Source organism: Clostridium ihumii AP5, from assembly GCF_000612845.1.
Lineage (GTDB): Bacteria > Bacillota > Clostridia > Clostridiales > Clostridiaceae > Clostridium_J > Clostridium_J ihumii.
Window position 1 is genome coordinate 1 of record NZ_CCAT010000070.1, and the last position, 94658, is coordinate 94658.

Genomic DNA, 94658 nt, shown 5'->3' on the forward strand with positions numbered 1-94658 from the left:
AAAAACCGCCAATACTAAAGTCTCAGCTACAAAGGGGTAAAAGAGATTTCACTTCAATTTTTGTAGGCGAGGTTTCAACCTTGCAAATTATATTATGTTATATTAAAGCTTGTTCAAATATGTGTAATGTAGGGTGGAATTCATTCTACCTAGACTTAGGTCAGTATCCAAATCAAAGACCGCCAAAGTTAAAACTTCGGCTACAAAGGGGAAAGAGATTAATGTGCCACATATTTATTGATTTTTTTCTGTAGGGTGGAATTTATTCTACCCATTTAAATGTTCCAATTATTGAAAAACAAAATAGTTAATAAAACATTTATAAAAAATTCATATAACTGTTACAAAAGAATTATCAGTGTGTTACTATCTATGTGGATTTAAGATAGTATAAAAAAATATAATATGACGTAGTAATGAAGATAAAGTAAGTACAAATAAAATCAATGTAAATGTTTTCTGGCGTCATGAAGTTTTCATAGGGGGATAATTATGAAGAGTAAAAAATTTTTATGTTTAGCATTATCTGCATTCCTAACTTTAGGTATGGTTGGATGTGGAAGTAATACAAAAAATAATAAAGAAGCAAGTGCAGAGACTGCACAAACAGAAAAGGCAAAAATAAAAGATGGGGGAACAATGGTTTTTTCTTCTACAACAGATCCAACTTGTTTAAATCCATTTTTCCAAAACAACAGAGTTACATTTACTGTAAACAATGCATTGTTTGATCCATTATTTGTAGCAGATAAGGATGAAACAAGATATTATTTAGCAGATAATATGGAAGTTTCAGAAGATAAACTTACATATAAAATAAAGTTAAAAGATAATTTAAAATGGCATGATGGTGAAAAAATTACAGCTGATGATTTAATTTTTACAATAAATATGGCTAAAGATGAAAAACAAGGAATAGCTGACAGACAAACATTTATAATAGATGGAAAAGAAGTTGAAGTTAAAAAGATTGATGATTTAACAGTAGAGTTTAAATTACCGCAAGCATATGCACCATTTGATGCAGGTATAGGTTCATTAAGAATTTTACCTAAGCATATATTTGATGGTGAAAAGAACTTAGCACAATCAGAAAAAAATAATAATCCAATAGGTTCAGGTCCATTCAAATTTAAAGAATGGAAAAAAGGAGAAACATTATCATTAGAAAGATTTGACGATTACTATAGTGGAAGACCACACTTAGATGGGATTGTATATAGAATAATACCAGATGCTAACTCTGGAAAGGTTGCTTTTGAAAATGGAGAAGTTTCTGCAACATATTTAAGTGAAGAAAAATATGAAAGATTTTCACAAGATGAAAATTTCAAAACATATTCTTTTGATGAGGGAATGTTAAATTATATAATTTTTAATGAAAAAAATGAAAATTTAAAGAAAAAAGAAGTAAGACAAGCTATTTGTTATGCTTTAGATAAGGAAGAAATATTAAAAACTATATTTAAAAATTTAGAGAATACACAAAAAGCATATTCTATATTAGTACCAAGCACTAAATATTACACTGAAGATGTAGAAAAATATGAAAATAACATTGAAAAAGCCAAGGAACTTTTAAAGAAAGCTGGAGCTGAAAATATAAAACTTGAATTCCAATACAATGCAGGTGATGACAATATTGTTATGATGGTAAAACAACAGCTAGAAAAAATAGGCATAGAAGTAGAACCAAAACAAATAGATACAAATGCATTCTTTGCTAAATTATTTGGAGAACAAGAAAGAGATTATGACATAATATACAATGGATATGTAATGGGTAGTGATCCAGATGGATATGCATCTGCGTTTGTTAAAGATGGAGAAATGAATGCACAATTCTATGATAATAAGGAATTAGATGAGTTATGGAAAAAAGGTGCTAAAGAAGTTGATGAAAACAAAAGAAAAGAAATATATGAAAAAATTCAAAAAACAATAGCTGATGATGCTGTAGTATATCCAATAGAATATACTAAATCATTAATTGGAGTGAGTGCTAAAATTGGTGGAGTTGAAGAAGCCAAATTAGTTCCAATATATATGTTTGAAGATTTATCAAAACTTTATATGACAGAAGAATAGTTAAAAATAGGCTCATTTACCTTTTGTAAAAAATAGGTTTTTGGGCCTTTTTATATAAGGGGTGAATTTATGAAAGAGAAAATTATAAAAAGAATTTTAGAAGCGATACCTATGCTATTATTCATTTCATTTGTGTCATTTTTGCTTATGAATTTAGCACCAGGTGACCCAGCACAGGGATTTATAACACCGAAAATGTCAAAGGAACAAGCTGAGTTAATAAGAGCTAACTTAGGACTTGATAAACCAATGTTAACTAGATATGTGATATGGCTTCAAGGTGTGTTTAAAGGTGATTTAGGATATTCACTCATAACAAGACAGCCAGTTGCAAGTGAGATTTTATCAAGGATGTTACCAACGCTAGGACTTATGGGTGCATCTATGATTTTTTCGGTTATTATATCAATTCCATTAGGGTTATACATAGCACTTCATAGAAATAAAACTTTAGATAATGTTGTAAATGTTTTAAATTATATAGGAATATCTATACCAAGTTTTTGGTTTGCCATGATTTTGATAACTATTTTTTCTCTCAAGTTAAAATGGGTTCCCAGTGTCGGTATGAGGAGTATAGGGGTTACGTCTACAGTTGATTTATTAAAACATGGAATACTTCCAACGATTGTACTGAGCTTTTCTAGTATAGCCGTATTAACTAGATATGTAAGATCTAGTACCATAAATGAATTAAAACAAGATTACATAATAACAGCTATGGCTAAAGGACTTTCAAGAAATGAAATATTATTTAAGCAAGTAATGAAAAATTCACTATTACCTATAGTTACGATATTAGGTATGAGTTTACCATCTTTAGTATCAGGTGCATTTATAACAGAAACTATATTTGGATGGCCTGGCATGGGAAGACTTGGTATGAATGCTATAAAAGCATTAGATTATCCAGTAATTATGGCTATGACAATGCTCACATCAATAATGGTTGTTTTAGGAAATTTAATTGCAGATATATCTTGTATGATTATAGATCCAAGAACACGTAGAGGTGATAATAATGACTAGGAATAAAACTTTAAAACAAAAAATCTTAAGAGAATTAAAAAGAAATAGATTAGGAATGTTTTCATTAATATCATTAATAGTAATAATATTATTAGCTATATTTGCATTTATAAGTCCGTATGATCCGAATAAAATAGATTTAATTTATAAATTTGAGGGGCCAACATTGAAACATATATTTGGAACTGATGGCTTAGGAAGGGATTATTTTACTAGAGCACTATATGGAACAAGGGTATCGTTAACTGTAGGGATTATGTCAATGATTGTATCAATAGTAATTGGAACATTGGTTGGTGCAATAAGTGGACTAGTAGGAGGTAAAGTTGATGCTATAATTATGAGAATTATAGATATGCTCATGAGTATACCACTATTTTTCTTATTATTAATAGCTAATGCTTATTTAAAACCTAGTTTAATAAACATAATAGTTATTATAGGTATTTTTGGATGGATGGGAATAGCGAGAATAGTTCGTGCAGAGACGCTTTCTTTAAAACAAAGAGATTTTATTCTATGTGCGAAGGCTTTGGGAGCTAATAATAAAAATATATTAAAATCACATATTATACCTAATGTTTTCTCAACAGTTTTAGTAGCTGCTAGTATTAACATAGCAGATGCAATATTAACAGAATCAGCACTTAGTTTTATGGGATTGGGAGTTCAACAACCAATGTCATCACTTGGAAGTATGTTACAAGCAGCACAGTCAAGGATGGCGGATAAAGCATATCTTGCTGTATTTCCAGGGGTTATTATATTGTTAATAGTTTTAAGTTTTAATGTTCTTGGAGATGTTTTAAGAATAGGGCTAGATCCAGAAGAGTAAAATAGAAAAAAGTGAGGCGATAGCCTCACTTTTTATGTATATAATAAGTAAGCTACTTTTTTTCTCTACATTTAACATTGTAAATAATAGATTGTATGCTAGTTAAATGGTGGAGAAGAGCATTTAATTCATCATCTGTAAAATCACAGAGACTTTCTTTAAGGTTATTTATAGCTGAGTTTTTAAAGTAATCAACTAGATTTTCACCTTTTTTAGTAAGTGATAATTTATTGATACGTCTATCTCGAGAGTCAACTGATTTAATAACTAAATCTTTATCTATTAAATTATTTACAATGGGAGTTAAATTACATTTATTAATACACAATCTATCTGATATATCTGTCATGTTTAGAACTCCAAAAGTATCTAGTAAATTTAAAATATTTCTGTGAGAAGGTGGCAGACAACAGTGATTATTTGCATTAGTAGATATAGAGTCTATTTTACTAAAGTTTTTTATAAACATGGGAAAAATGGTTAAAACACCTTCTGCTATACTAGTAAGATTTTTATCATCCATAAAAATTGCTCCTAACATTGATAATTTAAAAATATATATAATACTAAGAACGGTTAATAAGTTCTAAAGTTAGATTATAAAATAATTAAGTCTTATAAAATTTGTGTATAAAATTAACTAAATAATTTTATAAGACTATAATTATATTTTGACTCAAATAGAAATAAATGTCAACAATGGACATAAAAACAAGCATGAGATTTAATCTCATGCTTGTTTTAAATTACTTATTAAAATATCTATTTAATAATCCATTAAATGCAGCGCCGTGTCTAGCTTCATCTTTACACATTTCATGAACTGTATCATGAATAGCATCTAGATTTAATTTTTTAGCAAGAGTTGCTAAATCTTTTTTACCTTGGCAAGCACCATGTTCAGCATCAACTCTAGCTTGTAAATTAGCTTTAGTATCAGCAGAAAGAACTTCTCCTAATAATTCAGCAAATTTAGCAGCATGTTCTGCTTCTTCAAAAGCTATTCTTTTATAAGCTTCAGCTACTTCAGGAAAGCCTTCTCTATCTGCTTGACGACTCATTGCAAGATACATTCCAACTTCTGTACATTCTCCAGTGAAATTAGCTCTTAAACCTTCTACAACTTCAGGATCTAAGTCTTTAATGGAACCAATTCTATGTTCATCAGCCCAAGACATTCCTTCTTCATTTTTTTCTATAAATTTACTAGAGTCAGCTTTACAAATAGGACAAAACTCAGGAGGTGTATCTCCTTCATGAATATAACCACAAACTGTACAAACAAACTTCTTCATAATTAACATCCTTCCATAAACATAATAATATTATTTTAAAATTTTAATATAATCAATTGATATAATAATTAAATTTATTATATGTAAAAAGTAACTTTTTAAAACATATAGATATAAATTAAAGTTAATATTTATATCTATTTCAAATTATGAACTTTGAGTAAATAAGTTAAATATATAATTTAAATCTATATTGTTAAAAACATTATACACATACAGAAAAAATCAATCAATGACAAAATCAAGAATATTAGTTATGTTCATAATAAATTAAAAATTTTGTAATATTAAATGTATTTAATGGACATAAATTCCAATCAATAAGATATCAATGATGAAATATGTTCTAAATCTATTATTTTTATTGTGGATCTGTCAAAGTCTATTAGATTATCATTTTTCATATTAATAAGTTCTCTTGAAAGTGATGGCCGTTGGACGCCTAGATATTCTGAAAGTGCTTTTTTAGACATTGGTAAGTGCAAGGAAAGAGTATTTTGTTTCTTGTATTCACTTAAAATAAAGTAACATATTTTTTGGCGTAAGGATTCAAATGAAAGAAGTGTTACTTTTTTATTTAAAGTTAGTATTTTAGAAGATAGTAAATTCATAAAGTTATTCAAAATTTTTTTGTTGTTAAGAAGAGATAAAATATCATCTTTTGAGATATAAAGCACTTTAGTGCCCCTATATGCAACAATTGTAGCTGGGTATGTATTTTCATTAGAAAATATAATAGCCTCTCCAAAAGTGTTTCCAGCAGTTAATGTATTAATGGATACTATTTTTCCGTTGGAATAATGCTTTTGAATATCAACAGTGCCTTCTAGAACAATTGATAATTTTGAGCAATTGTCTCCCTCAAAATTCAAAATACAAGACTTGCATTGAGCACAGTTTTTGCACTTATCGTAAATAGTATAAGAAACATTTTTTAGAATATCCTCTAATTCTCTTTCGGATAATCCTTTGAAAATTTTGCATTTTTTTAAAATAAAAATTAAATCATTCATAAGCTATTTTCCTTTTTAATTATAAAAAATCAGTATATTTTTATATTTCAAATCTGTTTTATTTAAATTATATCAAAATAAAAGTAGATTTCAATTTAAGAACTATTAATTTTATATTTGGAATCTAAATCAAAATATAGTAATACAAGTTAAAACTTTTAGTTATTCATGTTTTAGTTGAAAATTTTAAATCTAAGTTTTAATCTATATTTTTAAAAATTGACAATGGACAGTGAAGGTGAAAATTGGACTTCCAATTTTAAAGAATGATTTTTTATTAAATTTACTAAGTAAATTAATTGAAAACAATATAAAAACGTAGTTTTTAAGCATTTCTATTTTTAGATATTAGGAACGAAGTGAGTAATATCTACCATAACTATTCACTCTTAACTCTTACTTGGTTCCAAATATAAAAATATAAATAAACTGTAAGCTTAATGATATCATTTGATAAAGGTGTTATTTAAAATTCAAACTTGGAACCCTATATAATAATTTATTTTGATAGCTATAAAACATATAAATTTTGCATAAAATTTGATTATAATTTTCTTATTATATATAATATGAAAGAAATGTTTATTTTATTTACTATAAAATAATAAAATATTCGCTTAATTAATATATTTTTATGTATAATAGTATATAAATACATACTATTTTTAGAGAAGTGCAAATGTAGCTGGAATAAACGTAGAGAAACAAATTTTAAAAAGATTAATTAATATATAAGTAAAAATTAGAATTTGTAGCTCTTTTAGAAAAAACTATTAAGTAAAATAGAGGGAAGAAAAAATGAATAGAATAGATAAACAAAATTATTATTTAGATATATGTGAAACTATACTTGAAAGGGGAACTTGTTTAAGAAGAAATTTTGCGGCTATAATAGTAAAAAATGATGAAATTATGGCGACAGGATATACAGGTGCACCTAGAGGAAGAAAAAACTGTAGTGATATAGGCAGATGTAAAAGAGAGGAATTAAATGTACCAAGAGGTACTAGATATGAAATATGTAGATCTGTTCATGCTGAACAAAATGCAATAATTTCCGCAAGACGACATGATATGATAGGATCTACGCTGTATTTAGTTGGAAAAGAACAGAGTAGTGGTGAATTGGTAAAAAATGCATCACCTTGTACTTTGTGCAAAAGATTTATAATAAATGCTGGAATAGAAACTGTTATAATAAGAGATAGCAAATCTGAATATAGGGAAGTTAAAGTAAGTGATTGGATAGAAAATGATGATTCTCTAACAGAAGATGTTTCCTATTAAAGTTTACTTAAAATAATAAAGAAATAGGATGGTTAGTATATGAATAATGTAATTTTTTTAATGGGTATAACAGCACTTATATCAGCTGCAATTACACCATTAGTAAAAAAATTAGCAATAAAAGTTAATGCAATAGATGTACCTAAAGATGAACGAAGAATACATAAAAAGCCAATTCCACGAATGGGAGGAGTTGCAATATACATAGCATTCATATGTGGAATTTTGCTAAATATTTCTCAGTTTTCATTAGATGATTTAGGAATAGTGATTGGAGCTACGGTAATTGTCATAGGTGGTGTAATTGATGACATGAATGAATTAAGGCCAAGATATAAATTGGCATTTCAAATAGTTGCTGCTTGTATACTTGTAGCATTTGGATTAAAAGTTAATGTTATAACTAATCCATTTGGTGTTGGAGGAGAATATATAAATTTAACAATCATTGGCATACCTTTAACTATAATATGGATAATAGGTGTAACAAATGCATTTAATTTAATAGATGGATTAGATGGATTATCAGCAGGGGTAGGACTTATATCATCATTGACACTATTAATAGTTTCATTCATAAATGGAAGGGCAGATGCTGTGTTTTTTACAACTATATTAGCAGGGTCTATACTAGGATTTTTGCCATATAACTTTAATCCAGCAAGTATATTTATGGGGGATACGGGAGCACAATTGATAGGATTCTTATTAGCAGCCACATCTATAAATGGAGCTATAAAATCAGCTGCAGCATTAGTTATTGCGGTTCCACTTTTAGCATTAGGACTTCCTATATATGATACATTATTTGCAATAGTTAGAAGAAAAGTTAATGGAAAGCCTATATCACAAGGGGATAAGGGGCATCTTCATCATAGATTATTAGGATTAGGATTAAGTCAAAGACAAGCGGTTTTAATAATATATCTAATTAATGCAATTTTAGGTGGTGCGGCTATTATAGCAATGCAAGTAAGTAGTAAAAAGGCATACTTTTTATTAGCAACTGTAGTTGTGATTATAACAGGAATTGCATGGAAAATTGGACTTTTACATGAAGAACACCATAAATAAGTTAATTTGAAAAAATAAAATACATGAGAATAAATAAATATGGTAAAGTTATATTTAAAAAGCATAGAATATAATTTTAACCATATTTATTATTATATAAACGGGGTGAAGCATATGAAAAAATTAAAAGTTATGACAGTGTTTGGCACTAGACCGGAAGCTATAAAAATGGCACCAATTATAAAAGAATTAGAAAAAAGAGAAGAGTTTGAATCTAAGGTTTGTGTAACAGCTCAGCATAGACAAATGCTAGATCAAGTTATGGAAATATTTCAAATACAACCTGATTATGATTTGGATATTATGAAGAATAAGCAAAGTTTATCAGGTATTACATGTAGAGCACTAGAAGGAATAGAAAATGTAATAAAAAAAGAAAATCCAGATATTGTTTTGGTACATGGTGATACAACTACAACATTTGTAGCATCTTTAGCTGCCTTTTATAATAAAGCAAAAGTTGGCCATGTGGAAGCTGGACTTAGAAGTCATGATAAATATTTTCCATTTCCAGAAGAAATGAATAGAAAATTAACTGCATCAATTGCAGATTTACATTTTTCACCTACTGAGTTATCTAAACAAAATTTATTAAATGAAAATATAGATGAAAAAACAATTTTTGTTACAGGAAACACAGCAATAGATGCTATGGATTATACTATTAAAGAAAATTATAAATTTAAAGAAGAAAAGTTGAATCATATAGATTATGATAAAAAGGTTATTATGGTAACAGCTCATAGAAGAGAAAACTGGGGAGATGGAATAGAAAATATCTGTGAAGCATTAAGAAGTATTGTTGAAGAAAATAAAGATGTAGAATTGATATATCTAGTACATTTAAATCCTATAGTAAGAGATGTTGTGCATGAAAAGTTAGGTGAGATAGATAGAATACATTTATTAGATCCTATAAATGTAGAGGATAATCATAATTTAATGAATAAGTGTTATATGATAATGAGTGATTCAGGTGGAATTCAAGAGGAAGCACCACATGTTGGAAAACCTTTGTTAGTATTTAGAGATGTAACTGAAAGGCAAGAAGCGGTTGAAGCTGGTGCAGTAAAGTTGGTTGGAACAGATAAAAATAAAATTTTAAAAGAAGCAAATAAATTATTGAAAAATGAACAAGAGTATAATAAAATGAAGAATATAAAAAATCCTTATGGTGATGGAACTACATCTAGACAAATATGTGATATTTTAAAAAATATATTAAAAAATGAGAGCATGGTATAATACTATGCTTTTATTTTAAATTTATACATAAATAAAAGTGAGTTTACAAATAATTATAGTGTATGTTGTTCTAAGTATAAATTAAACTTAATATAAAATAAGTATAATAAAAAACAATTCAAATAAATTGAAAATTTTATGAATTAGAAAAAAACTTTTTATGCAATAGGAAAATAAAATTTTATATGCACAAAATTATTGGAAAAATAGTTAATACTTGAAAAATAAACACATAAAGGCATTGAATTGCAATTCACATAATGCAAAAATGTTAAAATAAGAAAAATAAACATCAAGAAAAATGAAACAAATAATTAACAATATTGCAAAAGTCAGAATAAATTAAAATTCAATTATTTAAAAAAAACAGAAAAATGAACATGGGGTCATAAATTAATTCAAATATTAGCTTTTTTATGCATGAAAAACAAAAGAAATTGAAATTAAAATGACCGGGAGTATTCAAAACTTGAAAAGCTATAAAAAACACTAAAAAAAATAAAACGGAAAATGAATAAGTTACATTCAAAATATGTAATAAAGTAGAAAAATAAACTAATTCAAAGTAAATCATATTAAAGTACAATTAAAACTAGTTTATTAAGAATACATTGGTAAATTTAAAGTAATTTGACTGAATTAGCTTGTTTATTTATCTCATATCTAAGCATATAATGTTACAATGTAATTTAGGTATTAAGTGAGGGACTTAAAAGTGAATAAAGAGAATAAGAAACTACTAACATATATACTTAAATATGATTTAATTTTATCTTTAATATTTTTGATAATAGGTTGGATTACTTTGAAAAATATTAGTATATTTTTTATAATAGGTTTATTTATAGCCTATATAAATTTATATATAAATGCTATAAGCGTAGAAAAATTATTAAACCAAGTAGCATCTCCTAAAATTGGAATGATTTTAAGCCAATTAGGAAGAGTTATATTGGTTACAGCTATAGGGGGAATAATAGTAATAAAAAGCCATTTTGGATTTTTATTATTTGTTATAGGCTATAGTGCACAACTTATTTCCATGATAATTTATGGTTTTAAGTGTAAAAACGACTAGCAGAAAGGGGTGTGTAATATGGAAGAAGTAATACCAATAGTTACCTTTAATATTTTAGGAATACCATTTAATATAACTGATAGTCTTGTAGTTCAGTGGGTTATTATGGCACTAGCACTACTATTAGGAATTTTGTACAAGAATAATGTCAAAAGAATACCAGGGAAAATACAAGCTGCAGTAGAAATTGGAATTACTAAAATGGGAAGCTTTGTAGAAGAAACTATGGGTGAAGGTAAAAGAGCATTTATACCATATATAATTGCATTAGCATTATATATACTATTACTTAACCTAACTGGAATGTTTGGAATTAAACCTCCAACATCAGAAATAAGTGTAACTTTAGGATTAGCATTAACAACTTTCATAGTAATTCAAGGTTATACGATAAAGAAAAATGGTATTAAGGGATATTTTGCAGGATTTGCGAGACCAATGGCACTTATATTACCTATAAATATAGTAGAAAGAATTATGCTTCCAATATCATTGTGTTTAAGACTTTTTGGTAATGTCTTTGCAGCAACTATGATAATAGAAATGATATATGGTGCACTAGGTAAAATAAGCTTTTTTGCAACATTAGTTGTACCAATACCGTTCCATTTTTACTTTGATTTATTTGATGGAACAATACAAGCAGTTATCTTTATAATGTTAACAATGATTAATATAAAAATAACAGCAGAACACTAAAATAATAATTAATTTTAAGGAGGAATAAGAAATGGAATCAGGAGCATTTATAGCAGGAATGTCAGCAATAGGAGCAGGAATAGCAGCTTTATCAGTTATGGGTGGAGGATTAGGAACAGGAAACGCTACTAGTAAAGCAGTTGAAAGTATAGCAAAACAACCAGATGCAAGTGGTAAAATAATGAGTGCATTAATTGTTGGAGGAGCTCTATCAGAAGCAACAGCAATATATGGTTTCCTTATAGCATTATTATTAGTTTTAAAAGTAGGCTAATAATTAAAAGAAGAGAATCTATGAAAGGCAGGTGAATATCCTGGGGGATAGGTAGATACCAGGATTTTATATGAATATAGATCCAATGATAGTTTTAGCCGCAACGATTAACTTCTTTATATTCTTTTTCATAATTAAAAAGTTTTTCTATAAACCAACAGTTGCAATGATAAGTGCAAGACAAACAGAAGTGGAAACTGCACTAAATCATGCAAAAGAGGAAGAAAGTAGATTAGAAACTTTAAGATTAGAACAAGAAGAAAAAGTTCAAAAGTATAAAGAAGAAGGCGAAGTATTAATAGAAGCATACAAAGAAAAAGCAGAAAGAGTATCAAGAGATATTATTACTGAAGCTAAAAAAGAATGTGAAGTTCTACGTGCTAGAAATAAACAAGAAATAGAAAGAGAAAAACGTAAAGCTGAAAGTGAAATGAAAGATCAAGTTGTTGATCTATCATTAGTTTTAGCTCAAAAAGCATTAGAAAAGAAAATGGATGAAGAGGATCATAAGAGACTTATTGATGATTTCATTTCTAAGGTAGGTAATTAAAGATGTATGAATTTCTTGACAGAAGATATGCTCAAGCATTATATGATGCTTGTAAAGCAGCTGGGAATTTAGAAGAAACTTTAGAAGATTTAAAAGGTATTGTTGAGAGTATGGAAGAAAATGAAGAGTTCAAACAAATAATAGAACATCCTCAAATTCATAGACCAGAAAAAAAAGCAATATTTAAGAAAATCTTTGAAAATGAAATCAATGAAGAATTACTAAGTTTTCTATTATTATTAATAGAAAAAGATAGAATATCATATTTAAGAGAAAAATATAATCAATTTAGATTAATATATTTTGAAGAACATAATATGATTGAGGTTGAAGTTAGAACAGCAATTTCACTTAGCGATGAACAAAGAACTAGCTTAAAAGCAAAGTTAGAAAATAAGTATAACAAACAAATTATTTTATCAGAAAAAATTGATAAAACTTTAATAGGTGGAATAATAATAAAAGCTGGTGATGATGTTATAGATAGTAGCATCAAAAGTAAATTAGAAGTGATGAAGAACATAATGGAGAATAAAGAACAACACAAAATTGATGTGGAAATTCAAAAAGAACCATTACTTGTTAATGTTAAAACAGTTCAACCATTAACAGAAATACAAAAAGAAAAACTAAAAGTAAGACTTCATAAATATTATGATAGTGACTTCATTATTGAAGAAACAATTGATACAGAAATTTTAGGCGGAGTTTATATAACTGTTGGAGATGATGTTTTAGACTATACATTAAAAGGTAGACTAAAAGATTTAAAAACAAGCACAGTTTTAAAAGTTCTAAACTAAATTGTAGCAAAGGATGTGTTTTAAAGAATTTAAAATTGAATGTGTTATCAAATGTAAGATGTTTAATTTTGAATTCTTTTACAGAATAGAGGTGAAAGAATGCATATAAAACCAGGCGAAATAACATCTATATTAAGAAAAGAATTAGAGAAATATGAAAGCAAAATAAACACTGTAGATGCTGGAACTATAATACAAATAGGTGACGGTATAGCTAGGGTTTATGGATTAGATGATTGCCTAGAGGGAGAACTTTTACAATTCCCGAATGATGTGTATGGAATGGCCTTAAACTTAGAGCAAGATAACGTTGGTTGCGTTCTACTTGGCTCAGAAGAAGGTATAAAGGAAGGCGACATAGTAAACAGAACTGGAAGAGTAGTTGAAGTTCCAGTTGGAGAAGATTTACTGGGAAGAGTTGTTAATCCACTAGGTAAACCAATTGATGGAAAAGGACCAATAAAAGAAACAAAATACAGACCAGTTGAAGTTAATGCTCCAGGAGTTATTGATCGTCAATCAGTTAAAGAACCAATGCAAACAGGTATAAAAGCTATTGACTCAATGATTCCAATTGGAAAAGGTCAAAGAGAGTTAATAATAGGAGATAGACAAACTGGAAAAACTGCAATAGCCATAGATGCAATTTTAAATCAAAAAGGAAAAGATATGGTATGTATATATGTTGCAATAGGACAAAAACAATCAACTGTTGCACATACTGTTAATACTCTACAAGAAATGGGAGCATTAGATTATACTATCATAGTTTCAGCAAGTGCATCTGAATCAGCTCCATTACAATATCTAGCTCCATTTGCTGGATGTAGTATGGGAGAATACTTTATGAATGAAGGAAAAGACGTTTTAATAATATATGACGATTTGTCCAAACACGCAGTCGCTTATAGAACAATGTCATTACTTCTTCGTAGACCACCAGGAAGAGAAGCGTATCCAGGAGATGTATTCTATCTTCACTCAAGATTATTAGAAAGGGCTGCAAAACTATCTGATAAATTAGGTGGTGGATCATTAACAGCACTTCCAATAATAGAAACATTAGCTGGAGACGTAACAGCATATATACCAACAAATGTTATATCAATAACAGATGGACAGATATTCTTAGAATCAGATTTATTCTATTCAGGACAAAGACCAGCAGTAAATGCAGGTATATCTGTTTCAAGGGTTGGAGGAAGTGCTCAAATTAAAGCAATGAAACAAGTAGCGGGAACATTAAGACTTGAACTTGCTCAATATAGAGAACTTGCTTCCTTTGCTCAGTTTGGATCAGACCTTGATAAGGAAACTAAGAGAAGACTAGAAAAAGGAAAGAGATTAATAGAAATCTTAAAGCAAGATCAATATCGCCCTATGCCAGTACAAGATCAAATAATGATTTTATATGCTGGAGTAAAAGAGCATATAATGGATATTCCAGTTGCAAAAGTTAAACTATTTGAAAAGCAATTCTTAGAGTTTATGAACACATATCATAAAGAAGTGCCAGACATGATTATGGAAAGAAAAGCACTAGATGATGAAATAGAAACAAAACTTGTAGAAGCAATAAAGGAGTTTAAACAGAAATTTTTAATAGAACTGTAGAGGTGAGAAAATGGGTGCAGCAGGACTTGTTGAAATAAAGAGAAGAATTAAGTCTATAAATAACACAAAAAAAATTACAAAAGCACTAGGTTTAGTTTCTACCTCAAAGTTAAGAAGAGTTAGAGAAAAATTATCTTCTAATACTGGTTACTTTAATCAATGTGAAGAAATTTTTGCTGAAGTAATGAGAAGTTATGACGAAGAAACTATTTATACAACTAAAAACCAAAGCTCCAAAAAACTATATATTGTGCTTACCTCTGATATGGGACTATGTGGCTCCTTTAACACTTCGATAATGGCAGAACTATCAGAAATTGTTAAAGGTGATAGAGAAAATTCAATCATTTTAATGGTAGGAGAAAAAGGAAAGTCTCTTGCTAATAGATATAAGCTAGAAACTACAGCTGAATATATAGAAGTGGGTGATATACCTACTTCTATAGAAGCTGCTACTATTTACAATGATGCTTTTGAAGCATATAGAAAAGGTGAAGTTGCAGAAGTTCATATTGTTTACACTAAATTTATATCACAAATAAGAAAAGAGTTTAGAAAAGAGCAATTGTTACCAATAAATAGAGAAGAGTTTAAAGAAATAGATTCTAAATTGCAATTTGAAGGGGAATCACAAGAATTAGTTGATAGTATTACTAATTTATATTTTAATAGTAAAATATTAAATTGCATGATTCACTCTAAATGCAGTGAGCAAAGCACAAGAATGGAAGCTATGGAGGGAGCTACTCGTAATTCAGACGATTTACTTGATAAGCTTAATTTAAAATATAACAGAGCTAGACAAAGTGCTATAACTCAGGAAATTTCTGAAATAGTAGGCGGAGCAGAAGCACAAAGCTAAAATAATAGCTAGATTGGAGGGATATTATGGCAGAAAAAATAGGAACGGTTGTCCAAATTATAGGACCAGTTATAGATATAAAATTTGAAGCAGGAGCACTTCCAAACATATATAATGCTATAGAAATAAAAATGGATGGAAAAACTGTAATTTCAGAAGTTGAACAGCATATAGGTGATGACATAGTAAGAACAATAGCTATGGAAAACACTGAAGGATTACGTAGAGGACTTAAAGCTGTCGATACAGGAAAAGGAATAACAGTACCTGTTGGAGAACAAGTATTAGGAAGATTATTTAATGTATTAGGAAAACCAATAGATGAAGCTGGAGATTTTAATGCAGATAATTTATATACAATTCATAGAGCTGCACCAAGTTTTGAAGAACAGTCTGTTGAACCAGAAGTATTTGAAACAGGGATAAAAGTAATAGATCTTATAGCACCTTATCAACGTGGTGGAAAAATTGGTCTATTTGGTGGAGCTGGAGTTGGTAAAACTGTATTAATACAAGAACTTATAAATAATATAGCTAAACAACACGGTGGACTTTCTGTATTTACAGGTGTTGGAGAAAGAACAAGAGAAGGTAATGACCTTTATCATGAAATGAGAGACTCTGGAGTTATAAATAAAACAGCACTAGTTTTTGGACAAATGAATGAATCACCAGGAGCTAGAATGAGAGTTGCCTTAACAGGACTTACAATGGCTGAATATTTCAGGGATCAAGGTCAAGATGTTTTACTATTTATAGATAATATATTTAGATTTACACAAGCTGGTTCAGAAGTTTCAGCTTTACTTGGAAGAATACCAAGTGCTGTTGGATATCAGCCAACACTTGCAACTGAGATGGGTGCACTTCAAGAAAGAATAACTTCAACAAAGCATGGATCAATAACATCTGTTCAAGCTGTTTATGTTCCAGCAGATGACTTAACAGACCCAGCACCAGCAACAACATTTGCTCACTTAGATGCTACAACTGTTTTATCAAGATCAATAGTTGAATTAGGAATTTATCCAGCTGTAGATCCTCTAGAATCAAGCTCAAGAATGTTAGATCCTAGAATAATAGGTGAAGAACATTATGATGTAGCAACTCAAGTAAAACATATATTAGAAAGATATAAAGAACTTCAAGATATTATAGCGATACTAGGAGTTGATGAGCTTTCAGATGAAGATAAGCTTGTTGTTGGTAGAGCAAGAAAAGTTCAAAGATTTTTATCACAACCATTTACAGTAGGTGAACAATTTACTGGAATAAAAGGAAGATATGTACCACTTAAAGAAACAATAAGAGGCTTTAAGGATATATTAGAAGGTAAATGTGACGATATTCCAGAATCAGCATTTTTATTCGTAGGAACCATAGAAGAAGCGAGAGAAAAAGCAACAACATTAGAATAGTAGATTAATGCATTTTGAAATATATTGAAAAGTATTATATAAGTTTTATACTTAAATAATACTTTATATTAAACTTAATACAATTTAACTACACAAATAATATGGTTGATATCTTTATAAAAGATTCCGTCACGAAATCAATAAGATTTAAAGTTATTGATTAACAAAATAAAAGATTATTACTTTTTAGTCTTAAAATAATTTAATTTTAAGACTAACTTATTGTAAATGAGAAATCATTAAGAATGTTTATTAATGATGTAATAAGGGATAATCAATAAATAAAATAGATGAAATATAAAAGTATTTTATATAACGGGAGAATTTTATGGATAATAAACTTAAACTTATAATAATGACTCCAGATAAAGAGTTTTACAATGGAGAAATTGTAAAATTAGCATCGGAAAGTAGTGATGGTAAGTTTGGAGTTTTGCCAAATCACTTAGCAATGGTAACAAATTTAATTCCAACTATAACTACATTTCAAGATGTTGATGGTAAAGCATATACATGTTTTACATCTAATGGAGTTATCAAAATTAATAATAATGTAATAACTATTTTATGTAATGCTGCTGAATGGCCAGAAAATATAGACAAAGCAAGAGCTGAAAAAGCTAAGGAAAGAGCTCAAGCTAGGTTAAAAGATAAAAAGGACATAGATGTAAAAAGAGCAGAATTTGCACTAAAAAGAGCATTACTTAGATTAAGTGTTTAGTTATAAATTAATTGTAAATAATTAAAATTATTAAAAACAACCTTTAGCATAGCTAAAGGTTGTTTTTTGTATAAAAAAACTACAAATAAACATAATAATTATAGGTAATCAAGTTTAAAATATAGAATGAAAAAAGAAAGTACAGATTTATTATTAGTTATTATGTATAAATTAAAATTAAATTTTGAGAACCTAAAAAAAATTATAGGGAGGAATTGAAATGAAAAGTAGTGAACAAAAGATTACAGAAAAAATGAGAGTAGCTGATTCATCAAAAATAAATATAGTAAACCAATACAATGAAGCGGTTGAAGCTTTTAAAAATAATGCAACTCAAATAAATGGAAATGAATATGTAAAACTAGATACTGCTTTAGAAACATTACAAGATATTCTACCTTTCTCATCAATGTTTAAATAAATAATAAAACAGGGCATTTTAGGAAAATAAGCGATAAAATATTACAGCTATTTTCTTGAAGTGCCCTATATTAAGTTAAATAAACAAATTTTTACATAAAAATAAGCTTATTTATGCACAAATTTTACAAAATGTTATATATTATAATATATAATTTTTCCTGAAAACTATTGGAATAATTCTTAAATAATAGGCAATAATTCAAATAGTTAAGGGGGAGAGTTTTATGAGAAAAATAATAACGTTTGGAATTATACTATTTATAGTATTAATAAATACTTTTCAATTTAAGGAAAGCGTTGCAAGTGAAAATCTAGATATTTATAAAGAAATTTTAAAGATATCAAGTGCAAAAATAGAAGAGGTTGGTATAGAATCTACTTTCATTAATGATGAGAGTTTACAATCATGCTATAACAATTTAAAAAAAGCTTTTCAGTTCAATAACCCAATAAACAATGAAAAAATAGTTAGCAGTACAACTGATTATTTGCAGTTTGACATAGATAATATTAATGGAAATATACAAAGGATAGATGCTAATAAAATTAAGATAAGTATTAATCAAAAAACAGATAAAAATAATACAGAACTTTTAAAAAGCATTTTAAGAAATGCTTTTAATGATAATACAAGTCAATACTTATATATCAAATCTAAAATTAATGATGATTATCATGAAATAAATGATAAGATACTAAAATTTTTAGATAAAAGTGGAGCTACAGACATCAATACAGTAAATTTAAATAATGGATATAGCACAATTTGCAATACTCATAAGTACAATGTAAAAAATATTGCAAATGGAAGTTTTGATTTTCAAGTTGCAATAATGAATTACAATAGTGAATCAGAAATAATTATAGGAATACCAGAAATAACTGTAGCTTTTTAAAATAGCACTATTATGGAGGAAGAAATATGGAAAAATTTATAATAAAGGGTGGCAAAAAGTTAAGTGGGGAGGTTGAAATAAGTTCAGCTAAAAATGCCGTATTGCCGATATTAGCAGCGACTATATTAAGTGCTGATTTATGTATTTTGAATAATACACCTATGCTAGAAGATGTTAATGTCCTTTGTGAATTATTAGAGTCGCTTGATGCAAAGGTTACAAAGAATAATGGAGTAGTTAGAGTTGATACATCTGACTTAAACTATAAAAATGTTAATAATGAACTAGTAAAAAAGATGAGAGCATCTTTTTTAATAATGGGAGCTATGGTGGCTAGATTTGGTAATTTTAAAATGTCACTTCCAGGCGGATGCAATATTGGAGCTAGACCTATAGATTTGCACTTGAAAGGATTAGCTGCATTAGGTGCAGATATAGAAACTGAGCATGGATTTGTTGAAGTAAATGCAAATGAATTGCATGGGGCAAAAATATATCTAGATTTTCCATCAGTAGGAGCTACAGAAAATATAATGATGGCTGCATGTTTGGCTAAAGGTGAGACTATAATAGAAAATGCAGCAGAAGAACCTGAAATTACAGACTTAGCTAATTTTTTGAAGTCTATGGGAGCTAAGATTTATGGAGAAGGAACAGATACCATAAAAATAATTGGAGTGAAAAAACTTCATGGATCAGAATATACCCCTATATTTGATAGAATAGAAGCAGGAACATTTATGGTTGCAGCAGCTGCCACAAAAAGTACTATAAGGTTAACTAATACAAATGCGGAATATATGAAGCCTGTTATTGCTAAATTAAAAGAAATGGGTGTTGAGACAATAGTAGAAAATAATGATTTAATAGTAAATGGAAATACAAATATAAAATGTGTAGATATAAAAACTATGCCATACCCAGGATTCCCAACTGATATGCAAGCTCAAATGATGGCATTACTAAGTACTGCAGATGGAACAAGTATGATTACAGAGACTATGTTCGAAAACAGATTTATGCAAGCTAGAGAACTAATAAGAATGGGAGCTAATATAAAAACAGATGGTAGATGTGCAGTAGTAGAAGGAACAGAATTTTTAACAGGAGCAGAAGTTAAAGCTACCGATTTAAGAGCTGGAGCAGCTTTGATTATAGCTGGTTTATGTGCAAAGGGAGAGACAACTATAGTTGATATATATCATATAGATAGAGGATATGTAATGATAGAGGAAAAACTAAAGAAGCTAGGTGCAGATATAAAAAGAGTAAATAATTAGAAATTATATACAACAATAGAGGTGTTTTCACCTCTATTATTTTTTATATTTCAAATTTAATTTATGGAATTAGTAATATTTTCATAGGAAATGAAATATGAATTTACATATAGGACAAGTTATAAAATGTGAAATACTTTTTTAACTTAATCTTATTAATACACAATTAAGTCTATAGGAATACAAGATCAAGCTTAAAATTAGTTTTGTTTTAATTGATAAATAAGAAATTAAAGTGTTGTACCAAAATTAACAATTAACGATGAACAATTAACAATGAAGGATAAAACTGAAAGCTCAGTTTTTTTAAAAATAGATTTTTAAAATAATTTGTACAACAAATTATTTAAGGATTATATAAAAACTTAGTTTTTATGGACTTCTATTCAAAAATATTAAAAGCGAAGTGAATAATATTAACCATCATTGTTAATTGCTAACTGTTAATTGTTAATTGGTTCCAAACATGATAATAGAATAAACTGTAAGCTTAAGAGTATCATTTAATAAAGAGATTATTTTTAATTTGACCTTGGAACCTTATATAGGGATTAAAGTTAAAAATAGATTTAACATCCTATAAATATACTTAACTGAAAGGATGATAAAATGAGTAATTTCAAAGGTAGAATAGGCTTTAGTGGAATAAGTGAAAAGGCAGCATCTCAAATTATTTCAATATTAACTTTTATAATTATAGGTTTAATATTTTTATTAGCATCTACATACTTTATACTTGGATGCAATGATGGCAAACAAACAGCGTCCTTAAATATAAAAAAACCTGAAGTAAAAGAAAGTAATATAGCTATAAAGGAAAATAAAGATTTGGTAAGTGATATAAAAGTTGATAAAATAAAGGTTTATTTAACAAAGGAAGATAGAGTAGTAGAAATCCCATTAGAAGAATATATAAAAGGTGTTATAAGTAGTGAAATGCCAGTAAATTTTGAAGTAGAAGCACTAAAAGCTCAAGCAATTGCAGCAAGAACATATACTATAGCACATACAACTGCTATGGGTGGTGGATGTAAAAATGGAAAAGGGGCAGATCTTTGTGACTCTACTCATTGTCAAGTATATATGTCTAAGGAAAACAAGGTAAAATTATGGGGACAAAATGGTTCTAAGAATTGGAATAAAATAGAGGAAGCTGTTAATTCAACCGAAGGTCAAGTAATGGCGTACAATGGAGAATTGGCTAAAGGAGCATATTATTTTTCAACTAGTGGAGGACGAACAGAAAACTCAGAAGATGTATTTGTTAATGCTTTGCCATACTTAAGAAGCGTGGATAGCAAAGGGGAAGAAGAAGCTCCTAGATATAAAAGCAATGTAAAAATACCATATAATAAAATAGTTGAAAGAGCAAATATGGAGTATAGTGCTGATATGGTAACTAGCAATATGAAAAGTCAAATTCAAATACTTAGTAGAAGTGAAGGTGGGTCTGTGAAGGAAATAAAGCTAGGAAAAGCTGTTATAAGCGGACCTAAATTTAGAAGCTTATATGGACTTAACTCAGCAAATTTTGAATTGAATTTTTTGAATGAAGAACTAGAAGTAAATTGTATAGGGTTTGGACATGGTGTTGGTATGAGTCAGTGGGGTGCAAACACAATGGCTAAAAATGGTAGCAAATGTGATGAAATAATAAAACATTATTATACAGGTATTGATATAAAAAAATTGAATAATAAATAGAACTTATAAAAAGCAGGAGTGATTTATGAACTTCTGCTTTTTTATGCGAAAAAATGGAAACTCAAATAATTGATAACAATTAAAAAATACAGTATTTTACATATAAAATATCAATAAAAGAAGATTAAAGCGCTCAAAAAGTGATTAATTTTAAAAAAAAGGTCGAAAAAAAATTAAAAAAAATAAGTATGTAAGTGAATTAACTTTGAAATATAGGACAACAATACTAGTGGAGGTGTTTTTATGGATAATAAATCAAAATTAAAACAATTTTTTAAGAAAGAAGGCTTTTATGTAGTTCTATTTGTATGTTTATGTGCAGTAGCTACAGTAGCTATAATAACAACATCAAAAGATAAAAAGGATGTTGCAAAACTGCCGATGGTAGAACAAAATCAAAAATCAGCTGACAGTTCTAAAACTAGTGGTGTGATATCAGAAGACAAAACTTATAATGATGCATTACAAGTAAATAAAGATGAATTAAAAGCTGTTCCAGAAGTACAAGTTCAAAATAATAAGGGTACAGCAGCTGTATCAAACACAGGTAAAGGTTCAGCACAAAATCCTGTAGAAGGAAAATTAGTACGTGCTTATTCAGAAGATCCAGTTTATATGAAATCAACTAAAGATTATAGACCACACTTTGGTTTAGATATAAAAGTTGAGGAAGGTGCTCCAGTAGTTGCAATGATGGATGGAGTAGTAAAAAATGTAGATATTTCATCAGAAGGAAATTATGTTGAAATAGATCATCAAAATGGATTAGTAAGTGTATATTCAAACTTGCAAGAAAAAGTTGCAGTAAAAAAAGGTGATGCTATAAAAACAAACCAAGAATTAGGAAAGGTTGGAAAAACAACAACTTTTGCTTATGAGGATTATGGCACACACTTACACTTTGAAGTATTAAAAGATGGAGAGCACATAGATCCAAGTAAATATGTAAGTTACAAAAAGTAGCAATTATGAAAAAGCCATTTTCTAAAAGAAAATGGCTTATCCATAATATATTAAATGTAATTTATATGATTAAATTAGCATATTTATAAACTATAGAAGGATTAAGGAGGCCACTACTTTGAAGGACTACATCGAAGAAAGAGTAATGGAAGTTGCAAAATATATAATTGAATCACAAGCTACCATAAGAAAGACAGCATCAGTATTTGGTGTAAGTAAAAGTACAATACACAAAGATATGACAGAAAGACTGCCCAAAATAAATGCTCAAGTTGCTGAACAGGCAAAAACAATATTAGATTTAAATAAGGCTGAAAGGCACATAAGAGGTGGAAGAGCAACTAAAATGAAATATAAAACAATTGAAGGATAAAATTTTTCGTATTATAATGATATAGTATAGGATTAATATGGTATGTATGTCTTATATGCAATAAAAATACGAAAGATCAGGAGTGAATTTTATTATGTTTTTTTTCGGTATGGGAACGGACATGGGTATAGATTTAGGTACAGCAACAGTACTAGTTTATATGAAAGGTAATGGAGTTATATTAAAGGAGCCTTCAGTTGTAGCTATAGAAAAAACAGCTAACAAGGTTTTAGCAGTTGGAGAAGAAGCTAGAAGAATGATAGGAAGAACTCCAGGTAACATAGTAGCAATACGTCCACTTAGAAATGGCGTAATTTCAGATTATGATATAACAGAGAAAATGTTAGAACATTTTATTAAAAAGGCTTGTGGAAAGAAAAAAGCTGCTCCAAGAGTAGTAGTTTGTGTTCCATGTGAGTCTACAGAAGTAGAAAGAAGAGCTGTTGAAGATGCAACAAGAAATGCTGGAGCAAAGAATGTTTTCTTAATAGAAGAACCATTAGCAGCAGCAATCGGTGCAGGATTAGATATATCTAAAGCAAGTGGAAACATGGTTATAGATATTGGCGGAGGAACTACTGATATAGCAGTTATATCATTAGGCGGAATGGTTGTAAGAGAATCAATTAAAGTTGCTGGCGATAATTTTGATGATGCAATCATTAAATACATAAGAAAAAAATATAAATTAATGATAGGTGAAAGAACAGCAGAAGATTTAAAGATAAATATAGGATCAGCATATAAAAAAGATGAAGAAATGGATATGGAAATAAGAGGAAGAGATTTAATTACAGGACTTCCTAAAAATATAAGTGTTAATTCAAAAGATATGAGAGAAGCATTACAAGAAGCTGTATCTGCTATAGCTGAATGTACTCATGCTGTTTTAGAAAAAACTCCACCTGAATTAGCTGCTGATATAGCAGAAAAAGGAATTGTTATGACTGGTGGTGGTGCACTTTTAGATGGACTAGATAAATTAATTGAAGAATATACTAAAGTTCCAGTATACATAGCAGAAAACTCAATTTCATGTGTAGCTATAGGAACTGGCAAAGCATTAGACTTTATAGATAAAATGGGTGAAGGATTTAGCGGTCAAGATTTATCATTTTATTAAGATATCAAAATAAAAACACAGAACTACATGTGTAATATTTATTATACATATGTAGTTCTGTGTTTTATATTATAATAAAATGCAATGATAAATAACTATATATTAAAAGCTAAATAATAAGCATGAAATAGGGAATGTGTTATAACTTTCGATAATTGCATAACTAAGTTAAGGCGTATGTTACGACTAGTAAAAAGTTCATTATCTTCACTGGAGTCTATTATGCCTATTAATGAAATATCACCAACAGGAGGTAATAGTTTTCCAACACCTTTACCGGGGTTTATGGCAAAATCTCTAACTTGAATTTCTCCTATACTAGAATATGGACCTAAACAAGCATCTATTCCAACAACTTTGGAGTAAGGGTGTTTAGTTTTTATCTCAGATAATTTACTTTCTAAGTTTAAAGCATGAATAGGCTCAGAAATAGTCCCGTATACAGGAAGCGGGAAATGGTTATCAATTAATTGTGTTCCAACTAAAGGTCCTAAGCAGTCGCCGATACATCTATCTGTACCAATACAAATAATAATTGTATCTTTGTCAATATAATCTTTAATAAAATTAGCTAATCTATAATATGCTAGGGGACTTTTGAAATGCGTCTTTATTCTAGTCACCTATTGCACCTCCTAAACTTCAATAATTTTAAGATTGAATAGTAAAATTTATTTCAAAATAAATGTAATAATTTTTAATTTTATATAAATAATAAAAATAAAAAATGCACTTAATAATATATATGCAAAAAAAAGGAAAGTGATTATTAAAATATAAACTTTCAAATTTTTATTTAAAATTATTGAATATATAAAGAATTATGAGTTAATAATTATAAAGAAAATTGATGTGAGGGAGAGTTTGTTTAAATGAGAAAAATATATTTAATGATTGTAATTTTAACAACAATAGTTAGTATTACTACAATGTTGAATGTAAAAAAAAGTTGTATAGAATCTAATAATATAGATGTGGCTTACAATGAAAAAATTTTGAATTATGATGAAAAAAATCAAGTAGTAAATGTTGATGATGTTATAGAAAAAAATAAGCAAATCAATAATGATAATGAAATAAAAAAAAGTGATGATACAAAGGAAAACATAGATGAAAAAGCGAATGAATCAAGGCGTTGGTATATTGAAAATAAAAATAAAGAACTTATGAAAGATTATAGTTTAGAAGACTATGAGGTAACGGAAGAAGAATTAAATGTAGAGTTTGACACATATAATAAAAGAGAAAATGAGTTAAATAAGCATGTTATAAAAAAAGAGCCAGATGAAATAGTGAGTGCATTATCTTTACAAGAAAAAACAAAATTGATGAAGTACTTTTCTAAAGTACCTAAAAAAGAATATGATAATTTAGAGGAATATTTAAGTTATACAAATCAAAGAGCAGGAGTGAGAAAAATAATGAATGTTCTAGAAAAATATTTATCTAATGATGAAATGGAAGAAACTAAAGAAATTATGTCTGATTATGTTGATATAAGAAGAGTAGAAGAATATTAAAATTAAATTAAAAAATAAGAGAAAGTTAGAAAAATGAAGAAAAAAATAGCAATATAGATAAAAACAAATATAAATCAGTTATATAAGGTAATTTGGATTTGAAAAAAGCTCGCTAAAAATATAAAATAATCCTTGTCGAAGTTGTGGCGGCTTCGAAAAACTAAAAAATATGCTGGCATGGCTCAACGGTAGAGCAGCTGACTTGTAATCAGCAGGTTGTAGGTTCGATTCCTATTGCCAGCTCCATAAGTGGAGGAGTTCCCGAGTGGCCAAAGGGGGCAGACTGTAAATCTGTTACGTTTCGTTTCGATGGTTCGAATCCGTCCTCCTCCACCATATATTTAAGGTCGCATAGCTCAGCTGGGAGAGCATCTGCCTTACAAGCAGAGGGTCACAGGTTCGAACCCTGTTGTGACCACCATAAAACTTTAAAACTAAAAAATATGCTGGCATGGCTCAACGGTAGAGCAGCTGACTTGTAATCAGCAGGTTGTAGGTTCGATTCCTATTGCCAGCTCCATAAGTGGAGGAGTTCCCGAGTGGCCAAAGGGGGCAGACTGTAAATCTGTTACGTTTCGTTTCGATGGTTCGAATCCGTCCTCCTCCACCATATACTTAGGTCGCATAGCTCAGCTGGGAGAGCATCTGCCTTACAAGCAGAGGGTCACAGGTTCGAACCCTGTTGTGACCACCATAAAACTTTAAAACTAAAAATATGCTGGCATGGCTCAACGGTAGAGCAGCTGACTTGTAATCAGCAGGTTGTAGGTTCGATTCCTATTGCCAGCTCCATAAATGGAGGAGTTCCCGAGTGGCCAAAGGGGGCAGACTGTAAATCTGTTACGTTTCGTTTCGATGGTTCGAATCCGTCCTCCTCCACCATATAAAACACCTTAGTGAAAATTAAGGTGTTTTTATTTTTGACTCATAATTTCAACCACTAAATCTATGATTGATATAAATATTACATAGGGAGTTAGTTGTCTAAGATAAAGTATATTTAAAAAAATCAAATTTTAATTATCAACCATAACTTTTCACTATTCACTTTTACTTCTTACTTGGTTCCAAACATGAGAATAGCAATAAACTGTAAATTTAGTTGCATTATTTGATAAATCTATCATTTTAAATTTTAGCTTGGAACAATATATATTGTTGATAAAATGATAGATTGTGGATAAATTCAAAAATTAATTTTCAATTTGTGGATAAATTTAATTAATGTTATTTACAATGTTTTCATAATATTCATGTTGACAATAAATTTGCAAGGTGATAATATTACAATATAAATTTAATACTGTAACTCTTATCAAGAGAGGTGGAGGGAAAAAGGCCCTATGAAACCCGGCAACCGGTGCTAAGCACTAAGGTGCCAATTCCTGCAGAGTTTTCTGCAAGATAAGAAAGTGGATAATAGAAATTTTCACCTCTTCTTATCGAAGAGGTTTTTTTTATACATTATTGTGCAAAAGATAAGAAATCAGTAATAAATTCAAGTTTAAAATTATTGTGTGAAATATATTTATACATATGTGGCAATAATGCAACATATCTTGTATTCATTAAATAATAAAAAGATACACGTTAGAAACTAACAATTAACATATGAATACAAGCATAATTGATTTAAAACTATTAACAAATTTTAAGAGAGAGAAGGAAGGGAATAGTAATGAGAAGATTATTTACATCAGAATCAGTAACAGAAGGACATCCAGATAAAATATGCGATCAAATTTCAGATGCAGTATTAGATAGTATTTTAGAGAAAGACCCAAATGCTAGGGTTGCTTGTGAAACAGCAGTAACTACAGGTATGGTTTTAGTAATGGGAGAAATCAGTACTAATTGCTATGTTGATATTCCAAAAGTTGTTAGGAATACAATAAAAGAAATAGGATATACAAGAGCTAAATATGGTTTCGACTATAAAACTTGTTCAGTATTAACATCTATAGATGAACAATCACCAGATATAGCACAAGGTGTAGATGATTCAATAGAAAATAGAGGAACAGAGAAGACAGAAGTTGAAGCAGTAGGGGCTGGAGATCAAGGAATGATGTTTGGATTTGCATCAAAAGAAACTCCTGAATATATGCCACTTCCAATAGCTATGTCTCATAGATTAGCAAGAAGATTATCAGAAGTAAGAAAAGATGGTACATTAGAATATTTAAGACCAGACGGAAAGACACAGGTTACAGTTGAATATGAAGATGAAACACCAGTAAGAATAGATACAATAGTTATATCAACTCAACATTGTCCTGATGTAACACATGAGCAAATAACAAAGGATTTACAAGAGTTAGTAATAAAAGCTGTAGTTCCAGCAGAATTATTAGATGAAAATACTAAGTACTATATAAATCCAACAGGAAAATTTGTAATTGGAGGACCACAAGGAGATTCTGGTTTGACAGGAAGAAAAATAATAGTTGACACTTATGGCGGATATGGAAGACACGGTGGTGGAGCTTTCTCAGGAAAAGATTCAACAAAAGTTGACCGTTCAGGTGCTTATGCAGCAAGATGGGTAGCTAAAAATTTAGTTGCGGCTGGTGTTGCAGATAAACTAGAATTAGAAGTTGCTTATGCAATAGGAGTTGCAAATCCAGTTTCAATAGAAGTAGATACATTTGGAACTGAGAAAATATCAAATGAAAAGATTGTTGAAATAGTTAAAAAAGTATTTGATTTAAGACCGGGTGCAATAATAAAAGAATTAGATTTAAGAAGACCTATATACAGACAAACAGCTGCATATGGACACTTTGGAAGAAACGATCTAAATCTTCCTTGGGAACAATTAAATAAAGTAGATGAAATAAAGAAATACTTATAATAAAAAAGCATCTCAAAATAATTTATTATTTTGAGATGCTTTTTATATTCACTGTTCATTGTCAATTTAAAAAATGTACATTAAAATGCCTAATTTAAACATGAATAACTTAAGGTTCAAATGTAGATTTCTATATGTTTGTAACAAAGTTAAAATGGATAAGATATAATATAGAGGTGTACAGTACAAATATAAGATTAAAACAATAGTATGAGTTATAACTTGATTAAAGCATAATTTTAAAACTGAGTTTGCTAATATATATATGGTATAATATTTCAAAAGATTATTTTTTAGGAGAGAGATTTTTTATGGCTGATTTAACAGGGATATTAGAAGAAATAATATTTAAAAATGAAGAAAATGGATATACCATTGCACATATAAAAGAGGGTAGTAAAACACATACTATAGTTGGAATTATACCTTATGTTAAAGAAGGAAATAACTATAGTATAACTGGTGAATGGGTTGTTCATCATAAATTTGGTGAACAATTAAAAGTAGAATCTATAAGTGAAGTGTTGCCTACGAGCAAAATTGGTATAGAAAAATACTTGTGCAGTGGAGTTATTTCTGGTATTGGACCTGTTACTGCAAAGAAAATAGTAGATTTTTTTGGTGAGAGAACTTTAGAAATTTTAGATAAAGATATAGGAAGATTAAGAGAAATAAATGGAATTGGGAAAAAGAAAATAGATCTTATAATGAAGTCATACTCATCTCAAATAGAATTAAGGGATATAATGATATTCTTTCAGACTTATGGCGTTAGTGCAAATCAGTGTATGAAAATATATAAAAGGTTTGGAGCAAGTTCTATATCTATAGTAAAAGAAAATCCATATGTTTTAACTGAAGAGATTTCGGGAATAGGTTTTAAAATAGCAGATAGAATAGCTATGAAATTAGGTGTAGAGAAGAGTTCACTTTTTAGAGTTAAGAGTGGACTTAGATATATAATTAATGAATTTTGTTTGTTAGGAAACACATATATGCCATTAGATAAGCTTATAAATAAGTGTAAGGAGAATCTTGAAGTAGAAGAAGGAATAATAGATACGGCTATAAGAGAAAGTATTTTAGATGGAAAAATAAAAATTGAAAACATAGAAGATACCGAGTGCGTATTTACAATTCAATATGCTTATGCTGAGATGGGGGTAACGAAAAAATTAGTTCAATTATGCACTACTAGTTATGATGAATTAGAAATAGATTATAAAAATGAAATTAAAGAATTTGAAAATAATGAAGAAATAAAATTAGCGAAGTCTCAACGGGAAGCAATTGAAGGCGCTATGATGAATGGAATAGAGGTTATAACAGGAGGTCCGGGTACAGGTAAAACTACTATAATAAATTGTATAGTAAGTATATTTGAAAAATATGGAATGAAAGTTAATATGGCGGCACCAACAGGAAGGGCTGCTAAAAGAATGAGTGAAGCAACAGGAAGAGAAGCAAAGACTATTCATAGGCTTTTGGAAATGGGAGCTGGTGAAGAAGATGAAGAAATAGAGGAATTTAAAGATAAAAAGTTAGAATGTGATGTTTTAATTATAGATGAGGCATCAATGATAGATATAAATTTAATGAATACACTGATGAAGTCTATATTTATAGGAACTAGACTTATATTAGTTGGAGATGTGGATCAATTACCATCAGTAGGTCCCGGAAATGTATTAAGAGATATAATAGAGAGTGAAGTGGTTAAAACTGTAAGACTAAATGAGATATTTAGGCAAGGTAAAGAAAGTATGATAACAGTAAATGCTCACTTAATAAATGATGGTAAAATGCCTATTTTAAATTCTAAGGGAAGTGATTTTTACTTTTTAAAAGGTGAAAATAGACAAGGGACTTTAGAATTAATAATTTCTTTAATAAACACAAGGCTGCCTAAATTTAATAAATCATGGGATAAAATAAGGGATATTCAAATATTATCTCCTATGAAAAAAGGTGAAGTTGGAGTAGATAATTTGAATATTGAACTTCAGAAAATTTTAAATCCAAAATTAAAATCAAAGAAAGAAAAACAGATAAAAGATATAATATTTAGAGTTGGTGATAAGGTTATGCAAACTAAAAATAATTATAACCTTGCATGGACTAAAAAAGAAAGTACATTACTTACTGAAATTTCAGGAACAGGTATATTTAATGGTGATGTTGGATATGTAATAGATATAAATGATGATAAAAATACAGTTATTGTAATGTTTGAAGATGATAAAACTGTTGAATATGAAGATATGTACTTAGACGAATTAACTTTAGCATATGCAGTGACAATTCATAAAAGTCAAGGAAGTGAATTTCCAGTAGTTATAATACCGATGTATATGGGGCCACCAATGCTTATGAATAGAAATCTTTTATATACAGGTGTGACTAGAGCAAAACAATTAGTGGTTTTAGTTGGGGAATTAAATGCAGTAGCATTTATGAAAGATAATGATAGAATATTTGAAAGGTATTCAGGTTTGAAATGGAGAATAAAAGAAATTTTTGGCACTTAATTAAAGAGAAAAAAATAACTAGAGGCAAGGAATCTGTAAGTAAAGATATTTTAGAAAATGTTAAGGAAAAAGTGGATAGAGTTAATATTGTGTCATATTTTTATAATACATCAATAATTTTTTTAGATTCAATTAAATATTGCATTGAAAATGGTAAAAGCGTTTTATATATTACTAATGAAAAACAAGATAGAATAGAAATATTAAAGTATTTAGAAAAAAAAAATTATATATATTTAGATGATAATGGCAAAGAAGTACGTGGAAAGCTTAATTTAGCAGATTACAATAGAAGTTTATACTTAGAGTACAAATATGACTTGGTTATATATGATGAACTTGGATATATGCCAAGTCAAAATGGAAGAAGTATCGAACTCATTTTATTGAAGCTAGTTAGTCAATTTGGTACAGCTATATCATACTCAGTAGAATCAGTTTTTGAAAAAGCAGACACTATATATTTTCCATATAATGAGAAAAACATTCCGCTAATAGAACCACGAGTAATAAGTACAAAAATAAATATGAAAAATGATTTACCATTAGTAGCATATGATTATTTGATTTGGTCAGTACAAAGTAATAAGAAAACTATAATATATGTTCCAGATAGCGTTAGGGTTATTAATGTGTATCGATATATTTATGAAATAAGAGATAAAATAATTACTGATATTTTTTATTATATAAATGGAAAAAAAGACAAAAGTTCTATAAAAAAATTTTTAGAATCTCAAAATGGAATAATAATAACTAATGATTATCATGAATCTTATGATGATGAGTTAGACAATTTAAATGTAATGGTATTTTTTGCGGATGATTATTTTTTTAATTACAAAAAACTTATCTACATAACAAGTAAAGTTGAAAGAATAAGATCTAACTTTAAAAAAGAAGTTATATTTTTATGTAAAGAAGAAACTAAGGATATAGAAAAAGCTAAATCCATAATGAGAAATTTAAATAAGAAAGGTTGGGAAGATGGATTTTTAAAACTTTAGAATTTATAATTAATAGTTTTTTGAATGTTGTTTATCCAAATGATGAAAAGTGCGTAGTTTGTGGATGTTATAGCACTAGGAATTTGTGCAGAAAATGTGAAAAAAATATAGAATTTTTAAATTCTTCTTTCAGCATTGAGCATAACAAGAATTTGTACAAATATTACTCAATAGCAACTCATAAAAAGGCAATGAGAGATATTGTTATAGCATTAAAATATAATAAAAATTTTAATGCAGCTAGTATAATTGCAGATTATATGGAAAAACTAATTTTAAATAAAAAACTTTCAATAGATGTAGTCACTTTTGTGCCAATGGCAAAAAGAGATGAAAATAGACGAGGTTTTAATCACTCAAAGGTTATAGCTGAATTTTTAGCAAGAAAATTAAATAAGCCTTGTGTTAGATTAATTAAAAAGAAAAGAATAACTAAAGATCAAATAGGGCTAAGTTCTAGTGAACGATGGAACAATATAAATGGTTCCTTTGTATATGAAAAAAAGGCTAAAAAGTATAATTCAATACTACTTGTTGATGATGTAATAACTACTGGTGCAACTGTAATTAATTGTGTAGATGAATTAAAAAAGTGTGAAATTAGAAAAATATATATCTTGACGGCAAGTAAAAGTATAGTGTAATATAAAACGGTAAGTTGTGTTTGTGGTTGAAAGTCGATGCCAGTCGCAGGCAAAACGATCCACGTAAGTTAAACAAAGTTTTAATGAGCATGGTGCGGCTTAGAAGTAAGTCCTGCCGCTTTATAAAGCGAGAGGGTTAGTAGTGAGAGGATCAATCTGGGTAGCGAAACCTCCAGCAGGCGAGTGTGGGGTCAAAGACCAGGTCAAGCAACTTATAAAAAAACTCTATACGAAAGTATAGAGTTTTTTTATGCATAAAATTAACCCAACTATTATATTATAACATATAGGATGAAAAAAATCATTTCACAACTTTTATAGTAAAATTAAAAAAAAACATAGATAGAATGAAATAAACAAGAATGATTGTGCAAAACTTTCTAAATTTTAAGAAATATTAATTTGAAAATAGTCAATAATAACATTAAAATATAAATACAATAAACACTGCAAGTAAGCATTTAAAATGCTTTCCAGCTCTAGAAAGGGGTTGTACTATTATGAAAGTAAAATCAATAGGAAAAAACATAGAAATTACAACTGCATTAAAGGAGACAATTGAAAAAAAATTATCCAAATTAGATAAGTATTTTTCACAAGAGGTTCAGGCTACAGCAACATTTAGTGTTGAAAAAAATAATCATAGAGTAGAAGTTACTATCCCATTTAATGGAGTGACACTTAGAGCAGAGGAAAGAAAAGGAGATATGTATGTAGCTATAGATTTAGTGTTAGATAAATTAGAAGGTCAAATAAGAAAACAAAAAACTAAATTACAAAGAAGAGTTCAGAATTCAATAATTAATTTTAATAATATAGATGATAGTGAATATGAAGATGATAAGGAACCAAGGATTGTAAAAACAAAAAGATTTGCACCAAAGCCAATGTCAGAAGAAGAAGCTATACTACAAATGGAGTTGCTAGGACATGATTTCTTTGTTTACAAAGATGCTAGAACATCAGCAGTGAATGTTCTTTATAAAAGAAAAGATGGAAATTATGGTTTAATAGAACAAGAATTTTAAGATTTAAAATTTATATAAAATTAGAAAGTAGTGCTAAATTTAGCACTACTTTTAGTTTTGTATAAAACTTTAATGCAATTTAAAGTGTGTTTGTAAATATATTCTCGATAAAAACATATTAATATAAAAAAATGAAAAAAATACATGATAAAAACGAAGAATAAGGTAATTAAGTTTATATAATTTGAAAAGGCCTAATTTTGTCGATACATGGATATATATTAAGTTGAAGGAATATGAAATAAATGATATAATTTTAAAGTGCAAATTAAGATGAAAATAGAATGTTATCTTAATTTTAATAAAGAATTTACTAGAAGTTAATATAAAAGATAAAAACAAAAATATGTATTAAAAATTACAATAAAGCCTAATATGAGTTATATGAGAAGTTTGATATATAATTTTGTATAAAATGGAACAATTGAATTTTTAATATTTTATTTAGTATGAAAGAGTGAGGAAAAGGTATGAAACTTTTTGATAAAATTTTTGGAACATATAGTGATAGAGAAATAAAACGTATAATGCCTACAATAAAAAAAATAAATGAGTTAGAACCAACTGTAGAGCCATTAAGCGATGAAGAATTAAGAGGAAAAACAGAAGAGTTTAAATTAAGATTAAAAAATGGAGAAACATTAGAGCAAATATTACCAGAAGCTGCTGCAGTAGTTAGAGAAGCATCAAAAAGAGTTTTAGGAATGAGACATTATGATGTTCAACTTATTGGTGGAATTATACTTCATCAAGGAAGAATTGCTGAAATGAAAACAGGAGAAGGTAAAACATTAGTTGCAACACTTCCTGCTTATTTAAATGCGTTAACAGGAGAAGGTGTTCACGTAATCACTGTTAATGACTATCTTGCTAAAAGAGATAGAGATGAGATGGGAAGAGTACATGAGTTTTTAGGACTTACAGTTGGAGTTATTGTACATGGACAAAGCCAAGCTGAGAAACAAGAACAATACAATGCAGATATAACATATGGAACAAACAATGAATTTGGATTTGATTACCTAAGAGATAACATGGTTATTTATAAAGAAGAAAAAGTTCAAAGACAATTACACTATGTTATTGTGGATGAGGTTGACTCAATATTAATAGATGAAGCTAGAACACCACTTATAATATCTGGAGAGGGAGAAAAATCTACAGAGTTTTATAAGGTTGCAGATTTCTTTGTAAAATCATTATTAGAGGAAGATTATACAATAGATGAAAAAGCAAACTCAGTTATGTTAACTGATGCAGGTGTTGAAAAAGCAGAGAAATATTTCCATGTTGAGAATTATGCAGACCAAGAAAATATGACAATACAACACCATGTTGTTCAAGCGTTAAAAGCAAATTACATGATGAAAAATGAAAAAGACTATATAGTAAAAGATGGCGAAGTTGTTATAGTTGATGAGTTTACAGGAAGACTTATGGAAGGTAGAAGATATAGTGATGGACTTCACCAAGCTATAGAAGCTAAAGAAAATGTAAAAGTAGAAAAAGAATCTAAAACTTTAGCAACAATTACATTCCAAAATTACTTTAGAATGTACCAAAAGTTAGCAGGTATGACTGGTACAGCTTTAACAGAGGAAGAGGAGTTTAGAGAGATATATGGACTAGATGTTATTGTAATTCCAACTAACAAACCAGTTCAAAGAATGGATAAACCAGATGCTGTATATAAAACAGTATCAGGAAAGTACAATGCAATAGTTGAAGATATAAAAGAAACTCATGAAAAGGGTCAACCAGTATTAGTTGGTACAGTAAGCATAGAAAAGTCAGAAATACTTTCTTATATGCTTAAGAAAAAAGGAGTGCCACACCAAGTATTAAATGCTAAATATCATGAAAAAGAAGCGGAAATAGTTGCAGGTGCTGGACAAAAAGGCGTAGTAACTATAGCAACTAACATGGCTGGACGTGGTACTGATATAAAACTTGGTGAAGGCGTAGTTGATTTAGGCGGATTAAAAATAATAGGTACTGAAAGACATGAATCTAGACGTATAGATAATCAGCTTAGAGGACGTGCTGGTCGTCAAGGAGACCCAGGAGAATCAAGATTCTATATATCATTAGAAGATGATTTAATGAGAATATTCGGTTCAGAGAGATTAGCTTCAGTAGTTGAAAAACTTGGATTAACTGATGAAGATGCAATTGAAAGCAAAATGGTAAGTAATGCCATTGAAAGTGCTCAAAAGAAAGTTGAAGGAAACAACTTTGATGTTAGAAAAAATGTTGTTAAATATGATGACGTTATGAATAAACAAAGAGAAATTATATACTCTCAAAGAGAAAGAGTTTTAACTGGTGAAGACTTAAAAGAACAAGTAAAAGGTATGATTCAAGATGTTATAGAAAGTACTGTTAATGCTCATATTAGTGGAGTAGACGATACTTTCGATGAAGAACTTAAAAAACTTATAGCATACATGGAGGAATTATTTGTAGAAAAAGGAACATTTACATTTGAAGATTTAGAGAAAGATTCAAATGAACAAATAATATCTAAATATGTAGAGTATGCAAATAAAGAATATGATGAAAAAGAAGAAGCATTTGGATCAGAACAAATGAGAGAAATAGAAAGAGTTGTTCTTCTAAAAGTAGTTGACTCTAAATGGATGGATCACATAGATGATATGGATCACTTAAAACAAGGTATAGGTCTAAGAGCTTATAAACAACAAGATCCAGCTCAAGCTTATCAAATGGAAGGTAGTGACATGTTTGATGAAATGATAGCAAACATTAAAGTTGAAACTGTTAAATACTTATTCCATGTAAGAATAGAGAAAGCTCCAGAAAGAGAAAGAGTAGCAAAAGTTACAGCTACAAATGATAGTAGTGAAGAAGCTAATCAACCAGTAAGAAAAAAAGCAGAACCAAATAGAAATGATCCTTGTCCATGTGGCTCAGGTCATAAATATAAAAACTGCTGTGGTAGAGGAAAATAAATTTAAAATATATGTGATAATAGATAATAGATATGGATATTAATTTATATTTATTATCTATTATTTATATACAAATAGGAATAAACTGTAATCCAAAAATCGTTATTTAATAAATAGATTATTTGGAATTTGAACTTGGAACCCTATAGAAAGAAGGTATAGTACAGTGATAATACAATTAGAAGAAGCATTAAACTCAGTAAATTCACTTAAACAAAATTTATTAGAAGTGAAGGTGTCTCTTTGACATCCCTAGTATGGAGTTAAAATTAAGTGAGTTAGAAATGAAGATGCAAGAAGTTAATTTTTGGGATGATATAAATAAAGCTCAAGAAATAACTCAAGAAGCTAAAGGCATTTCTGATAGAATAAATAAAATAAAAGAGGTTAGTGATAGAATTGAGGATATACAAGTTTTAATAGAACTTAGTATAGAAGAAGATAGCAATGAAAGTATAAGAGAAATAAAAAAAGAAGTTAAAGATTTAGAAGAGATAATAAATAAATTTAAAATAGAAATTCTTTTGTGTGGCGAATATGATAAAAATAATGCCATATTAGCATTACATACAGGTGTAGGTGGGAATGATGCACAAGATTGGACTGAAATGCTATATAGAATGTATTCTAGATACTGTGAGAGCAAAGGGTTTAAATTAGAAGTTATAGAGTATATACCAGCAGATGAAGCTGGTATAAAGGGTGTTACATTAAAGGTAAGTGGTGAATATGCGTATGGATATTTAAAAGCTGAAAAAGGTGTTCATAGATTAGTTAGAATTTCACCATATAATTCAAATGGAAAGAGACAAACGTCTTTTGCTGGGTGTGAAGTTTTACCAGAACTTACAGAAAGCCAGGATATAGATATAAAATCAGATGATTTAAAAATTGACACTTATAGATCTAGTGGTGCTGGAGGACAACATGTAAACAAAACAGAATCAGCCATTAGAATAACTCATATTCCAACAGGAATAGTAGTTCAATGCCAAAATCAAAGAAGTCAGCATACAAATAAAGATTATGCAATGAAAATGCTTAAATCAAAACTTGTAGATTTAAAAGAACAGGCGCATAAGGAAAAAATAGAAGATTTAGCTGGTGAAGTAAAAGACAATGGTTGGGGAAGTCAAATACGTTCATATGTATTTCATCCATATAACCTTGTTAAAGATCATAGAACAGGTATAGAAACAGCCAATATAAATGCTGTTATGGATGGTGAAATTGATGAATTTATAACAGGATATTTAAATACTTTAAAATAGATAAAAAAGGTCGTAAAATAAATTTTACGACCTTTTTTCTATAATTAAGAAACCTTTTTTTTGTTATTCTTAATTATAAGAATAATGAAAAGAGTTGATGATAAACCTCCAGCAATAAGGAAAACTAATGAGTATTCAGAAAAAATATTTTTAGTATAATATTTATTATTAATTTCTTCAGATATTATAAAAAATGCTCTATCAATAGATTTGGTATCTATGAAATCTATTGTGTCCAATGGTTTGTGTATTCTTACATCGTCATTATCGCAAAAGGTTACAGCTGCAATATTATGTTGTCTAAATGGATCATGATCACTGAACGGAACAAAGTCATAATTAAAGTATGCTTTTTGCTTTTCTGCTATCTTACTAAGACTTTTTATAGGCTCAGTATTTTTTGTATCTCCAGCACTACCTACTAGACGAAGTTCATTATTGTTGAAACCACCAATCATATCAAAGTTGTAAACTGTGCTATCTTTAAATTTATCTGCATATTTGTCTGCAAAAGCTTTTGAACCTAAAAGACCTGAATCTTCACCATTAAATGCAACAAATAAAATATCTCGATTAGGTGTTCCTAGAGATTTTACATACTTAGAAAATTCCATAATAAAACCAGTTCCAGAGGCATTATCAAGTGCACCATTATAAATATTTCCTAAAGAATCCGTTCCAACATGGTCTAAATGACAAGAAAATATTACAGGGCTTTTTGAAGAATCTTTTCCCTTAATACGTCCAACTATATTGTTAACAGTTGCATTTTCAGGCTTGAAAGGAATATGAATATATGCTGATGCTCCATTGTTAAGATCGGTTTTTAATTTTTTAAACATTTCAAATGATACGGAAACACTTAAATCATATTTAAAATCTTTACAATAAGAATATCTGGAATCTATAGGATCGTGAGCAATGATTTGTAATAGTGAATTATTTTTGCTTATAACAAAACTAAATTCTTTAGATTCAGTTATATCTTTAGATATAAAAGTTAATTCATTTATATCATAATTAGAACCATTATCCATATAGTCTGTTCCATATATTAATTCCAAGTTATTATTATCTTTAGTGATTGTAAATTTAGGTTTAAAATCTAGAAGTTTAGGATACTCCATATCAAAAGGATTTTCATATGAACCATCAAACTGTTCTAATCCTAGTGACTTAAAGTGATTTTCAACATAATCACAAGCTTTTTTATTACCTTCTGTTCCAGGAAGCCGACCTTCTAATTCATCAGAGGATAAGTATTTAGTATATTCTTTAGCTACATCAGAGCTAAATTTATATGTGTGATTATGTTTATGAAAATAATAAATAGATAAAAAAGTAATGAAAATGCAAAAACATAGTAGTATTATATAAATTACATTTTTGAAATGTGATTTTTTTGATAAGGTTGTATTCATTTTAAATTCCCCCTATAAAATAAATTTTAATCAATATATTATAAGTGTATTTATTTATGTAGTATAATATTAAATAAATTTTAATTAATTGTTTGAAAGAGTGCCTTATGATAAAATTATATTGGAAAGTAAAGGAAAGATATGAGCTTGTATAGTTAAATAAGATTTAATTTTATCATGATTGGAAAGTATATAATGATGAAAAGTTATAACTCAACTATAGTATTAATTAATAGATTAACTATTAAACAACAATTAAATTAATGTTAAATAATACATGAAAAACAAGATGGAGGAAAAAATGGATATTATAATTAAAAAAATAATAAAAGAATTTTCTTTAACTGAAAATCAAGTTAATAATGTAATAGAAATGTTAGATGAAGGAAATACAGTTCCTTTTATAGCTAGATATAGAAAAGAAAGAACTGGCGGCCTTGATGATATAGTTTTAAGAAATTTTGCTGAAAGATTAACTTACCTTAGAAATTTACAATCAAGAAAAGAAGATGTAGTAAGATTAATAGAAGAACAAGGGAAATTAACAGAAGAAATTAAAATAGCGCTTGATAAGTCTGAAACATTAACAGAAGTTGAAGACATTTATAGACCATATAAGCCTAAAAAGAGAACAAGAGCTACTATAGCAGTGGAAAAAGGCTTAACGCCACTAAGTGAAGCTATATTTAGTGGGGAGTATAAAGGTAATATAGAGGCATATGCAAAAGAATTCATTGATGATGAAAAGGGTGTAAAAGATGAAAATGAAGCGCTTCAAGGCGCAATGGATATAATGAGTGAAAAAATATCAGATGAAGCAGATTATAGAAAATATATAAGAGCATTAGTATTTAGAGAAGGCTTCCTAGAGTCAAAGGGAGCTTCAGATGAAACTACTCCTTATGAAATGTATTATGAATATAAAGAAGAAGTAAAGAAAATACCAGCTCATAGGATATTAGCAATAAATAGAGGAGAGAAAGAGAAAGTTCTTAGCGTAAAAATTACTTGTGATAATGATAAAATAATACAATATTTAAAGGCTAAAACTTTAAAAGGAAATAATAATACGGATGTATATATAGAGAAGTCAGTAGAGGATAGTTTAAAAAGATTAATATACCCATCAATAGAAAGAGAAATAAGAGCAGAGCTAACAGATAAAGGAGAAACTGGGGCAATTGATATATTTAAAGCTAACTTAAAGGCATTGCTTATGATTTCACCGATTAAAGGTAAGACAATAATGGGATTTGACCCTGGATTCAGAACAGGGTGTAAAATAGCAGTTTTAGATGAAACAGGAAAGTTTTTAGATAATGTAACTGTACATGCAACAGCAAGTAGTGAATCTAAAGTAAAAGAATCTATAAAAGTTTTAACTGATATGGCAATTAAATATGGTGTAGATGTAATTTCACTTGGAAATGGAACAGCAAGTAGAGAATCAGAAGAAATTTTAGTAGAAGTTATTAAAAATGTAAAAGAAAAATCAGGCAAAGATATATATTATGTAGTTGTATCAGAGGCTGGAGCATCTGTATACTCAGCATCAGAGCTTGCCACAAAAGAATATCCAGATTTAGATGTTACTGTTAGAGGTGCTATATCAATAGGTAGAAGGCTTCAAGATCCTCTTGCTGAACTTGTAAAAATAGATCCAAAATCTATAGGGGTTGGACAGTATCAGCATGATGTTACACCTAAAAAATTAGATGAATCTTTAAAAGGTGTAGTTGAAGATTGTGTAAATAATGTTGGTGTAGATTTAAATGTAGCAACTCCATCATTGCTTTCATATATTTCAGGTATAAATTCAACAATAGCAAAGAACATTGTTGATTATAGAGAAGAAAACGGAAAATTTAAAAATAGAAAAGAATTATTAAAAGTAAAAAGACTTGGGGCTAAAGCTTTTGAACAATGTGCAGGATTTTTACGAGTAATGGAAAGCAAAGAGCCACTAGATAACACATCAGTTCACCCAGAAAGTTATAATGCTTGTAAAAAATTATTAGATATATTAGGTTATACAAAAGAAGATATAGCTGACAATAATTTAAAAGATATAGATGGAAAAATTAATAGTATAGGAGTGGAGAAACTTGCAAAGGAAGTAGAAATAGGAATTCCTACACTAAATGACATAATAAAAGAAATAAAGAAACCAGGAAGAGATCCAAGAGAAGACTTACCTAAACCTATTTTAAAAAGTGGAATAGTTGAAATGAGTGATTTAAAACCAGGCATGATGTTAAATGGAACTGTAAGAAATGTGTCAGATTTTGGAGCATTTGTAGATATTGGTGTTCATCAAGATGGGCTTGTGCACATAAGTCAACTAAGTGATAAGTTTGTAAAACACCCATTAGATGTAGTAAAAGTAGGAGATATAGTCGAAGTTAGAGTTATGGAAGTTGATGAAAAAAGAAAAAGAATTTCTCTTTCAATGAAAAAAGAATAAAATATAAAAAAATCTATGCAATTTGCATAGATTTTTTTGTTAAAAGAATGTTAAATAATTTTCAAGAATTATCAATTTAATGACTGTAAAAATAAAAATTATTCATTTATATTTTTTACAAATTAGTAAAACCGTGAGAAATGCTAGATTGAGAATTATAAAAAAAGAAATGAAATGAAATTTAATTGAATTTATTTGAAAATATGTTCAATTAGATTCAATGGAAAATCAAATAATGAAATAAAATGAATAAAACCTAAGAAAAACAAGATAAATATAGTTAAATAGGAATATAGAATAAAAAACAAGTAAATATAAGACTTTTTGAAAATTGATTTTAACAAAAAATAGGAGTATTTTATATTATATTTGAAAATGCATGCATAAAAAAATCAACAAATGAAGAAAAATGTCGAATAAATATAAAATGTAAAGATTTATTTTAAAAGTAAATTAAGTATAAATTAAAGAATAAATAATATGATTAACTTAAGGAGATTTACTAAAATGATAAGAAATTTAATTGGGGGAACTTGCTATAATATAATAATATGCAAGGATGATTTAGAAAAATATAACTTAGATTTAAGTACAGTAGTTATGGAATTAGATAAGAAAATAGATATGACTTTTTATAATAAGAAAGAATCAGAGAAAATAATATTATATACATTAAAAGATGAAGTAATATTAGAATGTATGGAAGAATTTATAAAAAATCAGTTAAAGTTTTATGATTTGGTAAAAGACGAAATAGAACCTTTAATTACTAAGTTACATAATATGAAAGATGTTTCAGAATTAATATCAATGGCAAAATCTGATGAATTTAATAATCTTACATATGATAGTGTACTAGAACATTTAATTGTAGAAGAAGAGTGTGATATTAGAATATGTTATGAGTGTATCTCTTTCTTTAGAGAAGAATACATAGAAAAAGAGGACAAACACTTTCTATCATACATAGAAAAATTAATCAGAAAATCAGCTAGATATAATAAACTAGGTTCTACAGTTAGAGTATTTTTTGCATAGATTGAATTAAAAATATATATAATCTAGAAACTTAGAGCGATTACTTTATATAGTATGAATTAAATAAAGAATAAAAATAAATTATTATATAAAAAATTAGGAATGAAATGAATTAAATAATATTCATAGTCATTCTTAATTTTAAATTGGCTCCAAAGAGGAAATTAAAAGTAACTTACAAACTGTAAGGGACTGACTTTATATGATTAGAGGAATATGATATTAAAAGAGGCAATAAGTTATTATAAGATAAGTAGCACATCATATGTGTATAAATCTTGCTAATTTATATATTGGCAGATAAAATTAATAACAGTTAGCAAGGGGAACATTCTCAACATTTTGAATATTGCTTTTTGTATAGTGCTATTATATAATAAATATGAAAATAAAATATTAAATACTCTTCAGGGCGGGGCGAAAATCCCCACCGGCGGTAAAGCCCGCGAGCCTTAATAAGGCATGATTCGGTTAGATTCCGAAGCCGACAGTATAGTCTGGATGAAAGAAGATTGATACGATGTTTATTTGTGTATTCAAAGCCCTAACACTATTGTTAGAGCTTTTTATTTTTTTATATATCGTATTAAACCTATTAATTCCTAGAAGAGCATTATTAGGGGGTATTTAAAAATGGAACAAAGTCAAAAATTACACAGAATGGTAAAGATATCTTTACTTTCAGCAATTGCCTTTATACTGATGTATATAGACATTCCAGTATTACCAGCATTTCCATGGCTTAAAATAGACTTAAGTGATGTACCTGCACTTATGGGGGCTTTTGCATTTGGACCTTTAACAGGGATAGGAATTGAATTATTTAAAAATATTTTAATAATAATATTTAAAGGAACTGCAACAGGATTTGTTGGGGAAACAGCTAACTTTTTAGTTGGCATTTCATTAGTTTTTCCAGCAGCAATGATATATCATAGAAATAAAAGTAAAAAAACTGCGATTTTAGGTATGGCTTTAGGATTTTTTATGATAGAAGTAGTAGGAATACTTTCAAATGTATTTTTATTATTGCCTGCATATGGAATGAAAATGGTAGGTAAAGAATTAACAACATATGTATTAGCAGGTTTATTACCATTCAATGGTATAAAGGCTTTGCTTGTATCAGTGATAACATTTCTATTGTATAAAAGATTATCAGTAGCCTTATTTAAGGTAGAGCCTATGTTAGGAAAGCCTAAAAAAGCATAAAATATAGAAAAGATATGTGATAAACTTGATTTCAAAATTAAATTTATCACATATCTTTTTATATTTTTCTATTCCACATAATTAAACCATCTTCTCTTGGGTTAGAATAAAAGTCTTTTCTAATTGCTTCAACTTCAAATCCATGTTTTTCATAAAGTTTCTGCGCAATTATGTTAGATTGTCTAACCTCTAATGTTATTGAAGAAGCATTATTTTTTTTACAGTTATCTATAAGTGAATCTAAAATTATATTTCCATATCCCATACCACGATATTTAGGATGAACTGCAATATTAGTTACATTAGCCTCATCAAACAATATCCATGCACCACCAAAACCAATATAGGTATTTGAAATTTTCAAAACAACGTAATTAGCATGAGGATTAGATAATTCTTTTTTTATAGAATCTAAGCTCCAAGGAGTATGAAAACTAAGTTTAGAAATTTCTTCAACAGCAGTAATGTTAGTATCATTTAACTGTTCTACAATGATATTATCCATTATTTTTCATTTTCTCCTCATACTCTCTTTCAGCTTGAGATAATCTTAAATAAATAGGAGAAGCTGCATAAATATCATCAACTATACCATCTTTAATTAAATTTAACCCTATTTGACCTAGTGATGAAGCTTTAGCTACATTCAAATGACATGGAGCTATTGAGCAAGTAGAAATTTCTTCTTTAAGTTTTTCACAAAACTTAAAAGTTCCATCTCCAATAAAATAAATCTTTTCATTTTTAGCTTTTAAATCATTTAATAACTCATCAATAGATACAACATAAGGTTCTTTTAGAGTTATTAGTTTATCATTATCAAATTTGTATAATCCAGTATAAACATTACCTCTTAAAGCATCCATTATAGGACAAATAATACCATTAGTACCATAAAGGTTATTAGCAAGTCCGTCTAAAGTAGAAATAGAAACAAAAGGTTTCTTAGAAGCTTGGGATAAAGCTTTAATAGTTGACATACCAACTCTAAGTCCAGTAAAAGAACCAGGACCTTTTGAAACAACAAATCCATCAACATCATCCAAGGATAGTTGGGTACTTTTTAAAAGCTCATCTATCATAGGCATCAGTATAGTAGAATGTTGTTTTTTATTATTGATATTAATTTCACCAAGTAACTTATCCTCGCTTAATAAAGCAACGGTAGCACATTCAGTAGCGCAATCTAAACTAAGAATTATCATAGTATTAACTCCTTTATATAATCATATCTAGTTCCATCATATTTAATAGTAACTTTTCTAAAAGAAGATCCTAATTGAGGTATTTTTTCTAGATATATAGTTAAATTCTCATCAGGAATTAGTTCTTCTATATAGTTAGACCATTCAATGACACTTACACCATCTCCGAAAATATATTCATCAAAGCCAATTGCTGCAATTTCATCAGGGTCATTAACTCTATAAACATCAAAATGATAAAATTTTAATCTTCCAGTGTCATATTCGTTTACAATATTAAAAGTTGGACTAGTTATATTTTCTTCTATGCCAAGTCCTAAAGCTATGCCCTTTGTTAAATGAGTCTTGCCAGTACCTAAATCACCAACAAGGCAAATTACATCACCGCTTTTACAAAGCTTCCCTAATTGAATACCGAGTTTTTCAGTTTCTTCTACAGTATTAACGATAAATTCCATTATGTTCACCTCATTTAATATTTTAGCCCAAAATCATGAAAAAGAAAATCATAATTATAAATATATCAAAATTATTTAAGCTTTAGAAGGTGAAAATATTATATGTGATAAGTATTTTCGTAATAAAAGATAGTAACAATTATGTAATAAAACGTATATATTATATATAGGGTGAATTTATATAGGGAAACAAGTTTGAAAATGCAATTATTCATATTTCAGTTGAGAACTCTAATTAATTTAATTTAAAATTGAAAATTGAAAGTGAATGTAAAAATTGGATTTCCAATTTTGAAGAATAATTTTTTATTAAATTTGCACAGCAAATTAATTGAAAATAATATAAAAACTGAAATTTATAAAATATCCAAAGTAATAGTGATAGTTACTATTAAAACTATGATTAGTAAGAACATTATGATGGGGAATTTATTCTCCAAAATGAACTTTTTATGGATAAATATTATACTAATTTTATTTGAAGTACAAATAAAACATTGTAGCGGGGATTTCAATCCCCGGGATATTAACCATAACTATTAACTTTTCACTCTTACTTGGTTCCAAATATGAATATAGTAATAAATTATAGTACTTCTAGTATCATTTGAGAAAGTTATTATTTAAAATATTAGCTTGGAACCCTATATCATGTTAGTGTGGTTTTTATCATAGTATAGTAATAATTAAATTTCAATACTATAATATCTATAATTTTGTAAAAACATATTGTCTTAAGTCTATTATACATTTTAAAAAGAAGAATAGAAAAAGATATACAATGAAATTTAAAAAATATTCCCAATAATACGAAAATAATATATAATTGTTTTATAATATTAAATTTCTAGTTTTATTTATTATATTTAAATAAGGGGTTTAGTATATGGAGGAGGGTATGTCATGTTTGTAAGTAATTTAATGTTAACTAGAGAAAAGCTTGTAACAGCCACACCAAAAATGACAATAGGTGAAGCTTTAGAACTTATGGAAAAAAACAACTTTTTATCAATTCCTGTAGCAGATGAAAATAAGTTTTTAGGGGCAATATCAAAAGAGAAGATATACACATATTACTATGAAAAAAGTGTAGAAAGAAAGTGCTTATTATCTGATTTTTTAGTTGAAAATGTTATGAGAACAGATGTCCCAGAAATAAAACCAATGGAGCAAATAGAAGAAGCTGCATATTATTTAGAAACTAAAAACGTTTCATTTTTAGCAGTTGTAGATAATACTGGCGACTTTAAAGGAATAGTTACACATTATGCTATATTCCATCAGTTTACAGAATTATTTGGATTAAATAAAGGACATAGGTTAGCTGTAATAGCATATGAAATCCCAGGACAAATATCAAAACTTTCTAAAATAATAACTGAAAATAAAGGTGACATAATAAGTTTTGTAGTTGTAGATCCAAAAACTAAAACAGATATAAAAGAAATAGTTGTAAGATTAAGAGCTGAAAACTTTGATGATATATTATCAAAAATAAAATCAGCAGGTTTTAAAATATTATAAAATATAGTAAGAATTCAAAGTTTAAATTAGAATTCTATATTAAGGGCTTGGAGTTTTCATTCTAAGTCCTTTCACATATCCAAATAAAATATCAAAAAAGTATTGACAAGTTTAAATGTTGATGATAAAATAAATCTTGTCTTAGGGGTATAGCTCAATTGGTAGAGTAGCGGTCTCCAAAACCGTTGGTTCCGGGTTCAAGTCCTCGTGCCCCTGCCATATAAACTAGTAGTTTACTACTAGTTTTTTTATTTTGTAAAAGTAAGAAAAGGTAGTAAAATTTTACTACCTTTTAATTAATTATTAAATATCAAAAATGGTTTCTTTCTTTTCAATAGCTTCAGTTGAGCAATTTTTGTTATTTTTATTAAAAAAACTAACACAATCATTAAAAACCTTATGTTTCTGAGCTTCATTTAGAATTTCATGTCTAGCACCAGGATATAAAATCATATCCACAGATTTAATATTCATGGTTTTTAAATCATTATAAAGCCTAGTAACACCTTTTCCCATCAAACCAACAGGATCATCTTGCCCAGCAATTAAAAGGATAGGTAGGTTTTTAGGGATTTTATCTAGATTTTCTTTCTTTTGATTAGTTCGTAGGCCTTTTAGTAAATAGTAAAAATATGAATTAGAGTGTATTGTTCCGCATAAAGGGTCTTCAATATATTTATCAACTTCCTTTTCATCGCTGCAAAGCCAATCAAAATTTGTCCTATTTGGTTTAAAGTTATTATTAAAATTACCAAAACTTAGCTTGTCCATTGTAGTTCCAGCAGTTTTGGCACCATGCTTTTTCATTTGGTATTTAGCTACTTTTTCTCCAAATGAAAATATGAAAGGTTGGTTTCCATTAGTGCCACAAAGAATTAAGCCATCTAAGCCATTTCCGAAAAGTTCAGCATATCTTAAAGATAAAAAAGAACCCATACTATGACCTAAAAGAAATATAGGCAAATTAGGATTTTCACTTTTTATTAAATCAGTCACATCTTTTAAATTGTTTACCATAAGATGAAATGCATCACCTTCACCCATATACCCAAGTTCATCAGGGCTTGTCTTGCCATGACCACGATGGTCATTAGCGTAAACTATATAGCCGTTATCATTTAAATAGTTTGCAAACTCAGCATATCTAAGGGCATGCTCTGCCATTCCGTGGGATAGTTGAATAACCCCTATAGGATCTTTTACATCACAGGTCCATTTATAAATGTGAATATTTTTATCACTAGAATCTTTAATAAAAAATTTATTTAAAGTCATAAAAATCATCCTTTCTTAAGTACTTATAAGTAAATTTAAACATATATTATATAAAGTATTAATATGAAATAAATATAGAATTTATAATCAAATTTTAAGATTGGTTATTGATGTAAATTTAAAAGTTTTTATAGGCAGAAAAAATAATAATTTGAAACCACAATTGATAAAAAATATAATTTAAAACATAATTTTAAAAAACTATAATTACAATCTAATCAATTAGTTTATCGAGTACAGCAAAAAAAAAATTAATATAATATAAAAATATTAATAAAAAAACTTAAAAATAACAATAAATTTTTGATATAATATAATAAAGATAATTCTGACAAATTACTTAGCAAGTATGTTTAAGCAGAGAATAACTATAAATTATAGGGAATTTAATTAGCCTAAAGGGGGAATATTATGCCAAGTAAAATTGATTATTATGGTAAATTTAGAGAGAGGCACTTTTTAACATTTCCTACCTTAGAAACTAAAAGATTTTTATTATTAAAATGTGATAAAAATTATGAAAGAAATTTTGAAGAACTATTAAGTGATGAAGAAATTAATAAATACACAGGAACTGAAGTAGTAAATGCTAAAGAAGAGTGCAACATTTATTTGGAGCATATAGATGAAGAATATAAGAATAAGACAGCACTTAATTGGGTTATAATAGATAAGGAAAAGTGTGAATTTACAGGCGAGATTAGGTTATACAGCATAGATTTGTATTCTAATAGATGTGAATTAGGATATACTATAGTCAAAAAAAATTGGCGAAAAAGGATTGCAACTGAATGTATATTAAGAGTTTTAAATTTTGCATTTAATGAGCTTTATATGAACAAAGTATCTGCACTTATAGATATGCATAATATTGCATCTAAAAGACTTATAAAATTATTAGGCTTTGCAGAAGAAGGAATATTAAGAGAGCACTATTATAGTTTTAAAAGAAAGGCATATATAACTGTAGAAGTGTGGTCAATGATAAAAAAAGATAATGAATTTTATACTAAGACGTTAAAAATATAACAAGTTAAAGAGACCACAAAAACTTTTGTAGTCTCTTTTTCTGTAGTTATTTAAAATTTTTTCTTTAGTAATAGACTCATTAAGAAATTTTCTTCATGGGTCTTAATAAAAGTTACAATACTAAAATTGTAACTTTTAAAATTTAGGATAAAATTTAAAAGCATGAAACTTTCAAAATCGTATTATAAATAGTATTCCTTAATAAAAATAAAATATACAAAAAATTATTTTAATATTAAATGTCCAATATTATTTGTATATTCCAAAGTGTAAAGATTTTTATCAGCAGTATCATCTTTAAAGTCTTCATAATATAAATCATTAAAGTTAAATACATAATTAAAAGAAGATATTCTCTCTAAATTTTTATAGGCAGATTTAAATGTTGCATCAAGAGAATATGCAACATTATAGTGTTTTAGTGCTGAATCTAAATCACCATTGATTTCACATATAATTCCAAGTAAGTTGTGTGGTTTAGCAGATATATCATTTTGTAGCATAGCTAAATGAATACAAGTTAAAGCCTCATCATATTTTTTACTTTTAATTAAATAAATTGCTTTTTCAATATTTTCATCAAAACTCATATAAAATCACCCCCAAGTTTTAATATATAAATTTTACCAAGAAACATATAAAGATAAGATAAAGATTATGTTTAACTATATAAATAAAACATTAAATACTTGCGTTTTAATAAATTGGGAACAATAAAATAGGAATGGGAATATAAATTAAGTTATTTATGTTTAAAGTGAGAAATTATATAAAAAATAAATTTTATAAAATACACAAAGTAATAGTTATATTTGCTATTAAAACTATGGTAAGTATGAATATTATAATGGGGAATTTATTCTCCAAACTGAACTTTTTATGGATAAATATTATACTGATTTTATTTGAAGTACAAATAAAACATTGTAGCGGGGATTTCAATCCCCAAAATATTCACCATCACACTATTCACTTTTCACTCTTAGTTCTTAATTAGGTTCAATCATAATAAACTGTAAGCTTAATAATATCATTTGATAAAGAGGTTATTTAAACTTTGAACTTGGAACCCTATAATTAAGTTATTTAAAATGGTATAATAAATGTTAACAAATATAAATTATTAGAAAATACTATTTCGGATTAGAAATTAAAATATAGTTTTTAGGAAAGTAGGAAATTATAATGAATAAAAAGACTAGAGATGAAGTTTTAAGAATATTAAGTGAAGTTTATGAAGGGGCAACTTGTGGATTAAATTTTAATAGTCCATTTGAACTTTTAATATCAACAATTTTGTCAGCTCAATGTACTGATGAAAGAGTAAATTTAGTTACAAAAGAATTATACAAGGAATACAATACTCCAGAAGCTATAGTAACTTTAAGTGAAGAAGAACTTGGAGAAAAAATTAGAAGTTGTGGATTTTACAAGAATAAGAGTAAAAATATTTTAGGTTGCTGTAAAATGCTCTTAGAAAAGTATCATGGAGAAGTGCCTAAAACAATGGAAGAACTTATAGAATTACCTGGTGTAGGAAGAAAAACAGCAAATGTTGTTATGGCAAATGTATTTGGAATACCTGCAATAGCTGTAGATACACATGTTTTTAGATTATCTAATAGGATAGGTATTGCAAAAGGGAAAGATGTAGAAGAAGTAGAACAGAAACTAATGAAAAATATACCTAAAAAAATGTGGAGTGACGCTCATCACTACTTAATATGGCATGGTAGAAAAATATGTAATGCTAGAAAACCTAAATGTGAAGAATGCCCAATAGTACAGTACTGTGAATATTACAATGGAAAAAATAAATAAAGTACGTTATACTAAAAATAAGTGAAGATTTAAAATAAAATAATTATTTTATTGACTCAATATAAAATTAGTAAGTAAAGCAAGGGAAGGGTGTTTGACATGTCTATACAAGAAGAAGCATTAAAAGTACATAAAGAAAAGAGAGGTAAGCTTGAAGTAATTGGAAAGATGAAAGTTGAATGTAGTAAAGATTTATCTTTAGCATATACTCCAGGTGTTGCTCAGCCTTGTTTAGAGATTGCAAAAAATAAAGATGCAGTTTATGACTATACTATAAAAGGAAATACTGTGGCAATAGTTTCAAATGGAACAGCTGTTTTAGGACTTGGTAATATTGGTGCAGAGGCATCTATACCAGTTATGGAAGGAAAAGCATTATTATTTAAAGAATTTGGAAATATAGATGCATTTCCTATATGTCTAGATACAGAAGATCCAGAAGAAGTTATAAAAACAGTTAAATTATTAAGTCCAGTATTTGGTGGAATAAATTTAGAAGATATAAAAGCACCAGAATGTTTTTATATAGAAAAAAGATTAAAAGAAGAATTAAATATACCAGTATTTCATGATGATCAACATGGAACAGCAATTGTTGTTTTAGCAGGACTTTACAATGCATTAAAAGTAGTTAATAAAGAAATAGAAAACGTTAAGATTATAATAAATGGAGCAGGTTCAGCAGGAATAGCAATTTGTAAATTGCTTTTGAATGCTGGAGCTAAAAATGTGGTAATGTGTGATAAACATGGTGCCATAACAGAAAATCAAGATTTCATAAATGATGCTCAAAAAGAAATAGCTAAAGTAACTAATAGAAATATGGAAGAAGGAGTTTTAGCTGATGTAATAAAAGGAGCAGATGTATTCATAGGAGTTTCTGCACCTGGCATATTAACAAAAGAAATGGTATCAAAAATGAACAAAGATGCAATAGTATTTGCTATGGCAAACCCAACACCAGAAATAATGCCAGACCTTGCAAAAGAAGGTGGAGCAAGGGTTGTTGGAACAGGACGTTCAGATTTTGATAATCAAATAAATAATGTTCTAGTATTCCCAGGAATATTTAAAGGAGCATTAGAAGTACGAGCTACAGAAATAACAGAAGAAATGAAACTTGCAGCAGCAAGAGGAATTGCAAATCTAATAACTGATGAAGAATTAAATGAAAACTATATAATTCCAAAAACATTAGATAAAAGAGTTGCAGAATCTGTATCATCAGAAGTAAAAAGAATAGCAAGAGAAAGTGGCGTTGCTAGAATAAAATAATATAAATATAAAAAATCCGTTAAGCTAAATAAGCTTAACGGATTTTTTTATATTATGGAATATCTTTTATGTAAACAAGATTTATTTTTAAACGTAGCCTGGATTATGTTTTGTCGTAGCCGGGATTTCAATCCCGGTGTTCTTTGATGTGGATATAAAGCTGAAAATTTCAAATAAATCAAAGAGAGATATACCGGAATGAATTCCGGGCTAAAAAGAAAAATGGAATTGAGTTTTAAATATATCAGAAATTATTTTAAAACGTAGCCGGGATTATGTTTTGTCGTAGCCGGGATTTCAATCCCGGTGTTCTTTGATATGGATATAAAGCTGAAAACTTCAAATAAATCAAAAAGAAATATACCCGAATGAATTCCGGGTTACGGAGGTAAATGGAATTGAGTTTTAAATATATCAGAAATTATTTTAAAACGTAGCCGGGATTATGTTTTGTCGTAGCTGGGATTTCAATCCCGGTGTTCTTTGATATGGATATAAAGCTGAAAATTTAAAATAAATTAAAGAGAGATATACCGGAATGAATTCCGGGCTAAAAAGAAAAATGGAAGTGACTTTACTTGTTAAGTTAAGTATCTCATTTAAAAGGAAAAGTAAATTAGTCCATAAAGTGTTTGTCCATCTTGTTAATTAGTATTTTAAGACTAAAAAGATACACAAAAAAAGATTGGAAGTTTGTGAATGAAACAAATGTAAAATAAATATAAAAATTACAATGAAATCAACTATAAATAATTTTTTTATGTATTCTATAATAAAGGGGGGTAACAGCATGAAGAAAAAAGAAGTTATTTTCACAATAATTATATCAATATTATATTTTATTTTTATTTTAAATAGAGAAGGAGAACAACCAATAATAAATTACTTAGGACATATAATTTATATATGGATAGATATAATTTTAATTTCATTAATAAGGAATGATACAGAAAAATACGATGAGGATTTTATATACTCAAATAAAAAAGCAATAATAGCATTTGCAATTCTATATATTTACTTAATTCTAACTAATATATTATCCAATAATAAGTCTCAAGTTAATAATATAAGTTTATATGAGACTAAAATAAGCTATATTATTTATCCAATAATCATGATTGGCGTAGTATATGGAATATTACTAATTTCAATGAAAATGTTAAAAATAGATATAAAGAATTTTAAATTTAAAATTGGAATTAAGGAATTATTACTAGTTATACTATTAATAGCAATAAAAAAAGTAATAGAATGTTCTTTTTTAGGAATTGATATGTTGATTAATGGAAGAGAAGTATTTTATATATTTATAAATTTTGTCATTAATCTTATTTCACCAGCGTTCATAGAAGAAATGATTTTTAGAGGACTACTTATGTCAGGACTTAAAGGATTTTATTTTAAAATAGAAAATGCTAATATAATTCAAGCTGTTTTATTTGGATCAATTCATTACTTTTATTACACTCAATATGGCATCATAGGAATATTGGGAATTTCATTTCAAGCAATTGTAGGGTATATGCTAGGAAAATTATATATAAAAACTAAATCACTAACACCATGCATAGTATTGCATGCATTGATTAATACAATTTAATGTTAAAAAATACTTATATATTGAATAAAATATATTTATAAATTATTATTAAACTTAATAATATTTATATACAGAATTATAATTAGGAAGGAGATAGATATGTGTACTAAGATATTAGTAGTTGATGATGAAAAAACAATAGCGAATTTAATTGAATTATATCTAGAAAATGAGAATTTCAAAGTATTTAAATGCTATACAGGAGCAGAAGCAATGAAAATTATAGAAAATGAGGAGTTGGATATGGCTATATTAGATATTATGCTTCCAGATATAGATGGTTTTACTATATGTAGAAAAATAAGAGATTCATATACATTTCCAGTAATTATGCTTACTGCGAAAGATGAGGAAATGGATAAAATTACAGGATTAACTTTAGGAGCAGATGACTATATAACTAAACCCTTTAGACCATTAGAGTTAGTAGCGAGAGTAAAAGCGCAATTAAGGAGATTTACCAAATATAATATAAATAATAAGACTTCAAATGATGATACAATCTCAATTGGTGGATTAATACTAGATAAAAATACACATGAATGTTTTTTAAATGAAAAAATATTGTCTTTAACACCTACAGAATTTTCTATTTTATGGGTATTGTGTGAAAATAGAGGTCAAGTAATAAGTTCAGATGTATTATTTCAAAAGGTATGGGGCGATAAATATTTTAGTAATAGTAATAATACTATTATGGTACATATTAGACATATTAGAGAAAAAATGAATGAATCAGCAGAAAACCCTAAATATATAAAAACAGTATGGGGAGTTGGATATAAAATTGAAGGATAATAAAACTAGAAAAAGTGATTATTTAGCATTTAAAAGAAAAATATTCCTTAAAGTTTTAATACTTGTTTTGCTTAGCTTTACTTTTTTATTAGCATTAACTTTATTATTAAGGGGACATTTTGGTAATTGGATTGTAAATTTTTTAAGAGATACATTTTATTTGTCTGAATCAGATGCGGTAATTATTAATCATTACATATTTAGAAATAATGCAGATAAAATTATGTTAATTTTGAGTGCAATTATATTTTTAATCATATTTAGAGTTGCCATATCATGGGTTACAAAATACTTTGATGAGATTAATGAAGGAATGGAATCATTAATACAAAATACTAATAACAAGATTGAACTTTCACCAGAAATGAATTTCATGGAAAATAAGTTGAATACATTTCGGCATGCTATGGAAAAAAGAGAAAGAGATGCAAGGCAATCAGAACAAAGAAAAAATGACTTAGTTGTTTATTTGGCACATGATATAAAAACACCACTTACTTCAGTTATAGGATACTTAGAGTTAATGGATCAAATACCAGATATGCCTCTAGAGCAAAGAGCAAAGTACATTGGAATTACACTAGAAAAGGCAAATAGACTTGAAGCATTGATTAATGAATTCTTTGAAATTACTAGATATAATCTACAAACAATTATACTAGATAAAGGAGAGTTCAATTTATCATATATGCTATTACAAATTACAGATGAGTTTTATCCAATGCTTTCGGAAAAAAAACAAGAAGCTATAGTAAACTCTGAAGAAAATATTATATTTTATGGTGATTCTGAGAAGCTTGCTAGAGTATTTAATAATGTATTGAAAAATGCAATTGCTTATGGAAATAATAATAGTAAAATAATAATAAATGCTTATATTAAAGAGGATAATATAACTATAGAAATCAAAAATAATGGAAGAAAAATACCCTCTGATGAATTAAATAGTATATTTGAGAAATTTTATAGAGTGGATAAGTCCAGGGGAACTGATAATGGAAATGCAGGGTTAGGACTTGCAATTGCAAAAGAAATTGTAGAACTACATTGTGGAGCAATTTATGCAGAAAGCAATGATGAATATACTACGTTTTACATAAAGCTACCTAGAAAAATCAATAAATAGTTAAAACACTATCCTTTTATGACTTATAGTCATAAAAGGATAGTGTTTTTGTTTTAAAATCATAAAAAGAAAAGATTAAGTCCTTCATAAGAAAATCTTAAGAAATATATAAGTTCATATTTAGATAAAAAATTTTAGAATTTATTAAAATTAATTCATAAGGAATTGAGATATACACTTAAGGAGGATTTTGAATGATGATATATAGAGAAAAAAATAAAAAGAAAATTGGAAAGCTAAAATATACAACTTTAGCAATGTGTGCAGGATGTATTACAACATTAATGTTATCAAATTGCTTAATAAATAAAATTGATTTAAATGAAGTTATATTTTCAAAACTTCAGAGTATAGAAATAAAAAGTGAAACAAATGAATTTATGGATAATGATTTATTATATAGTTCAAATGCAATTCTTATTGGATTAGATGACAATAATGTACTTTTAAATAAATTTGCAGATAAAAAGATATATCCAGCATCACTTACAAAGATTATGACAGCAATTTTAGCAATTGAAAGTATTCCTAATTTAGAAAAAAATATTAAATTACAAGAGGATATGTTTAGAGAACTATATGAAGAGGATGCATCTATGGCAGGTTTTTTACCTAATGAAGAAGTAGAGGCTATTGATTTAATTTATGGAGTGTTATTACCTTCAGGTGCAGAGAGTTGCATTGGATTAGCAAATGAAATTGCAGGCTCAGAAAAAAACTATGTTGAACTCATGAATGATAAGGCTAAAGAATTAGGTATGAATGATACTCATTTTACAAATTCAACAGGATTGCATAATAGAAATCATTATAGTACTGTAAATGATATTTCAAAATTATTAAGATATGCATTACAGAATAATACATTTAGACAGATATATACATCAAAAATTCACAGTACAAAATCAACAAATTTGCATCCTGATGGAATTACATTTGAGAGTACAATGTTCAAGCATATTAATGAAGAATATGAAAGTAAAGGGATTATTGAGGGTGGAAAAACTGGATATACTGAAAAGGCTAATTTGTGTCTTGCCAGCTTATCAAAAATAAATGGAAAGGAATATATTTTGGTAACTGCGAATGCACATGGAAATCCTGGAACAGAGCAATTTAATATTTCAGATGCATTTAATGTATATAATAGAATTTTAGAAAATTAATATTAATTTTAAAAATATAAACATGTAAGGGAGAAATATAAATGAAAAAAATTTTTTTAATGACTTTAATAATAGGGATGATATCTTTAACAATGTTAGGTTGTGATGTAGTAAATGATAAAAAAAGTAATCAACCTAAGGAAAAAGTTTTGAGTGAAAATATAAAAAAGGAGGATGTTTTCTTTGAAGAGTTAGGAATTAAGTTCAATCTACCTAGTAAATGGAAAAATATAGAGAAAAGTATAGATATATATGGCACAGCACCAAGAGAAAATGTAGAAGGACAATTAATTATTAGTTTTATACCAGATGAGGTAATGGATAAAGCTAAAAAAATGAATGAAGAAGCAGATAAAATTCCAGAGACAGAAAAAGCCAAAATAGAAGAAGCAGCAAAAAAAATTATGGATTTAACAGATGAGTTTAAAGAAATGTGTGTTATAGCAAGTATAGATAAGGGGAGGGAGGAAGGAACATTTCAAAAAGAATTATTTTCGAAATATGAAAATAATGATTTAATAGGTAAAGAGGGGGACTTAGACTTTTATTTTTTATATAATAACAAACCTAATATCAGTAATTTATCAGAAGAAACAAAAAAAGAATATGAACAAGTATATAAAGAAGTTAAAAATCTAAAAAATGCTATTAAAATATTTAAACCAGTATCAGAACAAGAAAAATTAAGCAAATACAATAAAATTGAATTTAATACTAAAACTATAGATGGTAAAAAAATAGATAGTAGTATTTTTAAAGAAAATAAGCTTACAATGATAAATATATGGGCAACATACTGTGGACCATGTATAGAAGAAATGCCAGATATACAAAAGCTTTATGAAGAAGTTGAAGGTGAAAAAATAAATGTAATTGGCATTATATCTGATACACCAGATAAGGATAATGAAGAAGTAGCTAAAAGTATTTTATCTAAAAAGGGTGTTAAATTCCAAAATATTATTCCAGATGAAACTATTAAGAATGGTATATTAAGTGATATTCAAGGGGTACCTACGACGATATTCGTTGATAACGAAGGAAAGGTTGTTGGAGAAGTTTTAGTAGGAGCAAATAACAAAGAAGATTATAAAAAAGCAATTGAAGATAGGTTAGCAAGTATAAAATAATTTAATAATATCACAGTAAAAATATAATATGGGTGAAATTTATGAAACTAAATAAGATTGAATCATTTGTAAAGTATGGTATTTTAACAATTAGCATTTTCTCAACTTTTATGGGGATATGCAGAGGAGAAGGAGAAATTGTATTAAGAAAAGCAGTAAACATATGTTTGGAGTGTATAGGAATTGGATAAAAGAAGGATTACACAAATCATTTCAGCGACACTGACTAATGCAAATATAAAAGGGTTTGTACAAGGAGAAATATATAAGGGGAATTTAAAAAAGATGTGTATTCCAGGGATGAATTGTTACTCATGTCCAAGTGCTATTGGGGCTTGCCCAATAGGCGCTTTACAAGCTGTTGTAGGGACAATGAAATATAATGTTTCACTATATGTGTTAGGGATTATATCATTACTAGGAGTTATATTCGGAAGATTTATATGTGGATGGATATGTCCATTTGGGCTTATTGAAGATTTATTATATAAAATACCTACTAAAAAATTTAAGGTCAATAGAAGCGTAAATAATATTTTAAAGTATTTTAAATATTTTGTATTGATAACATTTGTAATAATACTGCCTACATTTTTAGTTAATGAATTCGGAATAAGTCCTCCGTATTTTTGTGAATATATATGTCCTGTGGGAACTTTAGAAGGTGGATTGCCATTAATTATAATGAATGAATCTCTGAGAAAAACTATAGGATTTTTATTTTACTGGAAATTAATGATACTACTAGTCATAGTTGTGTTATCAATATTTATATATAGACCATTTTGTAGATATATATGTCCATTAGGAGCACTTTATTCACTATTTAATAAGATAAGTTTCTATAAATATAAAATAGATAAGAATAAATGTACAGGCTGTAATGCTTGTACAAATAAATGTAAAATAAATATAGAAATACATGAAAATCCAAATAGTTTAGAATGTATTAGATGTGGACAGTGTATAAAAATATGTCCTACAAATGCCATAAAAAGTAATTTTAAATATAGAAAATGAACATAATAAACTATGATACAAGATTATTAAGGGAAGTGAACTAAATTTAATGGGCGTTCAAAAAAATAAGAAGTTATATCGTTCAACAATAAGTATATTTTTGATAATACTAATTTGTGTGTTAATCAGCTTAGGATTGAATAAGATTTATAGAGTGGTTTATGAAAAAATGGATACTATAGATAAAAAAATGTTTGAAGAGCTTTCTAAAATATATGAAAAATTCAATGAAAGCTCAAGTAATTTATGGAACAATAATTATAAGTTTAATGAAAAACCATTGATTCTAATAAGAACAAATAGAGAAAAGGGTATAGTAAGAAAGTATTCATATGTTATAAATGTAGAAGAATTTAAAAATAGTATTTTTTCAAAAAAAGTTAACATTCCAGATTACTTGAAATTACCAACGGTTTATAGAGTTAATAATTTAAATTTAAATATGATTTCTACTTGGATTCCTTCAAATTTTGGTACTGTAAATATTAATACAAATAAAGTGTTCTATTTTAAATATAATCCTCAAATGATGGAAAATCCTGAATTATATTTTGACTTTTCATCATTTCTATTACATGAGTCATTTCATACATATAATCAAAAAAATTGGATATATGATGAGAATGATGGAGAGTATGTAGAAAATTATCCAGTAAACATTGAAAATTATGCTTTGATGGGAGTAGAATTTAAACTTTTAGATAAATGTATGGAATCAAATAATAAAAGTGAAATAAGTAAATATTTAAGACAATGGACTCTGATAAGAAATTATAGGTATAAAAAATGGCCACAATTATTGGCTGAGACTAATACAGAAGCAATAGAAGGAACAGCAAGGTATATAGAATATAAATATAGCAAATTGTCAGGTGGAAAATTAACAGTTTTAGCAAATAAAGAAGCACCGTACCATGTAACTTTTATTCATGCATATAATTGTATAGCTGATAATATAGCAGAGTCCCCTGCATATCTAGAGAGACCAATAAAATATGAAACTGGAGCAGCGGTGTGTCTTATAATGGATAAATTAAATATTGAATGGAAAAAATATATAGAGGATAGTAGAGAGAAACGAGGTAAAACACAATATGAAATATTAAAATACTATTATGATATTTCATATAAAAATTATGATGAAATTTCAAATGTTAAAAGTGAAAATGATTATGAAGAATTATTAAAAAAAGGAGAAAAAATAGTTAATCTATATAATAAATAACATTATATGAATTTATATTGAATAAGAATGAAAAATAACGAATACCATTGATTGGTATTCGTTATTTTTTATTTTATATAAAAAATTTATCTTAAAAATCTTTATATAATCTTTATACTGCTATGATTAATCTTAATCCTAAATTTATATTGCTGATGCTAATATTAATACAGTAATTGGAGAGCGCGGAGGTAATTAAAAAATGATGGATTTAGTTTTTATTATAGTACTGATAGGAACATTTGGAACATTAAAGTTATTTTTAGATTGGTGTGAAAAACAAATCAATAAGAACTAGATGTAGGAGGAAGTTTTATGTGGATAGTTGTAGGAGTAGTAATTTTCTTATTTGGATATTTAGGGTATGCACTTTTTAATCCAGAAAAATTTTAAATTACTTAAAAATAACACTTTAAGAGGGGGAGCAAAATGAAATGGATGCAAATAATAGTAACACTATTATTATTTATACTTTTAATCATACCATTAGGTAAGTATATGTACTTAGTTGTTACTAATAAAAAATGTTTTGGAGATAAATTTTTCGATAAGATAGATAATTTAATATATAAAGTAAGCGGAATAGATAGAAATGAAGAGATGGGTTGGAAAAAATATGTTTTATCATTGTTGGCAGTTAATATAACAATGATACTAATAGGATATATAATTTTCAGAACTCAAAGCTTTCATATTTTTAATCCTAGCAAAGTGGAAGGAATGGAAGCAAGCTTATCATTTAACACAATAATAAGTTTTATGACTAATACAAACCTTCAACACTATGCAGGAGAAACAGGTCTTTCTTATTTTAGTCAAGTTATGGTTATTGGATTCATGATGTTTACATCAGGTGCTACAGGTATTTCAGTAGCAATTGCTTTTATGGAAGGCATAATAGGAAAGAAAAAAACAATGACAAGCTTTTATGTAACTTTAGTAAGAGTTACTACAAGAGTACTTATACCATTAGCAATAATAGTTGGACTATTTCTAGTGTCTCAAGGAGTTCCTGAGACATTTAAAGGACCAGAAACAGTAACTACTATAGAAGGAAAGGTTCAAGAAATAAGTCGTGGACCAGTTGCAGCTATCGAATCAATTAAGCATATAGGAACCAATGGAGGTGGATTCTTTGGAGCAAATTCATCACATCCTTTTGAAAACCCAACACCTATTACAAATGTAATAGAAATGTTAGCAATGATGATAATTCCAGGATCACTTATATGCACTTTTGGACTAATGCTTAAAAACAAAAAACAAGGATTTGCAATATTTGCAGCTATGTCAATTATATTTTTAATTGGACTTATCATATGCTTTAATGCAGAGTCAGCTGGAAATCCAGCACTTGCAAACATTGGTCTAAATCAAGCAATGGGAAACATGGAAGGAAAAGAATTAAGATTTGGAATTGAAGGTTCTACGTTGTTTACAACAGTAACAACAGCATTCACAACAGGTAGTGTAAACAACATGCACGACTCTTTAACACCACTAGGTGGACTTGTTCCATTAATGAATATGATGCTTAATGTTGTATTTGGTGGAGCTGGTGTAGGCTTTATGAATATGGTTATGTATGTTATTCTTACAGTTTTCTTATGTGGACTTATGGTTGGAAGAACACCAGAGTTTTTATCAAAGAAAATAGAAGCGAAAGAAGTAAAACTTATAGCACTTGCTATAATCATACATCCACTTCTAATATTAATGTTTTCAGCACTTGCAGTATCAATACCAGCAGGAACTAGTGCAATAGCAAACTCAGGATTTCATGGATTATCAGAAATCGTATATGAGTTTACATCTTCAGCAGCTAATAACGGATCAGGCTTCGAAGGACTTATTGATAACACTATGTTTTGGAACACAACAACAGGTCTTGTAATGTTTTATGGAAGATATTTATCTATGATAATACTTTTAGCAGTTTCAGGTTCATTAGCTTCAAAGAATGCTGTAAATGTGAGCATTGGAACATTAAGAACAGATAATTTAACATTTACAATAACACTTGTATTTATAGTTTTAATAATAGGTGCTCTTACATTTTTACCAACATTAGCACTTGGACCAATATCAGAGCATTTGACATTATGGTATTGATGATATAAAGACTAAAAGGAGAAGATATATATGGAAATCAAAAATCAAAAATCAAAAGTTATTACAAAATCCATATTAAAAGATTCAATTAAAGAAGCTTTAAAAAAATTAAATCCTAAATGTATGATAAAAAATCCAGTTATGTTTGTTGTGGAAATAGGTTTTGTAATGTCACTTGTACTTGCAATATTTCCACAGTTATTTGGAGATAAAGACAATAGTTTAAGAATATATAATTTAGTAGTAGCTATAATTTTATTAATAACTGTTCTATTTGCAAACTTTGCAGAAGCAGTAGCAGAAGGTAGAGGAAAAGCGCAAGCAGAAACATTAAAGAAAACTCGTAAAGATACTAAAGCAAAGCTATTAAATCAATCAGGTGAAGTAAAAATTATAAATGCTAATGAATTAAAAAAGAATGATATAGTTTTAGTAGAAAATGGAGATATAATTCCTACTGATGGTGAAGTAATAGATGGAATTGCATCAGTAGATGAGTCAGCTATAACAGGAGAATCAGCTCCTGTTATAAAAGAATCTGGTGGAGATTTTGCATCAGTTACAGGTGGAACAAAAGTAGTTAGTGACTGGTTAAAAGTAAAAATAACAACTACTGCAGGTGAATCATTTTTAGATAAAATGATTGCTTTAGTTGAAGGTGCTTCAAGACAAAAGACACCAAATGAAATTGCACTTAACACTGTACTTGTAAGTCTTACTATAATTTTTCTTATAGTAATAGTAGCGCTTTATCCAATGGCTAAATACTCAAAGGTTTCAATACCTATATCAACACTAATAGCATTAACAGTATGTTTAATACCAACAACAATAGGTGGACTTTTATCTGCTATAGGTATAGCTGGAATGGATAGAGTTACAAAATTTAATGTTATAGCAATGTCAGGAAAAGCAGTTGAAGCATGTGGTGACGTTGATACTATGATACTTGATAAAACAGGAACTATAACTTATGGAAATAGACTTGCATCAGATTTTATACCAGTAGAAGATGTAGAAAAAGAAGAACTTGTAAAATATGCACTTATATCTTCATTAAAAGATGATACTCCAGAAGGAAAATCAATAGTAGAACTTAGTAGTAAATTAGGTATAAAAGTAGATAAAGATTTATATAAGGATGATGAATTTATAGAATTTACAGCTCAAACAAGAATGAGTGGAATAAATTTAAAGAATGGAACAGAAATTAGAAAAGGTTCATATGAAGCAATAAAAGAAAGAGTATCAAAAAATGGAAGAAATATTCCTAAAAACTTAGAAGGCACAGTTAATAAGGTTGCAAGACTCGGGGGAACACCACTTGTTGTATGTGTAGATGATGACATATTAGGTGTAATTTACCTTAAAGATACAGTAAAACCAGGACTTGTAGAAAAATTTGCAAGACTTCGTGAAATAGGAATAAAAACTATAATGTGTACAGGAGATAATCCATTAACAGCAGCAACAATAGCGAAAGAGGCTGGAATTGATGGATTCATAGCAGAATGCAAACCAGAAGATAAGATAAATGCGATAAAGAAAGAACAAGCAGAAGGAAAAATAGTTGCAATGACTGGTGATGGAACAAATGATGCTCCAGCTCTTGCACAAGCAGATGTAGGACTTGCTATGAATAGTGGAACAACAGCAGCAAAAGAAGCTGCCAATATGGTAGATTTAGACTCAGATCCGACTAAAATACTCGATGTAGTTGAAATAGGAAAACAACTTTTAATAACACGTGGTGCATTAACAACATTTAGTATAGCGAATGACGTTGCAAAATATTTTGCTATAATACCAGCAATATTTACTATAGCAATACCTAAAATGCAAATATTAAATGTAATGAAACTATCAACACCATATAGTGCTATATTATCAGCATTAATATTTAATGCAATAATAATACCAATTTTAATTCCAATAGCAATGAAAGGCGTTAAATATAAACCTATGAAAGCAGAAATAATGTTACTTAGAAATATGCTTATATTTGGACTTGGGGGAGTTATAGTTCCTTTTATAGGAATAAAATTAATAGATGTTTTAATAACTCCACTAGTAGCTTGCTTAGGAATATAGCAAAATAAGAGTTAATTACTAAATTTTAAAAAGTGATTAATGATGAATAATTAATAGTGAAAGATAAAACTGAAGTCTCAGTTTTTTTCAATCAAATTGTATAATAATTTGCAAAGCAAATTAGTGGAAAATAATATAAAAACGTAGTTTTTAGGTATTTCTATTTTAAATATTAGGAATGAAATGAGTAATATTAACCATAACTGTCAATTTTCAATTTTCAATTGTCAACTGGTTCCAAATATAAATGTAGAAATAAATTGTAAGATTAGTAATATCATTTGGGAAAGATATTACTTTAAATTTGGAACCCCATAGGAGGAGTTAAAATGAAAAAATTAAGGAAGCCAATAGTTGTGACTTTATGTCTATTATTGTTGTGTGGAGTAATATATCCATTATTTTTAAATGGAGTAAGTCAAATAGTCTTTAAAGATAAAGCAAATGGTAGTATTATAGAAATTAATGGTAAAAAGGTTGGTTCTAAACTTATAGGACAAAAGTTTACTGATAAAAGATTTTTTGTAGGAAGAATATCAAGCATAAATTATAACACATATGAAAAAGACGAATCTTACGAAAAAGCAGCATCAGGTTCTTCAAATTATGGACCAAGTAATAAAGAACTTGTAGAGAGAGTAAAAAGTGATATGGATGAGTTTCTAAAGAATAACCCAGGTGTGAAAAAAGAAGATATTCCGGCAGACATTCTTACAAATTCAGCTTCAGGACTTGATCCTAACATAAGCCCTAAAGCAGCAGAAATTCAAATAGCAAGAGTAGTTAGAGAAACTGGACTTAGTAAAGAAGAAGTTGAAAAAATAGTAGATGAATGTACAGACAAAAAATCATTTGGTATATTTGGTGAGGATAGGGTAAATGTTTTAGAAGCTAATTTAAAAATAGCATCAAAATTAGGTATTGAAATTTAAAAGAAATATTTAAAGAAGACAGGGAGTAGTTATAATAACCCTGTCTTAAATTGGAGTTATGACAAATTTATTATGTTAGGGTGGTGTTTATCATAAATGACTATAAAAGACCTAATCCAGAATATCTTTTAACTCAAATTGAAAAAGAAGAGGAAGAGGCATGTTCTACAAGAGGTAAACTAAAAATATTTTTTGGCTATGCAGCTGGTGTTGGTAAAACTTATGCAATGCTCATGGAAGCACATGATATGAAAGCACTAGGAAAAGATATTGTAATTGGATATATAGAGCCTCATGCAAGAAAAGAAACTATAGCATTAATAAATGGAATTGAAAATATAGGGCCCAAAATAATTGAGTATAGAGGCATTGAAATAAAAGAGTTTGATTTAGATACTGCATTAAAAAGAAAACCGGATATAATTTTAGTTGATGAACTTGCGCACACAAATGCTCGAGGAAAAAGACATAGAAAAAGGTGGCAAGATATAGAGGAACTTTTAGATTCAGGAATAAACGTTTATACAACTTTAAATGTTCAGCATATTGAAAGTTTAAATGATGCAGTAGAGAGCATTACAAATGTGTTTGTAAGAGAAACCGTTCCAGACAAAATCTTTGATGAAGCTGAAAAGGTTGAACTTATAGATATTGAACCAGATGAACTTTTAAATAGATTTAGTGATGGAAAAATATATAGTAAAGAGCAAACTAAAAGGGCATTTAAAAATTTTTTTGTGAAAAGCAACTTATTTGCATTAAGAGAAATTGCACTTAGAAGAACAGCAGATAGAGTAAAATATGAAGTTGAAAATGTTAGATTAGCAAAAGGACAAATAACCGTTATGCCAACTTCAGACAAAATATTAGCCTGTATTAGTAAATCACCATCATCTGGAAGAATAATAAGAACAGCAGCAAGGATGTCAGAAGCACATCATTGTAAATGGATAGCTCTATATGTAGAGGAAACTAATGCACAAAATTTAAGTGAAGAAGATAAAAAAGTTTTAAATGAAAATTTTAATTTAGCAGAGGAACTAGGTGGAGAAATTGTAACTTTATATAGTGACAATATAGTGGAACAAATAATAGACTATGCTAAATTTAGAAATATAACAAAAATAATAATTGGAAAAGATAGAAATAGGATAAAAAAAATAAGTAGATTATATTCAAAAGATATAGCAGAAAAACTTATGGAACGTAGTGATTGTATAGATATATATGTTATACCAAATTTATTTTATACTAAAAAGGAAAATAAATTTAATATAAAACCACCAATAGAATATTATATAAGAATCAGAGAGTTGTTAAAGTCAGTTTTAATAATGGGTATAACAACTGCAATAACATTGTTGTTTTGGAAGTTAGGTGGGTCAGAAGCTAATATAATAATGTTTTTCATTTTAGGTGTAATAGTTACGTATATAGTTACAACAGGCCATGCAATTGGTATAATATCATCAGTTATGGCAGTGTTCCTATTTAATTATTTTTTCACAGAACCAAGATATTCTTTTAAATTTTATGATAAAAATTATTTGTTTACATTTATAATAATGTTAATAGTAGCATTCATTATAGGAATGCTTACCAATAAAATTCAAAAAGAAGCTAAAAATTCTGTAGCAAGAGAAAAAAGAACGCAGATACTTTATAGAGTTAGTAAAAAACTATTAAGTGCAAAAGGTACCACAGATTTAGTGGCAATAGGGATAAAATATATATCAAGACTTACTAGTAGAACTGTAATTTGCTATCTAGCCAATGGAGAAGCACTAGCAGCACCATTTATTTATAATGATAATGAAAATGAAAAAAACAATGAACTATTAACTAGAAATGAAGAAGCAGTTGCATATTGGACTTTTTTAAATGGAAAAGAATCAGGCACAGGTACAAGTACTTTTTATGGTGCTAAGGGATATTACATGCCAATAAAAGGTAACAAGGAAATTTTGGGGGTAATTGGTGTATCTTGTGAAGAAGGAATACTTGAACCAGAGCAAAAGTTTATCTTTGAAACAGTTACTAGTGAAATAGCAATTGCACTTGAAAGGGAAATATTCTTTAGAAAACAAGAAGAGTCTACTATAGAAATTGAAAGAGAAAGATTAAGGAGTAACTTATTACGATCAATATCTCATGATTTAAGAAGTCCTCTTGCAGGCATTAAAGGTTCTGTAAGTACAATACTTGAAAATGGAGACTTAATTACAGAGGAAATGAAGAAAAACTTACTTGAGAGTGTTTATGACGATACAGAATGGCTTATAAGATTAGTTGAAAATCTTTTAAGTATGACTAAAGTAGATGAGGGTAAAATGCAAGTAAAAAAACAACCAGAAGTTGTCGAAGAAGTAGTATATGAAGCCGTTCAAAGAAGTGAAAAGTACTTTAATAAAAATAAAATAAGTGTAAATGTTCCAGAAGATATCTTAATAGCAAATATGGATGGTAGTTTAATAGAACAAGTTCTTATAAATTTAATAGACAATGCTACAAAATTTTCACCAAAAGATGAAGAAATAAATATTAATATATATGATAAAGGGAAAAAAGTAGTTTTTGAAGTAGAAGACAATGGTATAGGAATAAAAGAAGAAATACGTCCTTATATATTTAATAGGTTTTTCACTGATGGTGGAAAAGTGTCTGACTCTAGGAGGGGTGTAGGGTTAGGTCTTGTAATATGTAAATCTATAATCGAAGCTCATGGCGGAGAAATAGAGGCTATAAACAAAAAACAAGGTGGGACAATATTTAGGTTTAATATCCCTAAATAAAATTAATATCTCTAAGTGGAGGTGTAAAAATGACGAATGATGCATACATTCTAGTAATTGAAGATGATAAACCAATAAGGAATTTTATAACCACGTCACTAGGTGTGCAGGGATATAAATATATTGAAACGGAAAAAGGCAGAGAAGGTATTTGTCTTGCAATGTCAAATAGTCCAGATTTAATAATATTAGATTTAGGACTTCCAGACATTGATGGAATAGAGGTTTTAACGCATATAAGAGAATGGTCAAGTGTGCCAATAATAATAGTTTCAGCAAGAGATAATGAAAGGCAAAAAGTTGAAGCACTTGATAAAGGTGCAGATGATTATTTGACAAAGCCATTTGGCATTGGTGAATTATTAGCTAGAATTAGAGTATCACTTAGACACAAAGAAACTAAGAAAAATTTAAATGAAACTAATGGAACATTTAAAGTGAAAGATTTAATTATAGATTATGAAAAGAGAAAAGTTACTATAGAAAATAAAGAAATTCATTTAACACCTATAGAATATAAACTTTTAGTATTACTTTCAAAATATCCAGGAAAAGTTTTAACGCATAACTTTATAATAAAAGAAATTTGGGGTGCACCAGTAGGTAGTGAAACTCAGACACTTAGGGTATTTATGGCAAGTCTAAGAAGAAAAATAGAAAAACAAACGGTAAAACCAGAATATATATACACAGAAGTTGGTGTAGGATATAGATTTACAGAAGATTAATTTTAAATAAAACAATTTGTAATGAAGTGAATAATATTTTAAATATGCGGATATAATACTAATACCCATCTTAATTACATTAAACAAAAGAAGAGGCATCTAAAGTAGAATATCAAAATTGTTTTGATGTCTAATTTGATGATTTCCAATTTTCTCAAACTACCCTTAAAATGCTCATCCGAAAGGATGAGCATTTTTTATTTTATAGAAAGTTAAATCTTAAAAATGATATAAAAACATATAGTTTTTATATTATTATTTCAAGTAAATCTTTTTCGATTAAATTATTATATTTTCCTTGTCTATATTCTTCAATCAAGGATTTTTTATCTTCAGATGATAAAGAAATCATTTTTTCGGTAAGTTCCTTAGGTGTTTCAACATAAGCACCTTTTGGATTCATATCCTTATCAAAAGTTATTATTGTAGGAATAGAAACTCTACCAACAGCCTCTTCAAGAAACTCCTCATAGCCTGTTCTTGGAAGATAGTGAACTTTTAAATTAGAATTTTCTTCACTAAGTTTTTGGATAAAAGGTATAGTAGCAATACAATCAGGACAAAAACCTTCTGTAAAAACAATTGCATTTACGGTGTCATTTAAGTTTTTAATTTCTGACTTAGAATTTTCTGATAAGGTAGTTGCTATATATTTTTTATCTTGAATATCACCATAACTTTCTTTAGATTTTGCTAAATATTGTTCAAAACTTAGAGCACTTGATAAGTCTATCATAAATAACACATCCTTTTCTTATATTTTAATATAGAGAACAAAGTATTTATTCTCTATGGTCATATGAATTTCAAATTAAAAAATTGAATTTATTATAAAAATTATAAAACGAAAATAGTTAAAATGAAAGTATATTTAAAAAATTTTAATTAATTAATAATTTGAGTATATAAATATTTAATTATTCAAAAACTAAAAAAGCAATAAATTGTATATATTAATATATTATTTAAATTAATAAAATGTTAACAATAAAGCTTAGATAAATACTTATATTTTTTAATGATTTTATAAATTTATATAAAAATTATGTAAAAATAAGAATATGTTAATAGAATATACATACTTTTCATTATTATTCTAACATGTTATAATGTTAATAAAATATTACGAATTCTGAAAAAAGGTAGGGATAAAATATGTCAAAAGTAGTTGAAAGATTATTAAAATATGTAAAATATGATACACAAAGTGATGAAACTTCATCAACAGTTCCAAGTACAAACAGCCAATTAGAGTTTGGAAAAATTCTTATAGAAGAATTAAAAGCTATAGGAATGAGTGATGTAACAGTAGATGATAAAGGATTTGTTACTGCAACATTACCTTCAAATATAGACAAAAAAGTCCCAACAATTGGATTCTTAGCTCATATGGATACAGCTCCAGATTATTCAGGAAAAAATGTAAATCCTAAAATAATAGAAAATTACGATGGTAACGATATACAATTAAATGAAAACACTGTACTTTCTGTAAAGGATTTCCCAGAAATCAAAAACTATGTTGGAAAAACAATAATAACAACTGATGGAACAACATTATTAGGTGGAGATGATAAAGCTGGTATAGCTGAAATAATGACAGCTATGGAATACTTAATAAATAATCCAGAAGTAAAACATGGAGATATTAAAGTTGCATTTACTCCAGATGAAGAAATAGGAACAGGATGTAATAACTTTAATGTTGAAGCATTTGGTGCAGAATTTGCTTATACACTAGATGGTGGTGAAGTAGGAGAAATATCTTACGAAACATTCAATGCTGCTGGAGCAGTTGTAACATTTAACGGAAGAAATGTTCACCCAGGTTCAGCTAAGGGAAAAATGATTCATTCTGGAATAATGGCTATGGAGTTCTTCAATGAATTACCACAAGACCAAAGACCAGAAAAAACACAAGATTATGAAGGATTCTTCATGTTAACAGATATGAACTCAACTGTAGAAAAAACAGTTCAAGAATTCATAATAAGAGATCACAACATGGACAAATTCAAAGCTAAAAAAGTTCTTTTAGAAGAATTAGTTAATAAATATAACAAACAATATGGTGAAGGAACAGTTGTATTAGAAATGTCTGATACATACTACAACATGGCTGAAAAAGTTAAAGAACAATTCCATATAGTAGAAACAGCTATAAAAGCTATAGAAGCAGTAGATGTAAAACCATTAGTACTACCAATAAGAGGAGGTACAGATGGATCAAAACTTTCATTCAAAGGACTTCCAACACCAAACTTATTTACAGGTGGACACAACTTCCACGGTAAATTTGAGTATACTGTAGCAGAATCAATGGAAAAAGCTACAGAAGTAGTATTAAAAATCGTAGAAATGTATGCTCAAAAATAATAAATTAAAAGACATTGATACCTTAAAATTAAAACGCTAATATAAACTTTGCAAAGTAAGAGGGAATTTTTATTCTCTCTTATTTTTTTCTATAACCACAATTATGTTTTTCGTATCCCAAATTATGCTCTTAGATAGTCAAGATTGTGTTTTTATGTAGTGGGGATTGTGTTTTATGTAGTCGGGATTGTGTATTTATGTAGCCGGGATTTCAATCCCGGTGCTCTTTGATATGGATATAAACTTAAAATTGTAACTTAGGTTTTTAAGACGTAACAAAAAGGACAGGCAATTCAATATTTTAGATATACATTAAGAGAAGTCTAAAACCTACTTATATATCCACTAATAAATAAAGTAGATGCAGTGACTGACTTTACTTGTTTAGATAATTATATTATTTAATAGGAAAAGCAAATTAAGAAAAGGTAATTAGCCGAAAAGATGTCTGTCCCTCTTGTTCATTGGTATATTTCAAGCTTAAAAAATAAAACTTAATAAGGATATGCAAAAAGTTATGCACAAATATTATTGTTATAAACAAAAATTCAGTAAATTATGTTAATAACTATTGTGTATAAATAAAAAACTGTTGATAACTTCAAAATAAAAAATGAAACATAAATTAAAGTAGTATAATCATTAAACTAAAAATATGTTTTAAAATAAATTTCAACTTTAATGAACGGATAAATTAACTTTCTAAGGCTAATAATATAACAATGGAATTATGTAATTTTACATGTCATAAAACTGTCAAATACAAGACACAATACTGTCATAAAAAAGTAATAAGATTTAAACATAAAGTAAATCAAGGAGTTGATCATATATGAATGAAAAAAATAACTTTAATGATAATATGAATAATGATATAGATAAAAATATAAATAATGATAATTTAAACTCTAGTGAAAAATTAGAGCAAACATATATAAATAATGCATCTTATAAAATAGGTGATGAAGATACAAATAGCAACACTGGATATACAGAAACAATGAATTTTAACAATTATGAAGGAGCTAAGGAACCTAAAGTTAAAAAGGTTAAAAAAGCTAAAAAGCCAAGAGGAAATGTTGGAAGTTATGTAGCAATAGCACTTGTTTGTTCTATACTAGGTGGAGGAATAGGTGGAGTTACAACATACTCAATAATGAATTCAAATAATAAAAGTGTAAAATCAGTAGCAGAAAAGAAAAATCAAGATAGTTCAAAAAAAGTAGATACAACTCAAATTAGTTCAGGAAATTATATGAACATACCTGATATTGCAGAAAAAGTTTCACCAGCAGTAGTTGGAGTAGCAACTAAATCAGTAGCAACAAACTTTATGGGTTGGCAAACAGGTAATATACAAGAAGGTATAGGTTCAGGATTTATATTTAATGATGAAGGACAAATATTAACTAATTACCATGTTGTAAAAGGTGCAACAGAAGTAAGCGTTATATTTAGTACAGGTCAAGAAGTAGCTGCAAAAGTTGTGAATTATTCAGAAGAAGCAGATTTAGCAGTTGTTAAAATAACTGATCCAAAAGTAGAAGTTCCAGGAGTACTAAGCTTTGGGGACTCTGATAATTTAAAAGTTGGAGAACAAGTAATGGCAATAGGTAGTCCAATATCTAAAGATTTTTCTGGGTCTGTAACTACAGGTATAGTAAGTGCAGTAAATAGAGAAATAGAAGTGGAAGAAGGAAAAACATTAAAATTAATACAAACAGATACAGCAATAAATCCAGGTAATAGTGGAGGTCCACTTATAAATTCTAATGGAGAAGTTATAGGAATAAATACAGTAAAAATAAATGCAGAAGGAGTTGAAGGTTTAGGATTTTCAATTCCAATAAATGAAGCAATAGCAAAACTTGATGTACTAACAAAACCTATATTAAAACTTGGAATACAATGTAGGAATTTAGATGAAGAATTAGCATCAAGAAACAACTTACCAGTAGGAATATATATAGCACAAGTTGAAGATTTTAGTGTTGCACAAAAAGCAGGATTAAAACCAGGAGATGTAGTAGTAAAATTTGATGGTAAAAAAGTTACTACAGTAGCTGAATTAAACAAAATAAAAGAAACTCACAAAGAAAATGATGAAGTTAGTGTAGAATTTGTAAGAGACGGAAAGACAATGACAGCAACTATGAAATTAGAGGTATAATACTAAAAATTGAAATATAAGAAAGTCATCTCCCTTAAAAAATAAAAGATAGCAATTAGCTATCTTTTATTTTTACTATATAAAAACTATTTTTGTTCTTTTATAATACCTTTTCTATATGCCATAAGAAGTTTTTCTAAATCATATATTTGGTTTATTAAATCTTTTCCAATATCGGTGTCTTTTATACTTTTTCGAGTTTTAGTAGTTTCTAGTATTACTGCTGAAGAAAGTATATCTTGACATTCCTCAATGGCTTTTTGCGTTGACTCAAAAGGTTCGTGAGAAACTAATTGTAAGCCGTAAGAATTATAAATCAATGTATAACCTGCAAGACCAGTTTCTCTTTGATAAGCCTTAGAAAATCCACCATCAATAACTAAAAGTTTTCCATTAGCTTTAATAGGGCTTTCACCTTGAACTACTTTTACAGGAACATGACCATTTATTATGTGAGATTCATCTGGTTCAAGTCCAAATTCTCTAAGAATCATATCACAAGTTTCTTCTTTATCTCTAAATTTAAAATAAGGATCTTTAGGTTCTTTGTGAAGTTCTTTATCATCTAAGAAATATCTTTCAAATGTAGCCATTTTAGATTTTCCAAATAGGGGAGAATCTTCACCACACCATAAATACCAAAGAAAATCTAATGAATATAAATCTTCCTCAGAGTCACCTTTATTAAAATAACCTTCTCTAGCAAGTCTGTCAGCAATATCTAAATAAGCTTTACCACAGCATTCTTTTCCAGCAATAGTAGTTTTTCTGAATGTACCATCACTATTAAGTGGAATACAAGCATGATATAGTAAATTAGAATTACAAACTAAATATAAACTTCCTTTAGAATATAAATATCGTACATGTTTTTGAAGCTTTTCACTATTAATAAAAGAAGATTTTAATTTAGTAATTAAAGCTTGTTCTTCTTTGGTAAGCTTATATGGATCTTTTGGATCAACAGTTGGAAAATTAGTGTCATTAAGAGTATAGTCTTTTCCATTTATAGTTATAATACCTTTTTCTAAATCCATCTTATCTAAAAGAAGTCTATTTTCCATATTAAATGTTTTTCTTCTTTTTATAATTTGACCTTCAAGCTTAAACTGAATAATAGAAATAGCTTTATGCATTTGAGCCATTAATTTTAAATCAGTTTCTTTATAATTACCAGCTGAAATTTTAGGCTTAAATGATTTACAATGATCATTTTTATAACATTCCATAGCAAAAGTAGCTAATGGAAGAAGGTTAACCCCATATCCATCCTCTAAAGTTTCAAGATTTGCATATCTAGTAGATATACGAATAACGTTAGATATACAAGCCTCATTACCAGCAGCTGCTCCCATCCAAAGAATATCATGGTTTCCCCATTGAATATCAATAGAAGAACGGCTAATTAAACTTTCCATAACTATGTGTGCACCAGGACCTCTATCGTAAATATCACCAATAATATGAAGTCTATCAACAGTTAAACGTTGAATAACTGTACAAATAGCAATAATAAATTCCTTTGCACGTCTAATTCTAATAATAGTATCTATAATACCATTAAAATAATCTTGTTTATTTGGTCTATTTTCTTTTTCATTTAAAAGTTCATCTATAATATAAGAAAAATCAGGTGGTAAATTTTTTCTAACTTTAGATCTTGTATATTTAGATGAAACTATTTTACAAATTTCAATAAGTCTATATAAAGTGATTCTATACCAATCATCCAGTTCTTTTTCCTCGTTTATAATAAGATCCAATTTTTGTTCAGGATAATATATTAATGTACATAAATCTTTCTTTTCACTTTCTTTTAAACTATTTCCAAGTAAGTCATTCACTTTTCTTTTAATAACACCAGAAGCATTTCTTAAAACATGGTTAAAAGCTTCATATTCTCCGTGTATATCTGTAAGAAAATGTTCAGTACCCTTAGGTAAATTTAAAATTGCTTGCAAATTAATAATTTCTGTACAAGCATCTGAAATTGTTGGAAATTTATTAGCTAAAAGAGTAAGATAACGTATATCTGCTTCAAGCATATCAACACTTATATCATCAATTGATAGCATAGCAAAACTCCTTTCGAATTTCTTAAGTAATTAAAGTGCAAAACATATAATATAGCACTAATATTAATAGTATATAATATATCGATAAATAATGTAACATAAAATAAAAAGAAAAAATGTAAAAAATTAAAAAATAAATCTCGTTGCAATGACTTTAATTATAAGGTTAAGTTCATTATAAAAAATCAAAATAAATTAGAAATGATATTTTTATAGTAACCATAGTTATGATTTTTATCGTAGCTGGGATTTCAATCCCGGTGAACTTTTATGTGGATATAAATTTAAAATCAAAATATATCTAAATAAGCATATTAGGAATTATTGTGTGTGTTAGAATAAATATGGTATTCAAAAGGAAAACTAAATTAAAATAAACTATTCAATAATAGGGTATGTTCATCTTATTCATTGATACATTTAAGTTAAATAGATAAAATTAAGTAACACTACAAATGAAAAGGAGTAAGAATATGCAAGAGATGATATCTTTAAAAAACTGGGTTGTAATAGGTGCAACAGATGACAAAAGTAAGTTTGGGTATAAAATATTAAAGAAATTGAAAGATAAAGGATATAGTGTTTGTGGGATAAATCCTAAATATAATGAAATTGAAGGGATAAAAATATATAATAATATAAATGAAATAAAAGAAAATATCGATGTAGCTAATATAATAGTTAATCCTAATATAGCCATAACAATGTTAGAGGATATAAAAAATAAGGGAATAAAAAATGTATGGTTTCAACCAGGTTCATTTAATGATGAAGTTTTAGAAAAAGCTAAATCATTAGGACTAAATATAGAAGCTAGCCATTGTGCATTTGTAGAACTTCAATAAAACTTCAATATAAAAAATAATAAAATTTCATCTATAAAATAGGTGGAATTTTTAATTTAAATAACAGAAGTTATATTTATATTGAAAAATACTTACAATAGTAATATAATGTATGCTAACTTAAGGATAAGCTTAATATAATATATAGGAATACAAGTTTAAAATTTAAAACTTGAACTTAGAACCCTATATTAAGTACTTTAAGATTTTTATTTTTGAAAGTAAAATTCATTAATATAAAGAGAGGTGTATTATTTATGAAAAAAAAGACTATGGGAATAATCATAGCAATAATTGTAGTAATAGCAATTCTAATAATGCCTTTCATTTCAAGTTATAACAAGTTTGTAGCTTTAGATGAGCAGGTAAACACAGTTGCATCCGATTTAGATGCACAACTTCAAAGAAGAGCAGACCTTATACCTAACTTAGTAGCTACTGTTCAAGGATATGCAAGTCAAGAAAAAGAAGTGTTTACATCAATAGCAGATGCAAGATCAAAACTAGCTGGTGCAGGAACAATGGAAGAAAAGGCAAATGCAAACTCAGAACTTTCAAGTGCATTATCAAGATTATTAGTAGTTGTTGAAAGATATCCAGAATTAAAGTCTAATGAAAATTTTAAAGACCTTTCAATAGCATTAGAAGGAACAGAAAATAGAATAACAATAAAAAGAGAAGACTATAATAAAATAGTTGCAGAATATAATAAGAAAACTAAAAAGTTTCCAAGCAATATAGTAGCATCAATGTTTGGCTTTGAAGAAAAAGAATACTTTAAAGCTAGTGAAGGTGCTAAAGAAGCTCCAAAAGTAGAGTTTAATAAATAATTTATGAAAAATAATATAAAAAAGTTTTCAAAATTAATATCGATTTTTTTAGTTTTTTTAGTTATATTTGCAATTCCTATTAAAGCCTTTGGAATAGAATTTGAAAAGCCAACGCAATATAAATATGTAAATGACTATACAAATACTATAGATGTAGAAACTAGAGATAAAATAATAGCAATAGGAAAAGAATTACAAGACAAAACTACAGCAGAAGCAACAATAGTTGTTATAAATACTTTAGATAATTACCCAATAGAAGATTATGCAAACAAATTGTTTAGAGAATGGGGAATAGGATCTAAAGAAAAAGATAATGGGCTGTTAATACTAATGTCTATAGAAGATAGAAAATATAGAGTGGAAGTTGGCAGAGGACTTGAAGGGGCAATATCTGATATATATAGCAACAAAGTTATGGAAGAGGCTGCAAAGCCAAGATTTAAACAAGGCGATTATGCAGGTGGATTATTAGATGCATATGCAGTTTTTGCAAGTAATATAGCAGAAGAATATCAAGTAGAACTTACTAATGAGTATACTCCACAAGTACATGTTAATGTAAAAAAAGATGATGACGGAATAGACATAGGAACAATTATTGTAATAATAGCTTTAATTACAATTTTCGGAGATTCATTTTTCAATAAAGGAAGAATGCTTAGAGGTATATCAAGGGCATTTAGAACAAGCAACACTCACTATTATGGAACTCCAACAGTAAGAAGGAAAAAAGATGATGACGATGATGACTTCTTTGGTGGATTTGGAGGTTTCGGTGGCGGTGGCTCTGATGGCGGCGGATTTGGTGGCTTCGGGGGAGGTTCGTCAAATGGTGGAGGATCATCAGGTAGTTGGTAAAATTTAAGCAAGAGGGATTTTTTCTCTCTTGCTTTTTTGTGCAATAAAATAAGGAGAATATATAAATAAAAACTTTTATATTTGATAATAATTAAAACATATATATAATTTCTGATTGTATCTTATTTGTAATAATAAATTCCTAAAATTAGGATATAATTAAGTTAGGGAAATATTACTTAATTTTTAATGCATAATTATTAGTTAATAATATTGAATGAAGAAAATTATAGGAGTATACTAATAAAGTTGAATTTGTAAATTGCAAATTATTCATAAATCTAAAAATTAATAAATGTAGATTTTAGCATTTATTAAAATATTATAATCATGTTCTAAATAAGAGTTGGGGGAGGTGTGCTGTTGCAATTATAACCTATTTAATAAGGCAACAGTGTAGCAAATGGAAAGTGAAGGCGTTGTTCATAGAAAAGGATTGGGAAAATTTAAACTGACTATTTTAATGGTAGCAATTTTATTTTTAGTTGGTTGTAGCAATGCAAGTATTGTAAAACTTTCTGATAAGAAATATCTAAATGCAGTATTTGAAAGAAACAATAAAATTTACAGTTATGATGAAAGAAAACAACAGATAAACGAAATAGGTGATAAGGGTATTTCTAAAGAATTATTGGCAGTAAGTCCTAATAACAAGCAAATTGTATATATGGAAAGAAATGAAGAGAACAAACCTGATTCCCCAAAGATTATACTTCAGGATATAAAAAGTGAAAAGACATCAGAAATTGAATTGAACAATGAAAGTCTTAGAATAATAACAGATTTAGAATGGATTAATGATGAAAGAATATTAATAACATCTCATATAAATCCATCTGTATTAGCTTATGGAGTATACAATGTAGATACTAAAAAAGAAGAAAATTTTGTGATGGGAATATTACTAGGTGTTTATGAAGAAGGAGAAAAACTTTTATATAGCAAAACGTCTAGAAAAGCATCAGAAAATAAATCTAATATTTATATAAATGATACTCTTATATATGAAGTAGATAATAGTGAAGAACAAATACAAGATTCTATATTATCGGAGGATTATTCAAAAATTGCACTAAAAACTTTTACTGTAGATGAACTTTCAGGTCAAGTTAAAGATAAAATCTATTATGGAGACTTTAGCAAAGATTATAAAATATCTAATATTGAGGAAATTGAACTTCCTTCAATATTGTATGGCTCTTTGAAGATAAAAGATAATCAATTGTATCTATATAATCGTGATGTGAGCTATAAAATAAATGGAGACTTATTTACAGAAACAGAATTAGAATTAGACAAACAAGAATTAGATCAACCAAGTGAAGAGCAATTAACAAAATTTAAACAAATATTATCAAAGAAATTTCCAAATGAATTTATAAAAGATTATTTAGAAATGGAAGAATTACAAATATACAATATAAAATTTTTTTAATTTAAATTATAAAACAGAAGTAATGAAAGTTATTACTTCTGTTTTTCTTTTAACTAATTATTTTAAAAACTTTTTCATTTTAGAAAGAGCTTTGTTCTTTAAATATAAAACATGTCTATAATCAACACCTAAAAATTTGGCATATTCCATTAAGGTAAAATCATTTTTAATTATGCAATGATAGAAAAGCTTTTTTTCTTCATCAGTAAGAGAATGAAGAGCTAAGTTAATATCATCTCGCATATAAACATTAGATGATGATTCAGGTGAAGCAAGCACATCTTCTAATGTTAGTCCATCATCAATTTCCGTTGACAAACTTACGGTACTATTATATTTATTAATTCTCAAATTATCATAAAAATTAAATTTAATACTTCTAATTGCATAATTAACAAAATCACCTTTATCAGGAGAAAATTTTTTTATAGAATTAAGCACGCTTAAATATCCAATCATAACAAAATCTTCTTTATCAGAATCTGGGATAAAAGAGGACTTTGAAAGTTTATGAATATACCTTGTAACTAAATTCATAAGTTCTAACTTACAATCATCATTGCCTACTTTTGCCTTACATACAAGTTCATTTAAATCTTCATAAGATTTCTTATCTAATGTATTTTTATCTAAATAATTAAATAAAAAATTTTTACTCAAATCACTACAACTCCTTAATTTAAAATATAAAACAATGTCAATAAACTTTAATGATAACAAAATAAAAGCTTTTAATGATATTTATTAAGAAATTAATTTCTAAAATTAGTAGGAAAATATAAAATGTAAACACTAAATTTAGTATTTTCTTTGTATAAATAGACTATAACACAAATAATTCAATTAATTCTCAATAAAGTATTAAATTACAATAATTAAAAATAAATAGTAAAAATATAAATATATATTTAATAATATTATAAATAATATAAAATATAAAATATAAAATTAGGAAAGGAGTATTTTATAGGAATAATTAAAAGAATTTAATATTTCCTAGGAAAAACAATAAAATGAATATTGAAAATTGAGAAAAAAATCAAAAATCATTTTGTAAGATAAAAACAAGGTAAAATCTGAATAAATATGATAGAATTACAGTTGACTTTTATATAAAATTTAAAATATAATAGTTTTTGTTGTTATAAAAAAGAAAAAGTCGGAAGAAATATGTAAAAATATTACATATAATATATAAATTTGTAGCTATAAGAATAAATCAAAAATAGTTAATGAATTATTAAGAAAAATGGTAAAAAATACAAAATATTAATATTTTATAAAATGTAATTTGAGAATATATAAAAACAATTTAATTACAAATACAAATGTAATTGAATTAATAAAAAGCAAAGGAGAAAGTTATATGAGTCAAAACATGTTATCACCACTTGAAATAACAGAATATGTTTCAGAAGTTGGTGTGAAAAAGGCGAAAAACAGACCAGTACAAACATTATTTTTAGGAATACTAGCAGGAATATTCATTGCACTAGGTGGATATGGTTCATCAGTAGCTTCACATAGTGTAACAAACTTTGGATTGCAAAAAGTAATTGCAGGGGTAGTATTCCCAGTAGGACTACTATTTGTTTTAATCTGTGGATCTGAATTATTTACAGGAAATTGCTTATTATCAGTAGCAGTAGCTGATAAAAAAATATCAGTAGGTCAAATGGCTAAGAACTTATTAATAGTATTTATAGGAAACTTTATAGGAGCTGCATTAATAGCATTTTTAGTTTATAGTGCAGGACTTTTAGATTTTAATGGTGGAGCTGTTGGTGGATATGCAGTTAAAGTTGCTGCAACAAAAGCTAACTTACCGATGGGACAAGCATTATCAAGTGGAATACTATGTAACATCATAGTTTGTTTATCAGTATGGGCAACATATGCAGCAAAAGACGTAGCTGGAAAAGCATTAATGGGATTCATTCCTATATTTGTATTCGTAATAGCTGGATTTGAACACTGTGTTGCAAACATGTATTACTTCACAATTGGATTACTAGCAAAAGGAAATCCTGTATACATAGAAGCATCACATATATCACCAGAAAAACTTGCAAACTTAAATGTAGCAGGAGTGGTTAAGAATCTATTACCAGTAACAATTGGAAACATAATAGGTGGAGCAGTATTAGTTGGTCTTGTATATTGGTTTATATATAAAAAAGCTGCAAAAAAAACAGTGGAAAAAGCAGTGTCTGAAAAGAAAACAGCATAATATAAAAACATAAAAACTATGGAAATTTAATTTTCATAGTTTTTATGTTTAAATAAAACTCCTTTGTCAATATTTATAAATAAGTATAAATATAAAAAAGGAGCGATTGTTTTGTCACGTCAAGCAAGAGTAACAGATTTAAATGGAATATATCATATAGTAATCCATGAATCAAAATCAAAACCATTATTTCCATCAGAATCAGATAAAGAAATGATGATGGAAAAAATAAGAGAAAGTCAAATAAAATATCAATTTAAAATCTATGCATATTGTTTAATGGACACCCATGCACACTTCATAATAGACTCAAATGGAGAAGAAATTAGCACCATAATGAAAAGTATAGGACTTAGGTATGTAAAATACTATAATCCTAAATATGACACAAACGGACCACTACTAAAAGAAAGATTTTTTAGTGAACTAATAAACACTGATGAATACTTACTAAAAGCATCACTATACATACATGCTAACCCAAAAGATATATTTGGATACAGTGAAATGCCTGAAACATACAGATTTTCAAGCATGCGTTGTTACCTCGGAAATGAAGATGAATTTGGAATATTAGACACAGACTTCATACTAAGCATATTATCAATAAACTCTAGATATGCAGTGGAATCATACGTAAAACTATTCAAACACACATTAATACAAAAAGTATCACACTTTAAAGAACTCGACCTATCAACAACACTAACAATCAACAACAGAAAAATAGAAATAAAAATAAACGATAAGAAATTTGGAATAACAAGAAGAATACTAAAAAGAAACTTTGATGTAGAACAAATAATAGACTTCGTAGAAAAAGAAACAGGAATAACAAGAAGTTCATTCTTAACAAAAGCAGATCATGGAGTAAAAACACCAAAAGCATTATTCATACTACTAACAGGAATATACACAGAAAAAACAACATATGAAATTGGACATATACTAGAAGACATGTCCATAGAAGAAGTAAATGCCCTAAGCAATGAAGGCATTTACTTAGTACTACATGAAGATAAATACAAAAACATAATTGAAAAATTTTATAGTGAAAATAAATAACAAAAAAATTTTTGAAATTTATAATAACGATTTTTAATATTGAAAAAAGTGTACAAGCTGTATGAATTTAAGCAAAAAAATGAAAAATAATCTTAAAATGCACTATAAATAAGTAAATATAGGTTAAACATAGGTGACGGTCAACAACATTTAATCAATAAAACTCCATATATAAGTGACAGTCATCAATGTATGATTAATGTGTGATGACTGTCACCTATGAATGGAATACTACTTTTACGTCAAAGTCTAAGTTTTTAAAGAAATCTTCAATGAATGCTTTAGTTTCATTGTTTACATCATCTAAAAATCCATTATTAATTAATTCTTTTTCCTTTTCAGCTTTACATTTAGATAGTTCATTAAAGACTTCTTGGTTTTGCAACGGATTAAATATGGTGTCCTTTTCATTTAAAACTTCAATGTCTTCTTCATTTATTATGTTGTCTAGTATTGTTGCATTAGGAAGGGTTATTGTTAGAGTTTTTCCATGAATTTTGATTTTACCTTTATCTAAATCAACACCAGCTTTTATGTGACCATCATATTTAAGAATAATTACTCTTTCAGTGAATGGAATGTTTATATCTTTAAATTTTAAATTATCTTTTATTGATAAAACATTAGAATAATTGTATTTAACAGTTGTAAGTTCATTAGAATTAACAAGTCTTTCAAAGATTAAATCAACATTATTGCTATTATCATGCTGTATAGACCAATTAAAACTTAATAAGAATAATAATAAAACAATTATTAAACATAATATCATTGTAATCTTATACTTTGAAAATAACTTCTTAAAGTTAATCATAATAATACCACCCTCAAAAGAAAGATATTTAGAAACCTTATAAATAAATATGCAAAAAGATAATATATAAGTACAAATAATAGGATTATATTTATGTAATTGAATTTTAATGTTAGTGGTTCTTTAATAGAGATATAAGACTTATAGAGGATACAGAACAAAAAAATAAATAAAACATACAAGTAAACTCTTTAGGTCGTCACAAAAGGGACAGGCCACTCAAGATTAAAATGAGGCTACATATTCACCAACAATTGAGGTAGGGTTAATCGAAGCAACAACAGAATATGAATTTTCGTATTTAGAGCTAATGTTATTTGTTGTTATAAAAACTTTATTTAAGATAAAAACTAAATTAAGAAAAGGAAGCTTGTGCATGATAGCTATGTATCTTATATAATGTAGTTAAGAAATTTAATGAGTAGAATTTATGATGGATACAAATGCAAAGTTTAAAATAATACTGTAAAATGAAAAGAAGTAATAAAGAAAGGAGATGACAACTAAAGATGAGTTATGCAAAAGTTATAGTAAAAGGTTCACCTATATCTAAATCAAACTTTAAACTTTTCAATTTAGAAGGAAGAGCAATTTTACCATATAATTCAGGGAAGTATCATGATAGATACGCATTGTATGAAGAAGAAATAGCTTATGAAACAAGAGTGCAAAATCCAGGGATAATTATATCAGAAGCAGTAATAGCAATATTAAAGGTTTATTATAAATCAGAAAAAAGACATCCAGACACAAATAATATAACTAAAAGTATATTTGATGGAATTGAAAAGAGTGGACTAATAATTAATGATGCGCAGATAAGAAGAATAGTAGTTGAAGAATTTTATGATAAAGAAAATCCTAGATTTGAGTTAGAGTTATTTGGTGAAAGTAAATATAAAGTAAACTATAGTATTGAAAAAAGAGAAATAGAAGACGAGAAGATTGAATATGCACCACCACCAAATTCTAAAAATAGAGAAGTAAAAGAAAAAGTAGAAAAGCCTAAAAAGAATAATGATGCAAAAATACGTTGTGAAATATGTCAAAAAGCAATAACGAAGGAAAATGCAATATCAGCAAATAAAGGAAAAACAATGCTATGCAAACAGTGCTTTAAAAAATTATTTTAAAAATTTAAACTTAAAATTAGTTTGTGGAAATAAGGCTTTAGTATATTTAGAATAAGAAAATTGGAGATGCTTAGAAATAAGCATCTATTTATTTTGTAGGGATATCTACAATTCTAAATTTAGATTTGAATATATGTAGTATAAAAGTATATAATGTAAATATTGATTTTAAAATAGAAGTTATAATATATGAATTTATAAAAGCAATTTTAAATTGTTTTATTTGATAGAAGAGGTGAAGTTTTAATGAAGGAAGATTTCAAAATACTTTCTATAGAGTCAAGTTGTGATGAAACTTCTGCAGCCGTAGTTGTTAATGGAAGAGATGTGTTATCAAATGTAATAGCATCACAAATTTCAACTCATGAAAAGTTTGGTGGGGTTGTTCCAGAGGTTGCATCAAGAAAGCACATAGAAGCAATAAGTGCAGTTGTTCAGGAAGCTTTAGACGAAGCAAATGTAACTTTTGAAGATATTGACGCTATAGGTGTAACATATGGTCCAGGACTTGTTGGAGCACTACTTGTAGGATTACAATATGCAAAATCATTAGCATATGCACTTAACATTCCACTTATAGGAGTAAATCATATCGAGGGACATATTAGTGCAAACTTTATAGAGTATAAAGAACTAAAACCACCATTTGTAACTTTAGTAGTTTCTGGTGGGCACACATTTATAGTACATATGAAAGACTACGGTGTCTTTGAAGTAATGGGTGAAACAAAAGATGATGCAGCAGGGGAAGCGTATGACAAGGTTGCTCGTGCATTAGGACTTGGTTATCCAGGGGGTCCTAAAATAGATAAAATAGCTAAAGAAGGAAATGAAAATGCTATAAAATTCCCAAAAGCTAATTTTCATAAAGAATGTTTAGATTTTTCATTTAGTGGAGTAAAATCAGCAGTTTTAAACTATTTAAATAAGGCTGAAATGAAAAATGAAGAAATACATGTTCCAGATGTAGCAGCATCATTCCAAAAGTCAGTAGTAAATGTATTAGTAGAAAATGCAATAGAAGCATGTAAAATAAAAAAAGTGGATAAAATAGCTATAGCAGGTGGAGTTGCATCAAATAGTTGTTTAAGACAAACAATGATAGATAGATGTGAAAAAGAAGGAATACAAGTATTATTCCCACAACCTATATTATGTACAGACAATGCTGCAATGATAGGAAGTGCTGCTTACTTTGAATACAAATGTGGAAGAATAGCAGATTTAAAATTAAATGCAGTACCAAACTTAAAATTAGGTCAAAGATAAAGCAAAGCCTCAAAGCTTTGCTTTTTTTACAAAATTAAGAGTTTGATTAAGAATGTTATGTAAATATAATTACATAACATTCTACAAGAATAAATTTCCATTTTACTCCTTTGCAGCCGAGGTTTTAACCTTGGAGTTCTTTAATGCGGCTGTAATATTTAAAATACCGTTATGCAAGGTTAAAACCTCGCCTACAAAGTTTGGCACAAATTCTCTTTTTCCCATTCGTAGCTGAGACTTTAGTCTTAGCGGATTCTTATATGAATGCAAAATTAGAATAATATATTAAAACAACGTTAAGCAAGAATGAATTCTCATCTACAGAATTTGAATCAGTTGTTCTTTTTTTCTTCGTAGCCTAGGTCGGTGCAAATTTTCATTTTGTAGCCGATGTTTTAACCTTGGCATGCTTCGATATAGATATAAAATTTGAATTACTAACGTGTAACAGCAAGAATGAATTCTCGCCTACAAATATTGGCACAAATTTTATTTTTCCATTTGTAGCTGAGACTTTAGTCTTGGCGGTCTTTAATCTGGAGATGAAATGACGATATATATTATTGAAATGAAATTATATATATTTATATTATTAATTAAATGATAAGAAAGGAGAAATTATGAAGATAGGAGACAGAGTTGTAAAAACTGGATTAGGTACAGCATTAGCTATGATTATAGCTCAATTATTGAAATTAAAGTTTTATCCTTCAGCAGGGGTAATAACAATACTAAGTATACAAAACACAAAACGAAAATCTCTAAAAGTGGCATCTCAAAGAGTTATGGCTTGTTTTATAGGTTTAACTATTGCAGGAGTGCTATTTGAACTTATAGGATTTAATGCTGCTGTTTTTGGGGTATTTATGATAATTTTTATACCAATAGCAGTAAAGTTTAAAATATCAGAAGGAATAGTAATGAGTTCGGTGTTAGCTACTCACTTTTTAACAGAAGGAAAAATAACGACCAATCTAGTCTTAAATGAAATAGGACTTATAATAATTGGTGTTGGAGTAGCTTTACTATTAAATTTATACATGCCGGACATATCAAATAGCATAAAAAATGATCAAAAATATATAGAAGAACGAATGAGAAAAATATTTTTAGAAATGGCAGAGTCACTGCAAAAATTATCAGTAAGTTTAAAAGAAGATATACTTTTCAAAGATTTGGAAACTAAACTATATGAAACAAGAAAGAAAGCATACATAAATTTAAACAACTACTTCACAGTAGATGAAAGCTATTACGTTAAGTATATGGAAATGAGAATAAATCAATTTGAATGCATGAAAAGAATGAGGGAGCATTTTCAAAGATTTTTTATGACATATGAACAAACTGAGATGATAGCAAAACTTACACAGAAAATTGGAGAAAATCTGCATGAAGATAATCCATGTGATGCATTATTAGAGGATTTAACAAATCTAAGAGAAGAGTTAAAAGAAAGTGAACTTCCCACAACAAGAGAAGAATTTGAAAACAGAGCAATGTTATATCAATTCTTAAATGACATGGAAGAGTTTTTGGTAATAAAAAGAGATTTCTATAAAATTAATATTTAAATGAATTATAAAGTTAACATATAATAAACGCTAAGTATGGTGGTTGAAATATATAATTTTAAGAAAAGTAACCTCCATTATAAACATTATTTTAAATGTTTATAATGGAGGTTTTAACATTTATAGCTGAAACTTATTAAACTCCTTTGTAGCTGAGACTTTAGTCTTGGCGGATTCTTATATGGATATAAAATTAGAATAATATATTAAAACAACGGTAAGCAAGAATGAATTCTCGCCTACAAATTTTGGCATTTTCAATTCAATCTCTTTTTCCTTCGTAGCCGAGGTTTCAACCTTGGCGGTCTTTGATATGGCTGTGATATTTTAAATAACGTTATTCAAGGTTGAAATCTCACATACAATGATTGGGATGTTAAATATTTTAATTAATTTCATATATAATAAATTTAATTATTGGCACGTTAAAATGGGTAGAATGAATTCAACCCTACAGAAGATATATGTTGATAAAATAAATTAATACACATAAAATCATATATTAATCACAAATCTATGTAAATTTTGTTATAATTTAATTAACAATGTCATATATATGTACATGTAATATATAAGAGGGTGAGCGTATGAATTCTAAATTAAAATGCTTAATAGCAACTACATTACTAGCAGTTACAACAGCTTTACCAATAGTTGCAAAAGCGCAAACAAATGATAGAGTTTTAAGAATTGATGGAGCTAATCGTTATGAGACATCAATAAATATAGCGAAACAATTTGTAGGTAACGACATGATAGATTCTGTTATTTTAGTCAGTGGTAAAGATTACCCCGATGCTTTGACAGGATCAATACTTTCAAAAAAATACAATGCTCCAATAATATTAGTAGACTATGATACAAAAACTAGTGAAGAGCAATTACAGTTTATTTTATCTAGATTAAACCCAGGGGGAAAGGTCTACTTACTAGGTGGAAAAGGAGCTATAAACAATAATTTTATTTCCTATTTTAAACAAAATGGATTTGAAAATGTAGTGAGATTAGGTGGTAAAAACCGATATGAAACCAATGAAGCAATTGTAAAAGAAGCAAAGGTAGAAGAAGGTACACCAATTATAATAGCTAGTTCAGAGAGTTTTGCAGATGCATTAAGCATATCTACAGTTTCAGGAGAAAATGGTTATCCTATACTTTTGACGCCAAGCAACACTTTAAGTGAATCTTGTAAAAATCAAATAGAGACAATAAAACCTACTGAGATTTTTATAGCTGGAGGAACTGGTGCAATTAGTAGTGATGTAGAAAATGAAATAGAAACTTTAACACCTCAATTACATAAAAGTAAAATTGTAAGATTAGGTGGTAATAATAGATATGACACATCCTTTGAGATATTAAAATACTTCAAAGGCAAAACAGCAAAAGATAATATAGTTATTGCTAGTGGTGAAAATTTCCCAGATGCACTCTCAGCAAGTGCCTTAGCAATAAAAACAAATTCACCAATACTTTTATCAAACTCTCAAAGTATTAATGATAAAAAAGCAGAATTAGATAGCTTTAAAAAGGTGACAATAGCAGGTGGAAAATTTACAGTAGATAAATTTTCAGAAAGACTATTAAATGGAGAAAATGAATTTACATTTATAGCCAAACAAGCTTATGAAGAAAATGGTGAAAAATATATAGAAGGACATTTTTGCAAATTCAGCAAAGATATTAAAGAACTTGAGGAATATGCTAAGTTTTATGGAACTAATTCAGGAGTAATACAGCATCCTGTATATGGACCTATAGTTTTAGATGCTGGTCGTGATATTAGAATAAGTGATGATGTAAAGTTAAAGGTTAAAGATAATGTAGAAGTTGAATTAGTGGATTGGTCTAGTAGTGATATATTAAATGATAAAGTTCCAAGTGATTTTTATACATTAACAGATAGAGATAGTATATCAGGACGTTTTACATTTAATCTTAAAATAAGCAATGGAAAAGTAGAAAGTATAATACAACAATACAGACAATAAACATGATGAAATTTAATCTAATATTAAAAAAATTCTCATATAAAATTTGAAAATTGTATGAGGATTTTTTTATTGATAATTAAAAAGTACCTTATGAGAAGAATTTTATAAAGTTACTTTAATGATTTTAAATTTTAATCTAAAATCCTTTACTATGCTATCAAACTAGCAAAAATTCTTTATAAGTAAAGTTGAAATTTAAAAGGATTTTTATAGGAAATAAAGAATAAGATAATAAGATGAAAATTCTGAAATTTTAGTTTATATATTTATTAAAAATAATATTGGGGTAAAAAACATGAAATTTTAAGAATTTTAATCCTATACATTCTTTTGCATATTCTAAATATGTAAAAATAATATAATACTTTAGATAGTAAATATAATAGTATAATCAAAATAAATCCTATCTTATAATTTTATAATATATATTTTTTTTATATGAACATTCTCTCTTTATAAAGAAACTATTTACTATCTAAAGTTTATAAATCTAAAATAATTGCATTATGCAATTTAAATATATACTGGCTACGAATTTATTCGTGGCAATTTTAAAATTGGGGGACTAAGAAATAAATAAAATAGGGGGTATTCTAGATGATAGAAAATTTAAATGTAGAAGAAGCAATGGTAATCAAATTAGATGACGAATTACCTGAAATGCCTAAGTTTAAAGAAGGCATAAGAAGAGCACCAGATAGAGGATTTGATTTGAATAAACATGATGCAGAAGTGGCTATAAAAAATGCATTAAGATATATAAAGCCAGAGTATCATGAACAAATGGCTAAAGAATTCATGGATGAACTTCTAACAAGAGGAAGAATCTATGGATATAGATTTAGACCAGAAGGAAGAATTTATGGAAAATCTATAGATGAATATAAAGGCAACTGTATTGAAGCTAAAGCATTCCAAGTAATGATAGATAACAACTTAGACTTTGAAGTTGCATTATATCCATATGAACTTGTTACATATGGTGAAACAGGACAAGTATGTCAAAACTGGATGCAATATAGATTAATAAAAAAATATTTAGAAAACATGACTGATGAACAAACATTAGTAGTTGAAAGTGGACATCCATTAGGATTATTCAGAAGTTCTAAAAGAGCTCCAAGAGTTATAACAACTAATGGATTAATGGTTGGAATGTTTGATAATCCAGAAGATTTTCATAGAGCAACTCAACTAGGCATTGCAAACTATGGACAAATGACAGCTGGTGGCTGGATGTATATAGGACCACAAGGAATAGTTCATGGAACATTCAACACAATATTAAATGCAGGTAGATTAAAACTCGGTGTGCCAGAACATGGCGACTTAAAAGGAAAAATATTTGTAACATCAGGACTTGGTGGCATGAGTGGTGCTCAACCAAAAGCTATAGAAATAGCAAATGGTGTTGGTATCATTGCAGAAGTTGACTTATCAAGAATACAAACAAGACTAGATCAAGGCTGGGTATCTATGGTATCAGATAATCTTGAGGAAGTAGTAAAAATAGCTCTTGAAAAAGCTGAAAAGGAAGAAAGAATATCAATTGCTTATCACGGAAATATAGTTGATTTACTTCAATATTTTGTTGATAACAATGTAAAAATAGATTTATTATCAGACCAAACTTCATGCCATGCTCCATATGATGGAGGATATGCTCCAATGGGAATAAGCTTTGAAGAAAGAACAGCATTATTAAAAGAAGATAGAGAAAAATTCAAAGAGTTAGTAGACAAAACATTATTAAAACACTATGAATTAGTTAAAATCTTAGTAGACAGAGGAGTGTACTTCTTTGACTATGGTAACTCATTCATGAAAGCTGTTTACGATGCAGGTGGAAAAGATATAGCTAAAAATGGTGAAAATGAAAAAGACGGATTTATATATCCATCATATGTAGAAGACATCATGGGACCAATGCTATTCGATTATGGATATGGACCATTCAGATGGGTATGCTTAAGTGGAAAACATGAAGACTTAGTAAAAACAGACCACAAAGCTATGGAATGTATAGATCCAAATAGAAGAGGACAAGACAGAGATAACTACATTTGGATAAGAGATGCAGAAAAAAATCAATTAGTAGTTGGAACAGAAGCTAGAATACTTTATCAAGATGCTGGTGGAAGAATGAAAATAGCATTAGCATTTAATAAAATGGTTAGAGATGGTGAAGTAGGACCAATAATGCTTGGACGTGATCACCATGATGTAAGTGGAACAGACTCACCATTCAGAGAAACATCAAATATAAAAGATGGAAGTAATATAATGGCTGACATGGCTGTACAATGCTTTGCAGGAAATGCAGCTAGAGGAATGAGCTTAATAGCACTTCACAACGGTGGAGGCGTAGGTGTTGGTAAGTCAATAAATGGTGGATTTGGTTTAGTTCTTGATGGAAGTGAAAGAGTTGACGAAATAATAAAATCAGCAATGGCTTGGGATGTAATGGGCGGAGTTGCAAGAAGAGCTTGGGCAAGAAATGAACACTCAATCGAAACATCAATAGAATATAACAAACAAAACAAAGGAACAGACCACATAACATTACCTTATATACCAAACCAAGAAATGATAACAAAATTAATAGAAGAAAACGTAAAATAAATTATATTAATATTAACTGAAATTTGTTTTACGTAACCAGAATCTATTTTAAAAGTTTATATGGATTACTTTTAAGTAGCCGGTATTACCTTTTATTGTAGCTAGGATTTCAATCCCAGTATCCTTAGAGACGGATATAAAATTTATCAAGCCGCTGTGGAATGACTTTACTTGTTATGCTAATTATCTCATCCAAAAGGGTAGATGATTTTAAAAAAGGTAACTAGCAAATATATAATGTCTGTCCCTCTTGTTGAGTGGTATACTTTAAGCTTAAAAGTAGTATTCATCAAATAAATAATGTCCCAAACTAAATTGAAGAATGGATTAAAAATAAATAGAAATACAGAAAATCACGATATAAACAAAAATATATCGTGATTTTTTTATTATAGCCAAAATTTGTTTTTAACGTATCTCGAATTACTTTTTCGTAGCTACAATTTATTTCTAACTGTAGCCAAGAGTCTTTTTTAGTAGCCGAGATTATCCTTTATTGTAGCCGAGATTTCAATCCCGGTGATCTTTGATACGGATATAAAATTTATCAAGTCTGTTAATATCAAGCCACTGGGGGACTGACTTTACTTGTTATGATAATTATTTCATCTAAAAGGGTGGATAAATTATAAAAAGGCAATTATCACATGAGAAGTCTGTCATTCTTGTTCATTGGTATCTTTCATGCTTGAACCAATAAAACTAAGCAAGGCTCTATTGGGACTGACCTTGCTTATTTAGCTAAATATCTTATTCAAAAGGGATAATAAATTGTGAAAAAGCAATTAGCCCATAAGAAGTCTGTCCCTCTTGTTCATTAGTATCTTTTATGCTTAAACCAATAAAATTAAGCAAGGATACAAACAAGTAAAAAGAAAGTGAATAAATTAAATAATTAATTTACTATCTAAATTTTTAAGCCATAATAAGAGGGACAGGCAACTCAAAGTGATAGATATACATTAAAAATAGTCTAGAAAAAAATTATATATCCACTAATAAGTAAAGTAGAGCCAGTCCCCATAGCTACAGAAGATAAACTTCATTTAGTTAATTGGTAATTTTTATTCTTGAACCAACAAAACTAAGCAAGGCTATGGGACTGACCTTACTTAGTTAGATACATATCTTATTCAAAATGGTAGATAAATTGTGAAAAGGTAACTACCCCATGAGAAGTCTGTCCCTCTTGTTGATTGATATCTTCAAGTTAAAAAAATGAAATCTAGCAAGGATACAAACAAGTAAAAAGAAAGTGAATAAATTAAATAATTAATTTACTATCTAAATTTTTAAGCCATAACAAGAGGGACAGGCAACTCAAGGTGATAGATTTACATTAAGAATAGTCTAGAATAAATGTATATATTCACTAGTAAATAAAATATAGCCAGTCCCAGTGGTTACGGAAGGTAAACTTCCTTTGGTTGATTGGTACATTCCAAAAAA

Annotated in this window: 79 protein-coding genes, 9 tRNA genes and 2 riboswitches; of the genes, 73 read left to right on the forward strand and 15 right to left on the reverse strand. The window is 27.9% G+C overall.

What is annotated here, in order from left to right; genetic code table 11:
- Positions 1-492: 492 nt before the first annotated feature.
- The 3 genes from BN346_RS14880 to BN346_RS14890 all read left to right on the forward strand — a co-directional run bounded on the left by BN346_RS14880 (position 493) and on the right by BN346_RS14890 (position 3952).
- Positions 493-2088, forward strand: coding sequence for an ABC transporter substrate-binding protein (locus tag BN346_RS14880; RefSeq protein WP_040329667.1), 1596 nt, complete (start codon positions 493-495; stop codon positions 2086-2088).
- Between the two features lie 69 nt (positions 2089-2157).
- The gene (locus BN346_RS14885) at positions 2158-3117 is read left to right on the forward strand and encodes an ABC transporter permease (protein ID WP_040329668.1); all 960 of its coding nucleotides are present in this window, start codon (positions 2158-2160) and stop codon (positions 3115-3117) included.
- Positions 3110-3952, forward strand: a complete 843-nt coding sequence (locus BN346_RS14890) for an ABC transporter permease (protein ID WP_040329670.1) — start codon at positions 3110-3112, stop codon at positions 3950-3952. Before BN346_RS14885 ends, BN346_RS14890 begins: the two co-directional genes overlap by 8 nt.
- Positions 3953-4004: 52 nt before the next feature.
- Here BN346_RS14890 and BN346_RS14895 read toward each other — a convergent pair whose 3' ends face one another.
- From BN346_RS14895 to BN346_RS14905, 3 genes are all read right to left on the reverse strand, one after another.
- On the reverse strand, positions 4005-4475 hold the full coding sequence (locus BN346_RS14895; RefSeq protein ID WP_040329671.1) for a MarR family winged helix-turn-helix transcriptional regulator: 471 nt from the start codon (positions 4473-4475) through the stop codon (positions 4005-4007).
- A gap of 223 nt (positions 4476-4698) precedes the next feature.
- Positions 4699-5247 (reverse strand): NADH peroxidase, encoded by a 549-nt coding sequence (locus BN346_RS14900; protein WP_040329673.1) that lies wholly within the window; start codon positions 5245-5247, stop codon positions 4699-4701.
- Positions 5248-5564: 317 nt separating this feature from the next.
- A complete protein-coding gene (locus BN346_RS14905; protein WP_040329674.1) occupies positions 5565-6260 on the reverse strand; it encodes a Crp/Fnr family transcriptional regulator in 696 nt (231 codons plus the stop codon).
- A 798-nt stretch (positions 6261-7058) separates the two neighbouring features.
- Here BN346_RS14905 and BN346_RS14910 point away from each other — a divergent pair.
- The 19 genes from BN346_RS14910 (at position 7059) to mreB (ending at position 24647) form a co-directional block, all read left to right on the forward strand.
- Positions 7059-7547 (forward strand): deoxycytidylate deaminase, encoded by a 489-nt coding sequence (locus BN346_RS14910; RefSeq protein ID WP_040329675.1) that lies wholly within the window; start codon positions 7059-7061, stop codon positions 7545-7547.
- Positions 7548-7586: 39 nt separating this feature from the next.
- Positions 7587-8621: an MraY family glycosyltransferase gene (locus BN346_RS14915; RefSeq protein ID WP_040329676.1), complete on the forward strand. Its 1035-nt coding sequence runs from the start codon at positions 7587-7589 to the stop codon at positions 8619-8621.
- Positions 8622-8735: 114 nt separating this feature from the next.
- On the forward strand, positions 8736-9866 hold the full coding sequence (gene wecB / locus BN346_RS14920) for a non-hydrolyzing UDP-N-acetylglucosamine 2-epimerase (protein WP_040329677.1): 1131 nt from the start codon (positions 8736-8738) through the stop codon (positions 9864-9866).
- 715 nt (positions 9867-10581) lie between these two features.
- A complete protein-coding gene (locus BN346_RS14925; RefSeq protein WP_040329679.1) occupies positions 10582-10944 on the forward strand; it encodes an ATP synthase subunit I in 363 nt (120 codons plus the stop codon).
- 18 nt (positions 10945-10962) lie between these two features.
- Entirely contained in the window at positions 10963-11643 is a 681-nt protein-coding gene (locus BN346_RS14930; protein ID WP_040329681.1) for a F0F1 ATP synthase subunit A, read from the forward strand.
- A 31-nt stretch (positions 11644-11674) separates the two neighbouring features.
- Complete coding sequence (gene atpE, locus BN346_RS14935) at positions 11675-11917, forward strand: ATP synthase F0 subunit C (protein ID WP_040329682.1); 243 nt, start codon at positions 11675-11677, stop codon at positions 11915-11917.
- Between the two features lie 70 nt (positions 11918-11987).
- Positions 11988-12467, forward strand: a complete 480-nt coding sequence (locus BN346_RS14940) for a F0F1 ATP synthase subunit B (protein WP_040329683.1) — start codon at positions 11988-11990, stop codon at positions 12465-12467.
- A gap of 2 nt (positions 12468-12469) precedes the next feature.
- Entirely contained in the window at positions 12470-13270 is an 801-nt protein-coding gene (locus tag BN346_RS14945) for a F0F1 ATP synthase subunit delta (protein WP_040329684.1), read from the forward strand.
- A 99-nt stretch (positions 13271-13369) separates the two neighbouring features.
- Complete coding sequence (atpA, locus tag BN346_RS14950) at positions 13370-14884, forward strand: F0F1 ATP synthase subunit alpha (protein ID WP_040329685.1); 1515 nt, start codon at positions 13370-13372, stop codon at positions 14882-14884.
- Between the two features lie 10 nt (positions 14885-14894).
- Positions 14895-15746, forward strand: a complete 852-nt coding sequence (gene atpG / locus BN346_RS14955; protein ID WP_040329686.1) for an ATP synthase F1 subunit gamma — start codon at positions 14895-14897, stop codon at positions 15744-15746.
- A 26-nt stretch (positions 15747-15772) separates the two neighbouring features.
- Entirely contained in the window at positions 15773-17164 is a 1392-nt protein-coding gene (atpD, locus tag BN346_RS14960) for a F0F1 ATP synthase subunit beta (RefSeq protein ID WP_040329688.1), read from the forward strand.
- Positions 17165-17492: 328 nt separating this feature from the next.
- Complete coding sequence (locus BN346_RS14965) at positions 17493-17885, forward strand: F0F1 ATP synthase subunit epsilon (RefSeq protein WP_040329690.1); 393 nt, start codon at positions 17493-17495, stop codon at positions 17883-17885.
- A gap of 220 nt (positions 17886-18105) precedes the next feature.
- Entirely contained in the window at positions 18106-18306 is a 201-nt protein-coding gene (locus tag BN346_RS14970; RefSeq protein WP_040329692.1) for a hypothetical protein, read from the forward strand.
- Between the two features lie 226 nt (positions 18307-18532).
- Complete coding sequence (locus BN346_RS14975) at positions 18533-19204, forward strand: hypothetical protein (RefSeq protein WP_040329693.1); 672 nt, start codon at positions 18533-18535, stop codon at positions 19202-19204.
- Positions 19205-19230: 26 nt separating this feature from the next.
- Complete coding sequence (murA, locus tag BN346_RS14980; RefSeq protein WP_040329694.1) at positions 19231-20484, forward strand: UDP-N-acetylglucosamine 1-carboxyvinyltransferase; 1254 nt, start codon at positions 19231-19233, stop codon at positions 20482-20484.
- 609 nt (positions 20485-21093) lie between these two features.
- On the forward strand, positions 21094-22188 hold the full coding sequence (spoIID, locus tag BN346_RS14985) for a stage II sporulation protein D (protein WP_051540441.1): 1095 nt from the start codon (positions 21094-21096) through the stop codon (positions 22186-22188).
- Positions 22189-22431: 243 nt separating this feature from the next.
- On the forward strand, positions 22432-23151 hold the full coding sequence (locus BN346_RS14990) for a M23 family metallopeptidase (protein WP_040329695.1): 720 nt from the start codon (positions 22432-22434) through the stop codon (positions 23149-23151).
- A gap of 118 nt (positions 23152-23269) precedes the next feature.
- Positions 23270-23524, forward strand: coding sequence for a sporulation transcriptional regulator SpoIIID (gene spoIIID / locus BN346_RS14995; RefSeq protein WP_040329696.1), 255 nt, complete (start codon positions 23270-23272; stop codon positions 23522-23524).
- Positions 23525-23618: 94 nt separating this feature from the next.
- Entirely contained in the window at positions 23619-24647 is a 1029-nt protein-coding gene (mreB, locus tag BN346_RS15000) for a rod shape-determining protein (protein ID WP_040329697.1), read from the forward strand.
- A gap of 95 nt (positions 24648-24742) precedes the next feature.
- Here mreB and yyaC read toward each other — a convergent pair whose 3' ends face one another.
- Complete coding sequence (yyaC, locus tag BN346_RS15005) at positions 24743-25270, reverse strand: spore protease YyaC (RefSeq protein WP_040329698.1); 528 nt, start codon at positions 25268-25270, stop codon at positions 24743-24745.
- A gap of 249 nt (positions 25271-25519) precedes the next feature.
- Between yyaC and BN346_RS15010 the strand changes: the two genes are divergently transcribed.
- The 16 genes from BN346_RS15010 to prfB all read left to right on the forward strand — a co-directional run bounded on the left by BN346_RS15010 (position 25520) and on the right by prfB (position 38471).
- Entirely contained in the window at positions 25520-26167 is a 648-nt protein-coding gene (locus BN346_RS15010) for a hypothetical protein (RefSeq protein ID WP_040329699.1), read from the forward strand.
- 171 nt (positions 26168-26338) lie between these two features.
- Positions 26339-26413: transfer RNA gene (locus BN346_RS15015), tRNA-Thr, on the forward strand.
- 5 nt (positions 26414-26418) lie between these two features.
- Positions 26419-26503 (forward strand) — tRNA-Tyr (locus BN346_RS15020).
- Between the two features lie 9 nt (positions 26504-26512).
- Positions 26513-26588 (forward strand) — tRNA-Val (locus tag BN346_RS15025).
- A gap of 24 nt (positions 26589-26612) precedes the next feature.
- A tRNA-Thr gene (locus BN346_RS15030) sits at positions 26613-26687 on the forward strand.
- A gap of 5 nt (positions 26688-26692) precedes the next feature.
- Positions 26693-26777 (forward strand) — tRNA-Tyr (locus BN346_RS15035).
- An 8-nt stretch (positions 26778-26785) separates the two neighbouring features.
- Positions 26786-26861 (forward strand) — tRNA-Val (locus BN346_RS15040).
- 23 nt (positions 26862-26884) lie between these two features.
- Positions 26885-26959: transfer RNA gene (locus BN346_RS15045), tRNA-Thr, on the forward strand.
- Positions 26960-26964: 5 nt separating this feature from the next.
- Positions 26965-27049 (forward strand) — tRNA-Tyr (locus BN346_RS15050).
- Between the two features lie 427 nt (positions 27050-27476).
- Positions 27477-27578, forward strand: a riboswitch (SAM riboswitch).
- Between the two features lie 267 nt (positions 27579-27845).
- The gene (metK, locus tag BN346_RS15055) at positions 27846-29021 is read left to right on the forward strand and encodes a methionine adenosyltransferase (protein WP_040329700.1); all 1176 of its coding nucleotides are present in this window, start codon (positions 27846-27848) and stop codon (positions 29019-29021) included.
- A 311-nt stretch (positions 29022-29332) separates the two neighbouring features.
- Entirely contained in the window at positions 29333-31549 is a 2217-nt protein-coding gene (gene recD2 / locus BN346_RS15060) for an SF1B family DNA helicase RecD2 (RefSeq protein ID WP_040329702.1), read from the forward strand.
- Positions 31519-32556 carry a hypothetical protein gene (locus BN346_RS15065; protein WP_051540442.1) on the forward strand — a complete coding sequence of 346 codons (1038 nt, stop codon included), beginning with the start codon at positions 31519-31521 and terminating at the stop codon, positions 32554-32556. The genes recD2 and BN346_RS15065 overlap by 31 nt, the downstream gene beginning before the upstream one ends.
- Positions 32557-32747: 191 nt before the next feature.
- Positions 32748-33200 (forward strand): ComF family protein, encoded by a 453-nt coding sequence (locus BN346_RS15070; RefSeq protein WP_158644503.1) that lies wholly within the window; start codon positions 32748-32750, stop codon positions 33198-33200.
- A 500-nt stretch (positions 33201-33700) separates the two neighbouring features.
- Positions 33701-34228, forward strand: coding sequence for a ribosome hibernation-promoting factor, HPF/YfiA family (gene hpf / locus BN346_RS15075; protein ID WP_040329704.1), 528 nt, complete (start codon positions 33701-33703; stop codon positions 34226-34228).
- 470 nt (positions 34229-34698) lie between these two features.
- On the forward strand, positions 34699-37200 hold the full coding sequence (gene secA, locus BN346_RS15080) for a preprotein translocase subunit SecA (protein ID WP_040329705.1): 2502 nt from the start codon (positions 34699-34701) through the stop codon (positions 37198-37200).
- A 166-nt stretch (positions 37201-37366) separates the two neighbouring features.
- Positions 37367-38471, forward strand: a protein-coding gene (gene prfB, locus BN346_RS15085) for a peptide chain release factor 2 (protein WP_187372143.1) whose coding sequence is annotated in 2 segments (ribosomal slippage) — positions 37367-37444 and positions 37446-38471 — 1104 coding nt in all. Because the reading frame shifts where the segments join, the coding sequence is not laid out codon by codon here.
- Between the two features lie 44 nt (positions 38472-38515).
- Here prfB and BN346_RS15090 read toward each other — a convergent pair.
- Complete coding sequence (locus tag BN346_RS15090) at positions 38516-39892, reverse strand: M28 family metallopeptidase (protein WP_051540443.1); 1377 nt, start codon at positions 39890-39892, stop codon at positions 38516-38518.
- Positions 39893-40193: 301 nt separating this feature from the next.
- On the opposite strand from BN346_RS15090, the gene BN346_RS15095 reads away from it, so the two are divergent.
- From BN346_RS15095 to BN346_RS15105, 3 genes are all read left to right on the forward strand, one after another.
- On the forward strand, positions 40194-42356 hold the full coding sequence (locus BN346_RS15095) for a Tex family protein (RefSeq protein ID WP_040329707.1): 2163 nt from the start codon (positions 40194-40196) through the stop codon (positions 42354-42356).
- A 507-nt stretch (positions 42357-42863) separates the two neighbouring features.
- Positions 42864-43394, forward strand: coding sequence for a hypothetical protein (locus BN346_RS15100; protein ID WP_040329708.1), 531 nt, complete (start codon positions 42864-42866; stop codon positions 43392-43394).
- A gap of 399 nt (positions 43395-43793) precedes the next feature.
- A riboswitch (FMN riboswitch) is annotated at positions 43794-43911 on the forward strand.
- Positions 43912-44027: 116 nt separating this feature from the next.
- Positions 44028-44606: an ECF transporter S component gene (locus BN346_RS15105; protein ID WP_040329709.1), complete on the forward strand. Its 579-nt coding sequence runs from the start codon at positions 44028-44030 to the stop codon at positions 44604-44606.
- A gap of 58 nt (positions 44607-44664) precedes the next feature.
- Here BN346_RS15105 and rimI read toward each other — a convergent pair whose 3' ends face one another.
- Genes rimI through tsaE form a run of 3 tightly spaced genes read right to left on the reverse strand, consistent with a single transcriptional unit; the run spans position 44665 to position 46269 of the window.
- Entirely contained in the window at positions 44665-45111 is a 447-nt protein-coding gene (gene rimI / locus BN346_RS15110; RefSeq protein ID WP_040329710.1) for a ribosomal protein S18-alanine N-acetyltransferase, read from the reverse strand.
- Positions 45104-45811 carry a tRNA (adenosine(37)-N6)-threonylcarbamoyltransferase complex dimerization subunit type 1 TsaB gene (tsaB, locus tag BN346_RS15115; RefSeq protein ID WP_040329711.1) on the reverse strand — a complete coding sequence of 236 codons (708 nt, stop codon included), beginning with the start codon at positions 45809-45811 and terminating at the stop codon, positions 45104-45106. Before tsaB ends, rimI begins: the two co-directional genes overlap by 8 nt.
- A complete protein-coding gene (gene tsaE, locus BN346_RS15120) occupies positions 45808-46269 on the reverse strand; it encodes a tRNA (adenosine(37)-N6)-threonylcarbamoyltransferase complex ATPase subunit type 1 TsaE (RefSeq protein WP_040329712.1) in 462 nt (153 codons plus the stop codon). Before tsaE ends, tsaB begins: the two co-directional genes overlap by 4 nt.
- A 903-nt stretch (positions 46270-47172) precedes the next feature.
- Here tsaE and BN346_RS15125 point away from each other — a divergent pair.
- Complete coding sequence (locus BN346_RS15125) at positions 47173-47793, forward strand: CBS domain-containing protein (protein WP_040329713.1); 621 nt, start codon at positions 47173-47175, stop codon at positions 47791-47793.
- 143 nt (positions 47794-47936) lie between these two features.
- A tRNA-Trp gene (locus BN346_RS15130) sits at positions 47937-48012 on the forward strand.
- 84 nt (positions 48013-48096) lie between these two features.
- Here BN346_RS15130 and BN346_RS15135 read toward each other — a convergent pair.
- Positions 48097-49068 carry an alpha/beta hydrolase gene (locus tag BN346_RS15135; RefSeq protein ID WP_051540444.1) on the reverse strand — a complete coding sequence of 324 codons (972 nt, stop codon included), beginning with the start codon at positions 49066-49068 and terminating at the stop codon, positions 48097-48099.
- 411 nt (positions 49069-49479) lie between these two features.
- On the opposite strand from BN346_RS15135, the gene BN346_RS15140 reads away from it, so the two are divergent.
- Complete coding sequence (locus BN346_RS15140) at positions 49480-50097, forward strand: GNAT family N-acetyltransferase (RefSeq protein WP_040329714.1); 618 nt, start codon at positions 49480-49482, stop codon at positions 50095-50097.
- Positions 50098-50321: 224 nt separating this feature from the next.
- Here the strand turns inward: BN346_RS15140 and BN346_RS20650 are convergent, their stop codons facing one another.
- Positions 50322-50687, reverse strand: coding sequence for a tetratricopeptide repeat protein (locus BN346_RS20650; RefSeq protein ID WP_051540445.1), 366 nt, complete (start codon positions 50685-50687; stop codon positions 50322-50324).
- 595 nt (positions 50688-51282) lie between these two features.
- On the opposite strand from BN346_RS20650, the gene nth reads away from it, so the two are divergent.
- The 16 genes from nth to BN346_RS15215 all read left to right on the forward strand — a co-directional run bounded on the left by nth (position 51283) and on the right by BN346_RS15215 (position 69916).
- Positions 51283-51918: an endonuclease III gene (nth, locus tag BN346_RS15150; protein ID WP_040329715.1), complete on the forward strand. Its 636-nt coding sequence runs from the start codon at positions 51283-51285 to the stop codon at positions 51916-51918.
- Positions 51919-52017: 99 nt separating this feature from the next.
- The gene (locus BN346_RS15155) at positions 52018-53193 is read left to right on the forward strand and encodes an NAD(P)-dependent malic enzyme (protein WP_040329716.1); all 1176 of its coding nucleotides are present in this window, start codon (positions 52018-52020) and stop codon (positions 53191-53193) included.
- Positions 53194-53983: 790 nt separating this feature from the next.
- Complete coding sequence (locus BN346_RS15160) at positions 53984-54796, forward strand: CPBP family intramembrane glutamic endopeptidase (RefSeq protein ID WP_040329719.1); 813 nt, start codon at positions 53984-53986, stop codon at positions 54794-54796.
- Positions 54797-54895: 99 nt separating this feature from the next.
- Positions 54896-55594 (forward strand): VanR-ABDEGLN family response regulator transcription factor, encoded by a 699-nt coding sequence (gene vanR, locus BN346_RS15165; RefSeq protein WP_040329720.1) that lies wholly within the window; start codon positions 54896-54898, stop codon positions 55592-55594.
- The gene (locus BN346_RS15170) at positions 55572-56720 is read left to right on the forward strand and encodes a sensor histidine kinase (protein WP_040329722.1); all 1149 of its coding nucleotides are present in this window, start codon (positions 55572-55574) and stop codon (positions 56718-56720) included. The genes vanR and BN346_RS15170 overlap by 23 nt, the downstream gene beginning before the upstream one ends.
- Before the next feature lie 194 nt (positions 56721-56914).
- Complete coding sequence (locus tag BN346_RS15175) at positions 56915-57886, forward strand: D-alanyl-D-alanine carboxypeptidase family protein (protein ID WP_040329724.1); 972 nt, start codon at positions 56915-56917, stop codon at positions 57884-57886.
- Between the two features lie 41 nt (positions 57887-57927).
- Entirely contained in the window at positions 57928-59016 is a 1089-nt protein-coding gene (locus BN346_RS20655) for a TlpA family protein disulfide reductase (RefSeq protein WP_051540446.1), read from the forward strand.
- Positions 59017-59057: 41 nt separating this feature from the next.
- On the forward strand, positions 59058-59207 hold the full coding sequence (locus BN346_RS21970; protein WP_158644504.1) for a CD1871A family CXXC motif-containing protein: 150 nt from the start codon (positions 59058-59060) through the stop codon (positions 59205-59207).
- Positions 59200-60036, forward strand: coding sequence for a 4Fe-4S binding protein (locus BN346_RS15185; RefSeq protein ID WP_040329726.1), 837 nt, complete (start codon positions 59200-59202; stop codon positions 60034-60036). The genes BN346_RS21970 and BN346_RS15185 overlap by 8 nt, the downstream gene beginning before the upstream one ends.
- Positions 60037-60205: 169 nt before the next feature.
- Positions 60206-61261, forward strand: a complete 1056-nt coding sequence (locus BN346_RS15190; protein ID WP_203226304.1) for a hypothetical protein — start codon at positions 60206-60208, stop codon at positions 61259-61261.
- A 315-nt stretch (positions 61262-61576) separates the two neighbouring features.
- Positions 61577-61654: a K(+)-transporting ATPase subunit F gene (gene kdpF, locus BN346_RS22330; RefSeq protein WP_074432727.1), complete on the forward strand. Its 78-nt coding sequence runs from the start codon at positions 61577-61579 to the stop codon at positions 61652-61654.
- A gap of 36 nt (positions 61655-61690) precedes the next feature.
- The gene (gene kdpA / locus BN346_RS15195) at positions 61691-63373 is read left to right on the forward strand and encodes a potassium-transporting ATPase subunit KdpA (RefSeq protein ID WP_040329727.1); all 1683 of its coding nucleotides are present in this window, start codon (positions 61691-61693) and stop codon (positions 63371-63373) included.
- Positions 63374-63409: 36 nt separating this feature from the next.
- Positions 63410-65464, forward strand: a complete 2055-nt coding sequence (gene kdpB, locus BN346_RS15200; RefSeq protein WP_101541711.1) for a potassium-transporting ATPase subunit KdpB — start codon at positions 63410-63412, stop codon at positions 65462-65464.
- Positions 65465-65793: 329 nt separating this feature from the next.
- Positions 65794-66396 carry a K(+)-transporting ATPase subunit C gene (locus BN346_RS15205; protein WP_040329729.1) on the forward strand — a complete coding sequence of 201 codons (603 nt, stop codon included), beginning with the start codon at positions 65794-65796 and terminating at the stop codon, positions 66394-66396.
- 92 nt (positions 66397-66488) lie between these two features.
- Complete coding sequence (locus BN346_RS15210; RefSeq protein WP_074432728.1) at positions 66489-69188, forward strand: ATP-binding protein; 2700 nt, start codon at positions 66489-66491, stop codon at positions 69186-69188.
- 29 nt (positions 69189-69217) lie between these two features.
- Complete coding sequence (locus BN346_RS15215; protein WP_040329730.1) at positions 69218-69916, forward strand: response regulator; 699 nt, start codon at positions 69218-69220, stop codon at positions 69914-69916.
- Positions 69917-70163: 247 nt separating this feature from the next.
- On the opposite strand, the gene BN346_RS15220 is transcribed toward BN346_RS15215, so the two are convergent.
- Positions 70164-70652, reverse strand: coding sequence for a thioredoxin family protein (locus tag BN346_RS15220; RefSeq protein ID WP_040329731.1), 489 nt, complete (start codon positions 70650-70652; stop codon positions 70164-70166).
- 419 nt (positions 70653-71071) lie between these two features.
- Between BN346_RS15220 and pepT the strand changes: the two genes are divergently transcribed.
- Together pepT and BN346_RS15230 are read left to right on the forward strand one after the other, a co-directional pair.
- A complete protein-coding gene (pepT, locus tag BN346_RS15225; protein WP_040329732.1) occupies positions 71072-72292 on the forward strand; it encodes a peptidase T in 1221 nt (406 codons plus the stop codon).
- Between the two features lie 832 nt (positions 72293-73124).
- On the forward strand, positions 73125-74462 hold the full coding sequence (locus BN346_RS15230) for a S1C family serine protease (protein WP_040329733.1): 1338 nt from the start codon (positions 73125-73127) through the stop codon (positions 74460-74462).
- An 86-nt stretch (positions 74463-74548) separates the two neighbouring features.
- On the opposite strand, the gene BN346_RS15235 is transcribed toward BN346_RS15230, so the two are convergent.
- Entirely contained in the window at positions 74549-76537 is a 1989-nt protein-coding gene (locus BN346_RS15235) for a fructose-bisphosphatase class III (protein ID WP_040329735.1), read from the reverse strand.
- Positions 76538-77010: 473 nt separating this feature from the next.
- Here BN346_RS15235 and BN346_RS15240 point away from each other — a divergent pair, with 473 nt between their 5' ends.
- The 4 genes from BN346_RS15240 to BN346_RS15255 all read left to right on the forward strand — a co-directional run bounded on the left by BN346_RS15240 (position 77011) and on the right by BN346_RS15255 (position 80508).
- Positions 77011-77382, forward strand: coding sequence for a CoA-binding protein (locus BN346_RS15240; protein WP_040329736.1), 372 nt, complete (start codon positions 77011-77013; stop codon positions 77380-77382).
- A 272-nt stretch (positions 77383-77654) separates the two neighbouring features.
- Positions 77655-78212: a LemA family protein gene (locus BN346_RS15245; protein ID WP_423219655.1), complete on the forward strand. Its 558-nt coding sequence runs from the start codon at positions 77655-77657 to the stop codon at positions 78210-78212.
- A gap of 3 nt (positions 78213-78215) precedes the next feature.
- Complete coding sequence (locus tag BN346_RS15250) at positions 78216-79073, forward strand: TPM domain-containing protein (protein WP_040329738.1); 858 nt, start codon at positions 78216-78218, stop codon at positions 79071-79073.
- Positions 79074-79476: 403 nt separating this feature from the next.
- Positions 79477-80508 (forward strand): hypothetical protein, encoded by a 1032-nt coding sequence (locus BN346_RS15255; RefSeq protein ID WP_040329740.1) that lies wholly within the window; start codon positions 79477-79479, stop codon positions 80506-80508.
- A 57-nt stretch (positions 80509-80565) separates the two neighbouring features.
- Here BN346_RS15255 and BN346_RS15260 read toward each other — a convergent pair whose 3' ends face one another.
- Positions 80566-81168, reverse strand: a complete 603-nt coding sequence (locus tag BN346_RS15260; protein ID WP_040329741.1) for a sigma-70 family RNA polymerase sigma factor — start codon at positions 81166-81168, stop codon at positions 80566-80568.
- Between the two features lie 706 nt (positions 81169-81874).
- On the opposite strand from BN346_RS15260, the gene BN346_RS15265 reads away from it, so the two are divergent.
- Positions 81875-82738, forward strand: a complete 864-nt coding sequence (locus BN346_RS15265; RefSeq protein WP_040329743.1) for a formate/nitrite transporter family protein — start codon at positions 81875-81877, stop codon at positions 82736-82738.
- A gap of 111 nt (positions 82739-82849) precedes the next feature.
- Positions 82850-83803, forward strand: coding sequence for a transposase (locus BN346_RS15270; RefSeq protein ID WP_040329745.1), 954 nt, complete (start codon positions 82850-82852; stop codon positions 83801-83803).
- A gap of 217 nt (positions 83804-84020) precedes the next feature.
- On the opposite strand, the gene BN346_RS15275 is transcribed toward BN346_RS15270, so the two are convergent.
- The gene (locus tag BN346_RS15275) at positions 84021-84617 is read right to left on the reverse strand and encodes a DUF4230 domain-containing protein (RefSeq protein WP_051540448.1); all 597 of its coding nucleotides are present in this window, start codon (positions 84615-84617) and stop codon (positions 84021-84023) included.
- 509 nt (positions 84618-85126) lie between these two features.
- Between BN346_RS15275 and BN346_RS15280 the strand changes: the two genes are divergently transcribed.
- Entirely contained in the window at positions 85127-85750 is a 624-nt protein-coding gene (locus tag BN346_RS15280) for a RusA family crossover junction endodeoxyribonuclease (RefSeq protein WP_040329746.1), read from the forward strand.
- A gap of 246 nt (positions 85751-85996) precedes the next feature.
- Positions 85997-87019, forward strand: a complete 1023-nt coding sequence (gene tsaD / locus BN346_RS15285) for a tRNA (adenosine(37)-N6)-threonylcarbamoyltransferase complex transferase subunit TsaD (protein WP_040329747.1) — start codon at positions 85997-85999, stop codon at positions 87017-87019.
- Positions 87020-87121: 102 nt separating this feature from the next.
- Here tsaD and BN346_RS22265 read toward each other — a convergent pair whose 3' ends face one another.
- Complete coding sequence (locus BN346_RS22265) at positions 87122-87244, reverse strand: hypothetical protein (RefSeq protein WP_278245521.1); 123 nt, start codon at positions 87242-87244, stop codon at positions 87122-87124.
- A gap of 395 nt (positions 87245-87639) precedes the next feature.
- Between BN346_RS22265 and BN346_RS15290 the strand changes: the two genes are divergently transcribed.
- The 3 genes from BN346_RS15290 (at position 87640) to BN346_RS15300 (ending at position 93209) form a co-directional block, all read left to right on the forward strand.
- Positions 87640-88593, forward strand: a complete 954-nt coding sequence (locus BN346_RS15290) for an aromatic acid exporter family protein (protein WP_040329748.1) — start codon at positions 87640-87642, stop codon at positions 88591-88593.
- Positions 88594-89180: 587 nt separating this feature from the next.
- Complete coding sequence (locus BN346_RS15295) at positions 89181-90584, forward strand: cell wall-binding repeat-containing protein (RefSeq protein ID WP_051540449.1); 1404 nt, start codon at positions 89181-89183, stop codon at positions 90582-90584.
- Positions 90585-91184: 600 nt separating this feature from the next.
- Entirely contained in the window at positions 91185-93209 is a 2025-nt protein-coding gene (locus BN346_RS15300; protein ID WP_040329750.1) for a urocanate hydratase, read from the forward strand.
- Positions 93210-94658: the final 1449 nt, after the last annotated feature.

Bases quoted from the DNA above. Each gene is read 5' to 3' on its own strand.
- BN346_RS14880 (WP_040329667.1), top strand. From the start codon at position 493: ATGAAGAGTAAAAAATTTTTATGTTTAGCATTATCTGCATTCCTAACT.
- BN346_RS14885 (WP_040329668.1), top strand. From the start codon at position 2,158: ATGAAAGAGAAAATTATAAAAAGAATTTTAGAAGCGATACCTATGCTA.
- BN346_RS14890 (WP_040329670.1), top strand. From the start codon at position 3,110: ATGACTAGGAATAAAACTTTAAAACAAAAAATCTTAAGAGAATTAAAA.
- BN346_RS14895 (WP_040329671.1), bottom strand. From the start codon at position 4,475: ATGGATGATAAAAATCTTACTAGTATAGCAGAAGGTGTTTTAACCATT.
- BN346_RS14900 (WP_040329673.1), bottom strand. From the start codon at position 5,247: ATGAAGAAGTTTGTTTGTACAGTTTGTGGTTATATTCATGAAGGAGAT.
- BN346_RS14905 (WP_040329674.1), bottom strand. From the start codon at position 6,260: ATGAATGATTTAATTTTTATTTTAAAAAAATGCAAAATTTTCAAAGGA.
- BN346_RS14910 (WP_040329675.1), top strand. From the start codon at position 7,059: ATGAATAGAATAGATAAACAAAATTATTATTTAGATATATGTGAAACT.
- BN346_RS14915 (WP_040329676.1), top strand. From the start codon at position 7,587: ATGAATAATGTAATTTTTTTAATGGGTATAACAGCACTTATATCAGCT.
- wecB (WP_040329677.1), top strand. From the start codon at position 8,736: ATGAAAAAATTAAAAGTTATGACAGTGTTTGGCACTAGACCGGAAGCT.
- BN346_RS14930 (WP_040329681.1), top strand. From the start codon at position 10,963: ATGGAAGAAGTAATACCAATAGTTACCTTTAATATTTTAGGAATACCA.
- atpE (WP_040329682.1), top strand. From the start codon at position 11,675: ATGGAATCAGGAGCATTTATAGCAGGAATGTCAGCAATAGGAGCAGGA.
- BN346_RS14940 (WP_040329683.1), top strand. From the start codon at position 11,988: ATGAATATAGATCCAATGATAGTTTTAGCCGCAACGATTAACTTCTTT.
- BN346_RS14945 (WP_040329684.1), top strand. From the start codon at position 12,470: ATGTATGAATTTCTTGACAGAAGATATGCTCAAGCATTATATGATGCT.
- atpA (WP_040329685.1), top strand. From the start codon at position 13,370: ATGCATATAAAACCAGGCGAAATAACATCTATATTAAGAAAAGAATTA.
- atpG (WP_040329686.1), top strand. From the start codon at position 14,895: ATGGGTGCAGCAGGACTTGTTGAAATAAAGAGAAGAATTAAGTCTATA.
- atpD (WP_040329688.1), top strand. From the start codon at position 15,773: ATGGCAGAAAAAATAGGAACGGTTGTCCAAATTATAGGACCAGTTATA.
- BN346_RS14965 (WP_040329690.1), top strand. From the start codon at position 17,493: ATGGATAATAAACTTAAACTTATAATAATGACTCCAGATAAAGAGTTT.
- BN346_RS14970 (WP_040329692.1), top strand. From the start codon at position 18,106: ATGAAAAGTAGTGAACAAAAGATTACAGAAAAAATGAGAGTAGCTGAT.
- BN346_RS14975 (WP_040329693.1), top strand. From the start codon at position 18,533: ATGAGAAAAATAATAACGTTTGGAATTATACTATTTATAGTATTAATA.
- murA (WP_040329694.1), top strand. From the start codon at position 19,231: ATGGAAAAATTTATAATAAAGGGTGGCAAAAAGTTAAGTGGGGAGGTT.
- spoIID (WP_051540441.1), top strand. From the start codon at position 21,094: ATGAGTAATTTCAAAGGTAGAATAGGCTTTAGTGGAATAAGTGAAAAG.
- BN346_RS14990 (WP_040329695.1), top strand. From the start codon at position 22,432: ATGGATAATAAATCAAAATTAAAACAATTTTTTAAGAAAGAAGGCTTT.
- mreB (WP_040329697.1), top strand. From the start codon at position 23,619: ATGTTTTTTTTCGGTATGGGAACGGACATGGGTATAGATTTAGGTACA.
- BN346_RS15010 (WP_040329699.1), top strand. From the start codon at position 25,520: ATGAGAAAAATATATTTAATGATTGTAATTTTAACAACAATAGTTAGT.
- metK (WP_040329700.1), top strand. From the start codon at position 27,846: ATGAGAAGATTATTTACATCAGAATCAGTAACAGAAGGACATCCAGAT.
- recD2 (WP_040329702.1), top strand. From the start codon at position 29,333: ATGGCTGATTTAACAGGGATATTAGAAGAAATAATATTTAAAAATGAA.
- BN346_RS15065 (WP_051540442.1), top strand. From the start codon at position 31,519: ATGGAGAATAAAAGAAATTTTTGGCACTTAATTAAAGAGAAAAAAATA.
- BN346_RS15070 (WP_158644503.1), top strand. From the start codon at position 32,748: ATGAGAGATATTGTTATAGCATTAAAATATAATAAAAATTTTAATGCA.
- hpf (WP_040329704.1), top strand. From the start codon at position 33,701: ATGAAAGTAAAATCAATAGGAAAAAACATAGAAATTACAACTGCATTA.
- secA (WP_040329705.1), top strand. From the start codon at position 34,699: ATGAAACTTTTTGATAAAATTTTTGGAACATATAGTGATAGAGAAATA.
- BN346_RS15090 (WP_051540443.1), bottom strand. From the start codon at position 39,892: ATGAATACAACCTTATCAAAAAAATCACATTTCAAAAATGTAATTTAT.
- BN346_RS15095 (WP_040329707.1), top strand. From the start codon at position 40,194: ATGGATATTATAATTAAAAAAATAATAAAAGAATTTTCTTTAACTGAA.
- BN346_RS15100 (WP_040329708.1), top strand. From the start codon at position 42,864: ATGATAAGAAATTTAATTGGGGGAACTTGCTATAATATAATAATATGC.
- BN346_RS15105 (WP_040329709.1), top strand. From the start codon at position 44,028: ATGGAACAAAGTCAAAAATTACACAGAATGGTAAAGATATCTTTACTT.
- rimI (WP_040329710.1), bottom strand. From the start codon at position 45,111: ATGGATAATATCATTGTAGAACAGTTAAATGATACTAACATTACTGCT.
- tsaB (WP_040329711.1), bottom strand. From the start codon at position 45,811: ATGATAATTCTTAGTTTAGATTGCGCTACTGAATGTGCTACCGTTGCT.
- tsaE (WP_040329712.1), bottom strand. From the start codon at position 46,269: ATGGAATTTATCGTTAATACTGTAGAAGAAACTGAAAAACTCGGTATT.
- BN346_RS15125 (WP_040329713.1), top strand. From the start codon at position 47,173: ATGTTTGTAAGTAATTTAATGTTAACTAGAGAAAAGCTTGTAACAGCC.
- BN346_RS15135 (WP_051540444.1), bottom strand. From the start codon at position 49,068: ATGACTTTAAATAAATTTTTTATTAAAGATTCTAGTGATAAAAATATT.
- BN346_RS15140 (WP_040329714.1), top strand. From the start codon at position 49,480: ATGCCAAGTAAAATTGATTATTATGGTAAATTTAGAGAGAGGCACTTT.
- BN346_RS20650 (WP_051540445.1), bottom strand. From the start codon at position 50,687: ATGAGTTTTGATGAAAATATTGAAAAAGCAATTTATTTAATTAAAAGT.
- nth (WP_040329715.1), top strand. From the start codon at position 51,283: ATGAATAAAAAGACTAGAGATGAAGTTTTAAGAATATTAAGTGAAGTT.
- BN346_RS15155 (WP_040329716.1), top strand. From the start codon at position 52,018: ATGTCTATACAAGAAGAAGCATTAAAAGTACATAAAGAAAAGAGAGGT.
- BN346_RS15160 (WP_040329719.1), top strand. From the start codon at position 53,984: ATGAAGAAAAAAGAAGTTATTTTCACAATAATTATATCAATATTATAT.
- vanR (WP_040329720.1), top strand. From the start codon at position 54,896: ATGTGTACTAAGATATTAGTAGTTGATGATGAAAAAACAATAGCGAAT.
- BN346_RS15175 (WP_040329724.1), top strand. From the start codon at position 56,915: ATGATGATATATAGAGAAAAAAATAAAAAGAAAATTGGAAAGCTAAAA.
- BN346_RS20655 (WP_051540446.1), top strand. From the start codon at position 57,928: ATGAAAAAAATTTTTTTAATGACTTTAATAATAGGGATGATATCTTTA.
- BN346_RS21970 (WP_158644504.1), top strand. From the start codon at position 59,058: ATGAAACTAAATAAGATTGAATCATTTGTAAAGTATGGTATTTTAACA.
- BN346_RS15190 (WP_203226304.1), top strand. From the start codon at position 60,206: ATGGATACTATAGATAAAAAAATGTTTGAAGAGCTTTCTAAAATATAT.
- kdpF (WP_074432727.1), top strand. From the start codon at position 61,577: ATGTGGATAGTTGTAGGAGTAGTAATTTTCTTATTTGGATATTTAGGG.
- kdpA (WP_040329727.1), top strand. From the start codon at position 61,691: ATGAAATGGATGCAAATAATAGTAACACTATTATTATTTATACTTTTA.
- BN346_RS15205 (WP_040329729.1), top strand. From the start codon at position 65,794: ATGAAAAAATTAAGGAAGCCAATAGTTGTGACTTTATGTCTATTATTG.
- BN346_RS15215 (WP_040329730.1), top strand. From the start codon at position 69,218: ATGACGAATGATGCATACATTCTAGTAATTGAAGATGATAAACCAATA.
- BN346_RS15220 (WP_040329731.1), bottom strand. From the start codon at position 70,652: ATGATAGACTTATCAAGTGCTCTAAGTTTTGAACAATATTTAGCAAAA.
- pepT (WP_040329732.1), top strand. From the start codon at position 71,072: ATGTCAAAAGTAGTTGAAAGATTATTAAAATATGTAAAATATGATACA.
- BN346_RS15230 (WP_040329733.1), top strand. From the start codon at position 73,125: ATGAATGAAAAAAATAACTTTAATGATAATATGAATAATGATATAGAT.
- BN346_RS15235 (WP_040329735.1), bottom strand. From the start codon at position 76,537: ATGCTATCAATTGATGATATAAGTGTTGATATGCTTGAAGCAGATATA.
- BN346_RS15240 (WP_040329736.1), top strand. From the start codon at position 77,011: ATGCAAGAGATGATATCTTTAAAAAACTGGGTTGTAATAGGTGCAACA.
- BN346_RS15245 (WP_423219655.1), top strand. From the start codon at position 77,655: ATGGGAATAATCATAGCAATAATTGTAGTAATAGCAATTCTAATAATG.
- BN346_RS15250 (WP_040329738.1), top strand. From the start codon at position 78,216: ATGAAAAATAATATAAAAAAGTTTTCAAAATTAATATCGATTTTTTTA.
- BN346_RS15255 (WP_040329740.1), top strand. From the start codon at position 79,477: ATGGAAAGTGAAGGCGTTGTTCATAGAAAAGGATTGGGAAAATTTAAA.
- BN346_RS15265 (WP_040329743.1), top strand. From the start codon at position 81,875: ATGAGTCAAAACATGTTATCACCACTTGAAATAACAGAATATGTTTCA.
- BN346_RS15275 (WP_051540448.1), bottom strand. From the start codon at position 84,617: ATGATTAACTTTAAGAAGTTATTTTCAAAGTATAAGATTACAATGATA.
- BN346_RS15280 (WP_040329746.1), top strand. From the start codon at position 85,127: ATGAGTTATGCAAAAGTTATAGTAAAAGGTTCACCTATATCTAAATCA.
- tsaD (WP_040329747.1), top strand. From the start codon at position 85,997: ATGAAGGAAGATTTCAAAATACTTTCTATAGAGTCAAGTTGTGATGAA.
- BN346_RS22265 (WP_278245521.1), bottom strand. From the start codon at position 87,244: ATGGGAAAAAGAGAATTTGTGCCAAACTTTGTAGGCGAGGTTTTAACC.
- BN346_RS15290 (WP_040329748.1), top strand. From the start codon at position 87,640: ATGAAGATAGGAGACAGAGTTGTAAAAACTGGATTAGGTACAGCATTA.
- BN346_RS15295 (WP_051540449.1), top strand. From the start codon at position 89,181: ATGAATTCTAAATTAAAATGCTTAATAGCAACTACATTACTAGCAGTT.
- BN346_RS15300 (WP_040329750.1), top strand. From the start codon at position 91,185: ATGATAGAAAATTTAAATGTAGAAGAAGCAATGGTAATCAAATTAGAT.